Annotated in this window: 118 protein-coding genes and 1 pseudogene (2 of these 119 cut by a window edge); 48 read left to right on the plus strand and 71 right to left on the minus strand. The window is 32.4% G+C overall.

All coding sequences use genetic code 11. The features are described 5' to 3' along the window. Positions 1 to 1,556, plus strand: the 3' portion of a protein-coding gene (locus DK441_RS25380; RefSeq protein WP_109853342.1) for a TonB-dependent receptor domain-containing protein. Its footprint begins 829 nt before the window's first position; only the last 1,556 of its 2,385 coding nucleotides appear in the window; the start codon falls outside the window, past its left edge; the stop codon is at positions 1,554 to 1,556. Here the strand turns inward: DK441_RS25380 and DK441_RS25385 are convergent. After that, the gene (locus tag DK441_RS25385) at positions 1,553 to 2,065 is read right to left on the minus strand and encodes an Lrp/AsnC family transcriptional regulator (protein WP_109853343.1); all 513 of its coding nucleotides are present in this window, start codon (positions 2,063 to 2,065) and stop codon (positions 1,553 to 1,555) included. The two genes, DK441_RS25380 and DK441_RS25385, sit on opposite strands and share 4 nt — an antisense overlap. A 62-nt stretch (positions 2,066 to 2,127) precedes the next feature. Between DK441_RS25385 and DK441_RS25390 the strand changes: the two genes are divergently transcribed. From DK441_RS25390 to DK441_RS25400, 3 genes are all read left to right on the plus strand, one after another. Then, on the plus strand, positions 2,128 to 2,763 hold the full coding sequence (locus tag DK441_RS25390; protein WP_109853344.1) for a LysE family translocator: 636 nt from the start codon (positions 2,128 to 2,130) through the stop codon (positions 2,761 to 2,763). 283 nt (positions 2,764 to 3,046) lie between these two features. Next, the gene (locus DK441_RS25395) at positions 3,047 to 4,177 is read left to right on the plus strand and encodes a sorbosone dehydrogenase family protein (protein ID WP_109853345.1); all 1,131 of its coding nucleotides are present in this window, start codon (positions 3,047 to 3,049) and stop codon (positions 4,175 to 4,177) included. Between the two features lie 894 nt (positions 4,178 to 5,071). After that, a complete protein-coding gene (locus DK441_RS25400) occupies positions 5,072 to 5,323 on the plus strand; it encodes a hypothetical protein (protein WP_025665611.1) in 252 nt (83 codons plus the stop codon). Between the two features lie 113 nt (positions 5,324 to 5,436). On the opposite strand, the gene DK441_RS25405 is transcribed toward DK441_RS25400, so the two are convergent. The 3 genes from DK441_RS25405 to DK441_RS25415 are packed head-to-tail and all read right to left on the minus strand — an operon-like array spanning position 5,437 to position 7,895. Beyond that, positions 5,437 to 6,267, minus strand: a complete 831-nt coding sequence (locus DK441_RS25405; protein WP_235015836.1) for a DMT family transporter — start codon at positions 6,265 to 6,267, stop codon at positions 5,437 to 5,439. An 18-nt stretch (positions 6,268 to 6,285) separates the two neighbouring features. Continuing rightward, positions 6,286 to 7,572 (minus strand): type II toxin-antitoxin system HipA family toxin, encoded by a 1,287-nt coding sequence (locus DK441_RS25410; RefSeq protein WP_109853346.1) that lies wholly within the window; start codon positions 7,570 to 7,572, stop codon positions 6,286 to 6,288. Continuing rightward, on the minus strand, positions 7,566 to 7,895 hold the full coding sequence (locus DK441_RS25415; protein ID WP_074406065.1) for a helix-turn-helix transcriptional regulator: 330 nt from the start codon (positions 7,893 to 7,895) through the stop codon (positions 7,566 to 7,568). Before DK441_RS25415 ends, DK441_RS25410 begins: the two co-directional genes overlap by 7 nt. 347 nt (positions 7,896 to 8,242) lie before the next feature. Here DK441_RS25415 and DK441_RS26840 point away from each other — a divergent pair, with 347 nt between their 5' ends. From DK441_RS26840 to DK441_RS25430, 3 genes are all read left to right on the plus strand, one after another. Then, positions 8,243 to 8,566 carry a hypothetical protein gene (locus DK441_RS26840; RefSeq protein ID WP_160112284.1) on the plus strand — a complete coding sequence of 108 codons (324 nt, stop codon included), beginning with the start codon at positions 8,243 to 8,245 and terminating at the stop codon, positions 8,564 to 8,566. 132 nt (positions 8,567 to 8,698) lie between these two features. Next, positions 8,699 to 10,312, plus strand: a complete 1,614-nt coding sequence (locus tag DK441_RS25425) for an FAD-binding protein (protein WP_109853348.1) — start codon at positions 8,699 to 8,701, stop codon at positions 10,310 to 10,312. Between the two features lie 154 nt (positions 10,313 to 10,466). After that, positions 10,467 to 11,432 (plus strand): hypothetical protein, encoded by a 966-nt coding sequence (locus tag DK441_RS25430; RefSeq protein WP_109853349.1) that lies wholly within the window; start codon positions 10,467 to 10,469, stop codon positions 11,430 to 11,432. Positions 11,433 to 11,439: 7 nt separating this feature from the next. On the opposite strand, the gene DK441_RS25435 is transcribed toward DK441_RS25430, so the two are convergent. Then, entirely contained in the window at positions 11,440 to 13,176 is a 1,737-nt protein-coding gene (locus DK441_RS25435; RefSeq protein WP_370444343.1) for a SulP family inorganic anion transporter, read from the minus strand. A gap of 224 nt (positions 13,177 to 13,400) precedes the next feature. Here DK441_RS25435 and DK441_RS25440 point away from each other — a divergent pair, with 224 nt between their 5' ends. Next, entirely contained in the window at positions 13,401 to 14,156 is a 756-nt protein-coding gene (locus tag DK441_RS25440) for a sulfite exporter TauE/SafE family protein (RefSeq protein WP_109853351.1), read from the plus strand. A 188-nt stretch (positions 14,157 to 14,344) separates the two neighbouring features. Beyond that, positions 14,345 to 15,148 (plus strand): MBL fold metallo-hydrolase, encoded by an 804-nt coding sequence (locus DK441_RS25445; RefSeq protein WP_109853352.1) that lies wholly within the window; start codon positions 14,345 to 14,347, stop codon positions 15,146 to 15,148. Positions 15,149 to 15,232: 84 nt separating this feature from the next. Here the strand turns inward: DK441_RS25445 and DK441_RS25450 are convergent, their stop codons facing one another. Continuing rightward, complete coding sequence (locus DK441_RS25450) at positions 15,233 to 15,682, minus strand: cold-shock protein (RefSeq protein WP_109853353.1); 450 nt, start codon at positions 15,680 to 15,682, stop codon at positions 15,233 to 15,235. A 328-nt stretch (positions 15,683 to 16,010) separates the two neighbouring features. On the opposite strand from DK441_RS25450, the gene DK441_RS25455 reads away from it, so the two are divergent. From DK441_RS25455 to DK441_RS25465, 3 genes are all read left to right on the plus strand, one after another. After that, complete coding sequence (locus DK441_RS25455) at positions 16,011 to 16,601, plus strand: pseudouridine synthase (RefSeq protein WP_109853354.1); 591 nt, start codon at positions 16,011 to 16,013, stop codon at positions 16,599 to 16,601. Between the two features lie 272 nt (positions 16,602 to 16,873). Beyond that, on the plus strand, positions 16,874 to 17,995 hold the full coding sequence (locus tag DK441_RS25460; RefSeq protein WP_109853355.1) for a histidine decarboxylase: 1,122 nt from the start codon (positions 16,874 to 16,876) through the stop codon (positions 17,993 to 17,995). Positions 17,996 to 18,330: 335 nt separating this feature from the next. After that, the gene (locus DK441_RS25465; protein WP_109853356.1) at positions 18,331 to 19,116 is read left to right on the plus strand and encodes a DUF3050 domain-containing protein; all 786 of its coding nucleotides are present in this window, start codon (positions 18,331 to 18,333) and stop codon (positions 19,114 to 19,116) included. A 93-nt stretch (positions 19,117 to 19,209) separates the two neighbouring features. On the opposite strand, the gene DK441_RS25470 is transcribed toward DK441_RS25465, so the two are convergent. From DK441_RS25470 to DK441_RS25485, 4 genes are read right to left on the minus strand one after another with little or no spacing between them, the layout of a single operon-like run. After that, a complete protein-coding gene (locus tag DK441_RS25470; protein WP_109853357.1) occupies positions 19,210 to 19,839 on the minus strand; it encodes a chloramphenicol acetyltransferase in 630 nt (209 codons plus the stop codon). Positions 19,840 to 19,841: 2 nt separating this feature from the next. Continuing rightward, positions 19,842 to 20,534: an HAD family hydrolase gene (locus DK441_RS25475; RefSeq protein WP_109853358.1), complete on the minus strand. Its 693-nt coding sequence runs from the start codon at positions 20,532 to 20,534 to the stop codon at positions 19,842 to 19,844. 1 nt (position 20,535) lies between these two features. Then, complete coding sequence (gene ettA / locus DK441_RS25480) at positions 20,536 to 22,227, minus strand: energy-dependent translational throttle protein EttA (protein ID WP_024769436.1); 1,692 nt, start codon at positions 22,225 to 22,227, stop codon at positions 20,536 to 20,538. A 42-nt stretch (positions 22,228 to 22,269) separates the two neighbouring features. Continuing rightward, positions 22,270 to 22,452 (minus strand): CAL67264 family membrane protein, encoded by a 183-nt coding sequence (locus tag DK441_RS25485; RefSeq protein WP_034238511.1) that lies wholly within the window; start codon positions 22,450 to 22,452, stop codon positions 22,270 to 22,272. 532 nt (positions 22,453 to 22,984) lie between these two features. Between DK441_RS25485 and DK441_RS25490 the strand changes: the two genes are divergently transcribed. Together DK441_RS25490 and DK441_RS25495 are read left to right on the plus strand one after the other, a co-directional pair. After that, a complete protein-coding gene (locus DK441_RS25490) occupies positions 22,985 to 24,613 on the plus strand; it encodes an acyl-CoA carboxylase subunit beta (RefSeq protein ID WP_109853359.1) in 1,629 nt (542 codons plus the stop codon). Positions 24,614 to 25,020: 407 nt separating this feature from the next. Further along, entirely contained in the window at positions 25,021 to 26,262 is a 1,242-nt protein-coding gene (locus DK441_RS25495; RefSeq protein WP_109853360.1) for a M14 family metallopeptidase, read from the plus strand. Positions 26,263 to 26,273: 11 nt separating this feature from the next. Here DK441_RS25495 and DK441_RS25500 read toward each other — a convergent pair whose 3' ends face one another. From DK441_RS25500 to menA, 7 genes are all read right to left on the minus strand, one after another. Next, complete coding sequence (locus DK441_RS25500; protein WP_109853361.1) at positions 26,274 to 27,596, minus strand: M24 family metallopeptidase; 1,323 nt, start codon at positions 27,594 to 27,596, stop codon at positions 26,274 to 26,276. 117 nt (positions 27,597 to 27,713) lie between these two features. Further along, positions 27,714 to 29,798, minus strand: coding sequence for a VWA domain-containing protein (locus DK441_RS25505; protein WP_109853362.1), 2,085 nt, complete (start codon positions 29,796 to 29,798; stop codon positions 27,714 to 27,716). 192 nt (positions 29,799 to 29,990) lie between these two features. Beyond that, complete coding sequence (locus DK441_RS25510) at positions 29,991 to 31,106, minus strand: AMP-binding protein (RefSeq protein ID WP_109853363.1); 1,116 nt, start codon at positions 31,104 to 31,106, stop codon at positions 29,991 to 29,993. A gap of 70 nt (positions 31,107 to 31,176) precedes the next feature. Continuing rightward, positions 31,177 to 32,115 carry a CPBP family intramembrane glutamic endopeptidase gene (locus tag DK441_RS25515; protein WP_109853364.1) on the minus strand — a complete coding sequence of 313 codons (939 nt, stop codon included), beginning with the start codon at positions 32,113 to 32,115 and terminating at the stop codon, positions 31,177 to 31,179. A 6-nt stretch (positions 32,116 to 32,121) separates the two neighbouring features. Beyond that, positions 32,122 to 33,162, minus strand: a complete 1,041-nt coding sequence (locus DK441_RS25520; RefSeq protein WP_109853365.1) for an o-succinylbenzoate synthase — start codon at positions 33,160 to 33,162, stop codon at positions 32,122 to 32,124. Beyond that, positions 33,162 to 33,842, minus strand: coding sequence for a metal-dependent hydrolase (locus DK441_RS25525; RefSeq protein WP_109853366.1), 681 nt, complete (start codon positions 33,840 to 33,842; stop codon positions 33,162 to 33,164). Before DK441_RS25525 ends, DK441_RS25520 begins: the two co-directional genes overlap by 1 nt. Before the next feature lie 105 nt (positions 33,843 to 33,947). Continuing rightward, positions 33,948 to 34,847, minus strand: a complete 900-nt coding sequence (menA, locus tag DK441_RS25530; protein ID WP_109853367.1) for a 1,4-dihydroxy-2-naphthoate octaprenyltransferase — start codon at positions 34,845 to 34,847, stop codon at positions 33,948 to 33,950. A gap of 196 nt (positions 34,848 to 35,043) precedes the next feature. On the opposite strand from menA, the gene DK441_RS25535 reads away from it, so the two are divergent. Together DK441_RS25535 and DK441_RS25540 are read left to right on the plus strand one after the other, a co-directional pair. Continuing rightward, positions 35,044 to 36,750, plus strand: a complete 1,707-nt coding sequence (locus tag DK441_RS25535) for an alpha-amylase family glycosyl hydrolase (RefSeq protein WP_109853368.1) — start codon at positions 35,044 to 35,046, stop codon at positions 36,748 to 36,750. A gap of 564 nt (positions 36,751 to 37,314) precedes the next feature. Next, positions 37,315 to 37,680, plus strand: coding sequence for a hypothetical protein (locus tag DK441_RS25540; protein WP_109853369.1), 366 nt, complete (start codon positions 37,315 to 37,317; stop codon positions 37,678 to 37,680). Positions 37,681 to 37,790: 110 nt separating this feature from the next. On the opposite strand, the gene DK441_RS25545 is transcribed toward DK441_RS25540, so the two are convergent. The 4 genes from DK441_RS25545 to DK441_RS25560 form a co-directional block, all read right to left on the minus strand. Then, positions 37,791 to 38,594: an alpha/beta hydrolase gene (locus tag DK441_RS25545; RefSeq protein WP_109853370.1), complete on the minus strand. Its 804-nt coding sequence runs from the start codon at positions 38,592 to 38,594 to the stop codon at positions 37,791 to 37,793. Continuing rightward, positions 38,581 to 39,456, minus strand: coding sequence for an alpha/beta hydrolase (locus DK441_RS25550; RefSeq protein WP_109853371.1), 876 nt, complete (start codon positions 39,454 to 39,456; stop codon positions 38,581 to 38,583). The genes DK441_RS25545 and DK441_RS25550 overlap by 14 nt, the downstream gene beginning before the upstream one ends. A 103-nt stretch (positions 39,457 to 39,559) precedes the next feature. Further along, positions 39,560 to 40,150: an outer membrane beta-barrel protein gene (locus DK441_RS25555; protein ID WP_109853372.1), complete on the minus strand. Its 591-nt coding sequence runs from the start codon at positions 40,148 to 40,150 to the stop codon at positions 39,560 to 39,562. 118 nt (positions 40,151 to 40,268) lie between these two features. Next, the gene (locus tag DK441_RS25560) at positions 40,269 to 40,616 is read right to left on the minus strand and encodes a 4Fe-4S dicluster domain-containing protein (RefSeq protein ID WP_074406040.1); all 348 of its coding nucleotides are present in this window, start codon (positions 40,614 to 40,616) and stop codon (positions 40,269 to 40,271) included. A 66-nt stretch (positions 40,617 to 40,682) separates the two neighbouring features. Between DK441_RS25560 and DK441_RS25565 the strand changes: the two genes are divergently transcribed. The 8 genes from DK441_RS25565 (at position 40,683) to DK441_RS25600 (ending at position 47,557) form a co-directional block, all read left to right on the plus strand. Then, entirely contained in the window at positions 40,683 to 41,744 is a 1,062-nt protein-coding gene (locus tag DK441_RS25565) for an acyl-CoA reductase (protein WP_025665579.1), read from the plus strand. A gap of 228 nt (positions 41,745 to 41,972) precedes the next feature. Next, positions 41,973 to 43,037 carry a 3-phosphoserine/phosphohydroxythreonine transaminase gene (gene serC, locus DK441_RS25570; protein ID WP_074406038.1) on the plus strand — a complete coding sequence of 355 codons (1,065 nt, stop codon included), beginning with the start codon at positions 41,973 to 41,975 and terminating at the stop codon, positions 43,035 to 43,037. 72 nt (positions 43,038 to 43,109) lie between these two features. After that, positions 43,110 to 44,060 carry a D-2-hydroxyacid dehydrogenase gene (locus tag DK441_RS25575; protein ID WP_025665577.1) on the plus strand — a complete coding sequence of 317 codons (951 nt, stop codon included), beginning with the start codon at positions 43,110 to 43,112 and terminating at the stop codon, positions 44,058 to 44,060. Positions 44,061 to 44,236: 176 nt separating this feature from the next. After that, positions 44,237 to 44,869 carry a DUF937 domain-containing protein gene (locus DK441_RS25580; protein ID WP_109853373.1) on the plus strand — a complete coding sequence of 211 codons (633 nt, stop codon included), beginning with the start codon at positions 44,237 to 44,239 and terminating at the stop codon, positions 44,867 to 44,869. A 117-nt stretch (positions 44,870 to 44,986) separates the two neighbouring features. Continuing rightward, the gene (locus DK441_RS25585) at positions 44,987 to 45,499 is read left to right on the plus strand and encodes a hypothetical protein (protein WP_109853374.1); all 513 of its coding nucleotides are present in this window, start codon (positions 44,987 to 44,989) and stop codon (positions 45,497 to 45,499) included. Between the two features lie 4 nt (positions 45,500 to 45,503). Beyond that, positions 45,504 to 46,400, plus strand: a complete 897-nt coding sequence (locus DK441_RS25590) for an arabinofuranosidase catalytic domain-containing protein (RefSeq protein WP_109853375.1) — start codon at positions 45,504 to 45,506, stop codon at positions 46,398 to 46,400. 175 nt (positions 46,401 to 46,575) lie between these two features. Beyond that, positions 46,576 to 47,004, plus strand: coding sequence for a DUF6146 family protein (locus tag DK441_RS25595; RefSeq protein WP_109853376.1), 429 nt, complete (start codon positions 46,576 to 46,578; stop codon positions 47,002 to 47,004). Between the two features lie 31 nt (positions 47,005 to 47,035). After that, positions 47,036 to 47,557 carry a DUF6787 family protein gene (locus tag DK441_RS25600; RefSeq protein WP_074406032.1) on the plus strand — a complete coding sequence of 174 codons (522 nt, stop codon included), beginning with the start codon at positions 47,036 to 47,038 and terminating at the stop codon, positions 47,555 to 47,557. Here DK441_RS25600 and DK441_RS25605 read toward each other — a convergent pair. The 3 genes from DK441_RS25605 to msrA form a co-directional block, all read right to left on the minus strand. Next, positions 47,554 to 47,853: a hypothetical protein gene (locus DK441_RS25605; RefSeq protein WP_074406031.1), complete on the minus strand. Its 300-nt coding sequence runs from the start codon at positions 47,851 to 47,853 to the stop codon at positions 47,554 to 47,556. The genes DK441_RS25600 and DK441_RS25605 overlap by 4 nt on opposite strands. 63 nt (positions 47,854 to 47,916) lie before the next feature. Then, entirely contained in the window at positions 47,917 to 48,513 is a 597-nt protein-coding gene (gene folE / locus DK441_RS25610) for a GTP cyclohydrolase I FolE (RefSeq protein WP_025665570.1), read from the minus strand. 11 nt (positions 48,514 to 48,524) lie between these two features. Beyond that, complete coding sequence (msrA, locus tag DK441_RS25615; protein ID WP_109853377.1) at positions 48,525 to 49,076, minus strand: peptide-methionine (S)-S-oxide reductase MsrA; 552 nt, start codon at positions 49,074 to 49,076, stop codon at positions 48,525 to 48,527. 143 nt (positions 49,077 to 49,219) lie between these two features. Here msrA and DK441_RS25620 point away from each other — a divergent pair, with 143 nt between their 5' ends. Both DK441_RS25620 and DK441_RS25625 read left to right on the plus strand, forming a co-directional pair. Then, complete coding sequence (locus tag DK441_RS25620; protein WP_109853378.1) at positions 49,220 to 51,655, plus strand: DUF5916 domain-containing protein; 2,436 nt, start codon at positions 49,220 to 49,222, stop codon at positions 51,653 to 51,655. 55 nt (positions 51,656 to 51,710) lie between these two features. Continuing rightward, on the plus strand, positions 51,711 to 52,373 hold the full coding sequence (locus tag DK441_RS25625) for an ABC transporter ATP-binding protein (protein ID WP_025665567.1): 663 nt from the start codon (positions 51,711 to 51,713) through the stop codon (positions 52,371 to 52,373). Between the two features lie 133 nt (positions 52,374 to 52,506). Here DK441_RS25625 and DK441_RS25630 read toward each other — a convergent pair whose 3' ends face one another. The 3 genes from DK441_RS25630 to DK441_RS25640 all read right to left on the minus strand — a co-directional run bounded on the left by DK441_RS25630 (position 52,507) and on the right by DK441_RS25640 (position 56,499). Continuing rightward, positions 52,507 to 53,340 (minus strand): M57 family metalloprotease, encoded by an 834-nt coding sequence (locus DK441_RS25630; protein WP_109853379.1) that lies wholly within the window; start codon positions 53,338 to 53,340, stop codon positions 52,507 to 52,509. A 698-nt stretch (positions 53,341 to 54,038) separates the two neighbouring features. Continuing rightward, complete coding sequence (locus tag DK441_RS25635) at positions 54,039 to 54,881, minus strand: M57 family metalloprotease (RefSeq protein ID WP_109853380.1); 843 nt, start codon at positions 54,879 to 54,881, stop codon at positions 54,039 to 54,041. A 559-nt stretch (positions 54,882 to 55,440) separates the two neighbouring features. Further along, a complete protein-coding gene (locus DK441_RS25640; protein ID WP_109853381.1) occupies positions 55,441 to 56,499 on the minus strand; it encodes an AraC family transcriptional regulator in 1,059 nt (352 codons plus the stop codon). A gap of 255 nt (positions 56,500 to 56,754) precedes the next feature. Here DK441_RS25640 and DK441_RS25645 point away from each other — a divergent pair, with 255 nt between their 5' ends. From DK441_RS25645 to DK441_RS25660, 4 genes are all read left to right on the plus strand, one after another. Next, positions 56,755 to 57,528 (plus strand): TIGR02757 family protein, encoded by a 774-nt coding sequence (locus tag DK441_RS25645; RefSeq protein WP_109853382.1) that lies wholly within the window; start codon positions 56,755 to 56,757, stop codon positions 57,526 to 57,528. Between the two features lie 142 nt (positions 57,529 to 57,670). Continuing rightward, positions 57,671 to 59,140 carry a phosphatase gene (locus DK441_RS25650; protein WP_109853383.1) on the plus strand — a complete coding sequence of 490 codons (1,470 nt, stop codon included), beginning with the start codon at positions 57,671 to 57,673 and terminating at the stop codon, positions 59,138 to 59,140. A 4-nt stretch (positions 59,141 to 59,144) separates the two neighbouring features. Continuing rightward, a complete protein-coding gene (locus tag DK441_RS25655) occupies positions 59,145 to 60,947 on the plus strand; it encodes a cytochrome-c peroxidase (protein ID WP_109853384.1) in 1,803 nt (600 codons plus the stop codon). Between the two features lie 187 nt (positions 60,948 to 61,134). Further along, on the plus strand, positions 61,135 to 62,343 hold the full coding sequence (locus tag DK441_RS25660; protein ID WP_109853385.1) for an ATP-binding protein: 1,209 nt from the start codon (positions 61,135 to 61,137) through the stop codon (positions 62,341 to 62,343). Here DK441_RS25660 and DK441_RS25665 read toward each other — a convergent pair. Further along, complete coding sequence (locus DK441_RS25665) at positions 62,340 to 63,908, minus strand: NAD(P)/FAD-dependent oxidoreductase (protein ID WP_109853386.1); 1,569 nt, start codon at positions 63,906 to 63,908, stop codon at positions 62,340 to 62,342. The two genes, DK441_RS25660 and DK441_RS25665, sit on opposite strands and share 4 nt — an antisense overlap. A gap of 172 nt (positions 63,909 to 64,080) precedes the next feature. Here DK441_RS25665 and DK441_RS25670 point away from each other — a divergent pair, with 172 nt between their 5' ends. From DK441_RS25670 to DK441_RS25700, 7 genes are all read left to right on the plus strand, one after another. Then, positions 64,081 to 64,623, plus strand: coding sequence for a porin family protein (locus DK441_RS25670; RefSeq protein WP_109853387.1), 543 nt, complete (start codon positions 64,081 to 64,083; stop codon positions 64,621 to 64,623). Positions 64,624 to 64,810: 187 nt separating this feature from the next. Next, positions 64,811 to 66,739 carry a BatA and WFA domain-containing protein gene (locus tag DK441_RS25675; protein ID WP_109853388.1) on the plus strand — a complete coding sequence of 643 codons (1,929 nt, stop codon included), beginning with the start codon at positions 64,811 to 64,813 and terminating at the stop codon, positions 66,737 to 66,739. Beyond that, the gene (locus DK441_RS25680; RefSeq protein ID WP_109853389.1) at positions 66,736 to 67,989 is read left to right on the plus strand and encodes a dihydroorotase family protein; all 1,254 of its coding nucleotides are present in this window, start codon (positions 66,736 to 66,738) and stop codon (positions 67,987 to 67,989) included. The genes DK441_RS25675 and DK441_RS25680 overlap by 4 nt, the downstream gene beginning before the upstream one ends. 66 nt (positions 67,990 to 68,055) lie before the next feature. Beyond that, on the plus strand, positions 68,056 to 68,385 hold the full coding sequence (locus DK441_RS25685) for a hypothetical protein (protein ID WP_074406016.1): 330 nt from the start codon (positions 68,056 to 68,058) through the stop codon (positions 68,383 to 68,385). A 21-nt stretch (positions 68,386 to 68,406) separates the two neighbouring features. After that, the gene (locus DK441_RS25690; RefSeq protein WP_109853390.1) at positions 68,407 to 69,213 is read left to right on the plus strand and encodes a hypothetical protein; all 807 of its coding nucleotides are present in this window, start codon (positions 68,407 to 68,409) and stop codon (positions 69,211 to 69,213) included. 50 nt (positions 69,214 to 69,263) lie between these two features. Beyond that, positions 69,264 to 70,880: a zinc-dependent metalloprotease family protein gene (locus tag DK441_RS25695; RefSeq protein WP_109853391.1), complete on the plus strand. Its 1,617-nt coding sequence runs from the start codon at positions 69,264 to 69,266 to the stop codon at positions 70,878 to 70,880. A gap of 24 nt (positions 70,881 to 70,904) precedes the next feature. Then, the gene (locus DK441_RS25700; protein WP_370444344.1) at positions 70,905 to 71,564 is read left to right on the plus strand and encodes an alpha/beta hydrolase; all 660 of its coding nucleotides are present in this window, start codon (positions 70,905 to 70,907) and stop codon (positions 71,562 to 71,564) included. Positions 71,565 to 71,566: 2 nt separating this feature from the next. On the opposite strand, the gene DK441_RS25705 is transcribed toward DK441_RS25700, so the two are convergent. Continuing rightward, entirely contained in the window at positions 71,567 to 72,829 is a 1,263-nt protein-coding gene (locus DK441_RS25705) for a cell wall metabolism sensor histidine kinase WalK (protein ID WP_109853393.1), read from the minus strand. Continuing rightward, positions 72,826 to 73,503: a response regulator transcription factor gene (locus DK441_RS25710; RefSeq protein ID WP_109853394.1), complete on the minus strand. Its 678-nt coding sequence runs from the start codon at positions 73,501 to 73,503 to the stop codon at positions 72,826 to 72,828. Before DK441_RS25710 ends, DK441_RS25705 begins: the two co-directional genes overlap by 4 nt. Before the next feature lie 317 nt (positions 73,504 to 73,820). On the opposite strand from DK441_RS25710, the gene DK441_RS25715 reads away from it, so the two are divergent. The 4 genes from DK441_RS25715 (at position 73,821) to DK441_RS25730 (ending at position 76,558) form a co-directional block, all read left to right on the plus strand. Beyond that, a complete protein-coding gene (locus tag DK441_RS25715) occupies positions 73,821 to 74,177 on the plus strand; it encodes a hypothetical protein (protein ID WP_109853395.1) in 357 nt (118 codons plus the stop codon). Between the two features lie 27 nt (positions 74,178 to 74,204). Then, positions 74,205 to 75,065, plus strand: a complete 861-nt coding sequence (locus tag DK441_RS25720) for a hypothetical protein (RefSeq protein WP_160112285.1) — start codon at positions 74,205 to 74,207, stop codon at positions 75,063 to 75,065. 249 nt (positions 75,066 to 75,314) lie between these two features. Continuing rightward, the gene (locus DK441_RS25725; protein WP_109853397.1) at positions 75,315 to 75,956 is read left to right on the plus strand and encodes an outer membrane beta-barrel protein; all 642 of its coding nucleotides are present in this window, start codon (positions 75,315 to 75,317) and stop codon (positions 75,954 to 75,956) included. 113 nt (positions 75,957 to 76,069) lie between these two features. Further along, positions 76,070 to 76,558 carry a hypothetical protein gene (locus DK441_RS25730; RefSeq protein WP_160112286.1) on the plus strand — a complete coding sequence of 163 codons (489 nt, stop codon included), beginning with the start codon at positions 76,070 to 76,072 and terminating at the stop codon, positions 76,556 to 76,558. A 126-nt stretch (positions 76,559 to 76,684) separates the two neighbouring features. Here DK441_RS25730 and DK441_RS25735 read toward each other — a convergent pair whose 3' ends face one another. Next, positions 76,685 to 78,493: an IPT/TIG domain-containing protein gene (locus DK441_RS25735; protein WP_109853399.1), complete on the minus strand. Its 1,809-nt coding sequence runs from the start codon at positions 78,491 to 78,493 to the stop codon at positions 76,685 to 76,687. A 621-nt stretch (positions 78,494 to 79,114) separates the two neighbouring features. Between DK441_RS25735 and DK441_RS25740 the strand changes: the two genes are divergently transcribed. From DK441_RS25740 to DK441_RS25760, 5 genes are all read left to right on the plus strand, one after another. Beyond that, entirely contained in the window at positions 79,115 to 80,230 is a 1,116-nt protein-coding gene (locus DK441_RS25740) for an aminotransferase class V-fold PLP-dependent enzyme (protein ID WP_109853400.1), read from the plus strand. Between the two features lie 62 nt (positions 80,231 to 80,292). Then, positions 80,293 to 81,333 (plus strand): hypothetical protein, encoded by a 1,041-nt coding sequence (locus DK441_RS25745; protein ID WP_109853401.1) that lies wholly within the window; start codon positions 80,293 to 80,295, stop codon positions 81,331 to 81,333. Next, on the plus strand, positions 81,333 to 82,388 hold the full coding sequence (gene ltaE, locus DK441_RS25750) for a low-specificity L-threonine aldolase (RefSeq protein ID WP_109853402.1): 1,056 nt from the start codon (positions 81,333 to 81,335) through the stop codon (positions 82,386 to 82,388). Before DK441_RS25745 ends, ltaE begins: the two co-directional genes overlap by 1 nt. Before the next feature lie 449 nt (positions 82,389 to 82,837). Then, positions 82,838 to 83,344, plus strand: coding sequence for an RNA polymerase sigma factor (locus DK441_RS25755; protein WP_109853403.1), 507 nt, complete (start codon positions 82,838 to 82,840; stop codon positions 83,342 to 83,344). Beyond that, positions 83,341 to 83,931 carry a hypothetical protein gene (locus tag DK441_RS25760; RefSeq protein ID WP_109853404.1) on the plus strand — a complete coding sequence of 197 codons (591 nt, stop codon included), beginning with the start codon at positions 83,341 to 83,343 and terminating at the stop codon, positions 83,929 to 83,931. The genes DK441_RS25755 and DK441_RS25760 overlap by 4 nt, the downstream gene beginning before the upstream one ends. Before the next feature lie 178 nt (positions 83,932 to 84,109). Here DK441_RS25760 and DK441_RS25765 read toward each other — a convergent pair whose 3' ends face one another. From DK441_RS25765 to DK441_RS25775, 3 genes are all read right to left on the minus strand, one after another. Then, positions 84,110 to 84,706, minus strand: coding sequence for a M48 family metallopeptidase (locus tag DK441_RS25765; RefSeq protein WP_109853405.1), 597 nt, complete (start codon positions 84,704 to 84,706; stop codon positions 84,110 to 84,112). Between the two features lie 13 nt (positions 84,707 to 84,719). Further along, entirely contained in the window at positions 84,720 to 85,259 is a 540-nt protein-coding gene (locus tag DK441_RS25770; RefSeq protein ID WP_109853406.1) for a hypothetical protein, read from the minus strand. A 159-nt stretch (positions 85,260 to 85,418) separates the two neighbouring features. Further along, complete coding sequence (locus DK441_RS25775; RefSeq protein ID WP_109853407.1) at positions 85,419 to 86,186, minus strand: hypothetical protein; 768 nt, start codon at positions 86,184 to 86,186, stop codon at positions 85,419 to 85,421. 535 nt (positions 86,187 to 86,721) lie between these two features. Between DK441_RS25775 and DK441_RS27120 the strand changes: the two genes are divergently transcribed. Together DK441_RS27120 and DK441_RS27125 are read left to right on the plus strand one after the other, a co-directional pair. After that, entirely contained in the window at positions 86,722 to 87,081 is a 360-nt protein-coding gene (locus tag DK441_RS27120; RefSeq protein ID WP_235015839.1) for a transposase, read from the plus strand. Continuing rightward, positions 87,011 to 87,430 (plus strand): transposase, encoded by a 420-nt coding sequence (locus tag DK441_RS27125; RefSeq protein ID WP_235015840.1) that lies wholly within the window; start codon positions 87,011 to 87,013, stop codon positions 87,428 to 87,430. The genes DK441_RS27120 and DK441_RS27125 overlap by 71 nt, the downstream gene beginning before the upstream one ends. Positions 87,431 to 87,554: 124 nt before the next feature. Here DK441_RS27125 and DK441_RS25785 read toward each other — a convergent pair whose 3' ends face one another. The 37 genes and pseudogenes from DK441_RS25785 to DK441_RS25965 form a co-directional block, all read right to left on the minus strand. Further along, entirely contained in the window at positions 87,555 to 88,022 is a 468-nt protein-coding gene (locus tag DK441_RS25785) for a cell division protein ZipA C-terminal FtsZ-binding domain-containing protein (protein WP_109853408.1), read from the minus strand. Between the two features lie 18 nt (positions 88,023 to 88,040). Next, on the minus strand, positions 88,041 to 88,526 hold the full coding sequence (gene tssD / locus DK441_RS25790; protein WP_109853409.1) for a type VI secretion system tube protein TssD: 486 nt from the start codon (positions 88,524 to 88,526) through the stop codon (positions 88,041 to 88,043). 256 nt (positions 88,527 to 88,782) lie between these two features. Then, positions 88,783 to 89,211, minus strand: a complete 429-nt coding sequence (locus tag DK441_RS25795; RefSeq protein ID WP_160112287.1) for a hypothetical protein — start codon at positions 89,209 to 89,211, stop codon at positions 88,783 to 88,785. Between the two features lie 306 nt (positions 89,212 to 89,517). Further along, positions 89,518 to 90,174 carry an alpha/beta hydrolase gene (locus DK441_RS25800; RefSeq protein ID WP_109853411.1) on the minus strand — a complete coding sequence of 219 codons (657 nt, stop codon included), beginning with the start codon at positions 90,172 to 90,174 and terminating at the stop codon, positions 89,518 to 89,520. Between the two features lie 233 nt (positions 90,175 to 90,407). Beyond that, on the minus strand, positions 90,408 to 90,539 hold the full coding sequence (locus tag DK441_RS27185; RefSeq protein WP_255412330.1) for a hypothetical protein: 132 nt from the start codon (positions 90,537 to 90,539) through the stop codon (positions 90,408 to 90,410). A 205-nt stretch (positions 90,540 to 90,744) separates the two neighbouring features. Next, positions 90,745 to 90,954, minus strand: a pseudogene (locus tag DK441_RS27305) (hypothetical protein); the annotation flags it as partial. Continuing rightward, a complete protein-coding gene (locus DK441_RS25815) occupies positions 90,954 to 91,355 on the minus strand; it encodes a helix-turn-helix domain-containing protein (protein WP_109853414.1) in 402 nt (133 codons plus the stop codon). The gene DK441_RS25815 and the pseudogene DK441_RS27305, both read right to left, overlap by 1 nt. A gap of 437 nt (positions 91,356 to 91,792) precedes the next feature. Next, on the minus strand, positions 91,793 to 92,680 hold the full coding sequence (locus DK441_RS25820) for a DUF5050 domain-containing protein (protein WP_109853415.1): 888 nt from the start codon (positions 92,678 to 92,680) through the stop codon (positions 91,793 to 91,795). A 76-nt stretch (positions 92,681 to 92,756) separates the two neighbouring features. Beyond that, positions 92,757 to 93,548: an AraC family transcriptional regulator gene (locus DK441_RS25825; RefSeq protein WP_109853416.1), complete on the minus strand. Its 792-nt coding sequence runs from the start codon at positions 93,546 to 93,548 to the stop codon at positions 92,757 to 92,759. Between the two features lie 293 nt (positions 93,549 to 93,841). Further along, positions 93,842 to 94,309 carry a hypothetical protein gene (locus DK441_RS25830; protein ID WP_109853417.1) on the minus strand — a complete coding sequence of 156 codons (468 nt, stop codon included), beginning with the start codon at positions 94,307 to 94,309 and terminating at the stop codon, positions 93,842 to 93,844. 163 nt (positions 94,310 to 94,472) lie between these two features. Then, positions 94,473 to 95,906, minus strand: a complete 1,434-nt coding sequence (locus DK441_RS25835; protein ID WP_109853418.1) for an amidohydrolase family protein — start codon at positions 95,904 to 95,906, stop codon at positions 94,473 to 94,475. A 193-nt stretch (positions 95,907 to 96,099) separates the two neighbouring features. Continuing rightward, positions 96,100 to 96,768, minus strand: coding sequence for a hypothetical protein (locus tag DK441_RS25840; RefSeq protein ID WP_109853419.1), 669 nt, complete (start codon positions 96,766 to 96,768; stop codon positions 96,100 to 96,102). Positions 96,769 to 96,931: 163 nt separating this feature from the next. Further along, positions 96,932 to 98,497 (minus strand): GIY-YIG nuclease family protein, encoded by a 1,566-nt coding sequence (locus DK441_RS25845; protein ID WP_109853420.1) that lies wholly within the window; start codon positions 98,495 to 98,497, stop codon positions 96,932 to 96,934. Positions 98,498 to 98,702: 205 nt separating this feature from the next. Beyond that, positions 98,703 to 99,152: a hypothetical protein gene (locus tag DK441_RS25850; RefSeq protein ID WP_109853421.1), complete on the minus strand. Its 450-nt coding sequence runs from the start codon at positions 99,150 to 99,152 to the stop codon at positions 98,703 to 98,705. Between the two features lie 169 nt (positions 99,153 to 99,321). After that, the gene (locus DK441_RS25855) at positions 99,322 to 100,035 is read right to left on the minus strand and encodes an RHS repeat protein (protein ID WP_109853422.1); all 714 of its coding nucleotides are present in this window, start codon (positions 100,033 to 100,035) and stop codon (positions 99,322 to 99,324) included. A 184-nt stretch (positions 100,036 to 100,219) separates the two neighbouring features. After that, a complete protein-coding gene (locus tag DK441_RS25860; RefSeq protein ID WP_109853423.1) occupies positions 100,220 to 100,726 on the minus strand; it encodes an HXXEE domain-containing protein in 507 nt (168 codons plus the stop codon). 200 nt (positions 100,727 to 100,926) lie between these two features. Continuing rightward, positions 100,927 to 101,175: a hypothetical protein gene (locus DK441_RS25865; RefSeq protein ID WP_109853424.1), complete on the minus strand. Its 249-nt coding sequence runs from the start codon at positions 101,173 to 101,175 to the stop codon at positions 100,927 to 100,929. 3 nt (positions 101,176 to 101,178) lie between these two features. Next, on the minus strand, positions 101,179 to 101,460 hold the full coding sequence (locus DK441_RS25870; protein WP_109853425.1) for a hypothetical protein: 282 nt from the start codon (positions 101,458 to 101,460) through the stop codon (positions 101,179 to 101,181). 85 nt (positions 101,461 to 101,545) lie between these two features. Beyond that, positions 101,546 to 102,217 carry an SIMPL domain-containing protein gene (locus DK441_RS25875; protein ID WP_160112288.1) on the minus strand — a complete coding sequence of 224 codons (672 nt, stop codon included), beginning with the start codon at positions 102,215 to 102,217 and terminating at the stop codon, positions 101,546 to 101,548. A gap of 124 nt (positions 102,218 to 102,341) precedes the next feature. Then, the gene (locus DK441_RS25880) at positions 102,342 to 103,430 is read right to left on the minus strand and encodes a fatty acid desaturase (protein ID WP_109853427.1); all 1,089 of its coding nucleotides are present in this window, start codon (positions 103,428 to 103,430) and stop codon (positions 102,342 to 102,344) included. A 192-nt stretch (positions 103,431 to 103,622) separates the two neighbouring features. Then, complete coding sequence (locus tag DK441_RS25885; RefSeq protein ID WP_109853428.1) at positions 103,623 to 104,015, minus strand: biotin/lipoyl-containing protein; 393 nt, start codon at positions 104,013 to 104,015, stop codon at positions 103,623 to 103,625. Positions 104,016 to 104,172: 157 nt separating this feature from the next. After that, on the minus strand, positions 104,173 to 104,625 hold the full coding sequence (gene aac(6') / locus DK441_RS25890) for an aminoglycoside 6'-N-acetyltransferase (RefSeq protein ID WP_109853429.1): 453 nt from the start codon (positions 104,623 to 104,625) through the stop codon (positions 104,173 to 104,175). A gap of 32 nt (positions 104,626 to 104,657) precedes the next feature. Beyond that, complete coding sequence (locus DK441_RS25895; RefSeq protein ID WP_109853430.1) at positions 104,658 to 105,020, minus strand: DoxX family protein; 363 nt, start codon at positions 105,018 to 105,020, stop codon at positions 104,658 to 104,660. Between the two features lie 80 nt (positions 105,021 to 105,100). Next, positions 105,101 to 105,547, minus strand: coding sequence for a DUF1801 domain-containing protein (locus tag DK441_RS25900; protein ID WP_109853431.1), 447 nt, complete (start codon positions 105,545 to 105,547; stop codon positions 105,101 to 105,103). A gap of 38 nt (positions 105,548 to 105,585) precedes the next feature. Continuing rightward, complete coding sequence (locus DK441_RS25905; RefSeq protein ID WP_370444338.1) at positions 105,586 to 106,086, minus strand: SRPBCC family protein; 501 nt, start codon at positions 106,084 to 106,086, stop codon at positions 105,586 to 105,588. A 27-nt stretch (positions 106,087 to 106,113) separates the two neighbouring features. Then, the gene (locus tag DK441_RS25910) at positions 106,114 to 106,659 is read right to left on the minus strand and encodes an SRPBCC domain-containing protein (protein WP_109853432.1); all 546 of its coding nucleotides are present in this window, start codon (positions 106,657 to 106,659) and stop codon (positions 106,114 to 106,116) included. Between the two features lie 52 nt (positions 106,660 to 106,711). Beyond that, the gene (locus DK441_RS25915; RefSeq protein WP_160112289.1) at positions 106,712 to 107,167 is read right to left on the minus strand and encodes an SRPBCC domain-containing protein; all 456 of its coding nucleotides are present in this window, start codon (positions 107,165 to 107,167) and stop codon (positions 106,712 to 106,714) included. A 1-nt stretch (position 107,168) separates the two neighbouring features. After that, positions 107,169 to 107,495 (minus strand): metalloregulator ArsR/SmtB family transcription factor, encoded by a 327-nt coding sequence (locus DK441_RS25920; RefSeq protein WP_109853434.1) that lies wholly within the window; start codon positions 107,493 to 107,495, stop codon positions 107,169 to 107,171. A 165-nt stretch (positions 107,496 to 107,660) separates the two neighbouring features. Continuing rightward, positions 107,661 to 108,575 (minus strand): GyrI-like domain-containing protein, encoded by a 915-nt coding sequence (locus tag DK441_RS25925; RefSeq protein WP_109853435.1) that lies wholly within the window; start codon positions 108,573 to 108,575, stop codon positions 107,661 to 107,663. Positions 108,576 to 108,669: 94 nt separating this feature from the next. After that, positions 108,670 to 109,371 carry a hypothetical protein gene (locus tag DK441_RS25930; protein WP_160112290.1) on the minus strand — a complete coding sequence of 234 codons (702 nt, stop codon included), beginning with the start codon at positions 109,369 to 109,371 and terminating at the stop codon, positions 108,670 to 108,672. A gap of 10 nt (positions 109,372 to 109,381) precedes the next feature. Beyond that, a complete protein-coding gene (locus DK441_RS25935) occupies positions 109,382 to 110,620 on the minus strand; it encodes a hypothetical protein (RefSeq protein ID WP_109853437.1) in 1,239 nt (412 codons plus the stop codon). A gap of 1 nt (position 110,621) precedes the next feature. After that, positions 110,622 to 111,329 carry a type VI secretion system tube protein TssD gene (tssD, locus tag DK441_RS25940; protein WP_109853438.1) on the minus strand — a complete coding sequence of 236 codons (708 nt, stop codon included), beginning with the start codon at positions 111,327 to 111,329 and terminating at the stop codon, positions 110,622 to 110,624. A 251-nt stretch (positions 111,330 to 111,580) separates the two neighbouring features. Next, positions 111,581 to 112,360 carry a hypothetical protein gene (locus tag DK441_RS25945; protein ID WP_109853439.1) on the minus strand — a complete coding sequence of 260 codons (780 nt, stop codon included), beginning with the start codon at positions 112,358 to 112,360 and terminating at the stop codon, positions 111,581 to 111,583. 259 nt (positions 112,361 to 112,619) lie between these two features. Further along, positions 112,620 to 113,189 (minus strand): hypothetical protein, encoded by a 570-nt coding sequence (locus DK441_RS25950; protein ID WP_109853440.1) that lies wholly within the window; start codon positions 113,187 to 113,189, stop codon positions 112,620 to 112,622. Between the two features lie 66 nt (positions 113,190 to 113,255). Further along, complete coding sequence (locus tag DK441_RS25955) at positions 113,256 to 113,900, minus strand: hypothetical protein (RefSeq protein ID WP_109853441.1); 645 nt, start codon at positions 113,898 to 113,900, stop codon at positions 113,256 to 113,258. Between the two features lie 146 nt (positions 113,901 to 114,046). Further along, positions 114,047 to 114,622 (minus strand): hypothetical protein, encoded by a 576-nt coding sequence (locus DK441_RS25960; protein WP_109853442.1) that lies wholly within the window; start codon positions 114,620 to 114,622, stop codon positions 114,047 to 114,049. 212 nt (positions 114,623 to 114,834) lie between these two features. After that, positions 114,835 to 115,343: the final stretch of a helix-turn-helix domain-containing protein gene (locus DK441_RS25965; protein ID WP_109853443.1), read on the minus strand. It continues 955 nt past the right edge of the window; 509 of the gene's 1,464 nt are visible here — the last part of the coding sequence; its start codon lies off the right edge, out of view; it ends in the stop codon at positions 114,835 to 114,837.

Consider the following 115,343-nt stretch of genomic DNA (forward strand, 5'->3'; position numbering starts at 1 on the left):
TCTATTACCCTAATGGTCCATGGGTGTTGGATATGGATAATAAAGCAAATAAAGACAATATATCAGGTCGTTTATCAATAGATTATGACATTACCGATAATATAATCGTAGGTGCACAATACCTGGGTAATCAAAATACTCCCGATAATACTGTACAATCAACTACTCAAATTTTTAATGTAACCAACCAACTGGATTCTATATTGGATAATACAGGTTTTTTTGATAGAAAGGTAAAAAGCCACCTGTATAACCTACATATGATTACTACATTAGATACCCTGGACAGAAAGATTTCTTTTGATATTGATTATTTTGATTATGATAATACTCTGAAACAAGACAATGTAGTAAATACGTTATTACCAAACGGTGAATTTGTTGGGATTAACTATGCCGCTATGAATCTATCGGATCAACGTATTGATAATTTTAGTGCAAAAATAGATGTCGAGCACCCTTTTCCTTCTGTTAATTTATCATATGGTGGTAAACTTAGTTTTATCAAAACCATAAATGGATTACAAAACTTTACAACAGAGACTGGTACTCCGGTTTTTGACCCTATATCTTCCAACCAATTTGAATACACAGAAAATATTCAGGCATTATATGTAAATGCTTCTAAGAAGATCAATGACAAATGGGAGTTTCAACTGGGGTTACGAGTAGAAAACACACTTACAGAAGGCTTCTCAGAAACCCTAAACCAAACCAATACAAACGAATACTTAAAGTTTTTTCCGACAGCCTATATATCGTATCAAAAAAATGATAATAACATATTTTCGCTTAATTACGGAAGACGTATTAACCGACCAGGTTTTAGAAATTTAAATCCATTCAGAATATATGTTAATAGCAATAGTTTCTCTGAAGGAAATCCATTTTTACAACCATCATTTACAGACACTTTCGAATTTAACCATACCTACAATAATACATTAACTACCAATGCTTTCCTTAATATTACCACTGATGGTTTTGGTACTATTTTTACAGCAGATCAGGAGACCGAAGTACAGGCAGTAATACGAGAAAACTATTATAAAAGTTATAATTGGGGAATTGGTGAAACCTTCTCATTTAGCACACTACCCTGGTGGAAAAGCCAGAACCAGGTATATGTTCTTGGATACAAAACTGTGATTGATGATGCTATAAACGCTAATGCCGAGGATGGGTTTCAGCTTTATCTATCTACGAACAATACCTTTACATTAAGTAAAACCACCAAATTGCAGCTTAACTTTGTATATAATTCTCCGCATAAAGCAAACTTGTTTGATATTAGTGAAACCTACAATCTTAATTTAGCACTAAAACAAAGCATGTTTAAGGATAAACTACAACTTTCGGTATTGGTAAATGATATATTAGATACATCGAGTTATAGTAGATTAGCCTCTGTAGTAAATGGTATAGAAACAGTATATGCCCAAAATTATAGTCCTCGATTTGCCAGAATATCACTATCCTACACGTTTGGAAATAATAAGATAAAAGGTAAGCAAAGAGGTTTTGGAAATGATGAGGAAAGAAATAGAAGTAACTAATGAGTATATCTTCCTATCGCACCATTTTTCATCAGCTCATTCAAAATCAATAATGTTGTTGGATCTCCATGTTGCGCTAAACGATTGATGACTTCTTCAAGATGTTTACTGTCCTTTACATGAAACTTCATAATTAAACAGTCTTTACCGGTGACTCTGGTGCATTCTACCATTTCAGGATACGCATCCGCATCCAGTGCATCGGTAAACGACTGAAAATTGATTCTATTTACACTCATCATAATGAATGCAGAAAGAGACCATCCTAGTTTAGCAGGGTTTACCTGTGTCGTATATCCTGTGATCACTTCTGTATCTTCCAAACGTTGTACACGCTCTGCCACGGCAGATGGAGAAAGCCCCACTACTCTACCTATGTGTGCAAATGGCAAACGTGCATTTTCCTGTAAGAGCTCTAAAATCTTCCAGTCTAAATCGTCTTTCACTATAATCGTCGGTTTTTGTTTATAATTAGGATATATTCTCCAGAAAAAACAAAGATAAACCAATGATTTGTTTTCTAGGTCTCCTTTGTTTGGTATAATTTTGAATCAAAATCTAATACAATCCTATGTTTGGCATTCTTAATTTTGGAACCTTTATTTTAGCAGGAATACTGCTTAACCTCACGCCTGGAGCAGATACTATATATATTTTAGGACGTAGCATTTCGCAAGGAAAAAAATCTGGAGTGATTTCTGCTCTTGGGATTTCTTCGGGAGCTCTTTTACATTGTATTTTTGCAGCACTTGGGTTATCTATTCTATTAGCAAAATCTGCTACTGCATTTAGTATCGTTAAATATGCTGGTGCTGCTTACCTAATGTATTTAGGAATTAAATCATTATTAACAAAATCAACAGCTATTGCTGAAGTAATTAAAGAAAAAGAAACAGCAAAAAACTACAAAAAAGTATATATCTCGGGGGTTTTAACCAACCTACTTAATCCAAAAGTTGCACTCTTTTTTTTGGCGTTCTTACCACAATTTATTAATCCGGATTACGCTAAAAATGCCATCCCTTTCTTAATTCTGGGGTTAACTTTTGTGACTACAGGTACAATATGGTGCATGATACTGGCTTTCTTTTCTGCTAAGTTCGCTAACAAGATCAGAGAGAACAGTAAAGTGAAGTTTTGGATGGATAAAACTACTGGGGTTCTCTTTATTTTACTAGGAATCAAATTAGCCTTAAGTAAAAAATAATACTTCAAATAAGTGTTAAAACCTTACATAACAGAATGTAAGCAATTCTTAATAAACAATTAAAAACAATTAAAAAAAACAAAAAAAAGTAGGGTTTCGTATAAGTTAACCGTTATAATTAAGAGAAAGTAATTGGCTTTTGAGAATAAAGTTGGATATGTTGTTTTCTCATAAAAACATATAGAATAATTGATAGGTGAAATCACAACTATCAACTATCACACAAATCACTGACAATCACTATCTTACATAGGGTTCAGTTATTGATTTAAAAAGAAATATTATGAAAAGAATATCAAAATTAGCAAGTATTGTACTAATTTCATCCTTGCTATGGTTTTGTTCGGGAGATGATGATACTACAAATCCTGGTACAGATGAACCTGTAGAAGCAACAAAAATATTGGTAGAAACCTTAAGCGTTCCCTGGGAGCTAATTTGGGGTCCTGATAATTTCTTGTGGGTAACCGAACGTAATGGAAAAATTAGCAGGATAAATCCCGACAGCGGAGAGCAACAATTGGTATATACGATTCCTAATGTATCTCAAGTTGGAGAAAGTGGGTTATTAGGTATGGTACTTCACCCCAATTTTGATACCAATCCATATGTATACGTTGTATACACCTATAACGGGGGAAGTGGCTTATTGGAACGATTGGTTCAGTTTACATATGCAAATAACACCTTGTCTAACGAAACTGTACTTATCGATCAAATTCCCGCCAACTCTAATCACGATGGCTCTCGGTTATTGATCACACCAGATATGCATCTATTTATGACTACAGGCGATGCTGGTAATACCAACCTTTCTCAGGATATGAATTCTCTGGGAGGTAAAACACTAAGATTAAACTTAGATGGTAGTATCCCCGCCGATAATCCTTTTGCGAATAGTTATATCTATAGTTTAGGGCATAGAAATGCACAAGGACTGGTATTGCATCCTAATGGTAAATTGTATAGTTCTGAGCATGGACCCAGTTCTGATGATGAAATAAATATCATACAATCTGGTAAAAATTATGGATGGCCTGCTGTAAAAGGTAAAATAGATACTCCCAACGAACAGACTTTTGCAGCGAGTACAGAGGTTATCGAATCCATTTTTGAATGGACACCCACCATTGCTCCCTCTGATCTGGTCTATTATACGGGTAATCGAATTCCTGAATGGACTAATAAACTACTGATGACAGTGCTAAAAGATCAAAGAATAATTGCGCTTACTCTAAACAGTGACGGAACTGCAATTACCAATGAAGAGGTATTCTTTAATGGTCAGTTTGGTCGTCTGAGAGATATCACTATTTCTCCTCAGGGACGTGTTTTTATCGCTACCAACGGAAATTCGTATGGAGATACAAGTAGTACACATCGTATTATAGAGATTAATAAGATTGAAAAGTAACTCCTCAAAAAATATAATACTAAATCCCATTTATTTATGAGTGTTCTGTAATTACACTTCTTATGAAATTTATATACAGGTATTAGTTTTCTCATATAAAATTAAATACATTTTGTATAGTAATAATACGCTATAATTAGTTTTGTTTTTCTCTAAATTAAGAACAGATTTCGCATCTATTTGACGTTTTTCATTTTCTTCATTATGGCTACCCCATAAAAAGGGTAGAACAAACCTAGAAAGGAATTCCTAGAATAAGTATTACCCAACAAATACAATCACATATGTATACATTCAAATAACTGGTTAAGAATTAATTAACATTGCTTTGTTATTAATTGATTAAATGTTAAATTTTTTATGAACAAACATGAGAAAAATTTATAAAACTAAGATATCTTTGAACCAGTAAAAAGTAAAGTTGAAACTTCATAATTAGTATAAGTTGAGTTTGTGTTAAATACCGATTATGTTTCAATTTAGGCCCTCTATAGGAGTAGTTAACCTAGAGGGCCGCTTTCTATTAAAACTTCTTTATTAGTTAGTTACAACTAAAATAAACAAAAATTCACAAGAACATATTTTTTTGTAGGATTTATTGTATTCCGACACAAGTTTTTTCTTACAAAAGGTAAAAAACAGGGTTAAATAAAAGCCTGTAGTAAGTATTTTACCTATACATCTTCATTTGTTAAAAAAACCATAATATTCTTATACTCAATATTAACCTTAAAGCTATTTAAAGCCTCTATGTTCTACAGCCAAATATATTCTTAAACAAGGGTTATTCTATATGTGCATTTTATTGTTCTTCAGTATATTATACAATTTTCACTTGCATATGTTACGGTTTTTCCGTAATTTTATCGTGCCTCATTATAAAATTAATAGCTTATGCGCAAAATTACCCTTGAAGAAGAGTTTAATGCCCGACAATTAGATATCAAATACAAAGACCTCTGGGATCGAGGTATTCACCTCTTTACTATAAATGACCAGAATCGCGATTTTTACTATTCTATTTACTACGTAGATTTATTGTTTGTTGAAGTGATTTATAATAAAATTACTGGTGATATCATTACTATCAAAAGTTTTACAGATAAAAGAAAACTCATGTTTTATCTTAGAGAAGACTTTTCTTAATTAAAGTTTTTTAGATACTTGCAAATACAGTAATCCGTTTTATACATTAGAAAATCTACTAAGTATTCAGGCTTTCTAGCCTTATAAAGAGAAGTTCTAATGTATAAATTAAATTAACGTTGTCGATACCAAATGTTAAGGATTAACCCAGTGACCACTAATAAGGTACCTATAATGCTTAGGACTGGATATATATCGGCAAACCAAAAAGTACCTGCAATCATTGTAAAAATAACTTCGACGTATTTTAAGGATACCACTTTATTTGTTGCTTGAGACTGAAATGCTTTGGTCATAAACAATTGCCCGAAATACCCAAAAACTCCTAAACTAAGTAGTAGTAACCACTCTATACCTTTTGGTGTGGTCCAGTTGAAAATAGAAAGAATACCTCCTACGGTAACAGAAATCCACATAAAATAGTTAACGATCACAACGGGATGATCTCTATGACCAATTTTATTTATTAGTACATATACTGTTCCGCTAAATACTGCTGATCCCAGCACTAACAACAAACCAAAAGAATCAATATTAGGATCAAAACCTTTGATCATTAAAACACCGCTAAACGCCATTAAAAAAAACAACCATTGTATTGGCTTTACCTGTTCTCTAAGAAAAAGTATAGCAAAAATAGTAGCAAATATTGGTGATAAATACCGTAATGATACTGCAGAACCAATAGGAAGGTAATTAACCGACATAAAGAATAACCCCATCGAGGTTACTCCTGCCAATCCTCTATAGATCAACAACCCTTTTTGGTTACCCAATATTGGGATCTTATGCCATAACAAGTAACTCATCGTAAAAAATAACGAGCCAAATGCTCTAAAAAACACAAGCTGTGCCCCTCCAAAGTGTGCTAAATACTTAACAAATAGGTTCATTGCTGTAAAAGACACAGCACTTAGAAGCATAAAGTATATAGCTTTCTTCATTTTATCTAGTTAGAAGGATCAAAGGTATAATCTAAATGGTTTTGCTAATGTATTACCTTGTGATTTTGGAATTCCTGTTTTCTGTACATAGTAATCCCAGTTAGAAACAACATCAATGATTTGTTGTATCGCTTCCTTATGATTTTTATAGCTAATCTTCTCTCCTACAGCAATCAGATCCTGTAATGTAAAATCATCTCGTTTACCATTAATTGACATCTGATGCATACTGGTCCAAATCCCTGATGGATTGTATGAATAGGTCACATCATATGCAGGCGAAAGTCTCCAAACTCCACGTTTATCCATCAAAAAAGAAATATTTTTGGTATGATCATCCTGGTTACGGGCAATAACATTAAATACCATTCTTTTATACAGTTGTACGGCATCACTATGTGGTAACCGTAGTTGTCGCATTACTTCAAATGCATTTTCATAAGAGTGTGCACCTGGAGATTTATAATCAAAATGTGCTATCGAACACAAGGTTTGCATGTGTATTTTTTCATTATTACCATGGCGATCAAAGCGTTTGGTCATAAAATGAGCTCTGTCATGTTCTTCAAAAAGCAAAGATTTTTCCATATTGATACCACAATCCAATGCCATTAAGTAATATGCATATTCGATCCTACCATACCCTTGTGGATCACCAAGAGTAGTATCATCTACTCCATCAAACTTAAAAATATAATGTTCAAATCCGTGAGGAGCTATGGCCTGACCCGACCGTATCTCATTTGTCGTAGAGTTATAAGCAATTATCGCCTTAGCTCTTTGCCCTCCTGCCGAAGTTCCTACTTTAATCAATTCATTAAGGTGTTCTGTTTCAGAAAGATTAAGTTCTAGTTTTTCTCGTGTATTAAGTATCTTTTCTGCCAGTTGTGCTAGTTTATCTACCTCTAATGTAGTAGTTTGTGCTTGCCCTATATGTTTCGCAGGTTGAAACTCTAGTGCTCCCATACCGCGAGTGCCAATATAACATAAGCGATCTAGCGGGGTAAATTTGGATTTTGGAATATTATTAAGAGCAAGCCATTGGTCAATTAAACGATTCCCAAAATCATCGGGCAATACATCAGATAACATTCCTGGTAATCCACGGTAGGTGTCCTGATTTAGATTAGGAAAGCTATATATTTTTTTTGCAGAAGACTGTATCGGCATATGTATTGGTGAGACATCCTGATTTTTATTTAGGAATGAAGGAAAAAACTCAAAAGAAGCAAAGTTTTTTTGACCATCCCAACTCAATGCGCCCAATTCTTCTCCCCAAAGGGTAATTTTAATAACATCTACCATAATGGATCTTCTTTTTGATTTTTAGAGCTACGCGATGCACGCTCACGTTCCTTTCCTTTTAGTTTTAATAGTTCTATGGGACTTATGCCCGGATCGGGAAATAAAGAGCTTAATGCGCTTAAATCTCCAAACGCTCGAAGTATCTGTATAAAAGTTAATAGCGTAGTTGTCTTTCCGGATTCAAAATTCTTAATCGTTTGCACATGCACTCCTGCCCTTTTAGAAAGTTCATCCTGAGTAATATTAAGATTAAGACGCCGTTGTTTTACTCTTTGAGTAAGTTCTGCCAGTATTTGTTCGTCTGAAAGATTATTTACATTCATCACACAGAAATTTAGTTAATGTATACAAAAATATACATTAAAATCATAAAACGTAAATTATGTATATTTTAGTATACTTTATAATACAATTCTTTATTATATACAATAAAGTATACTATAATATACACAAAATTATTAAAAATAAAATAAAGTATACTATAATATACCTTAAATATTATGATTAGATTTTAAACATCCTCATCATTTATCGAAACTGAATTTTAGATATTTGTCTTCATAAAAAACAGGTAAATCCCCCTTTTATATCGTTTAAAATAGTATTATTTTTAACCTACTTAGCGATCCCCCTCTAATCATATCGTCTGATTGTCTTAAAATCTAAGACAATGAAACATTCTATCCGATTACAATACATAAGCATAGTACTGGCAATAACTATTTGTTGTACAAGCTGTATGTCTACACGAGTTGTAAGTCTTCATGACAGTGATGCTGTAGTTAAAAACACTAAAACCACCTGGAGCTTTGCCTGGGGGCTGGTTTCTCCTAAAGATATCAATGCCAGGTGTGAATCCAAACATTTAAGCTCAGCAACCAACACCACCAATTTTGGATACATTTTATTATCCACAATCACATTAGGCATTGTTGTACCGCAAACCATAACATGGGAATGCGCTCCACCAGACCCTCCAATAGAAGAATTATAGAGAAAACATATCATCTCTACTTGATCTATACCAATAAAGACAGAAATCATATCTGGTATTGATATTGGCTTACTAACAGTACTACCTAAAAAAACAAAGAGCAGTTGTAATAAAATATTAAAAAACATAATCATGGCGTTACCAAAAGGCATTGAAACATTACCCATAAGAAAATGGGAAAACAGGCATCAAAATTTTACACAAAAGCTAACACAAAACGCTTCTTTTAAAGTACGTAATGATGATTCGCTAAGCAAAGGAGCGGATAAATATATTGCTACAACCAAAAACTTACAATGGTTGATAGGGCATGCAATTAATAACAATATTCGATTACGTGCTATGGGTAGCGGCTGGTCATTTTCTAAGGTAGCGGTTTCTGAAGGCGGTATCTTAGATACTAAATCATTACGTCTAAGTTTTTCGGTTAGTAAGTCTAATATAAGCAACGAATACCTCGATAAAGGAGGGCTAGCCGACGATTTATTTTTTGTACAATGCGGTGTTTCTATATTGCAGCTCAACTCAAAATTAGAAAAAGAGAAACGTCCTAATCGCTCTATCAAAGCCTCGGGAGCTAGTAATGGTCAAACAGTAGCAGGAGCATTATCCACAGGTACACATGGCGCTGCTTTTAACGTAGGAGCAATACAGGATTTTGTAACAGGAATACATCTTATCGTTGGTCGCAATCGTCACGTATGGCTAGAGCGAAACTCTAATCCTGTAGTATCAGATCGGTTTATTGATTGGTTAGGCGCAGATTTAATAAGAGACGACACTATGTTTAATGCCGCCTTGGTTAGTTTCGGAAGTTTTGGGATCATACATGGTATTATGATCGAAACAGAGCCCAAATTTCTACTTGAAGAGCATCGTATAGACAAAATTGCGTACAATAGTGAGCTTAAAAACACCATGAAAACATTAGATTTTTCAGCAATTAATACTATACTCCCCTTTCCTCAACACTCTCCTGATCGAGAATTATATCATTTTGAAATACTAATAAACCCTTATGATTTTGAACCCGATAACAATAATAAAGGTGTGTTTTTAAAAGTTTCCTATAAACGCAAATACAGGGATAACTACACCCGTAGAACTCCAGATGATAAAGGGTTAACCTATGGTGATGATCTACTGGGGTTAATACAAACAGTTATGGATAGTCTGGGAGGGTTATCGATTTTATTAGTCCCGAAATTAGTTAATATACTATTCCCCCTGGCCTACAAAGAAATCCCTCCTATGGAAGGAACTATAGGAGAAACATTTAGCAATACCAAATTTAGAGGTAAAGTTGCCAGTGCAGCTTTAGGAATAGATATTAAAGATAGTGTACGAGTTGTCGAAGAAATTATGATGATTATTGAAGATGGCGATCCTTTTCCTGGCGGAATATCATTACGATACGTAAAAGGAACCGAGGCATTATTAGGGTTTACAAAATTTCCAGAAACCTGTGTGTTAGAATTAGATGGTGTAGATGCAGATATAACTCGTAAGTTCTATGAAAAAGTATGGAATCGATTAGAAGCTATCAATATACCATATACCCTACATTGGGGAAAAATAAACTTCAACCTTAATTTTCAGCGAATCCAGAATATGTATGGTACCGCAACAGTACAGCATTGGCTTGACACCCGTAACGACCTACTAGAACCAGAAGCAATGAATGTGTTTACCAATGGTTTTATTGAAAGATGTGGGCTAAATAAAGTAACTGGAGTAATTGTTTAAATAAAGACTGTAAAAATATAATTCACAAACACTTGGGGTAAAAAACTAGCTATGGATTAAAATAATTCTAATTATTATTGAAGCTCTTTGGCATGATAATCGTTCTAGTATAAATATATTTCATAACTTTATTTTTTTTAATCCCCATTACTCAATGAAAAAGCTGTTCTCCCTACTACTGCTTTTTTTAGCACAAATTGTCTATTCGCAGACTTACACTGTACTTGATTCAGTACAAAATACACCTATACCATATGCCACAATTTCTTTTAGAAATGGAAGTGGAACATTTGCTGATGCCGATGGTAATTTTCGATTCTCAAAAAAATGGTATTCCGACGTAGACTCCTTATACGTATCATCTATAGGGTACAAAGAATTAGCACTGCCTACTTCTGCCTTACCTCAAAAAATATGGTTAGTCCAGGATATTGCAGAACTTAAAGAGGTATATATTGTAGCAGAAAAGAAAAGAAAGTACAAAACCAAGAAATTGGCTTCAGAGGTACATAATGATTATTTTAAAAGTTGGCTCCCTACTGTAGAATCTGAAATTGCAGTTTTCTTCCCTAAAAATCCCGAGAAATCTACCAAAATAGCTTCAGTATATCTACCTATTAAAACTGAATCTTCAAACCGAAATGCTAACAAAAAGGAATCATTTTCTACTTTATTCAAAATGCAGTTTTACAGTAATAACAATGGGTATCCAGGAAAAAGATTACCGTATGAAGATATTATATTTAAAGTAACCAACAAGGATAAATCTAATTTTGAACTGAACGTTTCAGAATATAAAGTTTTTATACCGAAAGAAGGTATTTTTGTTTCCATACAGGTATTAGGCTATACAGATAAGGACGGAAAACTACAGCAAACAAAAAAGTATAGTGAGATTGAAACTCGAAAAGGTGTCGTTAAAGTATCTACCACTTTTAGACCCTTACTTCCATTTACAGACAAAATCAGTAGTTACAAAACTTTTACCAGAAGAGTATTTTTTAAAAATAGAACCTGGCAGCGTTTTGACAGAGGATATAGTAAAAACAATAACCTGATTAAAAATAACAATACCAATTATGGCATGGGGTTAAAACTACATTTATACGAAGAGGATTAGAGCAACTTTAATCTAAAAAAGATTTTCTTTTCGTATTAAACTGTACTGCTGCTTCGTGTATTTCTTTATGTTTAGCAGTTTGGTTTTCTGCATGATCTACCGCATCAGAAATTGTCAAATAATAATAGGTCGCCCCTAATCTATCTGTAAAACCAGATCGTTTTAAAAAGTCTCGAACAGGGCCTATTGTACCCACCATTAACAATTGAACTCCGACACCATCAAGATATTGCTGTATATCATCTAATACATGCAAGCCAGTACTATCGATATCATGCATATTTGTATTATCAAGGATTAGAAATTCGGGCAACCGTTCTCGATCAGAAACATAGGCCAGAATAGCATCCTTAAAATAACTTGAATTACCAAAATACAATTGATTATCAAATCTGATAATTAAATACACCTCTGATTGTATTGCATCTGGAAACCTATTAATATTTCTGTAATATTTGGTCCCTGGTATATTTACTAATTCGGCAATATGAGGACGAGCGCTGTAATACTGTAGAAACACAAACGACAATATCACCCCAATAAAGATTCCATTTTCTACTCCAAAAATCAATGTTCCTAAAAAAGTAATGATCATTACAATAAAATCTCGTCTTCTAAGTCGAAACAAGTATTTTGCTTCGCTAAAATTAATCAGGCCAAATACAGAAACCAATATAATTGCCGCCAGAACTGCTTTAGGGATATAATAAAAAAATGAAGTGAGAAAAAGCAAAGAAAACATCACCATTAATGCTGCTATAATAGACGACACAGTGGTCTTCCCTCCTGCCTCATCATTAATTGCTGTTCTGCTATAACTTCCCGAAGAAGGTACTGCCTGAAAAAAAGCACCAATAACCTTAGCTATGCCTAATGCGAATAATTCTTGATTAGGGCGTATGATATGGTCTCTCTTTTTCATTTCTATAGATTTAGCAATCCCAATACTCCCTACATACCCAATAAAAGTGACCGTTAATACAGATGGGATGAGTGCAACCATCGTATCATAATCCATATTCGGAATGCTAAAAGAAGGGAGTCCACTAGGCACATCTTTAATAATCGCCAATCCTTTCGCATTTAAATCAAAAATATAAGCTATAGAAGTTGTAATTACCAATACAGTAAGTGCTCCTGGGAAAGAGCGTTTCCATTTTTTAAGCACATTAATAGTTATAATAGAGCATAAACAAATCCCAAGTGTAATCCAATTTACTTCAGCAAAGTGACTAATTGCATACCAAATTGTCTGGTGCGTGTATTTAAAATCCGGAATAGCAATCCCCAGCCCCTGATCTAATTGAGAAACAATGATAATTATTGCCGCTGCAGAGATAAATCCAGAAATTACAGGCTGAGAGATAAGATTTACCAAAAACCCCATACGCAACACACTCATAATAACCTGCAATATTCCTATCAAAAACCCCACAAACAGAACCAATTCTACAAACCTCTCTGTAAATGGGTCTGCAAGTTGACTCACTCCACTCATTACTAATATTGCAGTAACAGCTACCGGCCCTATACTTAGTTGTCTGGATGTTCCAAAAAAGGCATAAAGCAACAAAGGAATAAGGCAAGCATACAGCCCATAAATTGGGGGTACCCCCATAAGTAATGCATAAGCAATCGCTTGCGGTATAAGAATAACTCCTACTGTAATACCTGCAATACAATCTGCCTTAAAGAAAGAGCTACTATACTTTTTATCTTTAAAAATCTGAAGAAACGGGACTATTTTATATAACTTTTTAACGTTACCGAAGGTTTTTTGATTTATTAGGTAAATCTACAACAGTTTCAGAAGTTATACCAAAAGAATTTATAATTCATCTGTTCAAAATTGAATTCGTCTTATTTTGATAGAAATAACTAATTTTAATCAGGCGTATTATAGAGATTTACCTATTTTTGAAACCAGCATCGTATACTTTTTTCTCTTAGCACTTTTCAAAAAACTCTATGAACGAAACACTACTTCTTTTCATTTTAGCAATTATTGGATTTATAGCAGGAGTAATTAATACTATAGCTGGCGGCGGTTCTTTACTCACCTTACCTATGTTAATTTTTATGGGACTCCCTCCTGCCGTTGCTAACGGCACAAATCGTATAGGAATTTTCATTCAATCTATCTCCTCTATTGCCGGTTTTAGGAGCAAAGGAGTTAAACCAGGTTCTTTTGGGATCTACCTGGGAATATCGGCTCTTGTTGGATCATTGATCGGGGCGCAGATTGCAATTGATATTAAAGGAGAAACATTTAATAAGATCCTTGCAATTGTAATGGTTATCGTAGTCCTTTTTATGGTTTTTAAGCCCAAAGTAAATCTTCAGGATGTGATAGAAAGAACACAGGGTAAACATCTTTGGATTTCGATTCTTACCTTTTTCTTTATCGGGGTTTATGGTGGGTTTATTCAGGCAGGTGTAGGAATATTTATCTTGTTAGCATTAACCTCTATAAATTACCTAAACCTTGTTACATCTAATGCGGTTAAAGTATTGATTGTTTTTATTTATACCATTGGGGCACTAGTCATTTTTGTATATAATAATCAGATCGACTACCTCTATGGTTTTGTTCTTGCAACAGGAAATGCTACAGGAGGATGGATTGCAAGCAGATGGTCTGTAAAAAAGGGAGATGGTTTGGTTAAAGTGTTTTTAATCATTATGGTTATTGCTATGGCTATTAAATTATGGATAGACAGTTAATCGCATAGAAAATAAGCAATTTTTATTACACCTACCTTCTTCTCTTGTTTTATACTCTTTTACAATACATTACACAAAAAACAAGATATAACAATTACTCTATCTTCCCGGGATCATACAGCTTATCCCGTATATCTCACTCAATATTCTTATCTTTTAGAACTAATAAACACAAAAATCACCATCTCATGAAACTTTCCCCCGTATTCATTACACTGGTATGTCTTATTTTTTTAAACTGTAAATCACAAAAAAATGAAGACACCGAAGAAAACAACGAAACTATTACCGAAGCCCCAGAAGAGGCACCAAAAAAACCGATTAGTGATATCACTATCGACCCAATAGTTCATGCTACAGCTATTGTAGAGTGGAAAGAAAAAACTATTTATATAGATCCGGCAGGAGGAGTCAAAGCTTTTAAAGATAAGAAACTTGCAGATCTTGTGCTTATCACAGATATACATGGCGACCATATGGATATTGAAACTTTGGATAGCCTGGATTTATCAAAAGCCGAAATTATAGCCCCCCAGGCAGTGGCCGAAAAACTTCCTGCACAATACACAGATCACTTGATTATTCTTAATAATGGAGAAACAAAAGAAGTACAAGGCATATCTATTGAAGCCATCCCGATGTACAACCTAAGAGAAGAAGCCTTAAAATTTCATAATAAAGGAAGAGGCAATGGTTATGTAATCACTTTAGGAAAGAAACGACTTTATTTTTCGGGAGATACAGAAGATATTCCAGAAATGAGAGCATTACAATACATAGATATGGCATTTGTAACCATGAACCTACCCTATACCATGACCGTAGAAAGTGCAGCGAGTGCTGTTCTGGAGTTCAAACCTAAGCAAGTATACCCATATCATTATCGTGGAACCGAAGGACTAAGCGATGTTGCAAAGTTTAAAGAATTGGTGTCAAAAAATCCAGATATAGAAGTAATTCAATTAGATTGGTATCCCAATAACACCAAATAGTAAGTCAATAATACTATTCTAATGTAAAAAGGTCTGCAATAAATGCAGACCTTTTTTATGTGTTCTATGTAGATTATATAATAATTATATCTTTTTTACTCTAACAGCATTCATTCCTTTCTGACCTCGCTCAAGCTCAAAAGTCACTCTATCATTTTCTTTTATCTCTTGCATCAAACCATTCACATGTACAAAATATCGCTCCTGCGTTTCAGTATCATTAATAAAACCATATCCCTTAGAATCATTAAAAAACGCAACTTTTCCTTTTCTTACCGGATCAAATTCCTCTTTTTCTCTTTTAGGAACCCCAATCTCAATATTCTCTGCTTTGATTTTCTTCTTTTTGGTCGGATCTGGTGGAGCATCAGTGGTATACCCATTCTCATCAACATAAGCAATCATACTATCCAAGCCATTACCTTTATTAGAATTAGCTCTACGCTCCTGCTTCTTTTTTTGCTTTTCTTCTCTCTTTTTTAATTTCTTTTTCTCTTTTTCAATTTTACTAAAAGTCTGCTGTGATTTTGCCATTCGCTATTTATACTTTGTTTTTTATTAAACCGATTTTTAACCTTAAAAATGGAGGTTGTCATTGAAATACTAAACGAATGATTGGAAAATAGCAATTTATAAGATTGATTTACCTAATAATTTACCCAGTTGTTGCAATAACGCATACATCTAATATATAAATATTGATATACTGAATTTTTTACAAAGATAAGTTTTCATTTTTAATTTTAGAAAAGTATTTACCTGATTCATGGTTCTGTATGAAATTTTGGCCCTGATAAAACTAAATTCGTAAATTCGAAAACTCATTTTTTGCCTCTAAAACAGTAATTTCTATATTTTTTGAATGAAAAACATTACCCACAAACAAAATCATCTACATTTCGCTATTTACAAACCTTATGGCTATCTAAGCCAGTTTATTAATAACGGACAAAAACAAAATTCAAAAAAACTATTAGGAGAGTTGTATAATTTTCCTGAAGGAACAATGGCTATTGGGCGACTGGATGAAAAATCAGAAGGACTATTATTACTCACTACAGACGGAAAAACCAGTAACCATATCTGTAGTAGTCATGTAGAAAAAGAATACTATGTTCAAGTAAACGGTGATATTACTATAGATGCAATTGAATTATTAAGAAAAGGAGTTGAAATTGGCTTTGAAGGAAAAAAATATATCACTACACCTTGTAAAGCTTCCAAAATAGAAACCACCCCCACATTTCCCGAAAGGCCAAAAAAAATACGTGATGACAGGCATGGTCCTACCAGTTGGGTATCTATCACATTACAAGAAGGTAAATTTCGCCAAGTACGAAAAATGACATCTGCCGTTGGTTTTCCAACATTACGATTAGTACGAATAAGAGTTGGTAATATTTATTTAAATGAAATGAAAGCCGGAGAAGTGAGAGAACTATACACTTTATAACCATACACCATAAATCTATACAATCACTACTATTTATAATTATTTGGATTAAATATTCTGTTTTCTTCCTATAACACATCTTTACTTTCCCTTTTATCATTAATAAAAGTGATATATATAAGAATGATATTCTAAAAAGAGTGTTTTAATTATATACAGTTAGAATTAAAATCCAATAATACAACATAATAAAGACTAATATTCTAAATTAAACTATATATTTAGAATATTTACCTACACTATGTAATTTTGAACAAATTATTAAGCCTATTATGAAATTACATACTACAGAACAACAACAGCTTGAAGAATTATATCATAGCATCAAAAGTACAACACAAAATTTTTTAGGATACCCGGTTTCAAAAGATTTTGATTATTCAGAATTAATGCCATTTCTCCAGTTCCCTTTAAACAACTTAGGGGATCCGTTTAGTGAATCTACGTATCGTGTAGATTCTAGAGCCATGGAGCGTGAAGTTGTAAATTTCTTTGCCGGATTATTTAGAGCTCATGAAAATGATATTTGGGGATATGTAACCAATGGTGGTTCTGAAGGAAACTTATATAGCCTTTATGTAGCACGAGAATTACACCCAAAAGGAATGGTCTATTTTTCTGAAGCAACACATTACAGTATTCAGAAAAATGTAACCTTACTTAATATCAATTATGTGATTGTAAAGTCGCTTCCTAATGGTGAGATGGATTATAATGATTTAAAAGAAGCTATTGGTTACAATAGACATAGACCAGCAATAGTAGTTGCAAATATTGGAACTACAATGACAGAGGCAAAAGACAATACCAAAAAAATTAAAGGAATTTTGGAAGACATGGCTATAGAGAAGCATTACATACATGCAGATGCTGCCTTAGCCGGGGGGTTTGCGCCCTTTGTTACTCCAAGGCCGCAATTTGATTTTGAAGATGGTATCGATAGCATCTCAATCAGTGGGCATAAATTTATAGGTTCTCCCATGCCGTCAGGGGTAGTTATTGTAAAAAAGGATAACAGAGACCGAATTGCAAGAAGGATAGCATACATAGGTAGTTCTGATGCTACTATTACCGGATCAAGAAATGGACACACCCCACTATTTTTGTGGTATGCTATAAAAAAATTAGGAGTCGAAGGGTTCAAAAAACGAACAGAACATAGTTTAAGTGTAGCTTCTTATACAGAAAAAAAACTCAAAGATCTTGGAATTGAAGCCTGGAGAAACCCTAATGCCATAACTATCGTTTTCCCTGCTCCCAGCACAGAAATTATAGATAAATGGCAATTAGCAACAGAAAATGGACAATCCCATATCATTTGCATGCCGAATGTATCTTACGAACAAATTGATAGTTTTATAGCAGATATTGAAGTAGAAATGTGTACCATCTAATATAAAATTAAAATCATACGATTATAACATAACATAATGGGGCATAACAAATTGTAATGATTCTTTCATGAGAAAACATACAATTTTATGGTATTTTCGTCAGTGAATTTGTGTAAAAAGTATATTGTTGTTTCCTATATAAAATACCCCATTCACTATTTAATATAATTCAACAATACTTTCTTATAATGTAATTAACTTATCATTGCAAAGTACCACCGCCTTATGCGGTGGTATTCTGTTTTTATATTATTTTTGCGCCAGTTAAAAAACAATGGTTGTCTTTTTTGGTTAGAATAGCTAACATGTAATAGAAAAATAGAATGTAATACACTATGAATAGATTACAACACATAGAAAATGAACTTTTTGATTTAAGAGTACAATTACAAAACCATAAGCTCTATAAAAATTTAAGCCATATTGATGACATAAAAATATTTATGGAAAACCATGTTTTTGCAGTTTGGGATTTTATGTCTTTATTAAAAGCAATACAGATCAAATTAACTAACACCACTACTCCATGGACTCCAAGAAAAAACTCTGCATTATCAAGATTTATAAATGAAATAGTATATGCAGAAGAAAGTGATATTAATGAATTAGGAGAACCCAAAAGTCATTTTGAAATGTATTTAGATGCCATGAAACAGATGAAGGCTGATACATCCAAAATTGATTCGTTAATTGATTTAATTGAATCCGGAAATGATGTTAATGATGCATTAAGTCAATTACATATTGACCAACACGTAATAGATTTTGTTAAATTTTCTTTCGAAATTATAGAGACTGGCGAATCTCACCGTATTGCATCTGCATTCACTTTTGGTAGAGAAGATGTTATTCCCGATATGTTTATTGAAATATTGAAAAAATCTGACTCAGAAAATAAACGATACAACAAACTAACCTATTACCTGGAAAGACATATTGAACTTGACGGAGATGAACATGGACCGCTTTCATTAGAAATGATTTCTCAATTATGTGGCAATGATTCAAAAAAGTGGGAAGAAACTTTGCAAGTCGCCAAGAGATCACTAATTCAAAGAATTAAGTTATGGGATTGCATTTCTGATTTAATCCAGAAGAAAAAGCTTATATACAGTACATAAAACAATAAAACAAAAGCCTTACATTAAATATAAGGCTTTTGTTTTTCTATAGTGATTACGGTCATAAAGAATTATTTTATGATAAAAAATACACTATTCATTCAATAACCGCTGAAACTCTTCGAGATAAAGACCAATATGGTATCCGTCCATAAGTCCATGATGTACATTAATAGCAATAGGCAAACTTAATTTACCATTTTCTTTGGTATATCTGCCAAAAGAGATTTTTGGTACACTATCCTTAAACTGAAAATGTCTAGCATGTGTAAGTCCTGTAAAATCATACCAGGGAATAGATGAATAATGAATTGTATCTATACGCTTGGCATTATCTGTATGTCGTAATCCTGTACTTTTTTTAACAGCTTCAATTTCTTGTTGCGCTTTATTACAAAACATATCAAAATCATCATCATACTCCATAAATGAAAACCCAAATGTATGATCTTCTCTACCTATAGTTGGTGATGCATGAATTTTATCATATACAAATACTTGATTATCCTCTATACGATATCTAAATGCTTCAATAGCGTTAGCTGCATGAAGAGATTTGTAGAGATAAAACAAAAAATAAGGATATCCCAGATCTTCTATCTTTTGGTATCCTAATGTAAAATCTACAGTTGTAGTTATCCCAAAAAATGGTTCATCAAAACTACCAAAAAAATCAAAATGTTCTTTTCTGTTCCAGGTAGTAAGATCTAGTTTTGTTTTCATTTTTATAATATTTGCAATAACTCGCTAGCCTTTGCAAAACTTTTAAAATTTGGATGATCTATTTTATCATCAACCATTTCATGAGCCCAGGTAGTATGAAATGGAATATGAAATGCATGTGCCCCAATGTTTAAAACGGGTAGAATATCAGATTTTAGAGAATTCCCGACCATTAAAAACTCATTTTCAGTAATATCCAGGTGTTTTACCAGTTTTTTATATTGTTTTTCTGTTTTATCAGAAACAATTTCAATGTGATGAAAATAATTCTCTAATCCAGACTTAATAAGTTTACGTTCCTGATCCAGTAAATCTCCCTTAGTCGCCATCACAAGTCGATATTTCTCTGATAACCGAAGTAATGTTTCATCAATCCCATCGATCAATTCTATGGGCTCCCGAAGCATTTCCTTTCCTTTTTCAATTAACCTCTGTACCAGGTCTATCGTCATATTTCCATTAGAAATCTTGATCGCAGCTTCTATTAACGAAAGCGTAAATGGCTTAATCCCATAGCCATATAATGGCAGGTTTTGCATTTCGACATCAAAAAGTAATTTGTTTGCTTCTTCTTTAGGTAAATACTCTTCTAGTAACGTACAAAACTCTTCTTCTGCTTTTCTGAAAAAAGTTTCATTTACCCAGAGCGTATCGTCTGCATCAAAAGCAATTACTTTAATTTTTTCTAAAGGCATTTTATCTCACCAATTTTTTATACTTAATACGTTTTGGCATTAAATCACCACCTAAACGTTTCTTTTTATTCTCTTCATAATCAGAGAAACTTCCTTCAAAGAAATATACTTGCGAATCTCCTTCAAAAGCTAAAATATGAGTACAAACTCTATCGAGGAACCAACGGTCGTGAGAAATTACCACGGCACATCCTGCAAAGTTTTCCAACCCTTCTTCCAAAGCTCTTAACGTATTGACATCAAGATCATTAGTAGGCTCATCTAAAAGTAATACATTACCCTCTTCTTTTAAGGTCATTGCCAGGTGTAATCGGTTACGTTCACCTCCGGAAAGAGCAGATACCATTTTATTTTGTTCGCTTCCGCTAAAATTAAAACGACTCAAATACGCTCTGGAATTTACTTGCCTTCCTCCCATTGTGACTAGCTCTTGTTCATCACTAAAGTTTTGCCAAATCGTCTTATCAGGATCGATATTACTATGGCTTTGATCTACATAAGCAATCTTAGCAGTATCCCCGACAGCAAAGCTACCTTTATCTGGTTGCTCTTCTCCCATTATCATTTTAAATATAGTAGTTTTACCAGCTCCGTTTGGACCAATAATTCCAACGATACCTGCCTGAGGAAGATTAAAATTTAAATCTTCATATAACAACTTATCATCAAAAGCTTTACTTACTCCTGTAGCTTCGATTACATTAGTTCCTAATCTAGGACCATTGGGAATATAAATTTCAAGCTTTTCATCCACTTGTTTTTGATCCTGACTAAGCAGTTTATCATAATTACTTAAACGTGCTTTTTGTTTTGCCTGACGGCCTTTTGGAGCCATACGAACCCATTCTAGCTCCCGTTCTAAAGTCTTTTGACGCTTAGAAGCTTGTTTTTGTTCTTGTGCTAGTCGTTTTGATTTTTGATCTAACCATGAAGAATAATTTCCTTTCCAGGGAATACCTTCTCCTCTATCAAGTTCTAATATCCACCCTGCTGCATTATCCAAAAAGTATCTATCGTGAGTTACAGCAATCACAGTACCTTTATATTGTTGTAGGTGATGCTCTAACCAATGAACTGATTCTGCATCTAAATGGTTAGTAGGTTCATCTAATAGTAAAACATCTGGTTCTTGTAATAAAAGACGGCATAGCGCTACCCTTCTACGTTCACCACCAGATAGTACTCCGATTTTCTTATCAGATTCTGGAGTACGAAGTGCATCCATAGCTATTTCTAGCTTGGTATCCAGCTCCCATGCATTACTGGCATCAATCTGATCCTGCAGGTTGGCTTGTTTATCCATAAGTTCCTGCATTTTATCAGGATTCTCATAGACCTCTGGTAAACCAAACATATCATTGATCTTATTATACTCGTCTAAAATGGCAACAGTTTCTGCCACTCCTTCCTTTACTACTTCTAGTACAGTTTTTTCAGGATCCAGTTTTGGTTCTTGTTCTAACAAACCAACTGTATATCCTGGAGCAAATACAACATCGCCCTGATAGTTTTTATCTATTCCTGCTATAATCTTAAGTAAAGTAGATTTTCCAGAACCATTAAGTCCCAGGATACCTATTTTAGCTCCATAAAAAAAGCTGAGATATATGTTTTTGAGAACCGGAGTATTTGCACTTTTGTACGTTTTACTCACTCCGGACATCGAAAAGATTACTTTTTTATCGTCTGACATAAGCCCTTAATTGTTATTTTTAGATTGTATAGTTTATAAGAGTTAAACTCTCCCTTTTAATGCATTAAAAACCCAGGCAATTGCAAAAAAGCCCACTCCAACAGCCGCAAAACCATATCCCGATACATCTCTATATCTAAAAGCTCCTAATGCAATAAGTGCTAAACCAACTATTATCATTATAAAAGTTGCCCAAGCCAACACTGTATTTTTATTCATTCCCATAAATTATTTTTTTAGTTTAGTACGGTTACTCATGTTTTTATACATAAGCAAGTGCAAATATCGGTATTTTATCGTCAAAACACAGGTTTTTATAGAGTTGTTAAGACAAAAAAATAGTTTACCTATTGTCCTACAGTAAATTAAGAATTTACTTTTATTTAAAAACAGATCTTCAAGAGTCTAGTCTCAACGCTAAAACATAGTCCTGGAGATTATTAATGACGTATGCACCTCTTTTTCTGATTCAAAATATTAGCATACTCATGATCATACTTCCTTAGATGTAAACAAAAGTTATGATCAAATTATTTTTCGGGTATTAAATTTAAGCACAAAAGAGTAGGAATTTCTAATTATAGTTTTAGCACCTTCCGTTATTAAATCACTAAAAAACAACAAGTTAAATAACTTGAAAAGTAATATTCTAAAAACAAAATAATAGTACGGTTTAAATTGGTCTCCTATCCTTCATAAAATCTACGTTTTTTGTATTTTCGTGCAAACAATACACACAATATACACAATACACAAAATGGATATAAACTTCAACAAAAACGAAGATCATAATAAACTCTTAGTATCAGAATTACGACAACGCCTTGCCAAAGTAAAATTAGGAGGAGGCGAAAAACGTATCGAAAAACTTCATGCCAAAGGCAAAATGACAGCAAGAGAAAGAATCGATTATTTATTAGATACAGATTCTAAATCTATAGAAATTGGCGCTTTTGCAGGAGAGGATATGTATCATGATCATGGGGGATGTCCTAGTGGCGGTGTCGTTGTTAAGATTGGATATGTAAGTGGAAAACAATGTATTGTTGTGGCTAATGATGCAACAGTAAAGGCTGGTGCCTGGTTCCCTATTACAGGAAAGAAAAACTTAAGGGCCCAGGAATTATCTATTGAAAACAAATTACCTATTATCTATCTTGTTGATAGTGCGGGAGTATACCTACCAATGCAAGATGAAATCTTTCCCGACAAAGAACATTTTGGGAGGATATTTCGCAATAACGCAGTAATGAGTAGTATGGGAATTGTTCAAATCTCTGCAGTTATGGGGAGTTGTGTTGCCGGAGGTGCATATCTGCCAATCATGAGTGATGAAGCTCTAATTGTGGATAAAACAGGTAGTATATTCCTTGCAGGAAGTTATTTGGTAAAAGCAGCTATTGGAGAAAGTATTGATAATGAAACTCTGGGTGGTGCAACTACTCATTGTGAAATTTCTGGAGTAACCGATTATAAGGCTAAAGATGATGCTGATGCTCTGGATACAATCAAAAATATAGTGTCAAAAATTGGAGATTTCGAAAGAGCCGGTTTTAATCGTAGTAAACCTGTTTCTCCAAAAGAAAATCAAGATGAAATCTATGGCATTTTACCAAAAGCAAGAAATGAACAATATGATATGATGGAAATCATCAATCGACTGGTTGATGGTTCTGATTTTGAAGAATACAAAGCCGGATACGGACAAACCATTTTAACTGGGTATGCACGTATCGACGGATGGGCCGTAGGCATTGTAGCAAATCAACGTAAAATAGTGAAGACTAAGAAAGGAGAAATGCAGTTTGGAGGTGTCATCTATTCTGACTCAGCAGATAAAGCGACCCGATTTATTGCCAATTGTAATCAAAAGAAAATACCATTGGTATTTCTACAGGATGTAACCGGATTTATGGTGGGTAGTAAAAGTGAGCATGGAGGTATTATTAAAGATGGTGCAAAAATGGTAAATGCCGTGAGTAATAGTGTAGTACCAAAATTTACCATAGTAGTTGGTAATTCTTATGGTGCAGGTAATTATGCAATGTGTGGCAAAGCATACGATCCTAGATTAATTGCTGCCTGGCCAAGTGCAGAATTAGCGGTAATGGGCGGCGCTCAAGCAGCAAAAGTATTGTTACAGATTGAAACGGCTTCTTTAAAAAAGAAAGGAGAGCAATTATCTGAAGAAGATGAGAAAGCGCTGTTTAATAAAATTAAAGCTCGATATGATAAACAAACTTCTCCGTATTATGCCGCTGCACGAATCTGGACAGATGCTATCATAGATCCTTTAGATACGAGAAAATGGATTTCTATGGGTATAGAGGCTGCAGATCATTCTCCAATTGAAAAGAAATTTAATTTGGGAATCATACAAGTGTAAACTAAAAATATCTCGTATGTACTAATGATTTGCGTATTAAAAATGTATGTTTTTTGGTTTTTTAGAAAATTTAATTTTATAGCTTAATTAACCATTTTAAATCTAGATAAGTTCATAATCCTTAAAAAAGAACAACAAAAGTCTATTAATGTAGGTTCATTTGATAGAGGGTGCCTTCAATTTCTAGTATGTTCGAAAGATAGTGACTGCCCTTGTAGAGGTTGTGGAGTAACAATCTCGGGCCACTAGTTGATGATTTATGTGCTTTTAAAGGAAAATAGAAATCCAGTCGATTCCTTAATTATACTAATATCTATTTTATAGATTAATAAAATATAATTAGTATTCAGTATATTTATTCATCTATTTGCATATCTTCATTTACGAAGAATGAACATACATCAGTTATGAAATTATATGTCAACACGTTATACATACTCTTGATACTAAGCTTTATTTTTTTATTGAGTTGTCAGACTGCTAAAAAAGTTGCTTTCGAGGTCCCTGTAGATACTACTTCAAAAAAAATCAACTACCAAATTAAGCAAACATATACGTTAAAAGATATTGGTGTATATGCCAATAATGAATTTGACGGAGCCCGTTTAAATGGATTTAGAAAGATAAATGATAGTACTGCAGCAGTTATTATAAATCCTGAAAATGCCCCTATAAATAAAAGTGCATACTACGCCTTTAAAGCTTGGGCCGATACGCCTAAATCCTTTTATTTCCAGTTTCAATATCCCGATGGACATGAACACAGATATCTTCCACAGTTAAAAATAAATAACGAGCAATGGAAAAGTATTGACTCTATTAATTTATATCAAACTAATGAAAATACTACGATAAAAATTAAACTAGATAAAACACCTTTATTAATTGCTGCTCAGGAAATACATTCTTCTAAACATGTTAAGGATTGGTATACAAATTTGATTAAGGGAAAAGAGAATTATGTAAATCTGAGTGTATTCGGAACCTCTAAATTAGGTAGGGAATTACCCGTGTTAGACATTTTTAACGGAAATCCCGAAAATAAGGATATAATCGTTTTGTTAACGCGTCAGCATCCTCCAGAAGTTACTGGTTATTTTGCCTTTCGACACTTTGTACAAACTTTATTAGATGAAAACTCTGAGCTTTCAAAAGAATTTTTGAATAGGTATCGTGTATTAGCTTTTCCTATTATGAATCCAGATGGTGTAGATCTTGGTCATTGGAGACATAATGCTGGTGGTGTTGATACTAATCGAGATTGGTCTGCATACCGACAACCCGAAATTAAGCAAACAGTACAGTTTATTTCTAAAACATTAAAAAGAAATAATTCGAAACTAATATTAGGTCTTGATTTTCATTCTACCTGGTATGATATATTTTATACCAATGAAATACGAAAAGGTACTACTCTCCCCCATTTTATAGAGAATTGGTTTACCGCATTAGAAAACAATATTCCTGACTATGTTGTAAACGAAAAACCAGGAAACAGCAAGAAACCGGTTTCTAAAGGATGGTTTCTATATGGACATAATGCTACAGGTGTAACTTATGAAATAGGTGATGATACTCCAAGAGATAAAATAAAAGTTATCGGTACGATTACTGCACAACAAATGATGAAGATTTTGACCGATAAGTGATGTAATTCAATTTACTTTCTTTTAGGAATTGTAATCAATTCGGTCTGTCTATTATTCACATATTTAAAACCTGAGACACTCCAAAAACCTGCTTCTTCGAGCATAATACGAATATCTTTTTTCCATTCTGGGAGTGTTACTGTAGTATTTAGTTCGATAGCATACACAGTATTTTCATACAAGGGGTAATCTCCTGTTCCCGAGACTCCACCTTGTGCATCCCACATTCCTATTGTTGGGCCTGCAGAGTGGCCAAATACGCCTAATGGATGTGTGTATATTGACGGTTTAAGTCCTTCGGCTTTTGCTTGTTCAAGAGATTTTAATAAAATCTCATTTCCAGTCTTACCAGTCTTAAAATTAGAAGTAAAAATGTCCTGTACTTTATTTCCATCTGCAAAAGCTTTTGTTAAAAACTCAGGAGGAGATATTTCTCCATTTTTAAGAATATAGGCGTGTTGCTGGCAATCTGTATTTAATCGTAGATATGTAATCCCAAAATCACAATGAATCAAATCTCCCGGTCGAATTACTTTATCTTTTGGTCGATCAGAAAAGGAAACAATATGGCTTTGTAATGCTTCACCCGAACGCTGAATATCTACCGTAGGATGAAACCAGGTTTTTAATCCCATATCGGTTACCTTTTGCCTTAACCACCAAACTACATCATCTGTCGTAGTCGTTCCTGGCTGTATAACCGAAGTACTATATGCTTCATCAATAATATCATGAGTGATTTTTACCAACTCTTTATATATTTCCATTTCCTGTTGGGTACGTGTTTCTACCCACGCAATTGATAATTTTTCGGCAGAGGAAATTCTTGACTTATATTCTTCTGGCAGCACATTCATCAACTCATCATAGTCTGTTTTTACTATACCATCCAGAATTCCGAAGTCTTTAGAATAATTAATTCCAATTTTTTTAGGATCTCTTTTTGAAATTATATCAATAAGTGCTTTCCATTGATCTGGTTGTTCATCTTTGTCCCAGGCAGAATCAATATTTTTGCCTACATTATATCGAGCTACCGCCAGTTTTTCTATTGTATTTTTAGCTTTATCCCTATAAAAAACCAATATAGTTCTCCGTCTGGCATTTAACCAGGTCGAAGGTAGCATTGTTTTAAGCACAGGGTCTTCATTGTATTCTCTAGAAATCAAAATCCACATATCAAACTCTGTACGATCCATTAGTTGAGGTAAAAGATTATCGAATCGATCTTTTAAAACCATATCAATTGCTGCTGCTCTTTCTCTTTGGTTTAGAATTTGAGATTGAATGGCAGTACTCAGAAAAAATAAGGTTATAATAAATAGGTTTTTCATTGTGTGATTAGTATGAGGGAATTAAATGTATAATTGAAATAAAAATATCACAAAAAAAGACACCTGCAAAACAATACAGACGCCTCTTTCTAACTTTAACAATACCTTTTGATTACTCTATAATCCCGGATAGCTATTCATAAGTCTTATAAATTCTGCTTTATATCCCTGGTCATCTTTTTCCTTATTCGTTTCGGCTAAAGCAATTATATCTTTAAGGTTTTGGTTTTCAATATATTTCGAACCTCTTAGTTTCATCCCAAACCAAGCGATTGACGCTACAAAATTAAAATCTTGTGAAGCAGAAGTTTTGGCACCTGTATGTAAAACATGAGTCATTTCAATACTCTTTTTCTCTTGTGGTTTTTTATATCTAAACTTAACAGTTAATAGTTCATCTCCATATTCTTTATTAATCGTTGAATTGGTATATTTTAGATCTGCAATCTCTTTTAGATATTTGTTTTTTACTCCTACAGGAATTACCTCATATAGTGCGGTTACTGTATGCCCGCTTCCCAATTCTCCTGCATCTTTAGTATCATCTATAAAATCCTCATCCGCCAAAAGTCTGTTTTCATATCCTATCAATCGATATGCCTGCACTTTCCCTGGATTAAATTCAACCTGAATTTTTACATCTTTAGCTATTGTATATAAAGTACCTCCGAATTCTTGCCCCAATACTCTTTGTGCTTCTTGCATGGTATCAATATATGAATGGTTGCCATTACCGGTATCTGCCAATGTTTCTAGCTTACTATCCTTGTAGTTTCCCATCCCGAATCCCAGACATGTTAGAAACACATTAGATTTACGTTTTTCTTCAATCAATTTTTTCATGTCTTTATCACTACTAATCCCAACATTAAAATCTCCATCGGTAGCCAGGATAACTCTATTATTGCCATTCTTTATAAAATTTTCTTTTGCTATTTTATACGCCAACCTTATTCCTTCTCCTCCTGCCGTTGATCCTCCCGCTTCAAGGTTTTGCAATGCTTGATTAATTTCGTGCTTATTAGCTCCAGATGTGGGCTTTAATACCATTCCTGCTGCCCCTGCATATACAACTATAGAAACCTTGTCTTTTTCACGTAATTGATTAACCAAAAGTTTAAAAGCCTTTTTAAGTAGAGGTAACTTATTGCTGTTACTCATCGACCCTGATACATCAATTAAAAATACAAGGTTAGATGCGGGAATTTCATGTTGAGGAATTTCTTTTCCTTTTAATCCTATCTTAACCAATTGGGTTTTTGTATTCCAGGGAGTTGAAGCATACTCAGTATGAATTGCAAAAGGATGTTCGTCTTTGGGTTGTTCGTATTGATAATTAAAATAATTGATCATTTCTTCAATTTTAACGGCATCTGCAGGAACTTTAACTCCATTATTAATCATTCTACGAATATTACTATAGGATGCTTTGTCTACATCAATAGAAAAAGTCGAGAGCGGGGCCATTTGAACTTTTTTAAAATCATTCTCAACAATTTCTCGGTATGACTCATCATTTTGTACTTTATAATTACCAGAATGCGTAGTAATTACAATGCATCCATGTTTAGCCTTAGCTCCATAAACCGAAGTTGCTTTTTTATTTTTAAGCACTTCTACCTTTGCAATTTTTGTTGGATCTATTGCGTTAACTACGGCTATGTCTTTATTATCAACAGGTACTCCATCTACCACATACATCGGTTGTTTTGTCCCCGAAACCGAATTAACTCCTCTAACTTTTAATGTATTACCTGTATTAAAAACCCGTACCCCAGGCGACTTATTTACGTGCCTTTGCTTGTGTTTTCTCCCTTTCCTTCTTGGTCTATTACTAGATACAGCATAACTCATTGATTTTCTCACTCTATTTGATCCATATGCTGTAACAACCACTTCTTGTAATTCTGCTGAAGAAGGAATCAATTTAATATGCATAAAAGCCGAGGTAGCCGTTACTTTTTCTTCAGCGGTTTCGAATCCTATGTAAGAAAACAGTAGTGTATCTCCTATAGTAGCAAGAATAGTATAATTACCATCAAAATCTGTTTGCGTTCCGTTGGTGCTTCCTTTTATAACAATATTTACACCTGGTAAAGGCTGGTTTTGATCATCTGTTACCTTTCCTGTAACTTTTATGTCTTGTGCATTTGAAACCCCTGTTATAAGGAAGACAAATAAGATGTATTGTAATAGTCTCATAGTTAATAGTTTTTAATTATAAACCAAAACTATGCGTTCTTATAAGCGATAACAATCAAGAATGAGTGAAGTCGTCTTTTTATTGAGTAAAAAGGAAAATATTGGTTTTTATGTTTCAAGAAAATGTAAAAGAGAGAAGTTTATTATCTGAATTGATTGGTTAATACAATCTATACTTTAACCAGAAAAGCATTACAATTTAGAATTCATAGCCAATTCTACGGTTTGTTTTCTTTGCACTTTTCCGTTCTCTGTTCCTATAAATTGAGGGATAAAATAAATCTCTTTCGGGATTTCGTACTTATTTAAGGTATTTAAATTCTGTATCGCTTCTTGCAATGTTAGGTATGCAATTTTATCATACTCACGTTCTATTAGTAGGATTACTTTGTCACCAAGCGTATCATCGGGGATACTGGTAATAAAAAAACGATGTCCGATCAATAGTTGTAATTTTGTTTCTATCTCTTCTGGATATAACTTCACTCCTCCACTATTAATTACATTATCATGACGTCCTTTCCACAAAAACTTTTTATATGTTTTTAGCTCTACCACATCATTAGTAATAATCGTCTCTTCATTTAGCTGCGGAGCTTTAATAATCAAGCAATTTCTATTATCAATGCTTAGCGTAATATTAGGTAGAGCCTTAAAATAGTGAGCATCTTTTTTATCTTTTTTCTTCGGGTTTATTCTTCTTGCTGCTATATGAGAAACTGTTTCAGTCATACCATAGGTTTCAAATATTTTAGTCTTAAAACCTTGAACCAATTCTTTTAAGTTTTCTGAAACTGGGCCACCTCCTACTATTAACTTTTTAATTAAATGAAGTCTATTAAGAGAGTTATCTAATTGTAGAGGTACCATTGCGCAAAAATCATATTGCTTATACACGGTATCCAAAGGATTTGTTCTTGGAGGTACCAAATCTATTTTCCATCCCAGCACCATAGCTCTTACAAGCATCATTTTTCCTGCAATATAATTTGCAGGAAGGCATAGCAGTGCGGTAGTTCCTTCTTCAGATTTAAAAAACTTTCCTGTTGCTATTGCACTATTGATCATGTGTTGTTTATATACCTTAATTTTTTTTGGTTTTCCTGTAGAACCCGAGGTTTGCACAACAATATGATCTTTTTCATTTAACCAATCTAACAAAAAACTTCCTGCTTCCTGTTCATATACCTCACCTTCCTTAATAAAACTATAGGCTAAAGATTTTAGTCTTTCTTTATCAAAAGAACTTTTATTTATTGAGAAGCTTTGATGTATTTCGGGTATAGAAAATGTACTTTTCGTTTGCATATTCAAATTTCAATTTTCTAACATACTCATAAGTTATCAATATGTAAAGAGTGTGTTATTTCTTTGTTAGTTATTCTGAAATTGTATCAGGTTGTATGTTTCCAAAAAGTTTATCTTTCCATCCTGTCCATTTATATTTTTTAGCTAATATGAACAGATAAACAGGATATAATATAATAACTGGAAGTACAATATCAATACCTGCTGAAGGTTCTGATATATCTAAAAATATTGCATTGGTTTGAAAAGCGCTCCAGTCTGTTGTAACCAACATTGCAGCCATTATATTATTTGCTGCGTGAAAACCTAAGGCTAATTCCATACCATCGTCCATTAGAGTCATAATACCTAATAGAAGGCCAGTTCCTATATAAAATACCATCATAATATAGCCTAGTTTCTCAACTTCTGGATTTAAACCGTGAAGTAATCCAAACGTTACAGAAGTAATGATAAGTGGTAACCATTTATTCTTAGCTAAAACACCTATACCTTGCATTAAATACCCTCTAAACAAATACTCTTCAAAACTGGTTTGTAATGGTAACAAGAATAAAGAAATTAAAGCCAAGATTAAAAACGGAATCATTTCAAAATTAAGCTTATAAATTTCTGGTTCTACATAATAGCTAATCACAAAAAACACAATATTTATAGATGAAACAAGAAAGAATGTAAACCAAATACGTTTCCAATCAATCTTTTTTCTTGTTGTAGTCAATTCTCTAATCTTTTGTTTGTGAAGAAACTTAGCAGCTATAAATAACCCCAATAATCCAGATATAAAACTTATAATTACTAAGGTTAGAAATAAATTAGAATTCATATCTAACGAGGTAAAGTTAGATTCTGCAGCAACCATCAACGTTTGTAAATCACCAGTATTTATAAATGCTCCTATGAATAAAGGGATAATACCTATAAATTGCCAAAAAATAAAAATGATTACTAACCCGATTAAATATCTCCACCATTCATGTTTTATTTTAAGTGCTTGTGCTATATACATATAATCTTAATTTAAATAATTTACGTTCCAGTTTATGTTATTATAATATCCCAAAGTTCCTTGACTAACAACCAAAGGTGAATCAATATTATTTGTATACAATCCTCCCGTTCCTAAGCCTTGAGGCATTTTGTTATTTAAGGTATATGTATATTGCGCAATAGCGTTTAATCCTATGTTGCTCTCCAGTGCGCTGGTAATCCACCACCCTATTCCAAAAGATTCTGCTATATCAATCCATTCTTTGGTTCCTTTAAAACCTCCTATCAAACTTGGTTTAAGAATAATATATTGTGGTTGTATAGTTTGTAATAGTTTTTTCTTTTCTGTTACATCAAAAACACCAATTAACTCTTCATCTAGTGCTATTGGTAATGGGGTTTCTTTACATAAGTTTGCCATTTCGTTAAGCTGTCCTTGTCGTATAGGTTGCTCTATACTATGCAGATTAAATACAGAAAGCTGTTTTAGTTTATCTAAAGCGTCTTCTGGTTTAAACGCGCCATTAGCATCTACTCTTAATTCAATACTATCTGAAGAAAACTGAGATCGTATATAGGACAACAAATTTAATTCTGTTTCAAAATCAATAGCCCCAATTTTCATTTTTATGCAATCAAATCCATCATCTAATTTAGAGGTGATTTGTTGTCTCATAAATTCTTTATCTCCCATCCATATGAGTCCGTTGATAGAAATTTGTTCTTCACCACGGGTAAATGGTGAAGGAAACAGTAAAAAAGGAGAATTCCTTTCTAAAGATCTAAACGCCATCTCTACTCCAAATTGAATACTTGGAAACTCTATAAGTTCTTCCCAAAGCTTGTCTACACCTAAATGAATATTCTCACAGGTCCATTTTAATGTATCCTCATAATCTGGTCGGTCATCGATACTTAATGTTCTTAGAATTCCGCACTCTCCTATTCCTTTCTTTGTTCCGTCAGAAATCACGATAAACCAGGTTTCTTTGGTTTTTAGAATCCCTCTCGAAGTACCGCTTGGTCTTTTAAACTGAAGGATATGCTTATAATATCTGGCATTCATTATAATGTGATACTTTCTCCTATATCTAATAGCATAAGGTCTTTGTTTTTTTCAAAAAACTTTTGTTTGGCTTCATCATGATCAATTTCAATATATCCAAAAGTATCATAATGCACTCCTAATATTTTATCGCATTCTACAAAACCACTTGCAATAATAGCATCATCTACACCCATTGTAAAATTATCACCAATAGGTAGAATAGCAAGATCCAAAGTATTTCTCAACGGGATTAATTTCATATCCATTGTTAATGCTGTATCACCAGCAATATAAATGGTTTTATGCTCTCCTTCAATAATAAACCCTCCTGGTTGCCCTCCATATGTTCCATCGGCGAAGCTACTGGTATGAATTGCATTCACATATTTTACTTTTCCAAATTCAAAACTCCAGGTTCCTCCATGATTCATAGGATGTATTTCGACACCTAGATTCTGGTAATATGTGGCAATTTCATGATTTGAGACAATCGTAGCATTATTATTTTTGGCTATAGCTTCTGCATCAAGAACATGATCTTGATGTGCATGAGTAAGCAATATATAATCTGCTTTAATTGTATTTATATCAATTTTATCCTTAGCTAACGGGTTACCCGAAATAAATGGATCTATCAGGATATTTGTTTCATTGATTTCAATTAATAAAGTATTATGACCGTAAAAGGTGATTTTCATGTGTGAAAAATTTAAAACTAATTATATTACAAATAGGTTCTGAGATACAATAGAATGCTCACAAAAGCTACTATATATTATCTGCTATAACAGAGTTCGACTAAATTATAAAATCTGCCCCAGACTAAATAAAATTGACAGTAAAAATGTTGTTAAAGCTATTTTTTTAAGCTCGGGATCTAATAGTTCTGAATTACTGGTTTTAGCAACTTTTCGTATATGAACAAGTAAAGGTATATAAGCAATCAAGAACAAAAAGTTCATAGGTGTTTTATAGGTAGCATATAAATATACTAACATGGATAGCATAGCTATAATTAGTAAGGTAAAATGATAAGTTCTTGCTCGATTAATTCCTAGTTTTACAACAAGTGTATTTTTACCTGCTTTTTTATCACTATGGTAATCTCTCATATTATTAAGATTTAACACTGTGGCACTCAATAATCCGATAGTGATAGCAGGTAGGAAGACAAGAACATGTAGTTGTTTTGCAAACAAAAAGTAACACCCAACGACACTAACTAAGCCAAAAAAGATAAATACAAAAAAATCTCCTAAGCCTCTATAACCATACGCAGAGCTACCCATTGTGTATTTAATAGCAGCAGCTATAGCAGCAAGTCCTAATATGAAAAAGAATACAGAATAGAAAAAGTACTCTTTTCCGAAAGAAACATAAATTAAAGCAATAGCAACTCCTAAGGTGATTAATGCTGTAAGTACTATTCCTTTATACATTTCCTTTTTAGAAATGGTTCCACTTTGCAAAGCTCTTTGTGGCCCTACTCTATCTTCATTATCAGTTCCCTTTACTCCATCACCATAATCATTAGCGAAATTGGATAAAATTTGTAAACCTAATGTAGTAATAATAGCCAGCCAGAAGGTATTTGTTTCCAAAAAGTTCTTATAACCTAAAGCAGATCCAACAACTATTCCCGAAATCGATAGTGGTAACGTTCTTAATCTAGCTGCAGAGATCCATGCTTTGAATTTGGTCATTTTTATAATTTTGACTTCAAAGGAACATTATTTTTATAGAAAAATGAAAATTAATTACATCAATTCTTTGCCTTAAGAGTTTACAAAAATGTGTAACAAATCATAATATCACTTATTTTTACAAATTTAGTAATTCATCTTACTCTAATTTTTATAAGACTTTTTATAGCTTAGCATTTTTAAATCCCTAAACACAATGATTAAACATATAAAAACCTTTATTTTTTTGCTCTTATGCCTAATGATTGGATGTAAGGATGAGCCAAAGAAAAATGGTATTAATCAATCAAAATCCACTCAATCTGATATTCAAAAAGTAAAAAAAACAAAAAAACCTCCTTTTATTTGGGAAGGGTCTAATATCTATTTTTTATTAACCGACAGATTTAAAAATGGAGACCCAACAAACGACGAGGCTATAAAGCGAACTAATGAAACAGGCAAGTTAAGAGGTTTTGAAGGGGGTGATATCAAAGGCATTATTCAGAAAATAAAAGATGGGTATTTTAAAGCACTCGGAGTAAATGTTATATGGTTTAGTCCGATAGTAGAGCAAATACACGGAAGTGTAGATGAAGGTACAGGAAATACATATGCGTTTCATGGATATTGGACAAAGGATTGGACAAAAATTGATCCTAATTTTGGTACCTATAAAGAATTAAAAGAATTAGTAGATACAGCTCATAAGAATGATATTAGAATTCTAATGGATGTGGTAATGAATCATACAGGTCCTGTTACAGAGCAGGATCCTGTCTGGCCTGATAGTTGGGTACGAACCTCGCCGCAATGTACTTATAAAGATTATGAAAGTACTATAAATTGTACGCTGGTAAAAAACCTCCCCGATATTAAAACAGAGAATAATGAAAATGTAGAATTACCCGAAGCGCTAATAAATAAATGGAAAGCCGAAGGTCGATTAGAAATAGAACTTGCAGAGATAGATGTTTTCTTTACCAAAACACGGTTAAAAAGATCTCCCAAGAATTATATTATCAAATGGTTAACTGATTATGTTAGAGAGCTAGGAATAGATGGATATCGTGTAGATACAGTAAAACATATTAAAGAAGATGCATGGAGTATATTGGCCGAACAAGCTAAGCTGGCATTCTTAGAATGGAAATCAAAAAACCCCGATAAAACACTAGATGATAATGAATTCTATATGTTGGGTGAATTATATGGCTATGGAATTGACGGGAAACGATATTATGATTTTGGGGATCGTAAAGTAGACTATTTTGCTCATGGATTTAACAATATGATCAATTTTCAGTTCAAATATGATGCTAATCAACTTGATTATGAAAAATTGTTTAGCAAATACAGTAAAGCTTTATATACCAATTTAATTGGTAAAGGAATAACGAATTATATAAGTTCTCATGATGATGGTAACCCTTTTGACAAAAAAAGAAATAAAACGTATGAATCTGCCACCAAACTGTTACTAACTCCTGGTATATCCCAGATATATTATGGAGATGAGATAGCTAGACCTTTAATTATCGACGAAACCAAAGGAGATGCCACACTTAGATCTAATATGAATTGGGATTCAATCGATAATGAGGATACCAAAACACTATTACAGCATTGGCAAAAACTAGGAGTTTTTAGAAAAAATCATCCCGCTGTAGGAGCAGGTAAGCACAAAATGATATCTCAAAAACCTTATGTATTCTCAAGAAAGTATCATAAAAATGGAGTATCAGACAAGGTGGTAATAGGATTAGGTCTTCCTATGGGCGAGAAAATAATTAAAATTAATTCGGTTTTTCCAGAGGGAGCTATTTTAATCGATGACTACTCGGGTAAAGAAGTTACAGTTTCTAATGATTCGGTAATGGTTGATTCTGAATATGAAATTGCTCTATTAACAGTGAAAAAGTAAATTAATAACAGAGAATTCTTTTTAAGTATCTATTGTAGTTAAATGACTATTAATTTGGTTTACTTTTTTCTAATATTCAAAAATAATATATTTCAAGATTAGAACTATATAGCGATTGTATATATACATATGTACCATATATTTATATGAATCTAAAGTAAAAATTGGATCAGATATCAAGTAGTAAATTGCTAATTTATTTAAGTTCATAATACCCCATGAAGAACTTACCTCCTTAGGATAAGGAGGTAAGTGTTGGGGAAAACAAAAAAAGTAAGGGAAAAATTGTAATTGGAATACATGTCAAAGATAAAGAGGTTTGGTGCATATACGGTTACGGTTTTACCTCAAACTTTAGCCGGAATAGTAGTATGAATTGAAGATAAGCAAGTTAATCAACTGAAAAACAGTTGTTTATCATAAATTAACTCTGTATGTTAAATTATACTAAATAAAAAAAACAAATATCTGTATAAATAAATACCCGTAATTGATTTCTAATAATTCAAGAAAAATTTAAATTTGCAATCATTAGTAGTTAATCATCTTTATAATATTACCCATTTGGAAAATAAAAAAGCAATCAAGTTAATCGATAAAATTCTGGTAGACCTGGAAAAAACAGGTATCAACACAGATGCACTAATTGTAGACCTTAAAGAATTAAGGACTTATGCTTTAGAAGAGCAAATACCACTTGTAGTAAAGGTTCTTAGGTTTACTTATGAACATATAGAAGAAAATAATTCTTTTCTCATACCTATTCCGGATGATGAACCTATAGATGAGGACAACGAAATACCAAATAATGATGAAACCAAAGACCCCGTAGAGAGTCTTAAATATTTGGTATCGTTAACAAAAAGTCTAAAAAACAGAACAAATATTTCAGATTTAAAAGAGTACAGAGATGCTCTTATGGAATATTAAATTATAGATTTTTGGTGAGTCGTTTTTCTGATTCAGTTTTTAAAAAATTATAGATCTTATAGAAGCGTCATATCTTTTATGTAAGAATGGCGCTTCTCTTTTTAATAGTATCAATCATTTTTTAATATGCTATCAATCGTAGTAAGATACTCCTCAAATTTTATTAGATTATTATGCGATCCTTTTGGTATTGTGATCATTCTTTTGTTTGAAACTGTAATACTATTAAATAATAGCTCTCCCGATGTATAAGGGACTACTCTATCATCGGTGCCGTGATAAATAGTAACATCACAAACTACATTTTGTATAAACTCATGAGACGGAATTTTATATTGTAGCAATAGGTTTGTTGGAAAAATAGGTAACCAACTTTCTGCAACATCTTTCATATTATAATAGGGAGTTTCTAATATCAAATGATTAGGTCGATTGTCTGAAGCTATTTTTACTGCTATTCCGGTTCCAATAGATCTTCCATAAATAGTTATTTGATCTTCGGGATATCGTTCTAAAACATAATTATAGAACAATTGTGCATCTTCATATAATTTTTGTTCACTGATTTTCCCTGTACTTTTTCCATACCCCCGATAATCCATTATAATGACATCATATTTTTTTTGAGCAAAGAACATCGCTATTTCCCCCCAACGTTTCAGGCTTCCCTTATTTCCATGAAAATACAAAATCACCCCTTTGGGATCTTCATTAACAAAACGAATAGCATTAAGACGACTATTATCTTTAGTTTCTAGAAAAAACTCTTCAAAAGGATGCGCAAATTGAAAAATAAAATCTGTAGAAAGTTTTTCTGGTTGAAAAATAATTTTTTCCTGAAAGAAATAAAGTAATACCACAATAATACTATACAATGCTATACTCCACAATAGTATTTTTTTAAGCTTGTGCATTTGCTTTTTTTGAAGAATGCATAACACCAATACTTGTATTAGAAAGATTTATCTTCCTCATTTTAGAATTGATAATTTCTCCAAGCATCTTATGATAAGATTCAAAATTATTCAAATTTTTATGCCCTCCTCCTATAACAGTATATAATCGCGTAAGTTTTGGTCGAATTTTTGATAATTTAATACTTGATTTAAAAGGAATCAATTTATCATGGGTGCCGTGTATAATATGAATAGGGCAATTTACATACTTAAGCCATTTATAGGTCGGTATAGGGTACCTCATAATTAAAGAAATTGGCATAAAAGGTATAAACTTTGCAGCAACCTTATTTAGACTATAATAAGGAGCATCTAATATCAACATTTTAGGATTATTGATAGAGGCCAATTTTGTAGCAAATCCAGACCCCATTGAACGACCGTATAAAATAATATACTCTTCCTTTACTCTTTCTTTAATCTTATTATAGACAAACTGAAGATCTCTTTTTATTGCTTTAAAAGAACGTCTACCCGTACTTTTACCAAACCCTCTATAATCCAACATAAATACATCATACCCATGTCTTGTGAAGTCTACAGCAAATTTTCCCCAGCCTTTAATGCTTTTAGAATTTCCTTTAAGATATAGAACAACACCTTTTGGGTTCTCTACTTTAAAATGAAGACCATTAAGTATAGCACCATCTCTTGTTTCCAGGTTGTATTCTTCTACAACCTGATTGTTATAATGAAACTCAAAATCCTTATCTAACTTCTCTGGTTTAAAAATGAAGTACTCCTGCAAGTAATACAAGCCTACACTTACAACGATATACATTGCAAGAACACTAATTGCTATATATCCCCAATATGACATCCAATTATTCTTTTTTGTAAGTATCTAATTTACAAAAAATTAAATTGAGGTATAAAAAAATCCTGCTTTGGCAGGATTTTAAATACGTATTATTTGTTAAAATTTATCGTCGCGCATCATAAATTCTGAATCGAACTCCTACCCTTGCATAAATATCAAAGAATTTACTATTAGTATCGGTAATATTATCTACAAAATCGTTCATTACTCCTACTTCTGCCATAATATCGAACATCTCTCCTACCATTTGAGAAAAACCAGCTCCGTACACACCACCAATAATCAACTTCTCATAGCCATCATCTTCTAATTCTACACCATTTATTTCAAATTTTGTATTTACTCGAAAAGAAGGTCCGACATTAATAAAACCACGAAACCGATCTTTACCATCACCAGTTAAATATCTAAATTTTGGATTAAATCCAACCTGAAGCGTCTCTGCATCACCTGTTCCTTCTATTTCACTGGTACGCTGTAGAAGGTCTAAAGAAAAAACAATACTTGTTCTCGCTCTAACTCCCATTACATAACCATATCCGGCATTAACATAAAAACCTGTTCCGCCTGTAGTTTCGGTATTATCAAGGTTTAGTTTAGAAAAAGTAGCTCCAGCAGAAACTTCCCAGCGATATTGCCCATAAGAAACAACAGAAAGCGTTGCAAAAAGAATAAAAAAGACTATTTTTTTCATGATTTCGAATTTAAATTTGAGGTTGTAATAGAGCGAAAATACTAAAATTTAAAAAACGACCATAAAAAAACCTGCCATATGACAGGTTTTTTTATGGTCTATATTGAGATAATATCTTTTATTTATGCATAAAACCTTGTTTTTGTAATAAAAACTCTTCAGTTTCTACTATATCCTCATCAGGAATACAACAATCTACAGGACATACTGCAGCACATTGTGGTTCTTCATGAAACCCTTTACATTCTGTACATTTATCAGGAACAATATAATATACTTCATCACTAACGGGCTCTTGTGCCTCATCGGCATTTACACCTTTACCACCAGGAAGAACTACATCTCCTTCTAAATCTGTACCATCAGAATATCTCCAATCATCAGCCCCTTCATAAATTGCAGTATTTGGGCATTCTGGCTCACATGCACCGCAGTTTATACATTCATCTGTTATTATAATTGCCATAGCTCTTTTTTATTCTAAATTTGCAGCACAAAAATAGCTCGTAAACTAGTGATAAACAAATAAGAAATGTTATTAAATGATCGTATCAAAGCTTTTTCTGAATTAGGAAAGTTTCTTAGTCAATTCAAATCCACTGGTTATGAGAAGGTTAATACCATTTATCATAACGATGATTTTTTTGATAAAATGCTTCATAAAATTACTACTGCCGTACATCATAATGGGTGGTTTACAGAAGAAAATGTACTTTTTTCTCTAGAACAATGGAGTAATGCTCTTACCGAGAATAGTTTAAAAGATTGGTTGTCTCCTTATACATTAGAAAAAATAGAACCAAAAACTGTCGGTATTGTTATGGCAGGGAATATACCATTAGTAGGTTTTCATGATTTTCTTTCTGTATTAATTTCTGGGCATCACGTTTTGGTAAAACAATCTTCTAATGATAATCAGTTGTTACCTTTTTTAGCTTCGTATCTAATAGCGGTAGAACCTCGATTTGAGGCATCTATTAAATTTACTTCAGAAAAATTTAAAAATTTTGATGCAGTAATTGCCACCGGAAGTGATAATACTTCTCGATATTTTGAATATTACTTTGGTAAAGTACCCAACATCATACGCAAAAACAGAAATTCTGTTGCCATTTTAACAGGAAATGAGACCAAAGAACAACTCGAGGTACTAGGTAAAGATATTTTTAGATATTATGGATTGGGATGTAGAAGTGTATCAAAACTAATGGTCCCAAAAGGGTATGATTTTGATTCTTTTTTTAAAGCTATTTATCCATATCATGATGTCATTAATAGTGCAAAGTATGCTAATAATTATGATTACAATAAAGCAGTTTACTTAATGAGTAATTACAAATTATTTGAAAACGGCTTTTTAATGCTCAAAGAAGACGAAAGCTATGCTTCCCCTATTGCAACCTTGTTTTATGAAACCTATGATTCTAAAGATCAGTTAAGCAAAAAAATTAAGAGTGACAGCGAAAAGATCCAGTGTGTTGTAGGCCTTGATTTTTCTCCAGAATGTATTGAATTTGGAGAAACGCAAAGCCCTCAACTTTCAGATTATGCAGATGGTATAGATATTATTGAGTTTTTGACAAAAATTAATTAAATAATTTATCATTTTGATAATGATTTTGTATCATATTATTAGCACCTTTGTAGCGTTTTTTCTAACGCTGTTTTTAGAGTAAAGAAAAAACAACGAAACCATACTATTTAACAACAATAAAACTACTAATGAAACTGATACAATTAGATAACCGTTAACGTAAATAGTTATACGAATTTTAATTGTTGAAGATTCCATGTGGCCATTAAAAACAACAAACATTAGCACATGAAAAAGCATAATTTTAGCGCTGGACCCTGTATTTTACCACAAGAAGTATTTAAAGAAGCATCACAAGCAGTGTTAGATTTTAACAACTCTGGTCTTTCTATTCTGGAGATATCGCATCGTAGTAAGGATTTTGTAGATGTTATGGAAGAAGCCCGCAGTTTGGTTTTAGAATTACTAGGTTTAGAAGGAAAAGGGTATAAAACACTTTTTCTTCAAGGTGGAGCAAGTACTCAATTTCTTATGACTGCCTATAATTTATTACAAACAAAAGCCGGGTATCTAAATACAGGAACCTGGAGTGATAAAGCTGTAAAAGAAGCTAAGCTTTTTGGTGAGATCGTAGAAGTTGCTTCTTCAAAAGATTCAAATTTTAATTTTATTCCCAAAGGGTATAATATTCCTAAAGGATTAGATTATTTACACCTAACCAGTAATAATACTATTTTTGGTACACAACTTAAAGATTTTCCTTCTACCGATACGACTCTTGTATGTGATATGAGTAGCGATATCTTTTCTAGACAGATGGATTTTTCTCAATTTGATTTAATTTATGCTGGTGCTCAAAAAAATATGGGTCCTGCAGGAGCTACTGTTGTAGTAATTAAAGAAGATATTTTAGGAAAAGTAAACAGACAAATTCCTTCTATGCTTGATTATCAAACACATATTAGCAAAAGTAGTATGTTTAATACTCCGCCTGTGTTTTCGGTATACACATCAATGCTAACCTTAAAATGGATTAAAAAATTAGGTGGTATTTCGGCAATAGAAGAACTTAATGAAAAGAAAGCTAAGCTTATTTACTCTGAAATAGATGTAAATCCATTATTTGAAGGTTTTGCTGCAAAAGAAGATAGATCAATGATGAATGCTACATTTAAACTTTTAAATGATGATCTTAAAGAAACTTTTGATGCTATGTGGAAAGAAGCAGGAATTAACGGAATTAACGGTCACAGAAGTATTGGAGGATATAGAGCTAGTATGTACAACGCATTAAGCCTTGAAAGTGTTGCTACTCTTGTAGATGTAATGGGTGATCTAGAACGTAAAGCGTAAAATATTCTAACAATAATCATTTAAGACAAGTCAAATTAATAGGACTTAATATTCAAAATTTAAAACTTGAAAATGAAAGTATTAGCAAACGACGGAGTATCTCAAAGCGGAATTGAAGCTTTAGAAAAAAAAGGCTTCGAGGTTTTAACAACTACAGTAGCTCAAGATCAATTGGTTAATTATATTAACGAAAATGAAATTTCTGTACTACTTGTGCGTAGCGCAACAAAAGTAAGAACAGATATTATTGATAATTGTCCTTCTCTTAAGATTATTGGCCGTGGTGGTGTAGGAATGGATAATATTGATGTAGCATATGCCAGAGAAAAAGGATTACATGTAATTAATACTCCGGCAGCTTCTTCTGGGTCTGTAGCAGAGTTAGTTTTTGCACATTTATATGGTAGTGTGCGTTTTTTACATGATTCTAACCGTAATATGCCTCTCGAAGGAGATAGTAAATTCAAAAACCTAAAAAAAGCATACGGTAGTGGTATCGAATTAAGAGGAAAAACCCTTGGAGTAATAGGTATTGGGCGAATCGGACAAGCAACTGCAAAAATTGCAATTGGAGTTGGAATGAATGTTATTGCTTATGATCCTTTTATTGAGGAAGTAGAAATACCATTAGAGTTCTTTGATGGGCAATCATTAACGTTCAAAATCAAAACTGTATCCAAAGAAGAGGTGCTTAAAAATTCTGATTTTTTCACACTACACGTTCCTGCACAAAAAGAATATGTGATCGGGAGTTCTGAAATCGAACAAATGAAAGATGGTGCAGGAATCATTAATGCTGCAAGAGGCGGCGTAATCGATGAAGTAGCATTGGTAGAAGCCTTAGAAAAAGGAAAATTAGGTTTTGCAGGACTTGATGTATTTGAAAATGAACCTAGCCCGGCAATCAAAGTATTGATGAATAATAAAATATCGCTAACACCGCATATTGGTGCAGCTACAGGAGAGGCACAAGATCGTATTGGGCAAGAATTAGCTGAACAAATTATTAAGATTCTAAACTAGATATAAAATATAAATTGCATAATAAAAGAGCCGTCTCAATCATTGAGACGGCTCTTTTATTTACTTTTTATCCTGTAAAATGGTTTTTTATCCCATTTTCATCAAAATAAAATGAGTTAATAATTCTAATTCTGGTATTAAAAATGTAAATTTAGATTCATTAAAAAATATTTACAATGTCAGGAATTTTAGATCTATTAAATAGCCCAATGGGCAAGCAAATTATCAACGGTGTGAGCTCACAAACGGGTCAATCCCAAGATAAAACTGGGGACCTATTAAGTATGGCTATGCCGGTACTTATGGGTGCAATGCAACGAAATGCATCTACACCTGAAGGAGCTTCGGGATTATTAGGAGCATTAACTGGTAAGCATACAGGTGGGATTTTAGATAATTTAGGAGGTTTATTTGACGGTGGTGTTGATCAAAGTGTTACTAATGATGGAGCTGGTATTCTAGGCCATATTCTTGGAAATAAACAACCTGCAGTAGAAAATGCTTTAAGTCAAAAATCAGGAATCGATGCTGGTTCTGTGGCTCAAATACTAAAAGTTGCCGCTCCAATTCTTTTAGGAGTATTAGGAAAACAAGCTAAACAAAATAATGTAAACGATGCTAGTGGATTATCAGGTTTACTAGGTGGTATGTCTGGTGGTGGTACCAAGCAACAATCATTGATAGAATCTTTCTTAGATGCAGATGGTGACGGAAGTATTCTTGATGATGTTGCCGGAATGCTATTAAGTAGTGGAGGAAAGAAAAAAGGAGGTCTTGGAGGGCTGCTTGGTGGTCTTTTTGGAAAATAATACTCCTATCCAATAAGTCAAATAATATAATTTTTATTATTTTGATGTATCAAAAGAAAGGGCTTATTAAAGTTGTATCACTTTAATAAGCTTTTATTTTAACCAACGATCTTCAATATGAAAAAATTACTAATTTTAGTAGTGTTTCTATATTACACAAGCACTATTGCTCAAATCGATGCTAATGCACTACTAGGATTGCCAGGAGCTACCACAACCGATATAAATGGTATTAGTACGGCTACAATACAAGAAGGATCTTTAGTCTTCGATACAGTTAAAAAAAAGGTATTTCAATTTAATGGAACAGAATGGAAAGAATTACTCGAATCTCCATCTGTATTCGCTAAAACCGGAAATTATACTCTTGTAGATACTGACAATCATAATATACTAACTTTTAATAGTACTACAGATGTTACATTAACAGTTCCTGCAGGACTTCCTATAGGGTATAATGTTAGTATCTATCAACTGGGAGCAGGAAAAGTAACTGTCACAGGAGCCGCGGGGGTTACTATAAAAAATAGATTATTACGGTTTAAGACAGCAGGATTAGATGCAGGAGCCGGTATCGTATGCACAGCAACCAATACATTTCATATCACTGGGGATTTAAAAAGAAATTAATGACATGGCAAGATTATTACTTTACATAGGCCTGTTTTTTTCTGGCCTTGGTTATTGTCAAATTGGTCAATACAATAACTTCCCTACGATGAGACCATCTCATATCCTAGATGAAAAACTTACCAATATTAGCTTTGCTTTTTCATTAAGGGTACTAGAATCTGATTATAATGGTCCTCTTATACGCCTAAGAAGAGATAGTGATAACGCCCAGCAAGATTTTGGTTGGGGCGATAATGATATTGTAGATGTAACAGCAATAGATGCCTGGAGAGGTGCTGCAAACGTATTTGTTGTTACATGGTACGATCAAAGTGGTTTGGGTAGAGACGCTATTCAGAACACCAATGCATTTCAACCTCGGTTTATAACCGATCCTGCTAGACCTTATTTTTTTGGAGATGGTAATAATGATCGATTAGATATTAATACAAGTATTCAAATTCTTACTAACGCAGGAGTTAACGGTTCTGTTTTTACAGTTTTATACTCTACTTCTAATAATCAGTTTTCATTCGGTACCAGGCAACCTGGTGTTAATAGAAATCGATGGTCTATTCATGTAAACTGGACAAACAATAGAGTTTATTTTGATTCTGGAATTTGTTGTAGTGAACCTGTGCGGTGGGCCTCTAATACTAATAATCAATGGCAACAATTCTCTTTTATTCGCGCTAATGTTGTACAGACAATTCGACGATCTGGTACTATTCTTAGGACCGGAAACTATACTTTGGGTCGTTGTACTGCAACAAATGGTGCTGGTATCCTATATTCTAATGGGGCCAATCGCGAATTTGCCACGAATCGATTTACCGAATTAGTTATGTATAGCATGGATATTAATCTCACCGACATTCAGGAAATTGAACAAGACCAGGTTGATTTCTGGAATTTATAATTTCTACAACACTATCGTATTCTTTTTTTAGATATATTTATAAGATTATGAAATGAGCGTAAACAAATTTCATCATTGCATACCAACCGATATGATTATATTTTTTGTGCGAATTCCTGAATGTGCAGAAATTTTTAGTTTCTTCATTTTTAGTAAACTATAAAATTTTAAACAGATGAAAAATTGTATTTATATATTAATCATAGGAATATTCATTTATAGCTGTTCTACAACCAAAAACAGAAAAATTGATGTAGCTACTACCGATATTGCTTCGGATACCATAAGGATCGCAAATGATAGCCTGGAATATGAAATTATTATCATCGAACCTGGGTTTAATGCATGGCTGGTAACTCAGAGACCAAGAGGTTTCTATTCTGAAACATTTTTAGAAACCAGAAACCGTATCTATGTTACAGAATATAATCAAAGAGTGATGCAACCACAGCAATTTGATCCTAATTTATATCTTCAGCGAATCAATTATGAATATGCAACTCATTATGGTTATGAAGTAAACTATCTTCTATATAATTACTTTCTATATTTTGAGCAGCGATATCGACAACGATTTATTGCAACAAGGGGGCGACGATTTTGATTTCCATTCTTTTTAGTTGTATTTTTGTGACATGCAAAAATTTAAGGAACGTTGGGAAATAAAGGATAATTGGCAATTAATCTTTCCTATATTAGGACTGCTAAGTCTAGTATTCTCGTCTTATCTGATTGGAAAATATATTCTAAAATTATTACCAATTGCCCAAAACGATAGCATTTATATTGGTGTACTATCTGCGATAATAATTTTTCTATCTTCATTATTTCTTTTTATAACCTTAAAACTTTTTAATGTTCTCGAAACAAAATGGAATGTTTCTTATCGATGGGAACTTATTGCCATTTTTATTGCGTTTGCTGTAACGGGTTCTACTGCTGCCCGTGTTTCTGATCCTATACTTACTTTTATAGGACTACATAGGGATACAACAAATGGTTGGTTGTATTGGCCTGCAAGAATATTATTGATATTTCCTGTATATCAAATATTACTTATTATCGTAGGGTGGCTCTTTGGGCAGTTTAAATTTTTCTGGGATTTTGAAAAAAAGATGTTAAGTAGAATGGGGTTTGCTCGTTTCTTTAAAGATTAAGAAATATCTACATCAATAATATCTTTTACTTTTTCTTTTTTAACCACATACGTATATACCCACATAATAGTAAACGTTGGTATAATATCTAAACCTGGTAAAGCTTCTTCTACAAAGGTAAATACCCCAGCAGCCTTACCAACATTACCTTTATACATTCTGGTCATTAACCAACCCGCCAAAGGAGCCCATATCACATCTGCAAACTCCCCTACTCCAGGAATCACATAGGTAATCATCCCTAAGCCATCGAAAAGTAAACTTAATCCAAGTTTTTTATATTTATCTTTTGCCATATTTAATACATAATTTATAGTTTAATATACAATAAATAAAGCAAAGAGTATTCCAAAAATTTGTTATCCCAGATCTGCTGTAATTAATCTCAAAAACTCTGATCGGGTCTCTATTTTTTCAAATTGTCCTCTAAAACCAGAAGTAGTTGTTACAGAATTTTGTTTCTGTACTCCACGCATCATCATACACATATGAGAAGCTTCAATTACCACAGCAACACCTTTAGGTTTTAAGGTAGTATTGATACATTCTAAAATATCATGAGTAAGTCGTTCTTGCACTTGTAATCGTCTGGCAAAAACATCAACAATTCTAGGTAACTTACTTAGTCCAACTATATAACCATCAGGAATGTAAGCAATATGCGCCTTACCAAAAAATGGTAGCATATGATGTTCACATAACGAATACAATTCAATATCTTTAACTATTACCATATCGTCATAACCTTCCTTAAACATAGCGCTTCTCAGAATTTCGGCAGGATCCTGATGATATCCTTGTGTAAGAAATTGCATTGCCTTTGCTGCTCGCTCAGGAGTTTTAACTATCCCCTCTCTCTTTGTGTCTTCACCCAGATCTTCAATAATAGATTCAAATTTCTCTTTTACTTCTTCGGTTACTTTTATGTTATATTCCTCAAAATTTTTATATAGCATAGCAATTAATTCTATTTTTCTTTTTTCAATTTGTTTTTAAAGGTAGTATTTAATTTATTAAGTTTTGGATTTATCACAAATTGACAATATCCCTGGCTACTGTTTTGGTTATAATAATCCTGATGATATGTTTCGGCATTATAAAATGCTCCTAATGCCGTTACCTCTGTAACAATGGGATTATCAAAAACAGATTCATCCTCAAGTGTTCTAATTACTTGTTCTGCGGTCTGTTGCTGTTGTTCATTGATATAAAAGATAGCACTTCGATATTGTGTGCCGCGATCTGCTCCCTGGCGATTTAAGGTTGTAGGATCATGTGTAGCAAAAAACACTTCAAGTAATTCTTGATAGCCGATACATTTGGGATCATATTCAATTTTAATTGCTTCGGCATGCCCCGTTCTTCCTGTTGTTATTTCGCGGTATGCGGGATTCTTAATTGATCCTCCTGTATACCCAGATACCACTTTCACGACTCCTTTTAAACGCTGAAAAACTGCTTCTGTACACCAAAAACAGCCGCCAGCAAATACTGCTGTTTCAAAATTATTTTCTTCCATAACTATTTAGTCGTCTTTTTTTCAACGAAAATACATATATGCGACTCTATTTTTTGCTTTTTAACTTTTCGTTAGTACCACATCTCCTAATACAAGCCTAGTTTTGCAACTAATCAAAAAAGTAAGGTTTTTATTACAATTTTATGAATATACAATTACATTCAAAAGCTTATGCTATACTTTTACTTTTCATTACATTACAATCTTTTGCTCAAGAAAGAAAGGAAATTATAGCAGAAAGAATAAATAATCCTCCAAAAATTGATGGTGTTCTTGATGATGATGTATGGAAAACCCTTCCGGCTCATGGTAATTTTCAGATGTGGCAACCCGGAAACGAGGGTGAAATACCAAAAGAGATACAATCTGAAGTAAAAATGGCGTATGACAATAAAGCTGTTTATTTTGGTGTCTACTTATATGATGATCAACCCGATACAGTATTACGCCAATTTAGCCAGCGAGATGATATATTTGTTCAGACCGATCATTTTAGTATCGCAATAAACACCTACAATGATGGAGTTAATGAAACCCGTTTTTATATCACCAGTGCTGGTACTATTGGTGATGCTAGAGCAGATCAATTCAATGAAGATTTTAGTTATAATGTAGTTTTTGATGCTAAAGTTTCTTTTGATGACCAAGGATGGTATGCAGAGTTTAAAATACCATATAATGCATTACGTTTCCCAGAAGTGGATATACAGGATTGGAGTATCAACTTTTATAGAAGATCTCTGAGTCGAAATCAGACGCATACCTGGAACTTTATTGATAATAAAATTGGGCAACGTACACAATATAATGGTTTGGTTAAAGGCGTAGAGAATGTTAACCCTCCTGTAAGACTTACTTTTTTTCCATTTGTACAAGGTCTGGTATCACACTCTGATGGAGATACCGAAACTGATTTTAGTGCAGGGATGGATGTAAAATATGGGTTAAGTGATAGCTTTACATTAGATGCAACTCTAATCCCGGATTTTGGGCAAGCAGCTTTTGATGAAGTTCGTCTTAATTTAGGACCGTTCGAACAAACTTTTGGAGAAAACAGGCAATTCTTTACTGAAGGTACAGAATTATTTAACAAAGGAAATATTTTCTTTTCCAGAAGAGTTGGTGGTAAACCCTCTACATCTATATCAGACGATGACCTTAATACAAATGAAGTTGCAGAAGATACTCCTTCTAAAGTAAATCTCCTTAATGCCTTAAAAATTTCGGGAAGAACAAAAGGAAACCTAGGTATCGGTTTTTTTAATGCGATTACAGAAAAAACAGAAATTCGAATTACCGACACTATCACTGGCGCTGTTCGCAAAGAAATAGTTGAACCCATATCGAATTATAATATTTTTGTGTTGGACCAACAGTTTAATAAAAATTCTTCTGTTTCCTTAATTAATACCAATGTAACTCGTAGTGGTAGCAAGTTTAGAAATGCAAATGTAACTGGGTTGGTTTGGAATCTTGCCAATAAGGCAAACTCTTATCGCGTGACTGGAAGATCTTTGGTTAGTCACGTAAATTCTCCAGGAGACAATATTGGTGGTTTTGCGTCAGAGCTTGATTTTGATCGTATTAAGGGTAAATTTAGGTATGGTTTTGGCCATGATTTGGCAAATACGACGTACAACATTAATGATTTAGGAGTAAATTTCAGGAATAATTTTAATAATTTTAGAGTAAGCGCTTCCTACCAAATCTTTGAACCTAAAGGATTATTTAATACCTATCGTATTAATGTTTTTGCAAGACATAGACGACTATATGATCCTAGTATCCAAACACAAAATTCTATAGGTGCAGATTGGTTTTTTGTGACCAGAAAACGATTTGGTTTTGGTGGAAGAGGATCTTACAACTCTAAAAATCAAAACTACTTTGAACCTCGTGTAGACGGAAGGTTTGTTACTTTTAGTCGAAGTATTGGTGGTAGAATGTTTGTTTCTTCTGATTATCGAAAAAAGTTCGCCTATGATATTAGTGCCGGAACAAGGCAATGGTTTGGTGATGGACAAAAGATATATAGAATAGAAATTTCTCCCAGATATCGATTTTCTGATAAATTATTAGTGATATGGAGATCAGAATACTATAATCGCCCAAATAATTTTGGATATGTTGATGATGATGGCACAGATGTATTTCTAGGACAGCGAGATATTATTTCGCTAGAAAACTCTCTAAGTGCAAGTTATAATTTTGACCCATACAAAGCTGTAAATTTACGTTTCCGAAACTTCTGGAGTACTGCTGATTATTCTGATAATGTATTTTACATTTTGAACGAAAACGGATCCAGAACTCAAATTGATTATGATATTTCAGAAGATAATCCCAATACCAATTTTAACATTTGGAATCTGGACTTAAGTTTTAATTGGAGATTCGCTCCTGGTAGTGAAGCTACTCTACTCTATCGCAATCAAATTTTTAATGATGATGAGTTATCTACCTTAAATTACACACAAAGCCTTGATAATTTGTTTAACAAACCTATTAAGCATACACTATCGCTAAGAGTGGTCTATTTTCTTGATGTGAATAATTTAAAGCGTTCTTCTAAAGGATAATCTTGGGGATTCTAATGATATTGATTACTTTCACTCCTTCAAGTATAGAAAACGGATGATCAAAGCTAATAATATTCATAAAAATTATGGAGACCTCCATGTGCTTAAAGGGGTAGATCTTCATATTAAACAAGGAGAAATTGTTTCTATCGTTGGTGCTTCTGGTGCAGGAAAAACGACATTGTTACAAATTTTGGGGACATTAGATCGTGTTAGCGAAAAAAAAGACTGTGAGTTATCGATTAATGAATCCAATATTAATACATTATCTCAGAAACAGCTTTCAAAATTTAGAAACGAACAACTTGGTTTTATTTTTCAATTTCACCAGTTATTACCAGAATTTACTGCACTAGAAAATGTATGTATTCCTGCTTTCATAAAAAAAACTCCAAAAGCCAAGGTAGAAAAAAGAGCCAAAGAACTCTTAGATTTCTTAGGGCTTTCTCATCGATATGATCATAAACCTAGTGAATTGTCGGGAGGAGAACAACAACGAGTTGCAGTGGCCAGAGCACTAATCAATAATCCAAAAGTGATTTTTGCTGATGAGCCATCTGGAAATCTAGATAGTGAAGCTGCAGAAAATTTACATCAATTATTTTTTAAGCTTAGAGATGAATTTGGGCAAACCTTTGTTATTGTAACGCATAATCAAGAGTTAGCCGATATGGCGGATAGAAAGCTGGTTATGGTAGATGGTAAGATTGTAGGGTAAATCCGGTGGCATATAACAGACCATATCTATACTATGAATATTATTTCAGGACGGGACAAAAAAAATAAAAAGGCTGCATAATTAATTATACAGCCTTTTCTTAATAAATTTCAAAGTTCTTAATAATTTTATATTAGTATATATATTGGAGAGCAGCTACATCCCCACTACTAAAACGACCAGTAGCTCCAAATGCTCCACATGAAATCATGATTGATGATCTATCTACGCCTGTTGGAGTTCCTGGGATATGAATAGCACCATCTTGTCCTTGTCCTTCATTTTGACCATTATCACATGATCTAGCAAACCAGTCTGTATGACGTAAACCAATACAGTGCCCCATTTCGTGAGCAATAACATGTTTAGAATAAGTTACACCTCTACTACCTACACTAGGTCCGATTCTTGCCCACTTGTAAGGTCTTCCTCCTGAAGGAAATCCAGCTAATCCACCAGCACCTAGGTCTCCACGTACATAAACTACTATATCTGCTGCTTGATAATTAGTACCAAAACTAAGACTCATTCTAATCGTTAACCCTAAACTGTTATAGCTGTTTACCGCTTGTCTTAAACCTTCTTGTGCAGCTTGGTTTAATCCATTACCACCACCACCTGTGTATCCTAATACTGTGATTGTACGGAGAGAAACAAGATTTCTTGTTCTATATTGCTTCATTCCATTATCCAAGGCCTCCAGGCTTGGCTGGTCTGCAAGTCCTGCAACTGGTATTCCTAGATCTGTACCATTAACGAAGTAGTCTTCACTACTCCCATCCAAATCTGTAACCGTTTTAACAGTCACATTATTTGTATTAACCCCCATGCTTTCTAACTTAAGAAGTTGTTCTTTTGTAGGAGTATTATTTATTTCATTTACTTCTGCAGCAACTTCTTCTTTTTGACAAGAAGTAATGCATCCTGCCACGATAGCGCTAAGCGCTAATAATTTGATAGTTTTCATATTATTAAGTTTGTTAATTTGTGTGAGTCAACAAAAACCAAAAGGTTTTCTATCATCTCGATTAAAAAAATTAGGTATTAAGAACCTTGAAATCTTAATACTAGTTAGAGTATGTAATCTGTATTGTTCTAAATGAAGCTGTTTAAGCATATCGCTAAACAACAAAGTATAAACCGGATAGAGGCTAAAACGACCTCATATGAATCAAAATTTGGAAAGTTACTTTTTGATTGTTCCTCAATAAGAATTTTTAAATCTCAACTTTTAGGTTTTCAAAATGGTCCCTAAGAATCCTAAAATTATATTTAAAAAAAATATTCCGGTTTATAACTTTGTAGCAACCAAGAATTTAATCTATAGCTATCCTATAGACTATTGCTTACATTAGTAAAAACAAAACTGGAATACTGTTGAATAGTGTTTTCATAAGTTGAATGTTTGTGTAAATTAGTTGATGCTAAATTCCACAAAAAAAGAACTCAAATCAATAATTAGATGTCTTTAATCGTGATTTAAGACATCCTAAATCACGATTGAAGACATTCATAAAAAAGCACTAAACATAGTAAAAATAAGAGGTAGAAGCGTTTTGATCAATTACAATAAACTTATGAAAAGGGAAACAAATTAAAACACGAAAAGACTGCCTTTTCAGGCAGCCCATTCTAAAAAAAATCAAAGTTCTTAATAACTTTATATTAATACATGTACTCCAATGCAGTAACGTCATTTCTATTTAGAGTCCCATTTTGAGGGTTTCCTTGCGCTGGACAAGAAATCATCAAAGATGTGATATCCACTCCAGTTGGAGTTCCAGGAATATGAATAGCTCCATCTGCACCTTGACCTTCCGGTCTACCATCACATACTCTTCGCTGCCAATCTGTATGACGTAATCCTATACAATGCCCCATTTCATGAGCAATAACATGTTGAGTATACGCAACTCCTCTATTTTTAACACTAGGCCCGATTCTCGCCCACTTGTATGGTCTTCCACCAGAAGGAAATCCCGCTAATCCGCCAGCTCCTAAGTCACTTCTTACGTATACTACTAAATCAGCAGCCTGGTAATTGGTACCAAAAGTAAGTCTCATGTTAAGAGAAGTATTTAAACTATTGTATCTATTAACAGCTCTCTGTAATGCCTGTCTTCCTGTATTTGACAGTCCATTACCACCACCACCTGTATAACCCAATACATTAATTGTACGGTTATTACTAGAAACAAGGTTTCTTGTTCTATACTGCTTCATTCCGTTATCCATAACCCCTAAGCTTGGCTGATCTGCAAGTCCGGCAACTGGTATTCCTAGATCTGTACCATTAACAAAGTAGTCTGCACTACTTCCATCCAGGTCGGTTACCGATTTTATAGATACATCTTCTGTATTAACTCCCATGCTTTCTAACTTAAGAAGTTGTTCTTTTGTAGGAGTATTATTCATTTCGTTTACTTCTGCGGTAACTTCTTCTTTTTGACAAGAAGTAATGCACCCCGCGACTATAGCGCTTAGCGCTAATAATTTGATAGTTTTCATATTTTAAGTTTGTTAATTTGTGTGAGTCAACAAAAACCAAAAGGTTTTCTATCATCTCGATTAAAAAAATAGATATTAAGAACTTTGAAATCTTAATACAATTAAGAATATGCATTCTGTATTGTTCTAAATAAGGCTATTTAGGCTATAGCCAAACAACAAAGCATAAACCGGATGAGGTTAAAAAGACCTCGTATGAATCAAAATTTGGAAAGTTTTTTGATTGTCACTCACTCAATAAGAAATTTTAAATCTCAACTTTTAGGCTTTCAAAATGATCCCTAAGAATCCTAAAATTATATTTAAAAAAAATCCGGTTTATAACTTTGTAGAAATCAATTATATAATCTATGATTTACCTTTAATAAATTCTTTAGTTTGTATAGGTAACTAGAATTGGAATACTGTTGAATAGTGTTTTCATAATAAGTCGATTGTTTGTGTAAAATTAGTTGATGCTAAATTCAAAAAAAAAAACGCACAAATCAACAAACAGGTGTCCCCTAACATGATATAGGATGTCTTAAATCATAATAATAAACATATAAAAATAAGATAATCAGTCATCTGCGTTTTTTGCATATGATGAAGGGGAGACTCCAACAATATCTTTGAAATTTTTGTAAAAAGATGCTCTAGAATTAAAACCTACCTCATTAGCTATTGCAGAAATGCTAAATTTTTTATGTCTATCCATAGACAAAAGCTGTTTAAATTCCTCTATCCTATAATAATTGATATAATTATTGAAATTTTTGTGTTCTATCTTATTAATTGCTTTAGAAATTAGCCTTTCTGGCAACTTTATCTCTTTGGCGAATGTTTTTAAGGTAATTGAAGGATTTAAATATGCTTTGGTTTCCATCATATATTCTTCAATAATCTTTACAATATTTTCTAATTCTGCCTTAGTTTCTTTTTCTTCTACTTTGGGAGAAATCATATTTATAATATTAACCTGTACCAGACTCGCAATGGTAACATAATAGAGAGAAAGTAAAAGAATAGTATTCATCAAATACCTATAAGACTTTTCACTAATAAAAAAGTTCAATGAGTTCCCCGAAAGATTAAAAAGGATACAGATAATACAAAAAACAGTTAACCAATTTAATGATTTGTTTTTGGTGATTTCATAATGATAAGGTAATTGTTTTTTATGTTTATTATTAATTTTAATAATCATAACAGACATCGTTACGATATAGATACCGCCAACAATGTTCATTATTTTGCCAAAATACGTTTCTTTTAAAGTGGTATGTATTTCTGGGTTTTGCAGTACTAAAAGAAAAAATACTGACAAAAATAAGAACTCTATGATTGCAGGGATATAGTAATAAAATTTTCGCTTTATATAAATTCCTGCCGTTTCTACTGCATAGAAGAACAAAAAACTCATACTTAACAAGTTAAATCGAAGTGGGTGATAATAAACAGCAGGATGTCTCACATATTTAAAAACAAAATACATTGACATCTCAACACATAAAGTAACAAAAAACAATCCCAGATATCTATTAATATGTACTTTTTTAGATCGGTAAAAAAGAAGAATAATAGTAATAACTAACGTTTGTAAGCCACTTATTAAAAATAAATAATCTATAATTTTCATCTCAAGAATCTTTAAATAACAAAAAACCACTGACTGTTATTAATATAGATCAACAGAAATGCCTATATGTCTTGTAACATAATAAAAACTATCTTGTTAATGGTATTAAAATAGATAAACTTTTTAACACATAAATTTATTGTACACAAAACTCAAATCTGTATTTTATTTAACCTTTTTCTTAAATATTAATAGATATTTATTAAAATTATCATCTTTGCTGATGATAAAACAATAAAATGATACTATATCCCCGTGAAGAAATTTAACCAAATCGAACTCAAAGATTTTCTGGATGAAAAGGCTTTTTACTACGAACAACCAAAATTTATTGAAACAGATCCGGTACAGATTCCTCATCTATATACTGAGAAAGAAGATATTGAAATCTCAGGATTTCTTACTGCCACTATTTCCTGGGGGAACCGAAAAAGCATATTAACCAATTCTCACAAATTAATGTCACTTTTAGGGAATAGCCCATATGATTTTATAATGAATCATACCGAGATAAATCTTGAAGATTTTAATGGTTTTGTACATAGAACTTTTAATAGTATTGATCTCTCCTACTTCATCACAGCACTACGGCATATGTATACTAAATATGATGATATGGAAGCTTTTTTTAAATTGTATAAAGAAGAAGACAACTTTCAGACCGCAATTCATAACTTTAAAAAAGAATTCTTTTCCTTACCGCATCCGATTAGAACAGAAAAACATGTTAGTGACCCTCATAAAAACTCTGCTGCCAAACGAATCAATATGTTTCTACGGTGGATGGTAAGGGATGCTTCTGCCGGAGTTGATTTAGGTATTTGGCGTAATCTCTCTCCTGCTCAATTATCATGCCCCTTAGACGTGCACTCGGGAAACGTTGCTCGCAAATTGGGATTGCTTACACGCAAACAAAATGATGGAAAAGCATTGTTAGAGCTTGATACAAAACTGAGGAGCTTAGATCCCATAGACCCGGTTAAGTATGATTACGCATTATTTGGACTTGGAGTTTTTGAAAAATTTTAAGTTTAGAACCATTCTAAAGAGTAATCTTAACTTTACATTCTAAACATTTAGATGATATTTCTTTAATAAACATAAAACATCTTCATAAAGTTGTTGAGGTATGCCTTAAGCTAAATTTGTGGAAACAAAAATCCACACAATCATGAAAAATTATCTTATTACTGCCTCTCTAGGTGCTGCATTACTATTGGCTTCCTGCAACCTAGACGATTACACAGGAGGTCCTACTAAGCCTCCAACAGGAAAAATTGAACTAAAAAATCATTCTATTTCTCCTGTTTTATTAGAAAAAACTCCCGAATTTTCTGATATAGAAATATACAATCTGCTTTCTTCTGAAGACACCTATATTCCTGATTTCACCTACGGTTCTATGGCAGATGGTGCAGGATTACTTCGTAATAAAAACGGAACATTTACTTTAATTAATAATATAGAAGCAGATTATTCTGTTGCCAGAATCACATTAGACGAAACTTTTAAACCAATTAAAGGAGAACATATCCTTAATGCTGTGGCCACAGCAAATACTGCCCAGTGTTCTGGTTCACTAATTACCCCGTCTATACATGGTTTCGGCCCTTTATATCTTTCTGGTGGTGAATGGGGAGGAAATTCTAAAGGTGTTTTTGCAACTAACCCATATAAGAATGCATCAGAAGCTTCTGCTCCCAGAATGTTACCTGCACTAGGGCAATGGTCTACCGAGAATGCTGTAGCGCTAAGCAGACGTGCATATCCGGGTAAAACTGTCGTTTTTATTGGTGATGATAATAGTAATAACGAAGTTCCTTCGGGGCAATTAGGAATGTATGTTGGCAGACAAGGTGATCTTGAAGGAGGTAAATTATACGGGTTGAAAGTAACCTCTCCAGGAGTAACTTATGAGGTAGATATGAAAGAAGGAATTTCTTATGATATGGAGTTTGTAGAATTAACCGAAAAAGATATTGATTTATTAGATGCCGAAGCTAAAGAAAAAGGAGTAATGGGATTTTCTAGATTAGAAGATATAGATTGGAGAAGAGGGCGTAGCAGAAAGAATAACCAAGAAGTATACTTTGCTGTAACAGGAAGGGATAAACCTGGATTAGTAGGAAAAGGAACACGTTCTGGGAGAATTTACAAAGTAGAACTAAATCATAGAAATCCATATGGCCCTGGTAAAATAACTTGTGTATTAGATGGTGACAAAATTGGTGGTACTGCCGAAGCTTTTCACAGTCCTGATAATATTTTGGTAACCAAAAACTACGCTTACATACAAGAAGATCCAAATGGGATTCAAGATTTTAAACCTGCAGCAAATCATTATTCGAGATTATATCAATACAATTTAAACACCGGAGAATTAAAAGTAGTATTAGAATGTGATCAGCCTAAAGCAGCAGCATCTGGATACGGTAGTTTAAATAAGATATGGGAAATAACAGGTATGATTGATATATCAGACGTTATCGGTGTTGATGAAACTTTTCTTATGATTACTCAAAATCATGGATGGGAAAGAGCAGACGGAACACCTTTTACCGATCCTACAGCAAACCCTGATGTAGCAAATAGTCGTAAAGAAGGTAGTATGCTTTATGTAATTAAAGGTTTAGAACGATAAACATATGGTTTTATTTAAATACAACAAAGAGGCTTATTTTGTGATAAGCCTCTTTATCATATTCGGTATTTTTTCTTCTTGTTCAGAAAAGAAAGAAGTAAAAACAGAAAAAACACCATTCAATATCCAAATGAAAGAACAATTCATAACCGATATTACTATGGCAATTAATCACCTGGATAGCGCTAAAACGGATACGAGTAATGTCAAAAAGCATTTTCTTCAATCCAGGAAGTATTTCAAAAAAACTGAACCCATTTTGGCTTCTCTGGATATTGAAAACTATGGCTTCTTAAATCAACCTAATATTTTGAAAGTTGAAGAAGATGACTTTACCGATATAAAAACTAAACAACCAAGTGGATATCAAGTTCTCGAAGAAGAGATTTTTATAGAAGAAATGAATGCTGTGCTTGTGAACAGACACTTAAATCTGGTATCAAATAGGTTAAAATTAATTAGGAAAAATATCAGTTTTAATCACCTAAAGACATATCATTTTTTATGGCTATTTAGAAAATCAATAGTTCAAATTGCACTTACAGGAGTAACAGGTTTTGATTCTCCTGTCTTAGAAAATTCTTTAGAAGAGTCTAAAATAGTATACCAAAGTTTAAAGACTTATTTATCTATCTTTAAAAATGAATTTAACGACGTAGCGCTTTTAAAAAAATGGAATCAGGAAATAGACGCGTCAATTAAAGATCTAAATGCTAATTTTAATACGTTTGATCGATATCATTTTATTAAAAATCATACGCATAAACAATTAGAATTATGGAATCAGGTTGTAGATGATTGGCGTGTGAGCTTTCCTTTTGAGTTAGCAATAAAAAATGATGCTACTTCTCTTTTTTCTAAGGATACTTATAATCACACTTATTTTGCTGATAGAAATTCTGGAGAAATGACTTCAGAAAAAATAGCATTAGGAAAAAAGTTATTTTACGATACTAACTTATCTTCAAATAAAAAAATGAGTTGTGCAACCTGTCATCATCCGGATAAAGCATTTACAGATGGGTTAAAAATTGGCGCAAAAGTTACACGTAATACCCCTACTTTATTATATGCTGGCCTACAAAAAGCATTTTTCTATGATAAAAGAGCCGGTAGTTTAGAAGGTCAGATCATTGCTGTGATAGAAAATGAAAATGAATTTCATACAGATTTAGAAACGCTGAGACAAGTTGTTACACAAGATAGTACATACACAAAAAGTTTTGCCGAAATTTTTAAAAACCAAAAAACTGGTAATGCCGAAATTAGGAATGCTATAGCCAGTTATATAAGAAGTTTAGCGCCTTTTAACTCTAAATTTGATAGAAACATAAATACTCTGGAGAATACGCTTACTAAAAATGAAATTAATGGTTTTAATCTTTTTAATGGTAAAGCCAAATGTGCTACATGTCATTTTGCTCCTATTTTTAATGGTACTGTGCCTCCTAACTATAGAGAATCAGAAATCGAATTAATCGGAGTTCCAGAACAAAATGACACTATTAATGCTACTATTAGTGCAGATTTAGGGAGGTATTATGTGTATAAAACCCCCGAAAGGAAACATTTTTTTAAGACTCCCACGGTTAGAAATGCTGGAAAAACAGCTCCTTATATGCATAACGGAGTATATACTACTCTAGAAGATGTTATGGATTTTTATAACCGTGGAGGCGGTATTGGTATTGGTATCCAGAATGAATATCAAACCTTACCTCCCGATCCGTTACACCTCACTAATCAGGAAATAGAAGATATTATTTCGTTTATACATACATTAGAAGATGATATTGAAACCTATTAAAAAAAGCATTTGATTGCTATTAACCCACTCACTAATTGGGGTATAAATGGTCGCATGTCTTTTTTGAGCCATATTACGGTTATCACGTAAAATTGTTATGTGATGCTAATTAATTCGTAATATCTGGGTTATTTTTGTTAATTTTATTAGGAATTGATTCTTATATAAATCAATTCTTTGTAAGAGGATGATATCGAATGCTATACCCATAAACGAAAACTTTAGGTTAGAAGCTTTAAAATCATTAGACATTCTGGATACCGAATCACAGAAGGAGTTTGATGAAATTACTGCTCTTGCCGCGTATATCTGTGAAACAGATATGGCGCTAATCTCATTGGTAGACAATGATAGACAATGGTTTAAGTCTAAACACGGTTTAGAAACGTGTGAGACTCCTCGTAATAATTCACTTTGCTCTCATGTTGTTTTACAACCTCATGCTCCTTTAATAATTAAAGATACCCGAGAAGATAAGCGTTTTAATGATAATCCAATTATTCTAGAAGAAAAATCTATTATTTTTTATGTCGGAATTCCTTTGATAGATAAAGATGGGTTTGCTTTGGGATCCTTATGTGTGATGGATAGTGTTCCCAGAGAGCTCTCTAATAAACAACTAGAATCCCTTAACGCTCTGGCAAAGCAGGTGATTATTCTTTTCGAGCTTAACAAAAAGAATAATGATCTTCAAATAATTCAAAACAAGTTAAAAAAACATAACGAATCTTTAAGGGAATTTGCTAGAGTGATATCGCATGATCTCAAAATGCCATTAGCCAATGTTATTACATCTACAGATTTGTTAAAACTTAAACTGGAAGATAAACTCGATAATGAAAGTTTAGAATATTTTGATTATATCAAAACTTCTTCTTTCTCTATGAGTAGTTATATTAGTGATGTACTTGATCATTATGAGAGTGAAAGTTTAATACATAATGAACCCGAAGAATTTTACTTAAACCATCTATTGAGTAAAATTGTTGATTTACTTACGATGAAACCGGATTTTACTATCTATTTCCCAGAAGAAGATCCAATCATACAATGTAATAAACTAGCATTAAAACAAATTTTCTTTAATCTTATCGGAAATAGTATTAAATATAATGACAAAAATCAGATCATTATATCAATAGAAACTAACGAAGATGAAAATTTCTACTATTTCAGAATAACAGATAATGGAATGGGAATTCCAAGTGATAAGTTAGATACTATTTTTGAGCTTTTCACTACCGCTAATACTACAGATAGAAGTGGTAATAAAGGTAATGGTATTGGACTTTCTACGGTAGAAAAATTAGTTAAGAACCTAGGGGGGGATATTAAAGTATCTTCTAAAGAAAAAATTCAGACCACTTTTGAGTTCTCTATAAAGAAATCTATTTAAACTGTTTTAGATAGTATTTTTGCGACACAAGCCTGAGCACATTTTTCACCGTCGATAGCTGCAGAAATTATACCTCCGGCGTACCCTGCTCCTTCACCACAAGGATATAATCCTTTAATTTGTGTATGTTCTAATGTTTTCCAGTCTCTGGGAATACGAACAGGTGATGATGTTCTGGACTCGGGAGCATGCACCACAGCATCATTGGTAAGATATCCTTTCATGCTTTTACCAAATGCTTTAAAACCATCTTGTAATATTTGATGAATAAATTTGGGAAACACTACACCCATATCAGCAGATGTTAAACCTGGTTTATACGAAGTTTCCGGAAGATTTGTTGATATTCTTCCTTCAACCATATCTACTAATCTTTGTGCAGGAACCTTTTGAGTCTTCCCTCCTACTTGCCATGCGTGCTGCTCTATATATTTCTGAAAATACATCCCCGATAAAGGACCATATTTAGAAAATTCCTTAAAATCTTCTATCCGTAATTCTATAACAATACCACTATTGGCGGTAGGTTGATCCCTTTTAGAAGGAGACCATCCATTTGTAACCACTTCTCCTGGGCTGGTAGCGCAGGGAGCAATCACACCGCCGGGACACATACAAAAAGAATACATTCCTCTGCCTTTTACCTGTTTTACAATACTATATGGTGAAGGAGGTAGATAAGGTCCTCGAATTTCACAAGAATACTGAATCTGGTCTATGAGTTTTTGCGGGTGTTCTACTCGTACTCCCAAAGCAAATGGTTTTGCTTCGATTTCTATTTGTTTATCATACAATAGCGTAAATATATCTCTTGCAGAATGTCCTGTGGCCAGAATAACTTTATTAGTAGCAATAGTACTCCCATCCAATAGAGTGACTCCATTGATTTCAGAATTTCTAATTTCAAAATCAATTACACGAGTATCAAAATGTACTTCTCCTCCTCTTTCAACAATTTTCTCTCGTATTGCAGTTATAATACCAGGTAATTTATTTGTCCCAATATGTGGATGTGCCTCTATCAAAATTTGATCGGTAGCTCCAAACCCAACCAAAAGCTCTAAAATACGATATACATCTCCTCTTTTCTTAGACCGGGTATATAATTTACCATCACTATATGTTCCTGCTCCACCCTCTCCAAAGCAATAATTAGAATCTTCGTTAACAATGTGATCTCTGGTAATAGCTTTAAGATCTCTACGACGTGCCTGTACATCTTTTCCTCGTTCTAAAACAATGGGTTTACAACCCAATTCAATACAGCGTAGTGCTGCAAACAGGCCTGCAGGGCCGGCTCCAATGATAACTACCTCTGGTGCATTAGAAACATCTGGATATTCTGGTAATACAATGGGTTGATCTATATAGTCTTCCTGTACATATACTTTTAGCTTCAAATTGACCTTAATTGCCCGTTGTCGAGCATCTATAGAACGTTTTAAAACCTGAATATGCCTAATTTCATCAGAAGGGATTCCATTTTTATGTGCTACCTTACTTTTTAATTGATCGGGATGTGCCGCAATTTCTGGTGAAACTTGTATCGTGAATTCGTATTGCAATCTTAGCTTAGGTTTTGAATTTAGGGCGAAGATACAACTTTCTTTGTTTCAAAATAACACCTAAAAAACATCAAAATAATACTAGCAAACAAGCTGAATCTTTCTAGATTTAACCTTTTCTTAAGATATTAGTCCCTATCTTTGACCTCAAACAAACCTTAAATTTACAATTATGAAAAAGCTTTTTTTATTAGCAATTGCGGTAATCGGTTTTTCAATTTCTTCAAATGCACAGGACATCAAACTTGGTTTTAAAGGTGGGGTAAACTTTGCTACATTAAATGGGGACGGTTATAACAGTTTGGATGCACGTACAGGATATCATATTGGTGCTGTAGTTCAAATTGGATTATCAGATATGTTTGCTGTACAACCAGAACTTATATATTCTGCTCAAGGGGCAAAATTTAAAGCCTTTGGTATAGATCAAGATATTGATGTTGATTATTTAAACCTTCCTGTTTTGGTAAAATTTAAATTCGCTAAACTTTTTAGTGTAGAAGCAGGACCTCAATTTGGTTTTATAGTTAATGATAATTTTAATGGTGGTACTGATCCAGAAAGTTTTGATCTAAGTGCAGCTGTAGGTGCCGGAGTAGAATTTGGTTCTTTTTTCGGTCAATTACGATATAATATTGGATTTACTGATATTGTAGATAATGTAGAAGCTAAAAATTCTGTATTTCAAGTTTCTGTTGGATACTATATCTTTTAGTAAAAAAAAGATTTATATAGAAAGAGCGGAAGTTTTACTTCCGCTTTTTTTAGACATAAAAAATAATGACTCCTCCCCTTACCACTCCATGACTTATTTTAATTTTTGATTGATAATTTGTGAATTGATAATTTTGAAATTCATAAATCCCAAATCTTATAGTATATTTGACAAACCTTACTAAGGAATGCAGTTTAAACACCCAGAATTTCTTTACGCTCTTTTTGCACTTATAATTCCTATTCTAGTTCATTTATTTCAGTTACGACGCTTTCAGAAGGTTAATTTTACAAATGTTCAGTTTCTAAAAGCGGTTACGGTACAAACTCGAAAGAGTTCTCAGATCAAAAAATGGTTAACGCTTCTTGCTCGATTATTAGCTATGGCAGCTATCATTTTTGCTTTTGCACAACCATTTCTGGCATTAGAAGAAATTGTTGGTAAAAAAAGTAAAACCGTATTATACCTTGATAATTCGTTTAGTATGCAGGCCAAAGGTTCTAAAGGGCCTCTCCTAAAACGTGCTGTACAAGAAATTCTTAGTGACCTTCCTGAAGAGGAAACTATATCTCTTTTTACCAATACAGAGACTTTTATTGATGTTTCTAAACAGGATATCCAAAACGACTTGCTACAAATCGAGTACTCATCTAATCAACTTTCGTATTCAGCAGCTTATCTTAAAGCTAAACAACTAGTAGGAACATCTCCAGAAACCAATAAACGTATCATAATGGTTTCAGATTTTCAACAAAAAGAAAATGCCTTTAGTATACAAAAAGATACAGATACAAAAACACACCTTGTTCAGCTACAACCTGTCACCAGGCAAAATATTGCTATCGACAGCCTGTATTTAAGGCATAATACCAATAATGACCTCACTCTTAATGTAGTATTAAGCAATACGGATACTAATGCAGAAAACACATCTATTGCACTATATAATGACGATAAATTGATTGCCAAAACTGCAGTTTCTATTCCGGAAAATGGCATAGCCGAAACTGAATTCCGTTTAGATGAGAATATAAAAATTAACGGTCGGGTAACTATAGAAGATCCTGTAATAACCTTTGATAATTCAAGGTTTTTTACCATAAATGCTCCAGAAAAGATAAAAGTTGTTGCTATTAATGAAGCAAATGATAATTTTATAAAAAATATTTTTACTTCAGATGAATTTGTAGTGCTAAGCAGCTCTGTCGAAAGGCTTAATTATAATGATATTAGTAATGCAAACCTGGTAATCATTAATGAGGTTAAGCAAATTCCGGTATCACTTATCAATGCATTAAAGCCTTTTGTTGATCAAGGAGGTACTATTTGTCTTATTCCTGCAACAAATGGAGATTTGGTTTCGTATCAACAGTTTATAAGCGGATATTCGACACAAGGGTTATTGGCAGAAACAACACGTGAAAAGAAAATCACATCTATTAACTTCTCACATCCATTATATCGTGGGGTTTTTGATAAAAAGATTACAAATTTTCAATATCCAAAGGTAAATAGTTATTATCAGGCAAATGCATCCAATATCGTACTATCTTTTGAAGATAATAGCCCTTTCTTATACAAAACAAATAATATATATGTATTTACATCGGCTATAAATCAGGAAAATTCTAACTTTAAGAATTCTCCTTTAATCGTTCCTACATTATATAATATTGGTAAACAAAGCTTACAGCTTACCGATATATCATATACTATTGGTCAGATTAATTCTTATGATATTCCTATATCTCTCGGACAAGATGGAATATTGTCTTTGGTCTCTGACCAGGAAAACATTATACCATTGCAACAGAGTTTTTCTACAAAAGTGAATATAACGACAGACGAAGTTCCTACACGAGCAGGGATTTACAGTGTACAAGATAAAAATAACAGTGTTCAACAACATGTAAGTTATAATTATAATAGTGCAGAGAGTGATTTACAATACTATAACTTAACTACTACAGAAGATTATCAAGTAAGCCAATCAGTCACAGAGCTTTTTGATCAAATAAAAGAAGAGACTAGTGTTAATGAACTTTGGAAATGGTTTGTTATTTTTGCGTTGATATTCTTGCTAATTGAAATACTACTATTAAAATATCTAAAATGAACTTCTTATTAAAGGCTGCTACTGTAATTGACCCAAAATCCCCTTTTCATCGTCAAACAGTTGATGTATTAATCGAAAATGGAATAATTACAGATATAAAGAAGACAATCAAAGCCCCTGATCATGTTGAAGAAGTTACATTAGATAACTTACACATCTCACAAGGATGGTTTGATAGTAGTGTAAGTTTTGGTGAACCAGGATATGAAGAACGTGAAACTATTGAACATGGTTTACAAGTGGCTGCAAAAAGTGGTTTCACAGCTATAGCATTACACCCAAATACATTACCAGTAACCGATAATAGCACTTCTATAGGCTTTCTGAAAGGGAAGTCTCAAAATAGCGCAGTATCATTATATCCTATCGGAGCGTTGACCATACAGTCCAAGGGTGTAGATATGGCAGAATTATATGATATGCAACATGCAGGTGCTATTGCCTTTGGTGACTATAAAAAAGCTATTCAAAACCCTAATCTATTAAAGATTGCTCTTCTCTATGCACAAAATTTTGACGGATTGGTTCTATCTTTTCCTCAAGAAAATAATATTGCCGGTAAAGGAATGGTTAATGAAGAAGAACAAAGTACTTTACTTGGATTGAAAGGAATTCCTGCGCTAGCAGAAGAATTACAGATTGCGCGAGACTTGTTTCTACTAGAATATACCGGTGGCACCTTACACATCCCTACAATTTCGACAGCCAAATCAGTAGCATTAATTAGAGATGCTAAGGCAAAAGGATTACAAATAAGTTGTAGTACCACCGTTCATCATTTAACCCTAACTGATAAAGAGTTGGTTACATTTGACACTAATTATAAAGTACTCCCTCCATTAAGAACACAAAAAGATGTAGATGCCTTGGTAAAAGGTATAAATGATGGTACAATTGATATGGTTACCAGTGATCATCAACCTATAGATGTAGAACATAAAAAGGTAGAGTTTGATCACTCAAAATACGGTACTACCGGTTTAGAAAGTGCTTTCGGAAATCTTAATACAATATTAGATATTGAACAAACCATAGCAATGCTTACCAGTGGTAAATCTATTTTCAAAATAGAAAGTGAAAGCATTGAAAAAGGTAATAAAGCAGATTTATCTTTATTTAATCCTACAGGTGATACCACTTTTACAGAAGAGCATGTTATATCTTCTTCAAAAAATAGTGCTTTTATAGGAAAATCTACAAAAGGAGTTCCTTATGGTATTATCGCTAACGGAAAAATGATATTAAAATAAGTATATTACAAAACTAATTCTTCATTACGATCTAGTGTAGTAATAAAATAATATAATACAACAATTATGCAATCTGACTACGCAAAACAAGGAAAAACAGCAGCTATTGTTTCATATATCACCATTATTGGTACAATTATAGCTTTTTTTATGAATCAGGAAAGTAAAAATCAGTTTGCAAGTTTTCATATCAGGCAAGCACTGGGTTCATGGATTAGTTTCTACCTTTTAATAGCTTTGGCTAATATTTTTGACTCACTAATGATTCATATCGCTTTCTATATCTTCTGTATCGTGCTAATTGTTTTTGGACTTATTCTGGCTATACGAGAAGAGCAAAAAACAGTTCCTATTTTGGGGCCGTATTTTCAGGAATGGTTTAGTTTCATTAAATAGTAGATTATAACGAACTATTTTATGTTTAAAAAAATAGCAAAACTAGTTCTTAAACTCTTAGTATTTCTTTTTTTAACCGCTCTAACGCAAATTGGTGGAGTGATATATATTCTTACAGAATTACTGGTTAAAAGAAACATACACAAGTATAGGTTCAAAAAAGCAATTATATTCCTTATAACATATGTAGGTATAACATTTTTGATTGTACCCTATATCGCTCCATTATTTGGTAGAGAAAAAATTAAAGATACTACACAAATAAAAGCGCATAGCTTCATAACAAAACTTCTAAACCGAAATTATGTGCGTCCAGAACTTCATATTGCACTAGAAGAAATTGCAAATTCATTTCATCAAACGAATCCTAATATCGCACTGGTATATCTGGATGTTAGCTTTCCATTTATAGATGGTTTTTCATTGCTTCCGCATTTGAGTCATAATGATGGAAAAAAGATTGACATCTCATTTATTTACCAAGATCATAATAAAACGACCAACAAAAAACCATCGGTTAGTGGCTACGGAATATTTGAATCCCCTACCCAACAAGAATATAATCAAACCTTAATTTGTAAACAAAAAGGAAATTGGCAATACGATTTTACCAAATACATAACTTTTGGAACCTTAAACAAAGGGTTAAAATTTTCTGAAAAAGCTACAAAAGATTTACTTTTGGCAATCGTAAAACAAAAACAGATAGAGAAGGTTTTTATAGAACCACATCTTAAGAATAGATTAAAGATACAAAGTGCCAAAATACGATTTCATGGATGCCAGGCAGTACGGCATGATGATCATATACACATACAATTAAAATAAATTAAAACCCCTATTTGATAAAGAATAACAAAAAATGATTAATAAGAAATATGAAATTGAAATTAAGTATATTCCTGTTTGTAGCAATAATTTACAGCTGTTTATCTCAAAAGCATAACAAACTTCAACCCAAAATAATTATTGTACAACCTATTGTTGTTCAATCTGATGAGGGTACGAATCCCGCTTTAATGGCTTTACCAGAGTATTTGGTGGATAGGGCATACCAAAAAGCTAAAGTAGATTTTCATTTTTTAGAACCTATTTACTATAATAATACCAAGGCGAGAGATGGAGAAATCAATCTTGATGAAATCGTTAAAGCATCACAAGAGAATGGCCTGTTAAAAGGGCAGGGTGATATTGTTAATATGTTTTTTGTAAATGCTATTGATGGTAATAAAGGTCCTTTAGGAAGGGGAATAATGGGAGGGTATATTACATTTATTGTACTTGGAGAGAACTCTGATAAAAACATAGATGAATTAAAAAACATGCAAGCGTTTGTAATTGCACACGAGGTTGGTCATAACCTATCATTAAAACATGCTATAGATGACCCTAATGTTTCTGATTCTCTTCCTAATATACAAAGCAGCGGAGCATTTAAAGATAGAATAGACCCAAAAAATAGCCTAAATGATTATCAAATTGGTGTAGTCCACAAAAGCCCATTAGTCCATTCCAGAATAGAATTTTTATCAAAAAAAGAAGGTAAAGAAGCGATACTCGATGAATCATTCGAGCCCTATTTTTCTCAACTTCAAAAACGTGAAATAGCAGCTTTTGTTCAGGAAAAAGTGACTACAGAAAGTATCAATGAGGTAAGACAATTTGCAAAAGATAAGTTTGCCTCTGCTGTTACAGATTTTACAAAAAATGAAAAGAAATGTATTACCTATGTTACTAATAAAGTGAATGAAATATTACAAAAGAATAATATTTCTTTAATGGCTAATCACCCTTGGAGATTTATTAAAATAGAAGATTGGTTATGTGGTGGATTTGCACATACAAGAGGTACCTATATTATTCTGAGTCAAAAGCATATTAATCATCTAACTAAAGAATGGAGCGATCAAATGACTCCCGAAGAAGAAGAAACACTTATAAAAAAACTAGGAGGGTTGTTGGTACATGAGCAAATGCACTCACTACAGCGTACATACAAAACTAAATTCTTAAAACTGTATACCAATTATTGGAACTTTGTTAATGCCAATGTCCTTGAAGAAAAACCGATACAAATCAACCAGGTTTCTAATCCCGATGCGCCAATTGCAGAATGGCTTATCCCTAACAAAAAAGATAAAAACACCTATTTTTGGATCAGAACCTTGTTAAAAGAAGGTTCTGATATTCCTGTTATGGGAAAGGATTTCGTAGATACAGTATTTACTGTTCAAAAAGTAAACAATGTATTCTCGGTTAAAAAAGATTCTAATAATAAACTTATGAGTTCTTCTCTTTCTGAAATAAGTTTTTACAGTGATTCTTTTCCTGTTAAAAGAGGTTTAGATCACCCAAACGAAATCTCTGCCTATATGTTTTCTGAATATTTTAAGGTTTTGATTTCTGATGAAAGATTTTTAAAAAAAGTTTCACCAAAGGCTTCAGACCACACTACATCATTTATAAACTGGATCAATAAAGAAATGAAAGAGTAAATAAACTTGACCTTAAAGCTAAAAATTATGCAAAAAACACTATCACTATATCACATTGTAAAAGAACCAACAATAAAAAAAGACAAGACTCCTGTTCTATTTATGTTTCATGGGTATGGTAGCGATGAAAATGATCTTTTTTCTTTTGCTACAGAATTACAAGAAGAATTATTCATAATTTCGGTTCGAGCACCTTATCCTATGCAGCCTTATGGTAATGCATGGTATGCAATTTACTTTGATGCTGCCCAGGGAAAATTTAGTGATGATAAACAAGCCATCGAATCCAGAGATAAAATTGCTGGTTTTATTGATGAAGCGATCAATGCTTATGATTTGGATAAGGATAATGTTACTCTTCTTGGATTTAGCCAGGGAACGATCCTTAGTTATGCGGTAGCACTCTCCTATCCGAAAAAAGTAAAAAATGTAATTGCTTTAAGTGGCTATATAAATGAAGATATTCTGGCTGATAATTATAAAACAAATGACTTTTCTAAGCTTAATTTATATTGTTCTCATGGTAGTGTAGATCAGGTAATTCCTGTGGATTGGGCCCGTAAAGCTCCTATGCTACTCTCAGAACTTGGTATACCAAGTTCTTTAAATGAATTTCAGGTAGGTCATGGTGTCGCACCCCAAAATTTTTATCAATTTAAAGAATGGTTGAGCACTCACATTTAACATTAGAATTTAAGTGTAATCGTATGCCAAATGTCAGTATTTTTATAACTTATTGAGAAGTCGTAGTACTCCACAATTCGATATACTAGTGACAAACCAAGACCACTAGAATCAAGCTTGTTTCCAGATTTCTTAAAACGTCCGAATAATTCTTCTTCTGATATTTCTAATGGCTCTCCCGTATTTTTAATCTCAAAATATGCATTGGTAAGTGTCATTACGATTTTCCCTGATTCTATATTATGTTTTATAGCATTACTAATCAAATTATTAAACAGCACATAGGCCATTGTTTCATTAATCTCTATCGACGGATTTTCTTTAAAATCAAGAATTACCTCTATATTTTTAATATCGAGTAATTCTTTTACTCTTCCAATTTTCTTTTTAAGATATTCTGCCACGATTAGTTTTGATGTATCTATAAATTGATTATTATCAATTTTTGATAATAAGGAAAGATTATCTTTAAGCTTTGATAACCTTCCTGTAGACTCGTATACTTGTCCTAAAATGGATATTTGCTGTTCAGAAAGATTTTTATCCTGCATCAAAAGTTCCATTTTGTTTTTAATAATTGCTAATGGTGTTTGTATCTCATGAGAAGTATTCTCGGTATATTCTTTTAAATTCTTATAATCCTTTACAACTTGATTTGTCATAATTTCGAGTGTAGAATTTAACTCTTCAAACTCTACTATATTAGTTTCACTAAAAGATAAAGGCTTTGGCTTTTTAACATTAAAATCTTTTATCTGGCTTAGCGTATTATAAAAAGGTATCCAAATTCGTTGCGAAACGATATTACTCAATACAAGCATCGTAATAAAAAACAATGCAGTAATCAAAGCAATAACCTGTGTAACACCTCGTATTAAATCTTCTGTAGAAAGTAATGATTTGGTTATCGAAAAGATATAGAAATTATTTCTCACTTTATCAGAGAAGGTGATCTGTCTATAGTTCATCTGCTCATTTTGGTATTCATTAAATAATATCGTGTCTTTTATAAATGTTTGGATTTTTGGATCTTTATCAACTTTTTGGATAGTAATATTATCCCCAATATTTAAACTATAACTACTTAATAGCTCATCATGCCTATACAACTCATCAATCAATTCTTCTTTTGCCGCAAATAATTTATCATTAAACTCGCTATTTACAGTACGTCTAATAACAAAGTAAGAAGATAAACCTCCCACAAGAGATACAATAAATAGTCCTGTAAAATAATAACGATTAGATAAGCTTAGTAGTTTCATTGATCAGAAAATTTATACCCTACACTGTATACGGTCTGTATATAATCGTTACCACCATGTTCGAGAATCTTTTTTCTAAGGTTTTTTAAATGAGAATAGATAAAATCGTAAGAATCTGCAATCCCCATTTCGTCTCCCCATAAATGTTCTGCAATAGATCCTTTGGGAATTACACGGTTTGGATTCGAGATAAAATATAACATTAGATCGTACTCCTTTTTAGTAAGTTTTAGAATTTTGTTATGTACTTTAACACTCATTTCATAAGGGAATACTTCAATTTCATTAAAGGTAATCGTATTTTGGGCATCAAAATTTCTTCTACGTATAATCGCTTTTATACGTGCGTTTAGTTCTGCAAGATCAAATGGTTTTGTAAGATAATCATCTGCTCCAATATCAAGGCCATAAATTCTATCATCGATAGCATTGCGTGCAGATACAATGATGATTCCTGATTTTGATCTCATTTCTTTAATCTGTTTAATAACATCAAGACCACTACCATCAGGAAGGTTAATATCAACAACCAGGCAATCATATTCATAATCCCAGCTTTTTTCCTTTGCCTCTGCTAGATTATCTGTCCATTCACATTGGTATCCTTCTCTCCCAAGGTACTGCACCATCGATTCGGCAAGCATATGTTCGTCTTCTATAATTAGAATTTTCACTTCTTTCAGATTAAATTTAATAGTCCAATTACCTTTAATTAAAGAAACAAATAATTATCAGAAAGCAAAAGTTTTTACAAACAATATTCATCTTCAAAAATAAAGTTGATTTTCAATTTAAAAACAACAACATAACAAGCTGTTTTACAAATATCTACCTTAAAAACAGTTTCTAAACAACTTCTACAGATTTCCTACAGATTCTCCACAAATTCTCTACAGATTCTAATTCTACTTTCGCACCCAATAAAACAAACTGGTTACAAAACAACAATTTAACCATAGTTAAAAGATGTTTTAACCATAATTTAAATACTATGAAAAAAATACTTAGTCTAATCTTATTTCTTTTTTTACAAATCAGTTTTTCGCAAACCCAAGAGGATTATCAAAAAATAATTACCGAAGTAACCGATGCATATAACGCAAAAGATGCCGATAAGATTTTTAACTCGTTCTCTCCCCAATTACAATCGACATTTACAATCGAAAAAGTAAAACAATTCCTTTCTGAAAACCAATCAAAAAAAGGGCCAATGGGGACTTCTTCTTTTTTATTAGATGAAGACAAAGCAAAAAGATACCTAACAGAATTCGAAAATACGTCTATGATTCTAATTCTGGGATTATCTCCCGATAAGAAAATTACAAAATTAATTCTTGAAGAATACTAATATATAAACACTTAAAAAATAATAGAAATGAGAAATAATTATTTAACTGCTAAATCAGCGTATATACTCTTTATACTAGGAATAACGACATTTAGTATGGTCAATGCCCAATCTAAGCCAAAATATGGCGTAATGACCTATAATAAAGCTATCAATATATCTGAGAAACAAGGTATGCTAATTCAGAAAATGGCTAAAGATTACCTATATATGGTAGAAAATTCGGATGATGACAAGGCGTCAAGAGATCTCATGACAAGTAAAATTATTTTTGAAAAACAAAATGAAATCTTGTCTAAAAATTCTAGCAACAAGGTAACAAAGAGTAAAATCAAAAAAGTGGGGAATCTGTGGGAAACATTTAAAAAACATATAGAAAGTACTCCCAATTTTGATGATGCTAAAAAAATTCTGAATCTAAATACAGATTTGCTTAAAGAAACAGAAAATGTTGTACGCTCGATTGTGATAGAATCCAAAAATGCTAATAAAACTATAAAAGGACTGGCCAATGATGACTCCTATAACGAAAAAGATATAGAACTGAAAAAAATCTTAACCGTCTCGGGAAGACAACGTATGCTAGCACAAAGACTTGCGTTATATTATTTGGCAAACCATCCAACACTGAAAGACAAAAACTCTGAACAAATGTTGAAAAATATATACAATGAAATAGATGGAATGAATACCCCATTGCTTCTTTCAGACTTTGATAATGCCGAAATAGATGAAAAAATTGCAAATGCATTAACCATCTGGGAACTTATCAAACAAAATAAACTTGGAAAACAAGGATACAAGCATAAAGAAATCTATGACATTTCTAATAAACTCACTAGAGCATATAATGAAATAACAACTTCATACGAGCATACCAAATTATAATAGACCTTCTTCCCTTATTTTGTAGACAACATAACAAAATCTAAACTAATCCCTCAACACATTCATACCCCTTCGAATCAATTAATGTGCCTTACCCCAGGGCACTACTTCGAAAAATTATAAAGATTAGTTCCATATCCACTCTTAAACCAAACAAAAAATAAAATGTCATCTATTCTAGTACAAAATATTGTACTAGACTGATAATGATGTAAAAAAATAAATTAAATATTTAAAAAATAGTAACTCATGAAAAAAATACTTTTAGTGACTACCGCAATAGCATCTTTTGCTTTTGCTAATGCTCAAGAACACCATAATAATGCCACAAAAGAGCATCATTTTGCTAAGGATTATGATAAAAAAGGTGAATTTGAACAAGGAGATGTATTTGTTTCTGCTTTGTTTGGATTTGATTCTAAAACAATTAAAAATGAAGGAGAAGAGCATAAAGATATCATGTTAGATGTATTTACCAGAGTCGGTTACCTTATTTCTAATACTATAACCGGTGGTGTAAAATTTGGATATGAAAGTGAAAAAGAAGAAGAAGGAGAAACAGAAATTAGATCTCATCATGGACTTATCGGAGTATTTGGACGATATGATTTTACTCCGGGTCATAAATTCTCTCTTTTTGGTGAACTTGGAGTAGATTACCTTACAGCCGATGTAGAAAGAAATGGTTTAAAAAATAAAGAAAAAGGGTATAAAATCGGGCTTATTCCTGGATTAACCTATTTCCTGAATGATCATTTTGCTATTGAAGCTTTATGGGGAGCTATATCTTATGAATCTATGAAAGCTGATAAAAGAGAAAAATCTACCGACGAAATTATTGTAGGGTTTGATTTCGAGCATATCAATTTCGGGTTAGCATACAAATTCTAAAAACACAACATCCGTTAAGCCTACTATAGCAGTTACTTACCCTAAAATCACCTATACATTACGGTTGTATTGTTATATAACTAAAAATAATTACAATAAAATAATAACATACAATGAAACTGATTTTAAAGAAATATGTCTACGTGATCGTTGGATTTTTACTATCCACAATCGGGTATTTATATTGCATCATAGGAAATATAAATTTAGCAGAACAAATAGATATGTACTTTAATTTTATTAAATCATCAAAAATCGATGAATTGATATTTCTATGGTTTAAGTTCTTTGCTTTATTTATTATGCTGAATATCATAGTAATTTTAGAAAAAAAGCGAAACATTGAAAAGAGAAAAATATATCACTCAATGTTATATGCTAGTAATCATATTATACGAAACTTCTTATATCAATCTCACATATTAAAAATGGAAGCCGAAGAAAACATCACATTTAATAAGAGCACTATAAATATGTTTGAAGAAAGTAAAGATGAAGCAATGCTATTACTCAAAAAGTTATCTTCTATAACCAAGATTGATGATACGAGTATTTATAACTCGATAAAAGAAGAAGTGGAAAACAAAAACGGTACAGTGTAATCTTAGGTATACAAAAAAAATCACAAAACCTTTATTCTCAGATAAACTAAGAATAAAGGTTTTGTGATAGTATAACGAAATCTTATATTGTCTGATAGACTAACTAATAAAGTTTCATTAGAATTTTTAAAAATTATCTGCTGCTAAAGCAGCAATTTCACTACCGGTTAACGTTCTATTATAAAACAATATGTCATCCATACTACCTTCAAGTGTAGTAGTAAAACCCTCATCTTGCGATCCTATGGCAATAATTTCCTGACTTAAAGTATTAATAGTAGTTACACTATTAAATGAGCCTATTTCTATACTTTCTCCATTAACATATATTTTAATTGTTGATCCATTTTGTATAGTTAGTGCTAGATGAACCCATTCATTAATAGGGGTGACATTGACACCTGTATTAGTAACTACAGCAGGAGAAGTCCCAGGGGAAGCTAATGATTCCTGATAATATGCTCTTAAACTATTTTCGCTAGACCCTGCTCCTGCCACATACCAATTATATGCAGGAAAACTTCCATTTGATTTATCTATTAGTAAACCAAAAGAAGCTCTATCTCTTTTCACCCACATTGAAACTGTAAATGATAAATTTGAACCCGGAAGTATATTAGGAATTGTAAAATAACCTTGTAGAAAATCATTTACCCTAAATTGATATGCTCCATTAGTTATTCCGTGTCTATCTGTAACACTAGTTAATGTTCCTTTCTCAGTACCATGATTTCCATTGGTTGTTGCATCCTGTAAATTACCATCTAATTTGTATTCTGCTATCAAACCGGTTTGATCTACTTTTAGATCATTTAAGTTTATGGTAATAGTAGATTGACTTGTAGACTGGCCTACAGAAGCTGTATAGGTTGCTGTTACTGTTGTATTTCTTTCATAATCAAACAGATTTGCATCTGCAACAGTTAACACTCCTGTAGAAGTATCTATAGCTAATGCTCCAGACGGCGTCTGACTAGATAACGCGTAGGCAATAGTACCATCTGTGGTTGTAGCCGATACGGTTCCCAGATTTTGATTAGCTGTCGGGTTTTCATCTATAGTCGTTATAAAATCTTGAGTAGTGACCACTTGTTCTACTCTAAAATTAGCACTACTAACCCCTATTTGACCATTAACTTCTACCGAAATCTTACCAGTAGTAGCTCCCGCCGGAACATTAACGGTTAATGATGTAGCTGTAGCAGCACTTACCGTAGCGATAGTCTCGTTAAATTTCACTTCATTATCCGCTGCCGTAGTACTAAAATTTGTACCTGTAATAATTACTTCTGCATCTTTTGCACCTACCTCTGGAGAGAATGAGCGTATTGTCGGAGGAAAAATTACAACAAAATCTGTAGTACTCATTACTTCCTGTCCATCAACTTTTATTACTATTTTCCCTGTAGTAGCTCCTGCCGGAACAGTTACTGTTAATGAATTTGATGTAGCCGCACTTACCGTAGCTGCTATACCATTAAATTTCACTTCGTTATCTGTTGTGACAGTACTAAAATTTGTACCGGTTATAACTACTTCTGTACCTATTATGCCTTCTTTTGGAGAAAATGAAGTGGCTGTTGGTGGTAACACTACAGTAAAATCTGTAGCAGTTGTCACCTCTAGTTCTCCAACTTTCACTGCGATTTTTCCTGTAGTAGCTCCTTCAGGAACCGTTACACTTAGAGAAGTTGCTGTAGCTTTGCTCACAGTAGCAGCCACACCGTTAAAATTCACCATATTACTTGTTGCCATAGTACTAAAACCACTACCCGCTATAGTAACTTCCTCCCCCACTTTTGCCAGAACTGGAGTAAAACTACTAATCTTTGGTGGGAGGATTACATCATCATCATCACTTTTGCAAGATAATACGCATATGATTGAAAACAAGGTGATCATTGTTAGCCATACTTTGTTTTGTCTTTTTTTCATTTTAGGTTTTCTTATAGTTTATATATTCCGAATTATTTAATGAATTTGAGATGACGAAATTAGATATATACGAATGCAGTAAATTGGTTATTTGTTATTCGTTGAACTTTAGAAGATATTCGATACTACTTATTTGATATTTGAAATTAATACACTTATTTTCATATAAAGGAAGTCTGTCTAAATAAATCAGGTATTGATATAGCTCAATATACACTTGAGCAAATCACAATATAGTATTTCAAGAATTTTATCCCTTATCGGGAAGATTGTGTGAACGGCTCTAATACTTAGAATTATAAAATAGAGTCAAAATGATTGACATATCTATAATGAGAGGAGCACCTTATTAAACCATTACTGTATAGGAAATAACAAAACCATTATCCCATAAATCGAATCGAATTTTCTGCATAAGCGGTTTGAAATCACCTCAATGTGATACAGAATAATCTGCTTACAAGCATAAAAGTGCAATAAAACACCTATAAATGTTACATTTTAACTATTAGCAATTACCTAATTTCGACATCAAAGTAATATATAAATCTTATTCGTACCCCTCACAAATAACAAAGCATATGTAAAAAAAATACTTTCTCTTAAAATCAAACTCAACACATGTCAAGTTCTCAGGAAATCATTTATTCTGATACAGCTGGAGTCTCGAGGATTCAACCTTCGGTGATTAGTGCAATACATAACTACTATTGTACTCACGCTACCGAAGGGAAAATCGGTATAAAAAATAGTACTCAGAATACCATACCGTCTTTAAAAAATGAGATTTCTACATTAATCAACTGCTCATCAGAAGAAATTGCAATTACCAAAAACACCACTGAAGGTATAAATATCATTGCGCAGGGATATCCCTGGCAACCAGGAGATAGAATTCTTATTCCTGATAATGAGTATCCAGCTAATGTATATCCCTGGCTATTTCTTAAAAACAAGGGAGTTATAATTGATTATATCCCAACAAAAAATGGAGTAATAGCTTTAGAAGATATAAATCAATTAATACACTCTAACACCAAAGTATTAGCTCTAAGCCATGTAGGGTACTTATCTGGTTACACAGCCCCGTTAAATGAGCTAGGCGAACTATGTAAGCAAAATGACATTCACTTTTTTGTTGATGCAGCACAAAGTGCAGGTGTACTCCCAATAGATGTAAAAAAATCCAATATAACTGCCCTGTCCACTTGTGGATGGAAATGGATCATGGCACCTGTAGGTGTGGGGTTTTTATACTGCTCAAAAGCATTTCTAAAAAAGATAACACCAGTATATGTAGGAGCCGATGCATTAGACGAAGTAAATATTTATTCTCCAAAATACCCTTTTACTTTTTTTCAAGATTCACGAAAATTTGAATACAGCTCTTCTACACTTAGTGTTGCTATAGGACTTAATAAAGCTCTTGAAATTATTAATACCATCTCTGTTCAGAAAATAGAAAAACAAACTACAGCACATATCAAATATCTGGATAAAGCACTAAAAAATATTGGTTTTAATACATATCTAAAACATAAAGATGAGCCAATAACAAAATCAGGGATTTTATCTGTAAAACACAAAAAAATAGCCTCAGAAGAGTTACATCAAAAATTGCTCAGTCATAATATTCATACAGCATTATGGCATGGGTATATCCGTTTTTCCCCATCATATCTTAATTCTAAAGAAGAATCCTCAGAAATAGTGCACTGCTTAACCAAGTATCTCTGATTGTTTTCAAAATTGTATTAACAAATTATCTAAGACAAAAACTAACTCATAAAAACAAACTCATGAAAAAACCAATTATTTATGATGATCACACAGATCCATCAAAAACAGAACTTCACTACTACTTAGACACAAGATTAGGAAAAAAAACCTGTAAAGCATTATGCGAATTTTGTTGGCTTAAAAGAGATCACCTTAGTCAACATGTCGAAGAGCCAGAAGTTGCTATTCAAAGAATCAGAGGTTTAGCTGCCAAAGGATATACCGTTTTACCCATGGTATCAGATACATTCGCTGAAAACGGAAAATATCTAAAAACAGAATTATTTTATCAAAATGACGAATGGTATTTTGAAAATGCTGCCTGGTCCAGTGGCAGACCTCTACTACAGGATAATTATGAAGAACTTCTTTTATTATGTGTAAAAAATAAAATTGATACCATAATTATGACTAGCCACGGAACCGAAGATAAAGCCAAAGACTTTAAAGGATTAACTCAACCTTCTGTAGTCATAAAAGCAATAGAAAATATACGTCGGTTTGAAGAAAAATTTGGATATCCATTTAAGATCATTCTCACTTTTACACTAAATAAAGAAAACATGTCTGTAAAAACCCTGACATCGTATTTTGAGCATTGTGAAAACCTGGGCGTAGATATTATACGGGTAAATCGATTCGCAGATGTACAAGATCAATATCCAGAATTACGAATGACCAAAGAAGACACTATCAAAGCCTATAAGATTATGAAACAAGTGTATGATGATCATAAAGGTCCTCTTCAATTAAGTATAAGCGAGGACTTTGGGAATTGGGGAGTAGAAATAATGAATTTTCCCGAAGGTGTAGGAAGTTGTGTAGCGGGTGAACGGTTATTTGGTGTCGTATACCCTAATGTGTATGTATGTCCTGTAAATCTAACGCTAAAAGTAGGAGAAATTGATGATGACTATAACATTATTTGGGATCAGGAAGTAATAGATTCACTAATGGATGCAAAAAAACATCCTGATTTTGGAGGATGTATTGGTGTCGCCTATCCGCATTTTAAGGAGATCAGAGATTATTTTAGTGACTTAGTAAAACATGGTGTGTAATGAAAGTAAAAAAAGTAATCGATCTAAGATCTGATACCGTAACTAAACCAACCTTAGCTATGCGGCAAGCAATTGCTAATGCAGAGGTTGGTGATGATATGTATAGAGAAGATCCTACTGTAAACGAATTAGAAGAAACAGTAGCAAACCTTTTAGGTAAAGATAAAGCACTATATCTTCCTACAGGGAGTATGGCAAATCAGATTGCAATCAAAGCTCAGACCCAACCTGGCGATGATATTTTAGTTGGACAAAACGCTCATAACTGGATGTTTGAGTCTGGTGCTGCGGGGTTTATATCTTCTATACAGCTAACTGTTCTTCCTGGAGATGGAAGATTTACTGCAGAAGCAGTAAAAGCACATTATAAACCAGATAATGTACACTTTGCTCCTACTACTTTGGTATCTATCGAAAATACGCATAATGTTAGCGGAGGAGTAACCTGGGATAGAAAAGAAATGAATACCGTGCTAAAAATGGCCGATGATCTAAATCTATCCAAACATCTGGATGGTGCCAGAATCTGGAATGCTGCAATATATCATGACCTCCCTTTAAAAGAATTAACAAAGGGATTTGATACCGTATCTGTATGTTTATCCAAAGGCCTTGGGGCTCCGGTAGGTTCTTTGCTAGCAGGCAATTCTGAAACAATGAAAAAAGCGTATCGATTACGTAGAATCTTAGGTGGCTCTATGAGACAAGCAGGAATTATTGCTGCAGGAGGGCTTTATGCGATTAGAAATCACTTCGAAAGACTAAAAGATGATCACCATAATGCAAAAATATTAGCTAATGGATTTAATGAAATTGATGGAATATCAGTAAATATTGAGAAAACCCATACCAACATGGTTATTCTGGATGTAATTCACGATACTATTAATGCATACCAATTAGAAAGTGAAGCCAGAAAAGAAGGTGTGCTATTCCTTTGTACATCAGATAAACGAATACGATTAGTAACTCATCTGGATGTTACCAAAGAAGATTGTGAAAAAGCGGTCGAAATAGTATCCAAAATATGTACCAATACTATAGCTACCGTTTAACCCAAATATCTTATTTTATTCACAGATAAGTTATTATTAAAGATTAAAATTTTTCAAAATAAGAAAAGAGGTGTTTTAAAAATCAAACACCTCTTTTTATTAATATAATGTATTGTAATATACCATTTATCGATACTTATTATTCAACCCGATACCACCCTACTTCTTTATCACTATCAATAACATGAGGTCTATTTAAGCTTTCTAGTTTAGACTCCAACTTGTCTATGAGGTTATCTATTGTACTCAAAAACCCTGTGTTTTCTTATATATTGTTATCTTCTGTAGCGATACGCAACAGTTACATCCTAGTGATGTCCATCTGCGCAAACTAGCAAGAAAATTTGTTGTAATGAAAAGTCTTTAGTTGTTGATTTAAAAAAATAATATACTAAAGTGTCATATTTTGAAAACTATGGTAACTAAAATAGTAGAGACAAGCTTTAATAATGAGAAAAGAACGTGAAACTATATTTCTTAATGCCTTAGAAGAGAATCAGGAGAAACTATTTAGAATTTGTTCGATTTATTCCAAAGACGATGAAGATACGAAAGACCTTTTTCAAGAGGTTTTGATTCATGTTTGGAAATCGATGAACTCCTTTAAAGGTAATTCATCTATTGGTACTTGGATGTTTAGAGTTGCCTTAAATGTTTGCCTTCGTTTCAAGTCTAAACATACTAAGAATCAAAATCGAATGATAAGGTTAGATAGTATTACTGTTTCCAACTTTAGGTCAGAAGTAAATAATGAAGACGGAAATGAAAAACTAAAAGCTCTAAGAAAGTGTGTTAAAAAATTGAATGAAGGTGATAAAGCTATAGTTGCTCTGTACTTGGAAGGGCTAGTCTACAGGGAAATTTCAAATATTCTGGGATTGTCTGAAAATCATGTAGCAGTAAAAATCAAACGAATTAAATCAAAATTATTGAACTGTATAAATGAATTATTATGATAGAAGATGAATTGATTAAAATCTGGCAATCGTCCAGTAATCAGGAACGTATAAAATTCGAAAAATCGAAATTGATGATAGAATTACAATCAAGTTTAGGGCGATTGTATAGATGGTGGAAATATCTAGAACTTGCAGAGGTAATTTCTGCAACTATTTGTATTCTGTCATTTGGTTTCATCGTTTACTGGGCTCCATTCACTACTACTAAAATTGCTTCTGTCTTATTAATTATTTTTTCGATTAATATATTAATTCAAGTACTTAGCATAAAAAAAATTAAACCAAGTGATTTGGAAGAAAATTACCTTGAATATCTCAAAAAGACCATGAAATATCTTAACGCCCAAAAGAAATTGCTTGAAACTTCCGTTTATTGGGTAGTTTTACCTATTTATCCAATATTACTGCTCTTTTTTATTGGTTTTTGGCACATACCAGCAAAACGATATGTAATAGTCATTACTTTTTTGGTTGCAATTGGATTGGGGATTTACGGATATTTTCTAAATAAAAAAAGAGTAAAAAATGAAATCGATCCAAGATTAGAAAGGGTTAATGAATTAATAGAAACCTTAAGAAGTTAATAATAGTAAGGTTTTTTTGAGCTATTGAAGATAACGGAACAAGGTAAGTATGCATAAAACAATTCATTTATCAGCGCATTTTTATTTCTTTTTAAACTTATAAAAATTAGTGTCTCTGCAAAAAGGAATTTAACCTTTCGATTTGACATTAAACTTTGCTCTGATTTCATATATCATGTTAACTACAGTCTTTTTTCATCCCTTTAATAATACTCTCATATTGATTTTTTAACTTCATATCATTTTTTATGAACACAGCTTTTTTTGAAGACTCTCTTGCTTTTTCACAATCTAATACTCCGTTTGTATAGATATAAGTCAAATAAAGGTTAGCATAAGCTCTCCAATATTCAGATTCGCATTTAAGTAACATATTTCTTAAAGTTTTCTCTGCATTATCGAAGTGATTTGCTAAGATAAATACTCTTGATTTATTAATGTGACTTGGCCAATAATTTAAGTCTTGTTTTATACTGTCATCGAAATAGCTTATGGCTTCTTGATATTTTTTTTCAGTTAATGCAATTGTTCCGAGTTCATCTATTACGATTGAGTTCTTTTCTATTTCTAGAGATTTATTCAAATAATTTTTTGCAGAATCCAAGTTTCTTTGTTCAAATAATTTAGTGCCCTTATGATAGAACTCAATAGCTTTTTCGTTTTTAATCTTCTGGTTTATGTGTTTTGAATGATCGTGGTTTTCTAGAAAATTATCTTGCTTGTCGGATTTGCAGGATACTAAAATTATAAAAGAGAATAATAATATATTTTTCATCAGGCGTTCGTTTTTAAGTTAATAATTGCTCGTAAAAACCACCTATTTTATTTTTTTTATCTATAAAATGCATCTCCAATATCCAATTTCTTTTCTGTCCATTACTATCTAATTCAAACATATCATTATGGTTGTCAGGATGAACATATAACTTATAATTTCCAGGTTCCAATCTTTCGTGGGGGAATTCTCCAATTAAGTGCCCCGCGATTTCTCCTCCGAATTCCCAACCATATTCAATTGCTTTATTCTCAGCAAATTCAAATAATTTTGAAGCTTTAAGTTCTGTCTGTTTGTCAAACCAATTTTTAGTTTCCTGCCAAGCTATTTCTATATCTTTTTTTAATTCTAATACCAAACTCTCTACAAATTGTCCATTTTTTGAATAAGCTAGAACTCCTAAATCATCCCAAGTATAGATAATATTATGTTTTTTTTTAGTTGTCCTTTTAAGAACTAGTAATATGTTATCTAAATCCTCAATTTTAATTGGAAAATTCAAAGAAGTATTATTAATCCTAAAATTATTTTGGGATAATTCAAATGTAATCATATTATGCTTCTTAATTGGCTACAACGTCTCTGCTATGATCTCGTTGCAGACATTTCCAACGGAAATTGTCCGTATGAAATGCAGCCGTGTTAATGGTTAATAGGTTTAAAGTTAGCAAGAAAGCCGCAATGAATTATAGTCCTAATTAACACCAGTTATTTACAGGTCATAGGTTGTAACAAAACTTTGGTGTTCACCCTCAGCACCATAGAAATAAATCCCAACAGTAATTTCTGAAGACTTTGGAATTTTCGATTCGTCATTCATGTATAGTTCAAAACTTTCCATGAAACACTGAGTTACAATTCTATTAAGTGTCTCGTTCTGCAGTCCTTTTATGCTGGTAACTTTTTTGACTTTTAATTTTTTACTTACCCTAATTTTAAAAAGTCCAAAAGTCCCTTCTTCAAGTTCAAATCCCTTTCCATTGTCAAGACAATCGTTCAGAAAGGTGTAATCCAATCGAAAGTCGTTTTTAATGTCTAGTTCCTTCTCTTTTATGTAGCGAAGTACGTTAAGTTTTCTATGATTGCTTAATTCGATTTTTTTAGTGAGTCCTGGGTATTTCTCCTCGTTCACTTTTCTATCCAGTTGAATTGCCCCAGAACATGAACCAAAGACTAGTTCTTTTTCGTTATCCTCATAAGCAAAAATCAACCAGTTTGAACCCTCAGGAGTATAGAATGCACAGGATGAATTCAAGATGCTTTTGATTTTTAATTTAGATACTTTTGAGCCTTTGAAAATCTCATCGATTTTTATTTCAAGATTGTGATGATTACTTCCATCAGGAGTAATTTTTTGAATTTCAGCTGTGGCGACAAAGTCTGCTTTTTCATATCCGTCAATAAGTTGGATGATTGCACAATCACACGCAAAAGAATTAGTAAAAAACAGAATAAAAAATATTAGAATTAGATTTTTCATAATTGGTGTCTAACGTTTTGTGTATGAGTAATAGTAGATTTTTACTCACTAACTTTTCAGTTTAGTACTGACCTTTGTTTTATGTTTATACTTTTGTTTTATCACTTAAACGGTTATTACTTATACACATCTTAAGTTTGTCTTTTGTTACTTTATATAATAAATCAGAAAGAACAAAAGAGAGAAATAAGATTAGTATACACGATGAAGCTATGGACTTCGACAACAATGATAATCCTCTCTCTTTTCCTACTAAGATTTCATTCAGTTCTGTGAGACATTAGATCTCGATTTCAAGTTAATGAAACGTCAGTAGCTAGCTCTTTCCAAATTTCAATTCTCATGAATAAATATAAAGAAATTTTATGGAACCGACATTAGTAAAGATGTCTTTGATGTTTATGGATCAAGGACAGGTCATGATCAGTTAAAAAATGATGAGCAAGGGTCTAAAAGTTTTCTTAAGCACTTACCAAAAGGGGCTTTGGTCGTCATGTAAGCTACAGGTTATTATCACTATCGTTTAGCTCAGTATTTGTATAAGAAAGGTGTTCATGTATCCGTAGTAAATCCCTTGTCAGTAAAGCGTTTTATCCAGATGAAGTTAGCTAAGGTAAAGACAGATAAGAGTGATACCAAAGCTATTAGTGAGTACGGTCGACTGAACGATGTTCCCTTGTATAATGTCTTAACCGAAGTACAGAGTGAGTATTTACAGCTATTTAGGCTATTGGATAGTTATTTAAAGCTCAGAACAGCAACAAAAAATAAATTAATAAGGAGAAGAAGTATTAGGTATTCCCTCAAAGTTTGTTTATGGTTCTTTGAAGCAAAATTTAAAACATTTAAACAAAGAGGTAGAGGCTTTGGAGACTCGTTTGTTAGAGTTAGTTAAACAAGACCAACAACAGCAATTAACGCTATTAAAAAGTATTCCAGGGATGGGTATAAAAACAGCTTTGTTTTTAATAGTGGCAACTGATGGGTTTAAGAAGTTTGAAACGGCATCACAGCTATGTAGTTATGTTGGAATTACACCAACCATACGAGCATCAGGGAGCAGTGTAACGGGGCGAAGCAGAATCAGTAAAGTAGGAAACAAGAAGTTAAGAAATCTATTATTTTTATGTGCCTTTTCTGCATGTAAGCACAATAAAGCCTGTCGACTAATTTATGAACGATTGGTGATAAAAGGAAAGAGTAAGAAATTAGCGTTCATTAACTCAACTCCAGAAATATCATGATTAACATGAAATTTCTGGATGTTGTTTTCTATGTTTTTTGCTTCTTTCATAATTAACTACAACGGTTTGAATAAAAGCTCGTTTTAATGGCGTTTATTTTTTGTTAGCATACATTATTAAATACTTATTTTTCTCCGAAGATCCTTCTTAAAAGAATATCATCATGTATTACTGTAGTTCTTTCTATTTCTTTGTGGAGTTCAAATTTTAGGCCTCCTGAATTTAAAAGTTCCGCATTGAGTTTTTGGGCTATCTTTTCTGCAACTTCAAACATTATTTTCAATATGTCCACTGGGTTTTTATAATCTGAAATTCTAAAATGTAATGATACGTCAGGAAAGAAATCAACCTCATTGTTCCAATCTAGAGGGTGAAAGTATCCTAATTTAGTATATGGTTCAGCACAAAAGAGCTCTTCTGACTTATCATCTAAAAGGTGAAAACTGTCTTTATACATCCAAAATAAATCTCCATCACCGTGATTAAGTCCAGCACTAATAAAAGATTCTACCCATTCTTTAATTGAAATCTGTCTATTTGAGGCAGCTCGAATAAGGATATGTTGTTCTCTATTAAATGGGCTTTCTGTCATATATGTATTCAATGTTTGCTAACGTTTCATATAAGTGTTGTAGCAGGGCAAAATGTTACCTTGTTTTTCTCTAATCGAAACAGGTACTTGTTCACTCAGAAATTCTGTTTTTCGCCATGGAGTGGTATATTTTCCTTGAGAATGTGAATCTTCGATCCCTGCTGCGGTGATGAGAATAATTTCTGTAAGAGGTTCTCTGCTGTTTGCCTTAAATTCCGTACGATCCAAAGTTACATAACAATCTATAAATCTGATTCTACGGGTTCTACCTCCAGGAACATGAGAAGTATATTCGAGTATAATCTCTTGTATTTTATGTGTGGGATGTATTGCTTTTTCAAAAAAATAAGTGTCTTTTGTGGATTCGATTACTCCTATCAGTCCAGTATGAAAAGGTCTGGTAGTTGGTCGCCCTGTCTCATCACTCTGTTGTATAATACCTTGTTCACTTTCGAGTACATTATATACTTGTCCCTCTACATGTAGTTTGGCGATAATGCCCATATATTTTTTAGGTTTTAAGAGTTAGTCAAATTTATAAATTATTTTGGCCTAATGGCTTAGAACGGTCTTGTGTATGGTTAGTGCGGGAATTAAAAGTAGTGAACTTTCGATTAAGCACTTAGCTAAAACTTTTTATTTTGTTTTATTTTTTTATTGTAAAGCGAAATCAAAAAGATTTGGCGGACTTTGTTAACATGTACTGTCTGTCGGTCTAGCACTTAACCCTTATTATTTTTATACCGTGTTGTAAGGCGTTTTATTCAGATGCAACATATTCAATTCTTAAATAATCTCTCAAACTTGGGTCAACAAATTTCTTTTTACCAGTTTGTTTGTATTCTATTTTGTTAAAATCGTGGTCTTTAAAAAACGGGCTATCAAATAAGTCGTGCACGTTAAATCCGAAAACATCCAATTCTCCAACTAAATGAATAAATTCGTACTTATCAATCAATTTTTGCTTTCTAATTATATAATTTCCAATTGAGTTAAATAAAGAAGAATATCCAATACAATTGGCTTTTTTAAATTCAGAAACCGAATTCGGATTACTCGAAACCTTATTAAATGTAAATTTTAGTTTTTCGCTCGTTATTCTATTACTCAATGCAATTATTTCTTCAATACTCAATTTTTTTCCTTCTGTTTGTTTATCAATTTCATTAATCAAATTTTGGTCAGTCAAAGTAATGCTGTTTCGAACTTCAATTTTTGAATAATTAACAAAAGTTCGATATAGAAATCCACGAAACAAGATTAACAGAATAATTAAAATTCCGAAATATTTGATAATTTTCTTAAATCGATTCATTTTTCCAATGACTTAGAACGTCTCGTGTAAGAAACGTAGGGCGGGCGATAAACAATATGTTTTAGGGTTGGTACTAAGCCAAATATAAATATTTTGCCTTTATCATTTTTTGTAAATACCAAATTTTATATTTGGCGACTTTGTAAAAAAGCTTAGACCTTTTGGTAAAGCCAAAAATCCTTATGTTTTCTTATACATTGTTGTAGCACGTTTTATTTCATTATTTATTATTTTACTTATTTCATTTGCTCTATCCACAATCATAAAGTGCTCTCCATTTTCAATCAATTCCATTTTAGTATTCCCTTTAGGGGGAATTAATTTATCTTTTGTTCCATTTATTTTTAAAATATTTTTTGATTGAGTTATATTTTTCCAATTTGCCAATTCATTAATAGCCCATTTAGCAAACTTCAAGTCAGTATCGTCTAAAATATCATTAAGTAATTTAGCGTTCTTTGCTCCGAATAAATATTTAGCAATTAATCTGGGAGGGTCAAATAGAGAACTTGGTATTAGTTTTATCAATTTTATTTTTCCAAACCATCTGAATATTGTTCTCAATTCATTTTTTGTATGAGCTGAAGAAACCAAAATAGTTGTTTTTGGAGCCAGTATTTGACTAATTTCGGTAGCTATTAGACCACCAAAACTTACACCAACTAAGCAAAAATCAGTTTTTGTATCAATTACTCTACTTAATCTTTTTGAATAGTCTTTGATAGATTCATTTTTGTTTGGCGTAATCCAATCAATAGGAATAAATTCAAAGTTTAGAGTTAGAGAGTCAAAAATTCTTTTATCAGCACCAAGTCCACTTATTCCGTATATTTTCAATTTTTATTTCTTTTTGATAATGTTCGTTAAGATACATAGTTTACACAAGTTAAAGATTAGGTGTTTACACTAAATTAATTTCTAACCTTGTTGATTGTTGTTTCTTTCTTAGGTTTCTTTGATCAAAGAAACCTAAAAATACATTTCTATAATAGACTTTCCAAATTCCGTTTCCTAGCTCTCGGATTCCTACATATTTTCCTTTTAAAGCAGCTGTTAGATATACCCAGTAATTAGGACTTCCATCTTATAGCTCCACTTTTGGTTACTTTGAGTACTTTATAGTCATCATCAGAGTGATAGTATACTATTTTTTCAGGAAACGGTCTACAGGAAAAATCGTGTACATCAGCCGGTGTTTTCATATCCAAGGCTTCGTGTGGTCTTATGTGATTATACTCTTTTACAAAGCGATTTAACCTTCTTTGTTGTGCTTTTAGGCGTAGGCAGAGGTTTTGTACAAGCCGCTTTTAAATCGCGGTGCATGCGTTCGTGTCGTCCATTTTGTTCAGGGTGTGCAGGATCAGAAAACACAGGGGTAATTCCAAGCTCTATAAACCAATATGATAGCTGTGTATAGCGTTGAATAGCTCTTACAGATCCAAAGGGACTTCCATTATCAGTATGTATTTGTTTGGGGATTCCGTAGGTTCTAAAAACCTTTGTAAACTCAGCTTTAGCAGCTTTTAGAGTTTCTTTATAGTGTCCTTTTGCTGTGAACAAAAATCGACTTTTCGAGTCTGCAATGGTCAGTGGATGACAGTAGATTTTATTCCCCATTAAAAACTTTCCTTTATAGTCAGCGCTCCATACTTCATTACAAGATGTTGGGTCAAAAATAGGGTATGAACAGTCACTACAGAAGGGATTTGTTCTTTAGTAAACTCTTTAAACAACAATATTCTAATTTTCTTAGCTCCCAAAAGCTTGTGTTTTTCTTTTAGTTTGAGAATACTTTTTATGATTTTATCATCTGTTGCATTAGGATGTTTGCCAGGAGCTCTAGATTGTTCTTTTAGACCTTCATAACCTTGATTTTCGAATCGATCAATCAATTTATATGCTGTTGGTCTTGAGATTCCAAAACTCTTACATAATTCTGTGATGGTATATTTTCCTGTTCGCCATTCACAAATAAATTCAATTTTCTGTTCCATAGTTGTAGTGGTTTCCCAAGGCATGATAATTCGATTTTTCTCTCAAATTATACCTCAAAAAGTGTAAACTATGTCCCTTTAACTTTGTAAACGATCTGCCTTTTACCAAACATGAGTATAATTATTATCCGATTTATTTGTTTCATGATTTATCAACTCTTAGTGCCTGTTTAGTTAGCTATTTTTAACCATGCGGCATGTGTCCCATGTTCTATAATTTTCTTTTTCGAAGAACCATCTTTGTTCATCATGTAGATATTCGGTTTTCCATCTACTTTACTCATAAATATCAGTTTAGAATCGTCTAGGGGCCCATGATGGATACCAGTCTTCAACAGTGTTATGGGTCAACCGTTTTTGATTAGACCCATCTATAGATTTCATATTTTCCGTCCATATCAACATAAAAGCGATTTGCATACCATTAGGTGAAACCGCAGGGCTTCATTATTTGGTCCTGGCTAACGCAGAAATGTCGCTTTTCTACCATGAGAGAGAATCTTTTTTACTGAAGAACCATCCTTATTCATAATATAAATATGTGATTTTTTATCCTTGTTGGTTGATGAAAAAATTATTTTAGAACCATCAGGGGACCAGGATGGGTGCCAATTACCAACATTATTAAATGTTAATCGTTTTTGATTAGAGCCATCAATATTCATCACATAAATTTCAAAATTTCCATCTCTATTAGACATAAAAACGATTTGCTTACCATCAGTAGAAACTTCAGGATGCCATTCTTCAGCTTCATTATCTGTCAAATGGATAATGTTGGTGCCATCAATATCTGCTATGCTTATCTCACCTTTTTTATCTTTGTATTCTGAAGTAAATACTATTCTTCCATCTGGAGTAAAATAAGGGTTACTGCCTTTCAGTGATTCTATTTGAGTTCTTTCGCTACCATCTTGATTCATAATCCAAATTTCTGCCTGCCAAACGTCTTCCGAATCTTTATATTCTCTTGCAAAAGCAATTCTTTTTCCATCGGGAGTCCATTCAGGTGCACTATCCCATTTGTTTTTTGCATGAGTTAATCGTTTGCTATTCGTACCATCACTGTTCATTGTATGAATAGACCAAGTCTTTCCGTCATCATGATATACTCGAAAAGCAAATGTTTTTCCATCAGGAGACAACGCTAAGTAATCACCCTTCGTATTTATACTTTTAATATTTGATTTACCTTCTTTATCGATTGAATAAATTTTTGCTACTCCCTTTGAAGTATAGGCAATTGTATGGGACGATGATTTAAATTTGTCATTTTCCTTATTTTCTTGAGCAAAGATTGTGTTTAGCGATAAAACACATGTCAATATTAATAACTTTGTAGCTTTCATGTTTTTTTCCTTTATTTATAAATGTGTTGATTTCTCATTGATTTAATTAAGAAAGCAAATGTACTTCTTGAGAGAATTACAAGTCTTGTAAAATCTTGCTATTCCTTTTATAATTACCAGGAGTTACTCCAACGTATTTTTTGAAACTATGAGTAAAATGACTTTGATCATAAAACCCTGATTCAAGTGCAATTTCTACCAAAGGAACATCTGTATAAAAAAGCTTTTTTGAGTTTTCTATTCTAATGGTAGTTAGATATTCCAAAGGTGTTAAACCAATGTTCTTTTTAAAGCTTTTTTGTAGTTTAAATTTATTCACTTTAAACTTTTGTTGTAGTATTTCTAAAGTGATTGATTGATTATAATTTAGAGACAAGTAATTAAGGATATCGTCAAAAGGTTCGTTAGCATTTTTTTGAGAATATGATTGCTCATCGTCATTCAAAGTATCCAAAAAAAGGGTTTCAATGATTTTAAAAATTGATGCTTCGTTTATGTAGAACCCACTGTTACAGTAGGATAGAAAATAGGGAAAGCTTGCCAGGTGAGAATAATCGGCATTTATTTTTTTTGAAATACTTTTGATTACATCATCGCTTATATAAAGAGCCTTATAAGTCCAAGGATTGTTTTTATTACCCCAGTTTTTATGAATTGAATGAGGAGGGATTAATTGTATTGCATTCTTACTGATCAAAAAACCTGAATTGTCAAATGCAATGTTTTCGCTTCCATATTCTATATGAGCTAGACTCCAAGATTGATGAAAATGCGAAGGGAAATTTTTATCGATGAACATGGCAGACTTTAGCTCAATACCATCTAACATTGATAGTTTTGTTGTCTTTACTTTGTTTATTTCTATCATTTATATTTGCAATTAGGTACTTGTTTTTTTGAGCAAAGAAAGTATTTAGCGATACGATTGTCAGTATTAATAATTTTAATAGTTCTTGAATTTGGACTTCTTTTTTTAATATGTTTGGTAATGTTGAGTATAACAAGGGTAACCTGCCGGTAGGCGGTTATGATTTGTTATACAGTGTTATCTTTTCGTTTTATTTTTTGTATAAGCTATTATAAAGATTATTTCAGATTATGAAGCCATCCAACAAAAATTATAACTATCTTATAGGTAAATGGATATTATAATAAATGTTGTTATCCAGGATCAAATGCCGTTGTTTTCATTATTATTCCCTCTTTAAATTCTTTAGATATATATCTACTTTCATTAACTTCAATAAGTAAGTCAAATTGTACCAGATGGTCTAGTTTTTTATTTTCTTTATTAATACTCCAATATTTATTATATCCTTCATTATCATCGGTATAATCAAAAGCATATTCTGGAGGAGGATAATTCATTCGATTACATACAACGGCTGACTTAATCACTTTCTTAATTAGAGCTTTATCCTTTTGTAACTCGAATTCGGGGTCAACTTCAGCATCAAATTCATCGTCATAATTCTGGTCGACTAAGACAATTAGAGCAAAAAAATCTGGATTAAACATTACAACTGATTTTTGTCCCCAGGCTAAACAGTCAGGATTCGTTACATAAAACTTAAGATTCAATTTTTTCTCTTCAACTTTATTTACTTTAAAAGAATATAAAAAGCTCATTTCTAATATTTTTTTTAAATGATGCACAACGAGTTTGTATATGGTTAGTTACTTCGAGCACTAAGTTAGCAAAAAAGAACTGCGTATAAGAAATCCGGCAGAATTTCCGTGACACTCTTTATCCACTCTCGAGCAATTAACTATACACGGTGTTAGCAACAGTTTATTTTTCAACTATTAAGAACTCAACATATCTCAAGGCAGAAATAATCAAATTATTTCGATTTTTAGCTTGTTTTTCAAAATTGTCAAGGGTTTCTCTATTTAATTTTCTTCCCTTTATAAAAACAGTCGAAGGGTTTTGCAATACTGACAAATCTAGTAAAGGGTTATCGTCTATTAATAGAAGGTTCGCAATTTTACCAATTTCAATAGTTCCCATTTCATTCATAATTGAATGAGTTTTTGAAGCATTTACTGTAGCTGTTTTCAATACCTCATAATTAGAGAGCCCTGCTTCTTTGTAAAAAGAAAACTCTTGATGAATTGAAAATCCAGGTATTGTTACACCTATTCCAGCATCAGTACCGCAAATAAAGGTGACATCAATCTCATGAAGTTTTTTGATAATTTTTATATGAAAGTCGTGCTGTTTTTTTATAGCATTAACAACAGAAGAATCATTTAATTTTGCAGTAGACCACCTTTCAAATTCTGCTTTACTATCGACCTTTTTAATTAAAGGGTTCATAAATTGTAATCGCTCTGATTCTAAAATATTATCATCAATGAGCATTTGATAAATGTTATTATAAACCGTTAAAGTTGGACTAAAAGAACTATGTTTTGATTTTGCAAAATCATTAATCACTTCTTTTAATTTTAATGTATCCAAAGTATAGTTTAAAGGTTGTTGTATAATATCCTCGGCATGTTCTATAGATTTTATTTGTGGATTAAAATGATAGGAATAAGGTACTTTTTGTGAAGGATGAGCAACTATGTCCATATCAGAAATCTTTGCCTGTTCAATAATGGCATCAAAGATATCTTCGGTTAAGCCATAAAAAGTTTTAATAAAATCATATCCTCTTTTTTTATATGAAATTACTTTTTCTTTTGCATCACTTGGATTTACTAATTGTAAGTTGTCATCGCCCAAAAACTCTGGCCCTGTAAGTTTAGGGCTTGTTGTGAAAAATATTGGTGAAATAATTTCGTCATTATTTACATCTTCTTTAAGTCTTAAATGCATTGGCATACCCCATAAATTACGAATAGATGTAACACCATTGGATAGGTATAAACCAAGTTCATATTTATCCCATATATGAACGTGCATGTCTATAAGCCCAGGTGTCAGATATTTATTTTCCGCATCAATGATTTTAATATCTTTTACTTCAATATTGTCTGCAATGTTCTTAATTATACCATCTTTGATATATACCATTTTGTTGACTAAAATAGTGTCTTGATTCATTGGGACAACATTTACATTGGTAATCAAATAGGAATTACTTTTTGCAAACTCATTATTTTCAACTTTTAGGTAATTGGTACTTTGGTTATCAACGAATATTATAATAACCATTGTTATTAATAAAATTCCAATAAGTATGGCAATAAATTTAAGAATTCGTTTTATTATTCTCATGTTGTATTTAATTGTTGCTAACGTTTAATATATGTGATCATAGCAGAGCAAAATGTTACCTTGATTTTTGATTTTTCTGCGCATTGGTTGCTAACTTTTACTTTCTGCAAGCATTGCGCCTTACCAAAAATACAAGAACCATTTGATTTATCACTTAGCTGCTATGATCACATATATCATGTTAGCAGCTATTTTATTCCAGTTTTGTCAATTTATTATTTCTTCCAATCGTTTTTCTGGAAATATCATTCATATATATAGTGTCATTCTCAAATCGATAAACTCTTTTTAGAATAGCATATTCTTCTCCGACGAATTGATTCAGTTTAAAGTCAATTTTTTGCGGTCTTCTTGAATCCAAATAGTAGCTCATATCTGGACTATAAATTTTATTATCAAAATAGATAGTATAGTTTTTAATTACCTCGTTAGATTCTATAATTCCTAAATTTTCTAACTTTTCGTATGCAATATCAATTTCACCAAGTTCATTTGATTCAAATTCTTGAATAGAACTATTAAATTTGATTTTTGCTTTAATAACTTCCCTGTTTAGGTTTTTAAATCTTAAGAGTAACGAATCGGGTTTGTCTGTTCCATTCCAAGAATAAGTATATCCAATATCTACGCTGTCAATTTTATTATATGATTTTCGAGATAAAGTTATTTTATCATTTCCAATTTCATAAAAACCTTTTTCCGATTTTGTTTCGAAAAAGGTTGGGTATGAGAACTTGTACGTAGAATCATCGTATAGTTTTAATTCACAAGACTCAGTTTTATTAAGGTATTCGATTTTTTTACTACAACCATAAATAAATAAGGAAGTAATTATAATAAGTATGATTGTCCTAATTCTCAATTTAAAATACGATTTTTATATTGCTGCTAACGGTCTAGGCTATGGGTAGTTGCGTGGGTTAGCACTTAACTTTGCAAGTACACACCAAACTGAAAATCCTCGCGGATTTTCAGAAGTAGGTGAAAACAAGCAATTACTTATAGCCAATGTTGTGCTTAGTTTTTTATTTTAAAGTTTCTTTTATATGTTCAACGTCATTGTCGTTTAATTCAAACCATTCTCCTCTTAATCTTTTCTCAGAATAAGTGCTGTGTAAAGCCTTTTCGATACTCTCTGCAATTTTTCTGACTGGGAATTTCTTTGAAGCAATCATTTCAATTGTCGGCTTTTCACTTTGTAAAGTTCTTTCTCTGTATTCTGGACTATTTGAAATTCCAATTTTATAATAACCGTTACTTGTGTCGTGCATTAAATAAACAAAGCAAAAGTCTGTTATAGTTTCTTTTTCAGGTTCTGCTTGTTTAAATTCTGTTGGTTCATAATTTGGGATTGTCTTTTTTACCAAATCAATATATTCTGATGCGAATTTTTTGATTACAATTTGAATATTGTTTTTTGTTGGATAAAAGTCATCTCCTCCAATTTCTCCTCCCAAAATTTCTCTTTTGTCACTTACCAAAGAAATTTTCCATTTTTTGAAGTTAGAATTGGCAAATAATTCAAGTTCCGTTTGGGTGATTAAACCTTTGTATTCTAAAATTTTCTCGTTTAGACGGTTTTTTGATGAAACTGGATTTTCATTTAGTTCAAACTGAATTTGTTCTCCGTTTTCAAATAAGAAATATACCTTGTCAAATTGTTTTGGTTTTATTTGTTTTGGGTCAAAATGAAATAGAATTTGGTCATTGTTGTCTATGTAATTAAAGCTAAAAAGAAAATCTGTGATGAAATTGTCCGATTTTGTTTTAACTCCTGCACTTATTTGAAATCTTGAACTAACTTTTTTCCACTTTATAATGGTAGAATTGGTAAACTCGTCTTTAATTATATTAGGCTTATTTATGAAACGTTCATTTATTCTTTTTTCATCATTATCTCTAATAATGTACATTAATTCGTTGTCGTCCAAATGAACAACTTTTCGAGGGTCGATTTGATGAATAAAACCAGCCTTTTTTGAATAATTTATATGTTTTTGATATTTAGAATCGTTGAATTGAAAGATTGGGTATCCAACTTTTACAAACAAACCATCTTCAATTAACCATTTGTCAAAAGAGTGTTTAAAATCCGAACCTTTGAAGTATTCTTTAAATTCAGAGTTTTCTATCGAGTTTTCATTTTTGTATTCTCCTTTTTGATGCAGTTTGTAGAAAACATTACCATTTGAAATCAAATCTCCTTTAGTCAAAGTATGTTCCAAAATTCCAGATTCAGAAGCTATAATACTTGCCGATTTAAATGTAAATCCACTCATTTCTCCAATACGAATTTTGCAAATTGGCTCATCAATTTCAATCCACTCTCCATCAGGTTTATTGTATTCGAAAAAGTAAAATGATTTACTTTTATCTTGTTCTGGAAAGTCATTTAAGTCAAATTCGCCAAGATTAACGTTAGAAACCCCTTTCTTATCTTTTTCTATTTCGGTTTGTCTTGTCTTGATTTTTTCTTGTTTATTTTCAAGAGCTTTTTCGATTGGCTTAAATATAAAATTGATAAGTTTAATCCAATACTTGATCAGAAAATATCCGATTATACAGGCTAATAGTATTAATATAAATGTCAAATTATTATTTTTTGGTCAAATTAAGCACAACGTTTAATATATGTGTCGTAGCAGAGCAAAATGTTACCCTAATTTTGGATAAATCCGTGCATTGGTTGCTAACTTTTACTTTCTGCAAGCATTGCGCCTTACCAAAAACACAACCACCATTCGATTGGTCACTTAGCTGCTATGATCACATATATGTTGTTGTAGTGCGTTTTTATTATTTTCCAAGATGCTTTTTAAACATGTAAAATAAAATTTTTTCTTGAACCCTGTAAACAAACCAAAACCAAATAAGTATGAGCGGCAAATACCAAGGTTTTAAATCAAAAAAATCTTCTCCAGACACAGAAAAAATAATGTAAAAGAGAGTTATGAAACCTACAAAAATATATAGTTCGATTCGTACCTTGGTTTTCAATTCTACTTTAGTTCTGTCAGAGTCCAATTCCGTTAGTTTTGCATAACCCATAATTCCGTCGATATATTGATTAAACCCTGTTACCATTAGAGTCCCAATTGAAAATTTGGATAAAAATTTAAACTCATTATCATTAAACCATTCAAAGTTGATTTTTTTATTTGAATTTATTTTTTCTGTTAACTCTTCTTGAGATCCGTTAAATTCAAATTCGCTTTTCAATATTATTAAGGATACTATTTTGTCCATTTATTTTAGAACTATTTCTAACGGTTCGGCTATGAGTAGTTGCGTGAGTTAGCACTTAACTTTGCAAGTGCACACCAAACTGAAAATTCTTGCGTATTTTTAGAAGAAAGCAAGTGGTAGCAATTACTTTTAGCCATTGTTACAAACAGTAATTAACCTTATTTAATTATTATTCATAAGTAATAATTGTAGTATAATTCACAGTTCCAGATTGTTTTTCTTTTATTAAAATTGGAAAGTTGTCAGAATCATAGATATATTCATAAGTTAATTCATTTGTAAAAAAATTATCATTAGCTATTACATTATTCTTTAATCCACTAATCCAAAACCCAAATTGCCAACTTTCATTCATTTGAGGATAAACATTCTTAAAAGGATTGTTAAAGTTATCATATTTATATTTTTCCGATTCTCCAAACTCATCAATAGTTTCAACCAACCTGTTAGTTGCATCATATTTATAAAAATAAGTGTTTTCATATTCATTATTTTCATTTATAATAGACTTATTTATTTGATTTAAGGTATTATAGTATAAATATATGTCACGCGTGTAACCTCTTATTAGTTTGGATTTAATTGATGATAATTGATTGCCTAAATAATAATAATTTGTTTGTATGTTAGAATTCCATTTTCTACTAATAAGTCTATCATTTGAATCATATATAAATTTGCAATCATTCCCAGATTCATCGGTGATTTTTGTTATCAGATTATTAGAATAATAAAAATGATACTCCGAAGTGATGCCAGCACTATTTTCTACTTTAATACTTAGAGGTTTTTTGAAAACATTAGAGGTAGAATTATCATCATTATTTGAGCAAGAGTAAAATAATATTATAAGTAAAAGTCCGTATATTTTTTTTATTCTCATGAGTATTTTTATTGTTTGTAACGGTCTCGTATAACCATCAGTTACGGGTTAAATTAGCGATTATTTTCGAGTTAAACATTACATTTAGCAATTCCAAGTGGATTCTAGCCTGTGCAGAGCATAGTCGAAGCATAGTCCAACCCTCCTTAATTGCGGTTATACTTTGTTGGCGGTTCGTTATTTTTCATTCAGTTACTTTTTTAACATCTAAAAATTTTCCGATTTTCAGAAATATAAATGCGAAGAAAATTCCAATCAATCCACCAGCGATTACCAATAGTGCTATCTGTCCTTGTGATAGTATTTTGGAATCTTTTACCAATAATAAAATAGCCATTGTTAACGGTAGATTGATTAAAAGTCCCGTAATTATTCCCGGTGCATATTTTCTTAAATATATCATAGCTAATAAGTGAGGGAAGAAAACGTTCAAAAACAACATCCCTGCAAACCCTGTAATGATTGAGTAGTAATATTTTTCTGTTAGATAAAGCTCTTTTGAGAAAGTGACGATAAAACCTAAAATCGTGAATAATGTTACAGCTATTCCAAATTGTCTCGTGGTTACAGGTTTATGGATAAAAGAAGGAATTGATTTTGTCCATTTTTCCATTCCCAATACTTCTTCAAAATTGTGAAGGGCAAACGCAAACGGAAGCAATGTAATCAGTGTGTTTAAATTCAATTCCATTTTTAAGGGTGGGTTTAATGACCGCCAATGTTTAATATATGTGTCGTAGCAGGGCAAAATGTTACCTCTGCGTTGAGTTTTTCTGCGCAGTGATTGCTAACTTTTACTTTCTGCAAGCATTGCGCCGTACCAAAAATAACATAACCTTTCGATTCATCACTTTGCTGCTATTACATTATATATGGTGTTGTACTGCATTTTTATCTTTTTGTGTTTTTATCTCTTGTCAATAAACATTCTCCTGTACCGTTATAAATATTAAATTCATAATTAGAACTTTCAGTCAGCTTTTTCTCTACAAATTCTATAGCTAAATCATACGTTTCAAAAATGTGAAAAACATCCTCATTTCCTATATATCGATTGAAATTGATATTCAATATAATTCCTGTATTTAATTCGGCCGAAAGCTCAGAGTACTGTTCACTTTCCAAGATCGGAGCTTCCATTTATTATTTCTTGTTGATTTTATTAATTTCTTCGTCAAATTTTGAGGATAGCTTTAAATACTCAACATTCCAACCATTTGCCATAGAAATTTCTTGAATTGTGGAAGTAGGTGCAAATTCTACTTGTAAAAGATGTTTATCTATTTTTTCATTTCTTTCTAACTTGCAAATTTGAATTTCCAAGTTTTTCACTACTTCTTTAGGCGTCAATGGACTCCAATCAGATTCCACCGATTGATTAAGAAGTTCAATTACTTTAATCAGTATTTCTTTGAGATTTTCCATTATTCAGCAATGTAGTACGCTCCTTGTATGTTGCGTTTGCCTGCCAAAGGCGGCATATGCAATATACAAACTATTGTACGTAGTATTATTCCGTAGTATATTTCACAATTACTGTTTTCCATTCTTGACCAAATAAGATGTTTTTATTTACATCCCATTTCTTTTGTTGTAGAGCGCTTAGGTAAACATCTCTAATATTTACACTTATATTCTCAGCCTCTTTTCCTTCTTTTAATTCTACAATTTTACCTAATTTTTGTCCAATAAGCTCTGCAACCATTTGTCCTTTTCTTTTTGCTTTCTTTAAAATTTTTGTAAACAACCTTTTTTCGTATAACTCAGAATTTCCATATTCTATTTCTCCAATCGAACCTGTTATGTAATCTAAAGTTTTTAATTCAGTTGTCAATTCTTCTAACTCTTTAGAATTCTTCAATTTAACCGCAAATCCTAATTTCCAAAATCCTACATATTCGTGGATTTGGTATTCAGAATTATTTAAAGGGCGAATTTTATACTTTTTCTTTAAAAGAAACGATTCAAGTTCCTTATATTTTTCTTGCATCTTAAATTTGGCAGAATCCTTAGAAGTTTTAGCAAATTCAAGATTATTAAATTTGGATTCGCTTATTTGGACGTTATATTCGAAATTAATCGGTTTTATTCTTATTGAATCTTTAACTTCTATTTCAATAAACCCATTTTGAGCAAATGTAATATTGATAGTTAATATGAATAGATATATTATTTTGTTCATTTTGTGTTTTTTCATATTGCGTACAACGTTGTAGTTGCATATTGTAAATACTAAAATTAGCAAATAAAGCACAGATAGAAAGTTCGCGAGGACTTTCATAAATAGGCTTTTAGCAGCAATAATTTTATACGGTGTTGGCGGCAGTTTTCTCTTCTCCCATTCTTTTTAAATGTTTAAAATGTGACACCATCATATTCGGCAATGTCTTTTTATGATAAGGAAATCCAAACTCTTTAGTCGTAAATTCAATAATTTCGTTAATTCTATCATAATTAGTATGACAAATATTTGGAAATAAATGATGCGCTGCGTGACAATTTGAACCACCACTTAAATATCGCGCAAATTTGTTATTTGGATTCCAATCACAACTTGTTTTTAATTGGTGTACTGCCCAAGACGATTCTAATTCGTCATTTTCTGGTTGATAATATTCTGCCTCATAAAAAAAGTGTGTTCCGACTAACATAATAACAAATATCAAAGAAGTAAATGCTGAAGTGCTGGCATAGGTTAAAAATATTAGGAGGAATGAGAAGTCAGTTACGATATACGGGATTATTAAAACAAGATTGAAATAAAGAATTTTAAATAAAAAATATCTCAAAAACAACTGATTTTTTTTTATTCCCTTTCTCATCCAATTATACTCATCAGAGAATAGATAAATCCAGTCTCCCATAAAAACGGAATGAAGTAATGCTAACATATAAACGAACGGTGCATATATGTGCTGAAATGAATGCTTTTTAGTCCAAGGATGTGATGGTGCAAGTCTTAAAAAAGGATTTTTGTCTATGTCAATGTCACTTCCTTCAACATTTGCGTATAAATGATGTGAACGAATATGCCTTAATCCCCAGAGTAAAGGGTCAATACCAACTGTTAAAAAGCTGAAAAAATGTAAAATTTGATTAGCATTTTTATTTTTAAAAGCAGTATTATGTGAAGCATCGTGACCAAAACTAAATCCAATTAATAATCCAGAAAGTTGGAATATGAGATACATTATCCAAAATGTAATCCCATTATTTGTATTAAGTAGGAAAAAATAAGACCCATAGGATATGGTGAACCAAAATAAGCCTTTTATCCAAAAGTCAGTTTTTCCATATTTAAACTCAGTATCTTTCAATTCAGAATGAACTCTATTTCTCAAAGTGGAATAGAACTCTTTTTCTTTTTTAGAATTTTTAAATTTTCTGCTGTTCATTTTTCAAATTACCGCCAATGGTTAATATATGTGTCGTAGCAGAGCAAAATGTTACCCAACTTTCGACAAAAAAATGCGCATTGATTGCTAACTTTAACTTTCTGTAAACATTGCGCCTTAATAAATATACAATAACCATCTATTGATCACTTAGCTACTATGATCACATATATGTTGTTGTAACTAGTTTTATTATATTCCTTCCAATTCACATAGCATCTCCCCAGTTTTTAGAATTTTGTCAGTTAAGCAAATACTACTAATTCGTCCATCCGCAATACTTTCAAATTCCATTGTGATTTTTCCATTCTCTATTTCACATATTACATTCCCTTCACTCACTAAATCTCCTGTCTGAAAGTACCATTTAGTAATCTTGAGATTACTTAAATTCCCGAATTCAGGAAGTAATACAGGTAATATTTCCCCCTTTTTTAGCACGAACTTATTAGGCTTTATTTGATTATTACCTACTAATTCAATCTCTTCTTTAGTTATGAATCCTGGAATAGCTTTCAGTTCTTCAATTAATTCATCCTGTTTTTTGTTGGGAGTAAAAAGTTTTTGAATTAGTGATTTAATCATTTTATTTCAATTAGTTAACGGTCTCGGCTATGAGTAGTTACGTAGGTTAGTATCTAACTTTGCAAGTACACATCGAACTGAAAATCCGTGAGGATTTTCAGAAATAGGTGAGAACGAGCAATTACTTATAGCCATTGTTAGCTGCTGGTTATTATTTTTATTCAATATTCTTTAAAAAATGTACTAATTCATCTTCTTCCCAAAATCCAATCTTCTTATGAAACTCTCTCGATTCTTTGTTCGTAAGCCAAGTATCTGACCCAATTTGTGTACAACCTTTTTCTTTACACCATTCTTCACCAATTTTCAGGAATTCTTTCGCTATACCTTCTTTTCTGTATTCCGGTTCAACATAAATTCCTTCTAAATACCCCGTCGGTGATTTATCCGCTCCCTCCACATAGTCAGTCCTAATTGAGAAAATCGAAAATCCAATACTAACGCCATTTGTTGTTTTAGCCAAAAGAATTTTGTTCTTTTTCAACCTAGCAGTCTCTTTCAAGAGGTTTTCAAGTTCTTGTTCTTCAAAATCGGTCCAAAGTTTATGGCTTATTTTTACAAGCTGCTCAAAGTCTTTATTTTCAAAATCAACATATCCGATTTGTTCCATTTTTCTATTTGTCGAATTTTGTTAACATCCGTTTAGTTCATTCTGAAATAAGCGATTAACCCACAAACTATTAAAATTGTAATATTGATAACAATATTTTTTGGTTCTTTTCTCTTTTTGTGGATAAAAGCCGCAGGAATCATTATAGACCCAAGGCAAATTGCAGCTACTGGCGTCAGAATAACCCATTTATTGATTAACAGTGGTAAAATCAAAGCAACGGAACCCAATATTTCGCATGTCCCAATAAATTTGATAAACCATTTATTGAATCCTTCAACACCTGTTTGCCCTTTTTGAACTAATGTCTTTTCATCAAAATATGCTTTATTGATTCCTGAAAACATAAATACAAAAGCAACCAATCCTTGTAAAATCCAAATTATTGTGTTCATTATCTCTTATTTCAAGAGGGTTCTATAACTCCTCAGTGATTTCAATATTATTCCCGCATGTATCGTTGAATACAGCATATTTAGTTTTGCCCGTAATAGATGGTTTTTTCTTGTATAAGGATACTCTTATCAATTAACTGAATTAGAATATCTAAATTGATATCCGATAGCTTTCTTATGTAAAGACAGCTTTTTCCAGACCTGAATTTTCCTAATTCATTAAGTAAGTTGTCTTCATATTGAAGATTAAAATTAAGATGTACCGTTAATTTATTTTTATTAGGACTAAACCCCACTTTAAACCATTCTAACTCTTTGTTGCTACCTTTTCGTTTATACGAAGACTTTCCAAATCCAATTATAAAATTTGGGACTCTTTCATTCCCCCAAACTTGTGGTTTTGCTTTTGTTATCTCTTCCATAATTGATAATAACAATTTGCTATCTTCAACAATCACAGAATTTTCTATTGTATCGATAAATTCAGTAATACTGTTATTGGTTTCCTTAGTTAGTAAATCGGGCATCTTAATGGTTTAAAACAAATTTCGCAACATTTTGAATATTATTTCTGCTTAATCTGAGGGAATTTGTCTCTCACTAAATTCAATTCGATTCCAAATTCAAGATAGGCTTTTAATCCATCCAATACGGTTGTAAATCCACCTGTATTATCATTTATTACTTGGATTAAATCATTTCCTGTTTGGCCAAATCCATAATTCTTTATGACAACATAAGTGGTGTCATCTGTCAATGCAGTAAATTCATAATCAACTGTTGTAGCAGGGTCGCCCCATTCAGTAGAAATTCTCTTATTTTCGACAATATCTTTTACAAATACTTTTGTTGAAACATTATACATTTCCCATTCCCATAAAATGGTTTTGTTTTCTTCTAGCTTTCCACTTGACTTGGTGAACCAAAATTTGGTTGTGATTTTTGGGTCAATAAACGCCTGAAATACTTCTGCGATTGGTTTTCTTACCATCATTTGGCATTCTACCATTGGTTTTTGATTTTCATTCATTTTAGCATGAGGTTTTAAGTGCTTTTCTACAGTCAACGGCCTCCTCTGTTGTGCGGTCGGCTTTTACCATTTGTTTTCTTTCCAAGATTTTTCCATTAAGTCAAATCCGTAGTTCCAACCTTTTTCAGTTTCAGAAATAGTTCCTTCAGGAAGTTGTTTTATTTCTTCGTGAATGCCTTTGCCTACTTGAATAAATCTCAATTGAGAGCCACCATTTTCATTAGCTCGAATTTCAACCGTAATAGTATCCATAACAGGTGAGAAGTCAAGCATTCCACAGGTATATTTGAGTCTATAAGGTTGTTCAACTTCTAAATATTTTCCTGTCATAACGAACTTTGTTCCGTTCTCTTCTCTGGTTATTGTGTACTGTCCGCCTACACGTAAGTCAATATCAAACTCAGTATCAGGCGTCCACCAAACAATCATATCTTTTGGATTTGTAAATGCTCTATAAACCTTTTCTGGTTCAATATCAAACTGTCTTTCGATTATTAGTTCTTTCATTTTATTCTCATGGTATTGTTGGGTACTCAATTTATTTGCTTTGTAATTACAAGCTAAAAAGGTCAAAAGTACCAAGCTTAAAAATTCAATTTTTCGTTTCATTCTACTATAGTATCTTCTCTACTAATAAACTGTTTCTTTAAAGGACATTGGGTCAAGTTGCGTCATGTTTTTCAGTTGATTCAAGCCTATCCAAAAAATCTTGTAATGCATTCTTCATTAGATATGTCCAACCTTCTGCAAAGTTTTCTGGAACAAAATCTGGGCAATCAGCCAAACTTTCTAAACCTTGGTGAGTGAGTTTTAAAATGGTTTTGTTTCCATTTTGGAAGAGCTCAAAGGTTACAACAGATTGACCTTCATAGCCTTTATATGCCCAAGTATGTTTCAGTTTTCGTTCAGGTATTATCTCTATGATTTCGCATAGGTGCGTATAATTAACTCCTGTTTTTCCTTTACCATCAAATTGAAATTTAAATCCTACTTCGGCCTTGAATTCGGACATGTCGAAATACCATTGCTTTAATAGGTTGTGCTCGGTAAGGACCCTCCAGACCAGTGCTACAGGTGCGTCAAATTCGTGTTTTATAATGAGTGGTTTTGTATTCATGTTATTTTGATTTTTGCTGTATATCTGAAAGTAAATCATCCAATTGTTGGAATCGGTTTTCCCAAAATTGCCTGAACTGCTCCAACCACTTGTCAATTTCTTTCATTTTGTCAATTTTTAATTCATAATAAATTTCCCGTCCTTGACGATTTGGCTCAACAAGTTCACATTCGTTCAATATTTGGATGTGTTTGGATATTGTTGGTCTTGCTACATCAAAATTTGAGGCAATCGCACCTGCCGTCATTGCTTGAGAAGTAAGCATTACCAATATAGCCCTTCGAGTTGGGTCAGAAATCGCTTGAAAAATATCTCTCCTTAATTTCATTATGAAGTCATTTAACTACAAATATAAGCGAAGTCATTTAGCTACACAAATAGTTTCGCTTTTTTACTCTGAAATTGAGATGTTACTACACTTAGGTGAGAGGTCTATCTTAATTGAAGCTAACGGTTTTATGGATAAGCAATAGCTGTTTTTTATCAATTCCCTTCACAATTTTCTAACAGGTACACAAATGTCTACCTTAAAAATTCTATTTTCGGGTTCTTCTGGGTACAATTCAAAACAAGCTCTGTCATCTGGTTGATATCCGCTTGTTGGAAACCATTTTCCCATTAGCCAATCCCAAGCATTTTGAAATTCTTCGGCTTTTACTGTGAATCTCGCAACAACATATTTTCCTTTTTCAAGTACCATTTTCCCGATTTCTCCATCAACTTTGGTATTTTCCGGTACAGTCAAGCAGACACTTGTTCTTAATTTACTTTTATCTGCAACATTTACGTCATCGTGATAAACAATGGCAGTTTGAAAATCTCCATTGTCCAGCAGTCCTTTTGGCCCAGCCCAAGCGAACAGTTTACTAAATAATCTTTCAAATAATTCAGCGTTTCCTTGGTATGGTCCAATGTGTCTCAAATATACTACGGGTATATTTGGTAATTCTTTGATTTCAATGCTTTCGTTGTTCTTCATATCTATTTTCCATTTAATTGATTTCGTTTGATTACAAATGTAAATGGAAGGTGTTTCGGTGGCTTTATCCTTAGTGCTATTCACTTTATTCAAATTGCTATTTTTCCTTCGGAACGAAGTAGCCGATTCATTGAAATGGGACTTGAAGTTTTTTGAAAACACAGGTAGGCTTTTAAATCCGCATTTATAAGCTATGTCAGAGATTGAGTCATTTCCGTGAATCAAGAGCGATGCAGCTTTTTCCAATCGAAGTCGAAGTATCAATTGGAACGGTGTCTCTCCTGTGATGCCTTGAAATATTCTGCTGAAATGAAATTTTGAGAAGTTGGAAATCTTTGCCAATTCGTTCAACGAAAAATCATTGTCCAAATTCTTTTCAATATGATCAATTACATTATTTATTCTGTATTTGTACTCATTGTGAATCATTGTATTTCTTCCAACTGGCAGCTAACGATTGCTATATGATTATGTAGCTATCCCGATAGGGTAGCTATTAATTATATAGCTTGTTCTAAGCCGTTTAATTTTCTAAGGTCAAGTTTTTAAGAGTTAAAAAGTATTCATTGTTTTTTTCTTCAAACTTATAAACTCCTTTTAGTTTTTTAAATCCCTCTAATCCATTATTTAAATCTGGATTGGACTGATTGAATATAATAAGTGTAAATGGCAACTCTCCTTTTGAATTAAAACAGTTTTTATCAAACAAAAAATCTTTGTACAACTCACCTTTTCGGGTATAAATACTATCCTGTATAGAGAACTTTTTTTTTATTTTTTTTAGAATATCGATGTGATCCACAACGTTTACTTCTTCCAGTATGTTTTTATTGCTATTTAGGTGATAAAACCTTTTTTTACTTGAAAAACCACTGCCTTCCCAAACTTCAAAAAAATTGACAAATAACTGCTCTTTGATACCTACTATGAAAGGGAATGTCAATCTACCTCCATCTTCATGATTAAATACTAGCAAAGTATCTGTCTTTTCGTTGAATATTACTATTTGTTCTTCTCCTCTTTCAATCATCTCATGATGAGCGTATAATTTTATTTTTTGGTCATTCCAAATAATGCTATCATTGGATTTTGATGAAGAAATATCTACCGGTTCAGTGTGAGAAAAGGCGGGAGTATTGTCTTTATCCGAAACCTTATGTTGATCCTTATTAGTAGAAAAACAGGCTATGATTATACAGCATGAAAAATATAATAAGTATTTCATAATACGATTTTTATTCATCTTGGCTACAAATATGTTCAACATAAAATCCTGATTGTTCAGAATCTCTATCGATTTGCCAATAAGGTTTTTGATTACCATTTCTTCTTAATCTATGATAGTAACCGCCATTATAATACCTAATCAAACATGCATCAATAAAAGATTTTGTTGTTTCGGAGTTTTCAGATTCATTAAAATATTCATTCACAGTGGTTGGTACTCCATCTATATAACTCCGAATACTACTAAAAGTTATATCACCTTCTATCTGATCATCGTATTGTTCCACTAAATCATTGGGATGTGCATTATTCCAATTGTTGGCATTGTTAACCCATCCATTATATTTATTGATAATAGTTTGTTTTTTGATATCTAAAAATGTGATTACAGTATCCACATTTTCTTTCCAATTCCAAACTTGATTGTCAGATGCTATAATATACCCTTGCCAATCGATGGTGCGTCCTTGATCATCAACTATAGTTTCACCTCTTTCAACATCTGACAAGCCAAGTTGTTCACGTTGTTGATTGGTTAATTGAGAATATCCATTAACTAATCTACCAAAGTTGTCAATTTGACCTAAACCATAACCTCTTGGAGGACCAAAGTTTGGTAATCCTCGTACACTATTTACAGTATAGTTCGTTCCTATATTAAATTGCCTAAATTCATTAGAATTACCAGTCGCTGATTCATGTCTTATTAATCTTATCAAAAACCAATATTGATCGTCATAACCTTCATCTTGTATGTAAGAAATAACATCATCCCTATTAGGATTTTGACCTCTTAAGTAAAACACAAAAGTTTGTATATTTTCATCATTCCATTCAGCATCACCATTTACATATTCAAAAGTAGCTATACCTCCACGAATATGATTACCAAAATCAACATTCCATGTATCATGGGCATTAATAATTTGTGTTTGAACTTCATCGTTTTCTTCTTCCGGATAATAATTTAACCATTTTCTTACTACCTGACCATCATAATTTTTTATGCACTCAATTTTTAGTCTTCCCCTAATTTGGTCATCTTGGTTGTTAGCTACTGTGATAATTGGCATTGCAGGTTCGGAAGTTATAGGAATAAAGCGTTCTGCGGCTTCATCTCTACTATTTAATTGTACATCATTAGCAAACAATTCCACAGGAGGTCTTACCCTTAAAACTTGATTTTCAAAACTCCTTTGAACGCCTGCTACCTCTACGTCAAATACTAATTCGATTTCACTCATCATCTTAATTGGTTTTTATCCAGTTTTCATCTAATTCCAAAGGCTCCATTTCTGCTTGACCTTCTTCGTTTACGACTCCTTGATACATGATGTACTTTTTTTTACCTAGTGATTGATTGTCTTTTCTCCTAATTTTTAATTGAACGGATTCACCTGGGGCTATATTTGCTGTTTTTACAATTAAGGTTGCTTTTTTTGTAAAAACAGTTGTATCGATTCGATTTTCCATATGCTCATCCATCCAATATGCTTCTAAAATTTCGGCTTCTTGTTCTTCTCTAACCGTAACAGGAACTTGTTCACTCAGAAATTCTGTTTTTCGCCATGGAGTGGTATATTTTCCTCTGGAGTGTGAATCTTCGATCCCTGCAGCAGTGATTATAAGGGTTTCCGTAAGTGATTCTCTACCGTTAGCCTTAAAATCGGTACGGTCAAAGGTTACGTGACAATCGATAAACCTGATCTTACGAGTTCTACCACCTAGAATACTATTGGTATATTCCAGAATGATTTCTTGAATTTGTTGCGTGGGATGTATCGCTTTTTCAAAAAAGTAGGTATCTTTTGTAGATTCGATTACAGCTATTAACCCTGTATGAAAAGGTCTGGAAGTTGGTCGTCCTGTCTCATCACTACGCTGTATTATACTTTGTTCTGTTTGGAGTACGTTATATATTTGTCCGTCGGCATATAGTTTGGCAATAATGCCCATATCTTTTTGGTTTTTAAGAGTCTTTCAAATTTATAAATTATTTTGATCTAATGGCTTAGAACGTCTCGGCTATGATTAGTGCGGCGCGGAAATTCAGCGAATTTCAAGCAAGCACAAGTAAAAGCTTTGAGCTGTTTTTTAGTTTGTTAGGATAAAAATAGGGAAAAAGCTTTTGCGATAATGTAAATCAGCAAACATTTTGGCAAGCACTCGCTCCCGCATTAATTATAGGTATTGTTGTGTGCAGGTTTTTATTTCAAATTCAATTCATAAACTTCCTCAAGTAATGCTACTTCATATCCATAATGTCCCATAGCAAAAAAGTCAGGTATGCCTTCATTTTTAATTTTCGCTTTTGATTCTGTGTAGATTTCATCTATCAATTCTTTTTTGACTTTTAGATAGTTTGATAAGTATTTTTCAGCAATTTTTTTATCATTGTGATATAAAAGATATTGAGTAGTTGCAGATGGTCTTCCTAAATCAAAATCTCCCTTTAGTATATCTTTAGTAACTATCTCATTATTCTGTATTGTCTCAAAATATTTAATCAAATCATTCTTGCAGATTTCGGGAATTATTTTTAGCGCTAATTCATAATCATTTCTGTTAGCTAAATTCCAAATTGCGTTACCTTTATCATTATCTATTAAGACTCCTAAATCTCTTCCAATTATTGTTCCATTCCAATAATCTATCAATGGATTTGCTTTTGTAAATTTCCTTAATCCTTTTGATGATACGCTGAATGAACCTTTTAATTCTATATATTGATTGGCCTTATTATCAGGACTAGAAGAGAATTTTACTTCAAGACAATATTCTTTATCTTCACTAAACAATTTTAATTTATGTTGGCTTGGATAATATGTAAAACCAAACTGTGAAAGTTTGTTTCCTATCTTTTTACAAATTTCGGAATAGATTACCCTTGGTTTTTCGTTAGAAATTTCTGCTTTGCGATTCGAAACTCTTTCTTTATTACTGAAAATATGCTCTTTTAAGTCGGTTATGGTTTTAATCCATTTCATATTTCAGTTTTTTGTCAATTTCTTTGCCGTTGGTCTTCTTCAACTTGCACACAACGGTCTTGTGTATGAAACGTAGCGTGCAAAAAGACACTAACTTTTCGAATTAACACAGAGCCAAATTTTTATATTTTGTTTTTAATTTATCATTTTTTAAAAGCCAAATTAAAAATTTGGCGGACTTTATAAATATACACAAGCCTTTTGGTTAAGCACTTATTAGCTATGTTTTATACACCGTGTTAGCAACTGGTTTTTTTTCCTACATATAAAAATATTTCCAAAGCCAAATTCCAGAATAGTTTGTAAAACACATATCATTAATTTTAAATACTTGAATTCTATCTTTTGGTAACGGATTGATTTTTTGTCCTTTCACCATTTGTTGGAGGAGATAAGACTTTTCTCTAAACCAACTCTTTTTTTGTCCAATAACAGTTGCATTGATTTTTAAATAATCTTTATTCTTCTTTATTTCCTCTATAATTTCATCAAAAAAATCTTCGTCTTTATACTCGTCAGAATTCTCCTTATCAATCCATCCGTTTTCTTTTAGGATTTGAATTCCTTTATTTTCATCGGATTTATAATCTGTTTCTATTTCAAAGCTGATATCTAATAATCCGTATTTAGCAATAGTTCCTTCAATGTTGTTTCCTTTTGTAGATTTCACCTTAATGTTTAAGTTTTCTTCTATCAAGGATTTTATTTCATTTTCAATTTCTTCTCCTTTTTTCGAAATATCAATAGGAATTTCCATTCCAATATATTCTTTGATTGAATGATATTTTAATTCAGTATTTAATGTTCTAAATATGCTGATTTTGTTCATTAAGGAATGATTTTACTTGTTGCTAACGTTAAATATATGGCGCGTTTTAATGCGCTATATACATTGTTACCACATGTTTTTTATTTCAGTTTCTTTTAATTTCTTTTTCGTTCGAGTAATTCCAATTGTTTCATTGACTTTTGCTTTAAAGCCGTCAAGATTATTTAAATCAAATTTAAGTTGTTCTACTTTTTCTTTAAGTTCTTTCTGCCAATTGTATTCAAAATCGTTTTTTAATATCTCATTAAAATACTCGTCTGATTTTTTCGGTTCGTTGTTCAGTCCGCAGATAATTGCTCGATGATAATTTCCCCAAAGATTGTCGCTTGCAAATTTGTGATTTATTATAGTCTGTTCAGCACTTTTTAAGTCTGACATTTTATTTCGTAATTCGATTGTCAGTTTAAGTGCTTTTTCTGTCAAAGATTCCATTTCGGATTGAAACTGTTTTTCGTTTTTAAAATCAATAAAATCCGATTCACGATTTCCAATATCAAACGAAAAATATTCCTGTTCGTACCAATGAAAATTTATTCCAACATTCAAACATGTCCCTTGTCTGTCTTTAAATGGCTGAAATTCGATTATTGTGGTATACCAATATTTATCGTCCAACCAAGTACGAGATTGTCCTTTGCGTTCAATTCCATATTCTTTGAAAATTCCACGAGCAACTTTGTTAATTATTTTTGAATGTTCTGGTAATGCCATTAGTTTTTTTCAAATGTGTGGTAACGTGTTTGTGTATGATTTCGTTGCGTGTTTCAGCAACTAAATTAGCAAATACAAACCGAATAGAAAATCCGCGAGGATTTTCGTAAGTAGGCGAGTACTAGCAATGAATTATACACGTTGTTCTACGCAGTTTTTATTTCCGTTAATATTTTTCCGTCGGCATTCAGTTCGTATTTATAACCTTCCCAATCTATTAATTCAATTCTGTTTTCTATAATTTTAAATTCCGTTTTCCCATCTGGATTTACAAAAATATCTCGCGCACTAAAATTCCATTTAGTTTTTCCATTTTTATCAATTCGGCTAACTTGAATTTCTCCGTGAACAATAAAATCATCGTCAAATTCGTAAATTCCGAAACAAGTAGCAACGTCATATTGATTTCTCCAATTAGCTGATAAATCCGCTAAATTCAGAGAGTATAATTGGTCAGAACAACAAATGTAAATTCGGTCATTTTTTATTAGAAACGAATTTTCAGAAATTCCAGTTGCTCCTCCAGTTTCCAATAATAATACGCTACACTTTTCAATTCCGTTTTCTGTTATTTGAATTCCGTGTTTTGAGGAAGGTTGATATTCCAATTCAATCCCTAAATCGGCTGGATATTGTTTCTTAAACTTCTGACCAAGTTCCGTTGATTCCAAATCAGATTCATTGGTTATTTCAATTACGAAATTTTGATATTTTACTTTCATTTTCTTGGTTTGGTCAAATTGCGTAGAACGGTTTGTATAAGAATAGTAAGGGATTAAAATGTACTTACTTTTCGGTTTTAGCACTTAGCCAAATTTACAATTTTACCGTTAATTTTCTTTTCGTTTAACCGTCAAATTGAAAATTTGGCGGACTTTGTTATTGTGTGTCAAATTTGGGTTTGGCACTTAACCCTTATTATTTTTATACGTTGTTAGCTACCGTTTTTAGACTCGAAACGTTCTAATCCTTTTTTTATTATTTCACTAAAATTTATACTTTGTGAATCAGGTAAACCTATTCCTTCAAGAATGAATTTAGCTATTTGAAAATACGCGCTATCTTCCGAAAGATTAGCTGAATAAGCATTTCCGCTTTTGAAATCAGGAATTTCTATTTCACTTTTCGGCGACAAAGGAATATTATATAGTTTCAACTTTTCTAAATAATCTTCGTTATCGAAAAACACAAACTTTCTCCAACAGTCTGTAATTTTAGCTCTAAAACCAATTTTTGATTCAAAATCAAATTGATTGTCACTTAATACAGCTTTATATTTAGAAACAATAATTAGTATTGTCAAAATCAACTCCATTCCATCAATAAATTTAATGTGATTAACAAAGTCAGTTTCTCTTCTTCTGGTTATTGGAGGTAAGTCTTTATTTGGTGGAGGCATAGGCATTCCAAATCCACCATAACTAGTTTGTTCTACTGTTTCAT

The sequence above is a fragment of the Aquimarina sp. AU58 genome (genome assembly GCF_900312745.1).
GTDB lineage: Bacteria > Bacteroidota > Bacteroidia > Flavobacteriales > Flavobacteriaceae > Aquimarina > Aquimarina spinulae.

Excerpts from the sequence above, each read along its gene's own strand:
- DK441_RS25390 (WP_109853344.1), top strand. The coding sequence starts at position 2,128 with ATGTTTGGCATTCTTAATTTTGGAACCTTTATTTTAGCAGGAATACTG.
- DK441_RS25875 (WP_160112288.1), bottom strand. The coding sequence starts at position 102,217 with ATGAACAAAATAATATATCTATTCATATTAACTATCAATATTACATTT.
- DK441_RS25525 (WP_109853366.1), bottom strand. The coding sequence starts at position 33,842 with ATGAAAATCACCTTTTACGGTCATAATACTTTATTAATTGAAATCAAT.
- DK441_RS25880 (WP_109853427.1), bottom strand. The coding sequence starts at position 103,430 with ATGAACAGCAGAAAATTTAAAAATTCTAAAAAAGAAAAAGAGTTCTAT.
- DK441_RS25760 (WP_109853404.1), top strand. The coding sequence starts at position 83,341 with ATGATAGAAGATGAATTGATTAAAATCTGGCAATCGTCCAGTAATCAG.
- DK441_RS25740 (WP_109853400.1), top strand. The coding sequence starts at position 79,115 with ATGTCAAGTTCTCAGGAAATCATTTATTCTGATACAGCTGGAGTCTCG.
- DK441_RS25630 (WP_109853379.1), bottom strand. The coding sequence starts at position 53,340 with ATGAAAACTATCAAATTATTAGCGCTTAGCGCTATCGTGGCAGGATGC.
- DK441_RS25565 (WP_025665579.1), top strand. The coding sequence starts at position 40,683 with ATGTTATTAAATGATCGTATCAAAGCTTTTTCTGAATTAGGAAAGTTT.
- DK441_RS25575 (WP_025665577.1), top strand. The coding sequence starts at position 43,110 with ATGAAAGTATTAGCAAACGACGGAGTATCTCAAAGCGGAATTGAAGCT.
- DK441_RS25925 (WP_109853435.1), bottom strand. The coding sequence starts at position 108,575 with ATGATTCACAATGAGTACAAATACAGAATAAATAATGTAATTGATCAT.
- DK441_RS25405 (WP_235015836.1), bottom strand. The coding sequence starts at position 6,267 with ATGAAGAAAGCTATATACTTTATGCTTCTAAGTGCTGTGTCTTTTACA.
- DK441_RS25550 (WP_109853371.1), bottom strand. The coding sequence starts at position 39,456 with ATGTCATATTGGGGATATATAGCAATTAGTGTTCTTGCAATGTATATC.
- DK441_RS25885 (WP_109853428.1), bottom strand. The coding sequence starts at position 104,015 with ATGATTAAATCACTAATTCAAAAACTTTTTACTCCCAACAAAAAACAG.
- DK441_RS25535 (WP_109853368.1), top strand. The coding sequence starts at position 35,044 with ATGATTAAACATATAAAAACCTTTATTTTTTTGCTCTTATGCCTAATG.
- DK441_RS25755 (WP_109853403.1), top strand. The coding sequence starts at position 82,838 with ATGAGAAAAGAACGTGAAACTATATTTCTTAATGCCTTAGAAGAGAAT.
- DK441_RS25685 (WP_074406016.1), top strand. The coding sequence starts at position 68,056 with ATGCAATCTGACTACGCAAAACAAGGAAAAACAGCAGCTATTGTTTCA.
- serC (WP_074406038.1), top strand. The coding sequence starts at position 41,973 with ATGAAAAAGCATAATTTTAGCGCTGGACCCTGTATTTTACCACAAGAA.
- DK441_RS25865 (WP_109853424.1), bottom strand. The coding sequence starts at position 101,175 with ATGGAAGCTCCGATCTTGGAAAGTGAACAGTACTCTGAGCTTTCGGCC.
- DK441_RS25815 (WP_109853414.1), bottom strand. The coding sequence starts at position 91,355 with ATGCCTTGGGAAACCACTACAACTATGGAACAGAAAATTGAATTTATT.
- DK441_RS25605 (WP_074406031.1), bottom strand. The coding sequence starts at position 47,853 with ATGGCAAAAGATAAATATAAAAAACTTGGATTAAGTTTACTTTTCGAT.
- DK441_RS25910 (WP_109853432.1), bottom strand. The coding sequence starts at position 106,659 with ATGAAACGAAAAATTGAATTTTTAAGCTTGGTACTTTTGACCTTTTTA.
- DK441_RS25870 (WP_109853425.1), bottom strand. The coding sequence starts at position 101,460 with ATGGAAAATCTCAAAGAAATACTGATTAAAGTAATTGAACTTCTTAAT.
- ltaE (WP_109853402.1), top strand. The coding sequence starts at position 81,333 with ATGAAAGTAAAAAAAGTAATCGATCTAAGATCTGATACCGTAACTAAA.
- DK441_RS25545 (WP_109853370.1), bottom strand. The coding sequence starts at position 38,594 with ATGCACAAGCTTAAAAAAATACTATTGTGGAGTATAGCATTGTATAGT.
- DK441_RS25745 (WP_109853401.1), top strand. The coding sequence starts at position 80,293 with ATGAAAAAACCAATTATTTATGATGATCACACAGATCCATCAAAAACA.
- DK441_RS27185 (WP_255412330.1), bottom strand. The coding sequence starts at position 90,539 with ATGAAAACACCGGCTGATGTACACGATTTTTCCTGTAGACCGTTTCCT.
- DK441_RS25580 (WP_109853373.1), top strand. The coding sequence starts at position 44,237 with ATGTCAGGAATTTTAGATCTATTAAATAGCCCAATGGGCAAGCAAATT.
- DK441_RS25600 (WP_074406032.1), top strand. The coding sequence starts at position 47,036 with ATGCAAAAATTTAAGGAACGTTGGGAAATAAAGGATAATTGGCAATTA.
- DK441_RS25660 (WP_109853385.1), top strand. The coding sequence starts at position 61,135 with ATGATATCGAATGCTATACCCATAAACGAAAACTTTAGGTTAGAAGCT.
- DK441_RS25680 (WP_109853389.1), top strand. The coding sequence starts at position 66,736 with ATGAACTTCTTATTAAAGGCTGCTACTGTAATTGACCCAAAATCCCCT.
- DK441_RS25900 (WP_109853431.1), bottom strand. The coding sequence starts at position 105,547 with ATGCCCGATTTACTAACTAAGGAAACCAATAACAGTATTACTGAATTT.
- DK441_RS25415 (WP_074406065.1), bottom strand. The coding sequence starts at position 7,895 with ATGAATGTAAATAATCTTTCAGACGAACAAATACTGGCAGAACTTACT.
- DK441_RS25950 (WP_109853440.1), bottom strand. The coding sequence starts at position 113,189 with ATGAACAAAATCAGCATATTTAGAACATTAAATACTGAATTAAAATAT.
- DK441_RS25915 (WP_160112289.1), bottom strand. The coding sequence starts at position 107,167 with ATGAATACAAAACCACTCATTATAAAACACGAATTTGACGCACCTGTA.
- DK441_RS25585 (WP_109853374.1), top strand. The coding sequence starts at position 44,987 with ATGAAAAAATTACTAATTTTAGTAGTGTTTCTATATTACACAAGCACT.
- DK441_RS25855 (WP_109853422.1), bottom strand. The coding sequence starts at position 100,035 with ATGAGAATAAAAAAAATATACGGACTTTTACTTATAATATTATTTTAC.
- DK441_RS25820 (WP_109853415.1), bottom strand. The coding sequence starts at position 92,680 with ATGAAAGCTACAAAGTTATTAATATTGACATGTGTTTTATCGCTAAAC.
- DK441_RS25520 (WP_109853365.1), bottom strand. The coding sequence starts at position 33,162 with ATGAATGCCAGATATTATAAGCATATCCTTCAGTTTAAAAGACCAAGC.
- DK441_RS25485 (WP_034238511.1), bottom strand. The coding sequence starts at position 22,452 with ATGGGAATGAATAAAAATACAGTGTTGGCTTGGGCAACTTTTATAATG.
- DK441_RS25720 (WP_160112285.1), top strand. The coding sequence starts at position 74,205 with ATGAGAAATAATTATTTAACTGCTAAATCAGCGTATATACTCTTTATA.
- DK441_RS25555 (WP_109853372.1), bottom strand. The coding sequence starts at position 40,150 with ATGAAAAAAATAGTCTTTTTTATTCTTTTTGCAACGCTTTCTGTTGTT.
- DK441_RS25895 (WP_109853430.1), bottom strand. The coding sequence starts at position 105,020 with ATGAACACAATAATTTGGATTTTACAAGGATTGGTTGCTTTTGTATTT.
- tssD (WP_109853438.1), bottom strand. The coding sequence starts at position 111,329 with ATGGGCATTATTGCCAAACTATATGCCGACGGACAAATATATAACGTA.
- DK441_RS25635 (WP_109853380.1), bottom strand. The coding sequence starts at position 54,881 with ATGAAAACTATCAAATTATTAGCGCTAAGCGCTATAGTCGCGGGGTGC.
- DK441_RS25470 (WP_109853357.1), bottom strand. The coding sequence starts at position 19,839 with ATGAAAACAAAACTAGATCTTACTACCTGGAACAGAAAAGAACATTTT.
- DK441_RS25930 (WP_160112290.1), bottom strand. The coding sequence starts at position 109,371 with ATGAAATACTTATTATATTTTTCATGCTGTATAATCATAGCCTGTTTT.
- folE (WP_025665570.1), bottom strand. The coding sequence starts at position 48,513 with ATGCTATATAAAAATTTTGAGGAATATAACATAAAAGTAACCGAAGAA.
- DK441_RS25400 (WP_025665611.1), top strand. The coding sequence starts at position 5,072 with ATGCGCAAAATTACCCTTGAAGAAGAGTTTAATGCCCGACAATTAGAT.
- DK441_RS25560 (WP_074406040.1), bottom strand. The coding sequence starts at position 40,616 with ATGGCAATTATAATAACAGATGAATGTATAAACTGCGGTGCATGTGAG.
- DK441_RS26840 (WP_160112284.1), top strand. The coding sequence starts at position 8,243 with ATGAAACATTCTATCCGATTACAATACATAAGCATAGTACTGGCAATA.
- DK441_RS25960 (WP_109853442.1), bottom strand. The coding sequence starts at position 114,622 with ATGAAAGTAAAATATCAAAATTTCGTAATTGAAATAACCAATGAATCT.
- DK441_RS25495 (WP_109853360.1), top strand. The coding sequence starts at position 25,021 with ATGAAATTATATGTCAACACGTTATACATACTCTTGATACTAAGCTTT.
- DK441_RS25955 (WP_109853441.1), bottom strand. The coding sequence starts at position 113,900 with ATGGCATTACCAGAACATTCAAAAATAATTAACAAAGTTGCTCGTGGA.
- ettA (WP_024769436.1), bottom strand. The coding sequence starts at position 22,227 with ATGTCAGACGATAAAAAAGTAATCTTTTCGATGTCCGGAGTGAGTAAA.
- DK441_RS25655 (WP_109853384.1), top strand. The coding sequence starts at position 59,145 with ATGGTTTTATTTAAATACAACAAAGAGGCTTATTTTGTGATAAGCCTC.
- DK441_RS25450 (WP_109853353.1), bottom strand. The coding sequence starts at position 15,682 with ATGGCAAAATCACAGCAGACTTTTAGTAAAATTGAAAAAGAGAAAAAG.
- DK441_RS25725 (WP_109853397.1), top strand. The coding sequence starts at position 75,315 with ATGAAAAAAATACTTTTAGTGACTACCGCAATAGCATCTTTTGCTTTT.
- DK441_RS25625 (WP_025665567.1), top strand. The coding sequence starts at position 51,711 with ATGATCAAAGCTAATAATATTCATAAAAATTATGGAGACCTCCATGTG.
- DK441_RS25395 (WP_109853345.1), top strand. The coding sequence starts at position 3,047 with ATGAAAAGAATATCAAAATTAGCAAGTATTGTACTAATTTCATCCTTG.
- DK441_RS25510 (WP_109853363.1), bottom strand. The coding sequence starts at position 31,106 with ATGCAAACGAAAAGTACATTTTCTATACCCGAAATACATCAAAGCTTC.
- DK441_RS25770 (WP_109853406.1), bottom strand. The coding sequence starts at position 85,259 with ATGATTACATTTGAATTATCCCAAAATAATTTTAGGATTAATAATACT.
- DK441_RS25920 (WP_109853434.1), bottom strand. The coding sequence starts at position 107,495 with ATGAAATTAAGGAGAGATATTTTTCAAGCGATTTCTGACCCAACTCGA.
- DK441_RS25715 (WP_109853395.1), top strand. The coding sequence starts at position 73,821 with ATGAAAAAAATACTTAGTCTAATCTTATTTCTTTTTTTACAAATCAGT.
- DK441_RS25475 (WP_109853358.1), bottom strand. The coding sequence starts at position 20,534 with ATGCCTTTAGAAAAAATTAAAGTAATTGCTTTTGATGCAGACGATACG.
- DK441_RS25675 (WP_109853388.1), top strand. The coding sequence starts at position 64,811 with ATGCAGTTTAAACACCCAGAATTTCTTTACGCTCTTTTTGCACTTATA.
- DK441_RS25735 (WP_109853399.1), bottom strand. The coding sequence starts at position 78,493 with ATGAAAAAAAGACAAAACAAAGTATGGCTAACAATGATCACCTTGTTT.
- DK441_RS25850 (WP_109853421.1), bottom strand. The coding sequence starts at position 99,152 with ATGGACAAAATAGTATCCTTAATAATATTGAAAAGCGAATTTGAATTT.
- DK441_RS25835 (WP_109853418.1), bottom strand. The coding sequence starts at position 95,906 with ATGAGAATAATAAAACGAATTCTTAAATTTATTGCCATACTTATTGGA.
- DK441_RS25775 (WP_109853407.1), bottom strand. The coding sequence starts at position 86,186 with ATGAAAAATCTAATTCTAATATTTTTTATTCTGTTTTTTACTAATTCT.
- DK441_RS25945 (WP_109853439.1), bottom strand. The coding sequence starts at position 112,360 with ATGAAATGGATTAAAACCATAACCGACTTAAAAGAGCATATTTTCAGT.
- DK441_RS25620 (WP_109853378.1), top strand. The coding sequence starts at position 49,220 with ATGAATATACAATTACATTCAAAAGCTTATGCTATACTTTTACTTTTC.
- msrA (WP_109853377.1), bottom strand. The coding sequence starts at position 49,076 with ATGGAAGAAAATAATTTTGAAACAGCAGTATTTGCTGGCGGCTGTTTT.
- DK441_RS25515 (WP_109853364.1), bottom strand. The coding sequence starts at position 32,115 with ATGTATATAGCACAAGCACTTAAAATAAAACATGAATGGTGGAGATAT.
- DK441_RS25590 (WP_109853375.1), top strand. The coding sequence starts at position 45,504 with ATGGCAAGATTATTACTTTACATAGGCCTGTTTTTTTCTGGCCTTGGT.
- DK441_RS25705 (WP_109853393.1), bottom strand. The coding sequence starts at position 72,829 with ATGAAACTACTAAGCTTATCTAATCGTTATTATTTTACAGGACTATTT.
- DK441_RS25595 (WP_109853376.1), top strand. The coding sequence starts at position 46,576 with ATGAAAAATTGTATTTATATATTAATCATAGGAATATTCATTTATAGC.
- menA (WP_109853367.1), bottom strand. The coding sequence starts at position 34,847 with ATGACCAAATTCAAAGCATGGATCTCTGCAGCTAGATTAAGAACGTTA.
- DK441_RS25465 (WP_109853356.1), top strand. The coding sequence starts at position 18,331 with ATGAATAGATTACAACACATAGAAAATGAACTTTTTGATTTAAGAGTA.
- tssD (WP_109853409.1), bottom strand. The coding sequence starts at position 88,526 with ATGGGCATTATCGCCAAACTACATGTAGAGGGACAAGTATATAATGTA.
- DK441_RS25455 (WP_109853354.1), top strand. The coding sequence starts at position 16,011 with ATGAAAAACATTACCCACAAACAAAATCATCTACATTTCGCTATTTAC.
- DK441_RS25785 (WP_109853408.1), bottom strand. The coding sequence starts at position 88,022 with ATGACAGAAAGCCCATTTAATAGAGAACAACATATCCTTATTCGAGCT.
- DK441_RS25860 (WP_109853423.1), bottom strand. The coding sequence starts at position 100,726 with ATGGAATTGAATTTAAACACACTGATTACATTGCTTCCGTTTGCGTTT.
- DK441_RS25490 (WP_109853359.1), top strand. The coding sequence starts at position 22,985 with ATGGATATAAACTTCAACAAAAACGAAGATCATAATAAACTCTTAGTA.
- DK441_RS25830 (WP_109853417.1), bottom strand. The coding sequence starts at position 94,309 with ATGAGCTTTTTATATTCTTTTAAAGTAAATAAAGTTGAAGAGAAAAAA.
- DK441_RS25640 (WP_109853381.1), bottom strand. The coding sequence starts at position 56,499 with ATGAAAATTATAGATTATTTATTTTTAATAAGTGGCTTACAAACGTTA.
- DK441_RS25825 (WP_109853416.1), bottom strand. The coding sequence starts at position 93,548 with ATGATAGAAATAAACAAAGTAAAGACAACAAAACTATCAATGTTAGAT.
- DK441_RS25500 (WP_109853361.1), bottom strand. The coding sequence starts at position 27,596 with ATGAAAAACCTATTTATTATAACCTTATTTTTTCTGAGTACTGCCATT.
- DK441_RS25430 (WP_109853349.1), top strand. The coding sequence starts at position 10,467 with ATGAAAAAGCTGTTCTCCCTACTACTGCTTTTTTTAGCACAAATTGTC.
- DK441_RS25690 (WP_109853390.1), top strand. The coding sequence starts at position 68,407 with ATGTTTAAAAAAATAGCAAAACTAGTTCTTAAACTCTTAGTATTTCTT.
- DK441_RS25440 (WP_109853351.1), top strand. The coding sequence starts at position 13,401 with ATGAACGAAACACTACTTCTTTTCATTTTAGCAATTATTGGATTTATA.
- DK441_RS25650 (WP_109853383.1), top strand. The coding sequence starts at position 57,671 with ATGAAAAATTATCTTATTACTGCCTCTCTAGGTGCTGCATTACTATTG.
- DK441_RS25460 (WP_109853355.1), top strand. The coding sequence starts at position 16,874 with ATGAAATTACATACTACAGAACAACAACAGCTTGAAGAATTATATCAT.
- DK441_RS25445 (WP_109853352.1), top strand. The coding sequence starts at position 14,345 with ATGAAACTTTCCCCCGTATTCATTACACTGGTATGTCTTATTTTTTTA.
- DK441_RS25730 (WP_160112286.1), top strand. The coding sequence starts at position 76,070 with ATGAAACTGATTTTAAAGAAATATGTCTACGTGATCGTTGGATTTTTA.
- DK441_RS25935 (WP_109853437.1), bottom strand. The coding sequence starts at position 110,620 with ATGATGAGTGAAATCGAATTAGTATTTGACGTAGAGGTAGCAGGCGTT.
- DK441_RS25505 (WP_109853362.1), bottom strand. The coding sequence starts at position 29,798 with ATGAGACTATTACAATACATCTTATTTGTCTTCCTTATAACAGGGGTT.
- DK441_RS25425 (WP_109853348.1), top strand. The coding sequence starts at position 8,699 with ATGGCGTTACCAAAAGGCATTGAAACATTACCCATAAGAAAATGGGAA.
- DK441_RS25765 (WP_109853405.1), bottom strand. The coding sequence starts at position 84,706 with ATGAAAAATATATTATTATTCTCTTTTATAATTTTAGTATCCTGCAAA.
- DK441_RS25410 (WP_109853346.1), bottom strand. The coding sequence starts at position 7,572 with ATGGTAGATGTTATTAAAATTACCCTTTGGGGAGAAGAATTGGGCGCA.
- DK441_RS25670 (WP_109853387.1), top strand. The coding sequence starts at position 64,081 with ATGAAAAAGCTTTTTTTATTAGCAATTGCGGTAATCGGTTTTTCAATT.
- DK441_RS25695 (WP_109853391.1), top strand. The coding sequence starts at position 69,264 with ATGAAATTGAAATTAAGTATATTCCTGTTTGTAGCAATAATTTACAGC.